General features: G+C 69.9%; 82 protein-coding genes and 2 pseudogenes (2 of these 84 running past the window's edge). 62 read left to right on the top strand and 22 right to left on the bottom strand.

What is annotated here, in order from left to right:
* From OR600_RS07460 to OR600_RS07440, 5 genes are all read right to left on the bottom strand, one after another.
* Positions 1-670, bottom strand: the 5' portion of a protein-coding gene (locus OR600_RS07460) for a nucleoside/nucleotide kinase family protein (protein WP_135978335.1). It extends 35 nt beyond the left edge of the window; the window shows 670 of its 705 coding nt (coding positions 1-670); the start codon lies at positions 668-670; its stop codon lies off the left edge, out of view.
* Positions 649-909, bottom strand: coding sequence for a zinc-ribbon domain-containing protein (locus OR600_RS07455; RefSeq protein WP_135978336.1), 261 nt, complete (start codon positions 907-909; stop codon positions 649-651). Before OR600_RS07455 ends, OR600_RS07460 begins: the two co-directional genes overlap by 22 nt.
* A 132-nt stretch (positions 910-1,041) precedes the next feature.
* Positions 1,042-1,965, bottom strand: a complete 924-nt coding sequence (locus OR600_RS07450) for an alpha/beta fold hydrolase (RefSeq protein WP_135978337.1) — start codon at positions 1,963-1,965, stop codon at positions 1,042-1,044.
* Positions 1,966-2,023: 58 nt separating this feature from the next.
* Positions 2,024-2,965, bottom strand: coding sequence for a DMT family transporter (locus tag OR600_RS07445; protein WP_265590933.1), 942 nt, complete (start codon positions 2,963-2,965; stop codon positions 2,024-2,026).
* Positions 2,962-3,999 (bottom strand): threonine aldolase family protein, encoded by a 1,038-nt coding sequence (locus OR600_RS07440; RefSeq protein WP_265590932.1) that lies wholly within the window; start codon positions 3,997-3,999, stop codon positions 2,962-2,964. The genes OR600_RS07445 and OR600_RS07440 overlap by 4 nt, the downstream gene beginning before the upstream one ends.
* Positions 4,000-4,133: 134 nt before the next feature.
* Here OR600_RS07440 and OR600_RS07435 point away from each other — a divergent pair, with 134 nt between their 5' ends.
* Positions 4,134-5,204, top strand: a complete 1,071-nt coding sequence (locus tag OR600_RS07435) for a branched-chain amino acid aminotransferase (RefSeq protein ID WP_265590931.1) — start codon at positions 4,134-4,136, stop codon at positions 5,202-5,204.
* A 224-nt stretch (positions 5,205-5,428) separates the two neighbouring features.
* On the opposite strand, the gene OR600_RS07430 is transcribed toward OR600_RS07435, so the two are convergent.
* The 3 genes from OR600_RS07430 to OR600_RS07420 all read right to left on the bottom strand — a co-directional run bounded on the left by OR600_RS07430 (position 5,429) and on the right by OR600_RS07420 (position 7,763).
* Positions 5,429-6,199: an amino acid ABC transporter ATP-binding protein gene (locus OR600_RS07430; RefSeq protein WP_265590930.1), complete on the bottom strand. Its 771-nt coding sequence runs from the start codon at positions 6,197-6,199 to the stop codon at positions 5,429-5,431.
* Positions 6,200-6,208: 9 nt separating this feature from the next.
* Positions 6,209-6,862: an amino acid ABC transporter permease gene (locus OR600_RS07425; RefSeq protein ID WP_135978342.1), complete on the bottom strand. Its 654-nt coding sequence runs from the start codon at positions 6,860-6,862 to the stop codon at positions 6,209-6,211.
* 73 nt (positions 6,863-6,935) lie between these two features.
* Positions 6,936-7,763 carry an amino acid ABC transporter substrate-binding protein gene (locus tag OR600_RS07420; protein ID WP_135978343.1) on the bottom strand — a complete coding sequence of 276 codons (828 nt, stop codon included), beginning with the start codon at positions 7,761-7,763 and terminating at the stop codon, positions 6,936-6,938.
* Between the two features lie 239 nt (positions 7,764-8,002).
* Here OR600_RS07420 and hisS point away from each other — a divergent pair, with 239 nt between their 5' ends.
* The 7 genes from hisS to OR600_RS07385 all read left to right on the top strand — a co-directional run bounded on the left by hisS (position 8,003) and on the right by OR600_RS07385 (position 17,361).
* Positions 8,003-9,322 (top strand): histidine--tRNA ligase, encoded by a 1,320-nt coding sequence (hisS, locus tag OR600_RS07415; protein WP_135978344.1) that lies wholly within the window; start codon positions 8,003-8,005, stop codon positions 9,320-9,322.
* Between the two features lie 19 nt (positions 9,323-9,341).
* Positions 9,342-10,193 carry a hypothetical protein gene (locus OR600_RS07410; RefSeq protein WP_251173086.1) on the top strand — a complete coding sequence of 284 codons (852 nt, stop codon included), beginning with the start codon at positions 9,342-9,344 and terminating at the stop codon, positions 10,191-10,193.
* Positions 10,194-10,207: 14 nt separating this feature from the next.
* Positions 10,208-11,122, top strand: a complete 915-nt coding sequence (locus tag OR600_RS07405; protein WP_251173087.1) for an RluA family pseudouridine synthase — start codon at positions 10,208-10,210, stop codon at positions 11,120-11,122.
* Between the two features lie 376 nt (positions 11,123-11,498).
* Positions 11,499-11,948, top strand: a complete 450-nt coding sequence (locus OR600_RS07400; protein ID WP_135978346.1) for a MarR family winged helix-turn-helix transcriptional regulator — start codon at positions 11,499-11,501, stop codon at positions 11,946-11,948.
* 27 nt (positions 11,949-11,975) lie between these two features.
* Positions 11,976-13,712, top strand: a complete 1,737-nt coding sequence (locus tag OR600_RS07395) for an ABC transporter ATP-binding protein (RefSeq protein ID WP_135978347.1) — start codon at positions 11,976-11,978, stop codon at positions 13,710-13,712.
* Complete coding sequence (locus OR600_RS07390; protein WP_135978348.1) at positions 13,709-15,484, top strand: ABC transporter ATP-binding protein; 1,776 nt, start codon at positions 13,709-13,711, stop codon at positions 15,482-15,484. The genes OR600_RS07395 and OR600_RS07390 overlap by 4 nt, the downstream gene beginning before the upstream one ends.
* Positions 15,485-15,708: 224 nt before the next feature.
* Positions 15,709-17,361, top strand: coding sequence for a 4Fe-4S dicluster domain-containing protein (locus tag OR600_RS07385; protein ID WP_135978349.1), 1,653 nt, complete (start codon positions 15,709-15,711; stop codon positions 17,359-17,361).
* Positions 17,362-17,632: 271 nt separating this feature from the next.
* Here the strand turns inward: OR600_RS07385 and aspS are convergent, their stop codons facing one another.
* On the bottom strand, positions 17,633-19,387 hold the full coding sequence (aspS, locus tag OR600_RS07380) for an aspartate--tRNA ligase (RefSeq protein WP_135978372.1): 1,755 nt from the start codon (positions 19,385-19,387) through the stop codon (positions 17,633-17,635).
* Positions 19,388-19,572: 185 nt separating this feature from the next.
* Between aspS and OR600_RS07375 the strand changes: the two genes are divergently transcribed.
* Complete coding sequence (locus OR600_RS07375; protein ID WP_135978350.1) at positions 19,573-20,223, top strand: HAD family hydrolase; 651 nt, start codon at positions 19,573-19,575, stop codon at positions 20,221-20,223.
* Between the two features lie 137 nt (positions 20,224-20,360).
* On the opposite strand, the gene OR600_RS07370 is transcribed toward OR600_RS07375, so the two are convergent.
* Both OR600_RS07370 and OR600_RS07365 read right to left on the bottom strand, forming a co-directional pair.
* Positions 20,361-20,699, bottom strand: a complete 339-nt coding sequence (locus OR600_RS07370) for a CDP-alcohol phosphatidyltransferase (RefSeq protein ID WP_135978351.1) — start codon at positions 20,697-20,699, stop codon at positions 20,361-20,363.
* Positions 20,700-20,875: 176 nt separating this feature from the next.
* Positions 20,876-21,625: a GntR family transcriptional regulator gene (locus tag OR600_RS07365; protein ID WP_168354057.1), complete on the bottom strand. Its 750-nt coding sequence runs from the start codon at positions 21,623-21,625 to the stop codon at positions 20,876-20,878.
* Positions 21,626-21,922: 297 nt separating this feature from the next.
* Between OR600_RS07365 and OR600_RS07360 the strand changes: the two genes are divergently transcribed.
* From OR600_RS07360 to OR600_RS07335, 6 genes are all read left to right on the top strand, one after another.
* A complete protein-coding gene (locus OR600_RS07360; protein WP_204407709.1) occupies positions 21,923-22,201 on the top strand; it encodes a FeoA family protein in 279 nt (92 codons plus the stop codon).
* 50 nt (positions 22,202-22,251) lie between these two features.
* Positions 22,252-22,488: a FeoA family protein gene (locus OR600_RS07355; protein WP_135978354.1), complete on the top strand. Its 237-nt coding sequence runs from the start codon at positions 22,252-22,254 to the stop codon at positions 22,486-22,488.
* Between the two features lie 102 nt (positions 22,489-22,590).
* On the top strand, positions 22,591-25,224 hold the full coding sequence (feoB, locus tag OR600_RS07350; protein WP_265590929.1) for a ferrous iron transporter B: 2,634 nt from the start codon (positions 22,591-22,593) through the stop codon (positions 25,222-25,224).
* Between the two features lie 151 nt (positions 25,225-25,375).
* On the top strand, positions 25,376-25,636 hold the full coding sequence (locus OR600_RS07345) for a hypothetical protein (protein ID WP_135978356.1): 261 nt from the start codon (positions 25,376-25,378) through the stop codon (positions 25,634-25,636).
* 238 nt (positions 25,637-25,874) lie between these two features.
* Positions 25,875-26,615, top strand: coding sequence for a GNAT family N-acetyltransferase (locus tag OR600_RS07340; RefSeq protein ID WP_265590928.1), 741 nt, complete (start codon positions 25,875-25,877; stop codon positions 26,613-26,615).
* 197 nt (positions 26,616-26,812) lie between these two features.
* The gene (locus tag OR600_RS07335; protein WP_135978358.1) at positions 26,813-27,655 is read left to right on the top strand and encodes a GNAT family N-acetyltransferase; all 843 of its coding nucleotides are present in this window, start codon (positions 26,813-26,815) and stop codon (positions 27,653-27,655) included.
* Between the two features lie 121 nt (positions 27,656-27,776).
* Here the strand turns inward: OR600_RS07335 and gpmA are convergent, their stop codons facing one another.
* Positions 27,777-28,538: a 2,3-diphosphoglycerate-dependent phosphoglycerate mutase gene (gene gpmA, locus OR600_RS07330; RefSeq protein ID WP_239654490.1), complete on the bottom strand. Its 762-nt coding sequence runs from the start codon at positions 28,536-28,538 to the stop codon at positions 27,777-27,779.
* 134 nt (positions 28,539-28,672) lie between these two features.
* Between gpmA and OR600_RS07325 the strand changes: the two genes are divergently transcribed.
* The 22 genes from OR600_RS07325 (at position 28,673) to OR600_RS07220 (ending at position 70,531) form a co-directional block, all read left to right on the top strand.
* Positions 28,673-28,912 (top strand): FeoB-associated Cys-rich membrane protein, encoded by a 240-nt coding sequence (locus OR600_RS07325; RefSeq protein ID WP_135978360.1) that lies wholly within the window; start codon positions 28,673-28,675, stop codon positions 28,910-28,912.
* A gap of 135 nt (positions 28,913-29,047) precedes the next feature.
* On the top strand, positions 29,048-30,382 hold the full coding sequence (locus OR600_RS07320) for a glutamine synthetase family protein (RefSeq protein ID WP_135978361.1): 1,335 nt from the start codon (positions 29,048-29,050) through the stop codon (positions 30,380-30,382).
* 296 nt (positions 30,383-30,678) lie between these two features.
* Entirely contained in the window at positions 30,679-31,542 is an 864-nt protein-coding gene (locus tag OR600_RS07315) for a substrate-binding periplasmic protein (RefSeq protein WP_265590927.1), read from the top strand.
* Positions 31,543-31,709: 167 nt separating this feature from the next.
* Positions 31,710-32,516 carry an ABC transporter substrate-binding protein gene (locus OR600_RS07310; protein WP_265590926.1) on the top strand — a complete coding sequence of 269 codons (807 nt, stop codon included), beginning with the start codon at positions 31,710-31,712 and terminating at the stop codon, positions 32,514-32,516.
* A gap of 25 nt (positions 32,517-32,541) precedes the next feature.
* Positions 32,542-34,002 carry an ABC transporter permease subunit gene (locus OR600_RS07305; RefSeq protein WP_265590925.1) on the top strand — a complete coding sequence of 487 codons (1,461 nt, stop codon included), beginning with the start codon at positions 32,542-32,544 and terminating at the stop codon, positions 34,000-34,002.
* Entirely contained in the window at positions 33,995-34,855 is an 861-nt protein-coding gene (locus OR600_RS07300; protein WP_135978365.1) for an amino acid ABC transporter ATP-binding protein, read from the top strand. Before OR600_RS07305 ends, OR600_RS07300 begins: the two co-directional genes overlap by 8 nt.
* A gap of 239 nt (positions 34,856-35,094) precedes the next feature.
* Complete coding sequence (locus tag OR600_RS07295; protein WP_135978373.1) at positions 35,095-35,715, top strand: winged helix-turn-helix domain-containing protein; 621 nt, start codon at positions 35,095-35,097, stop codon at positions 35,713-35,715.
* Between the two features lie 219 nt (positions 35,716-35,934).
* Positions 35,935-37,527, top strand: coding sequence for a S1C family serine protease (locus tag OR600_RS07290; protein WP_265590924.1), 1,593 nt, complete (start codon positions 35,935-35,937; stop codon positions 37,525-37,527).
* A 426-nt stretch (positions 37,528-37,953) separates the two neighbouring features.
* Positions 37,954-40,242, top strand: a complete 2,289-nt coding sequence (locus OR600_RS07285) for a heavy metal translocating P-type ATPase (RefSeq protein ID WP_135978737.1) — start codon at positions 37,954-37,956, stop codon at positions 40,240-40,242.
* A 70-nt stretch (positions 40,243-40,312) separates the two neighbouring features.
* Complete coding sequence (locus OR600_RS07280) at positions 40,313-41,221, top strand: transposase (protein ID WP_309295240.1); 909 nt, start codon at positions 40,313-40,315, stop codon at positions 41,219-41,221.
* A gap of 98 nt (positions 41,222-41,319) precedes the next feature.
* On the top strand, positions 41,320-43,455 hold the full coding sequence (gene ligA / locus OR600_RS07275; RefSeq protein WP_251173094.1) for an NAD-dependent DNA ligase LigA: 2,136 nt from the start codon (positions 41,320-41,322) through the stop codon (positions 43,453-43,455).
* A gap of 135 nt (positions 43,456-43,590) precedes the next feature.
* The gene (locus OR600_RS07270) at positions 43,591-43,896 is read left to right on the top strand and encodes a SemiSWEET family transporter (RefSeq protein WP_265590922.1); all 306 of its coding nucleotides are present in this window, start codon (positions 43,591-43,593) and stop codon (positions 43,894-43,896) included.
* A gap of 104 nt (positions 43,897-44,000) precedes the next feature.
* The gene (gene hypB, locus OR600_RS07265) at positions 44,001-44,729 is read left to right on the top strand and encodes a hydrogenase nickel incorporation protein HypB (RefSeq protein ID WP_135978741.1); all 729 of its coding nucleotides are present in this window, start codon (positions 44,001-44,003) and stop codon (positions 44,727-44,729) included.
* On the top strand, positions 44,722-47,565 hold the full coding sequence (locus OR600_RS07260) for an FAD-dependent oxidoreductase (protein ID WP_265590921.1): 2,844 nt from the start codon (positions 44,722-44,724) through the stop codon (positions 47,563-47,565). Before hypB ends, OR600_RS07260 begins: the two co-directional genes overlap by 8 nt.
* Positions 47,566-47,570: 5 nt before the next feature.
* Positions 47,571-47,915, top strand: a complete 345-nt coding sequence (locus tag OR600_RS07255; protein ID WP_135978742.1) for a hydrogenase maturation nickel metallochaperone HypA/HybF — start codon at positions 47,571-47,573, stop codon at positions 47,913-47,915.
* A gap of 264 nt (positions 47,916-48,179) precedes the next feature.
* Entirely contained in the window at positions 48,180-52,814 is a 4,635-nt protein-coding gene (gene gltB / locus OR600_RS07250) for a glutamate synthase large subunit (protein ID WP_265590920.1), read from the top strand.
* Between the two features lie 3 nt (positions 52,815-52,817).
* Positions 52,818-54,302, top strand: a complete 1,485-nt coding sequence (locus OR600_RS07245) for a glutamate synthase subunit beta (protein ID WP_135978744.1) — start codon at positions 52,818-52,820, stop codon at positions 54,300-54,302.
* A gap of 400 nt (positions 54,303-54,702) precedes the next feature.
* Positions 54,703-60,294, top strand: a complete 5,592-nt coding sequence (locus OR600_RS07240) for an isopeptide-forming domain-containing fimbrial protein (protein WP_265590919.1) — start codon at positions 54,703-54,705, stop codon at positions 60,292-60,294.
* Between the two features lie 557 nt (positions 60,295-60,851).
* Entirely contained in the window at positions 60,852-66,650 is a 5,799-nt protein-coding gene (locus OR600_RS07235; protein ID WP_265590918.1) for a DUF11 domain-containing protein, read from the top strand.
* Positions 66,651-66,742: 92 nt separating this feature from the next.
* Complete coding sequence (locus OR600_RS07230) at positions 66,743-67,975, top strand: hypothetical protein (RefSeq protein WP_135978747.1); 1,233 nt, start codon at positions 66,743-66,745, stop codon at positions 67,973-67,975.
* Between the two features lie 192 nt (positions 67,976-68,167).
* On the top strand, positions 68,168-69,040 hold the full coding sequence (gene fba / locus OR600_RS07225) for a class II fructose-1,6-bisphosphate aldolase (RefSeq protein ID WP_135978748.1): 873 nt from the start codon (positions 68,168-68,170) through the stop codon (positions 69,038-69,040).
* Positions 69,041-69,286: 246 nt separating this feature from the next.
* Entirely contained in the window at positions 69,287-70,531 is a 1,245-nt protein-coding gene (locus tag OR600_RS07220) for a C40 family peptidase (protein WP_135978749.1), read from the top strand.
* A 262-nt stretch (positions 70,532-70,793) separates the two neighbouring features.
* On the opposite strand, the gene OR600_RS07215 is transcribed toward OR600_RS07220, so the two are convergent.
* The 7 genes from OR600_RS07215 to sufC all read right to left on the bottom strand — a co-directional run bounded on the left by OR600_RS07215 (position 70,794) and on the right by sufC (position 77,672).
* Entirely contained in the window at positions 70,794-71,735 is a 942-nt protein-coding gene (locus OR600_RS07215) for an Ig-like domain-containing protein (RefSeq protein ID WP_265590917.1), read from the bottom strand.
* Positions 71,736-72,053: 318 nt separating this feature from the next.
* Positions 72,054-72,509, bottom strand: a complete 456-nt coding sequence (locus OR600_RS07210; RefSeq protein ID WP_135978751.1) for an RrF2 family transcriptional regulator — start codon at positions 72,507-72,509, stop codon at positions 72,054-72,056.
* 1 nt (position 72,510) lies between these two features.
* Complete coding sequence (gene sufU / locus OR600_RS07205) at positions 72,511-72,972, bottom strand: Fe-S cluster assembly sulfur transfer protein SufU (protein WP_135978752.1); 462 nt, start codon at positions 72,970-72,972, stop codon at positions 72,511-72,513.
* Positions 72,959-74,344, bottom strand: coding sequence for an aminotransferase class V-fold PLP-dependent enzyme (locus OR600_RS07200; protein WP_265590916.1), 1,386 nt, complete (start codon positions 74,342-74,344; stop codon positions 72,959-72,961). Before OR600_RS07200 ends, sufU begins: the two co-directional genes overlap by 14 nt.
* Before the next feature lie 2 nt (positions 74,345-74,346).
* On the bottom strand, positions 74,347-75,483 hold the full coding sequence (locus OR600_RS07195) for a SufB/SufD family protein (RefSeq protein WP_135978753.1): 1,137 nt from the start codon (positions 75,481-75,483) through the stop codon (positions 74,347-74,349).
* A complete protein-coding gene (gene sufB / locus OR600_RS07190; protein ID WP_265590915.1) occupies positions 75,483-76,907 on the bottom strand; it encodes a Fe-S cluster assembly protein SufB in 1,425 nt (474 codons plus the stop codon). Before sufB ends, OR600_RS07195 begins: the two co-directional genes overlap by 1 nt.
* A 3-nt stretch (positions 76,908-76,910) precedes the next feature.
* Entirely contained in the window at positions 76,911-77,672 is a 762-nt protein-coding gene (sufC, locus tag OR600_RS07185; RefSeq protein WP_204407031.1) for a Fe-S cluster assembly ATPase SufC, read from the bottom strand.
* A gap of 257 nt (positions 77,673-77,929) precedes the next feature.
* Between sufC and OR600_RS07180 the strand changes: the two genes are divergently transcribed.
* The 5 genes and pseudogenes from OR600_RS07180 to OR600_RS07165 all read left to right on the top strand — a co-directional run bounded on the left by OR600_RS07180 (position 77,930) and on the right by OR600_RS07165 (position 82,721).
* Positions 77,930-79,165, top strand: a complete 1,236-nt coding sequence (locus OR600_RS07180) for an MFS transporter (RefSeq protein WP_265590914.1) — start codon at positions 77,930-77,932, stop codon at positions 79,163-79,165.
* 194 nt (positions 79,166-79,359) lie between these two features.
* Positions 79,360-79,629 (top strand): annotated as a pseudogene (locus OR600_RS09985) (bile acid:sodium symporter family protein); the annotation flags it as partial.
* 40 nt (positions 79,630-79,669) lie between these two features.
* The gene (locus OR600_RS07175; RefSeq protein ID WP_265590913.1) at positions 79,670-80,287 is read left to right on the top strand and encodes a bile acid:sodium symporter family protein; all 618 of its coding nucleotides are present in this window, start codon (positions 79,670-79,672) and stop codon (positions 80,285-80,287) included.
* A 249-nt stretch (positions 80,288-80,536) separates the two neighbouring features.
* Complete coding sequence (locus tag OR600_RS07170; RefSeq protein WP_265590912.1) at positions 80,537-81,781, top strand: MFS transporter; 1,245 nt, start codon at positions 80,537-80,539, stop codon at positions 81,779-81,781.
* Between the two features lie 385 nt (positions 81,782-82,166).
* Positions 82,167-82,721, top strand: a complete 555-nt coding sequence (locus tag OR600_RS07165; protein ID WP_204407027.1) for a MarR family winged helix-turn-helix transcriptional regulator — start codon at positions 82,167-82,169, stop codon at positions 82,719-82,721.
* A 231-nt stretch (positions 82,722-82,952) separates the two neighbouring features.
* Here OR600_RS07165 and eno read toward each other — a convergent pair whose 3' ends face one another.
* Positions 82,953-84,242, bottom strand: a complete 1,290-nt coding sequence (eno, locus tag OR600_RS07160; RefSeq protein WP_135978760.1) for a phosphopyruvate hydratase — start codon at positions 84,240-84,242, stop codon at positions 82,953-82,955.
* A gap of 349 nt (positions 84,243-84,591) precedes the next feature.
* Here eno and OR600_RS07155 point away from each other — a divergent pair, with 349 nt between their 5' ends.
* The 3 genes and pseudogenes from OR600_RS07155 to gatB all read left to right on the top strand — a co-directional run.
* Complete coding sequence (locus tag OR600_RS07155; protein ID WP_135978761.1) at positions 84,592-84,903, top strand: Asp-tRNA(Asn)/Glu-tRNA(Gln) amidotransferase subunit GatC; 312 nt, start codon at positions 84,592-84,594, stop codon at positions 84,901-84,903.
* Positions 84,903-86,396: an Asp-tRNA(Asn)/Glu-tRNA(Gln) amidotransferase subunit GatA gene (gene gatA / locus OR600_RS07150; protein WP_265590911.1), complete on the top strand. Its 1,494-nt coding sequence runs from the start codon at positions 84,903-84,905 to the stop codon at positions 86,394-86,396. Before OR600_RS07155 ends, gatA begins: the two co-directional genes overlap by 1 nt.
* Positions 86,393-87,922: pseudogene (gene gatB, locus OR600_RS07145) on the top strand (Asp-tRNA(Asn)/Glu-tRNA(Gln) amidotransferase subunit GatB); the annotation flags it as partial. The gene gatA and the pseudogene gatB, both read left to right, overlap by 4 nt.
* 917 nt (positions 87,923-88,839) lie before the next feature.
* Here gatB and OR600_RS07140 read toward each other — a convergent pair.
* A complete protein-coding gene (locus OR600_RS07140; protein ID WP_265590910.1) occupies positions 88,840-89,202 on the bottom strand; it encodes a phage holin family protein in 363 nt (120 codons plus the stop codon).
* 86 nt (positions 89,203-89,288) lie between these two features.
* Between OR600_RS07140 and OR600_RS07135 the strand changes: the two genes are divergently transcribed.
* The 3 genes from OR600_RS07135 to OR600_RS07125 all read left to right on the top strand — a co-directional run bounded on the left by OR600_RS07135 (position 89,289) and on the right by OR600_RS07125 (position 92,394).
* Positions 89,289-89,594, top strand: coding sequence for a YerC/YecD family TrpR-related protein (locus tag OR600_RS07135; RefSeq protein ID WP_204407188.1), 306 nt, complete (start codon positions 89,289-89,291; stop codon positions 89,592-89,594).
* A complete protein-coding gene (locus OR600_RS07130) occupies positions 89,591-91,735 on the top strand; it encodes a PD-(D/E)XK nuclease family protein (RefSeq protein ID WP_265590909.1) in 2,145 nt (714 codons plus the stop codon). Before OR600_RS07135 ends, OR600_RS07130 begins: the two co-directional genes overlap by 4 nt.
* 197 nt (positions 91,736-91,932) lie before the next feature.
* Entirely contained in the window at positions 91,933-92,394 is a 462-nt protein-coding gene (locus OR600_RS07125) for a MarR family winged helix-turn-helix transcriptional regulator (protein WP_251173107.1), read from the top strand.
* Here the strand turns inward: OR600_RS07125 and OR600_RS07120 are convergent.
* Positions 92,385-95,204, bottom strand: coding sequence for a hypothetical protein (locus OR600_RS07120; protein ID WP_265590908.1), 2,820 nt, complete (start codon positions 95,202-95,204; stop codon positions 92,385-92,387). The two genes, OR600_RS07125 and OR600_RS07120, sit on opposite strands and share 10 nt — an antisense overlap.
* Positions 95,205-95,373: 169 nt before the next feature.
* Between OR600_RS07120 and dnaE the strand changes: the two genes are divergently transcribed.
* The 14 genes from dnaE to OR600_RS07050 all read left to right on the top strand — a co-directional run.
* Entirely contained in the window at positions 95,374-99,240 is a 3,867-nt protein-coding gene (gene dnaE, locus OR600_RS07115) for a DNA polymerase III subunit alpha (protein WP_251173109.1), read from the top strand.
* Between the two features lie 131 nt (positions 99,241-99,371).
* Positions 99,372-100,823 (top strand): amino acid permease, encoded by a 1,452-nt coding sequence (locus OR600_RS07110; protein WP_251164094.1) that lies wholly within the window; start codon positions 99,372-99,374, stop codon positions 100,821-100,823.
* 281 nt (positions 100,824-101,104) lie between these two features.
* Positions 101,105-102,472, top strand: a complete 1,368-nt coding sequence (locus tag OR600_RS07105; RefSeq protein ID WP_251173111.1) for a C45 family autoproteolytic acyltransferase/hydrolase — start codon at positions 101,105-101,107, stop codon at positions 102,470-102,472.
* Positions 102,473-102,553: 81 nt separating this feature from the next.
* Positions 102,554-103,912: a C1 family peptidase gene (locus OR600_RS07100; protein ID WP_265590907.1), complete on the top strand. Its 1,359-nt coding sequence runs from the start codon at positions 102,554-102,556 to the stop codon at positions 103,910-103,912.
* Positions 103,913-103,972: 60 nt separating this feature from the next.
* Complete coding sequence (locus OR600_RS07095; protein ID WP_251173113.1) at positions 103,973-106,246, top strand: APC family permease; 2,274 nt, start codon at positions 103,973-103,975, stop codon at positions 106,244-106,246.
* A 95-nt stretch (positions 106,247-106,341) separates the two neighbouring features.
* A complete protein-coding gene (locus tag OR600_RS07090) occupies positions 106,342-107,790 on the top strand; it encodes an APC family permease (RefSeq protein ID WP_135978770.1) in 1,449 nt (482 codons plus the stop codon).
* A 3-nt stretch (positions 107,791-107,793) separates the two neighbouring features.
* A complete protein-coding gene (locus tag OR600_RS07085) occupies positions 107,794-109,245 on the top strand; it encodes an amino acid permease (RefSeq protein ID WP_204407781.1) in 1,452 nt (483 codons plus the stop codon).
* Between the two features lie 142 nt (positions 109,246-109,387).
* Positions 109,388-109,771 carry a desulfoferrodoxin family protein gene (locus tag OR600_RS07080; protein ID WP_204407779.1) on the top strand — a complete coding sequence of 128 codons (384 nt, stop codon included), beginning with the start codon at positions 109,388-109,390 and terminating at the stop codon, positions 109,769-109,771.
* A 785-nt stretch (positions 109,772-110,556) separates the two neighbouring features.
* Positions 110,557-112,362 carry an NAD(+) synthetase gene (locus OR600_RS07075; RefSeq protein ID WP_265590906.1) on the top strand — a complete coding sequence of 602 codons (1,806 nt, stop codon included), beginning with the start codon at positions 110,557-110,559 and terminating at the stop codon, positions 112,360-112,362.
* 63 nt (positions 112,363-112,425) lie between these two features.
* Entirely contained in the window at positions 112,426-112,929 is a 504-nt protein-coding gene (gene ruvC / locus OR600_RS07070) for a crossover junction endodeoxyribonuclease RuvC (protein WP_135978773.1), read from the top strand.
* Positions 112,930-112,939: 10 nt separating this feature from the next.
* Positions 112,940-113,575: a Holliday junction branch migration protein RuvA gene (gene ruvA, locus OR600_RS07065; RefSeq protein WP_135978774.1), complete on the top strand. Its 636-nt coding sequence runs from the start codon at positions 112,940-112,942 to the stop codon at positions 113,573-113,575.
* Entirely contained in the window at positions 113,575-114,636 is a 1,062-nt protein-coding gene (gene ruvB / locus OR600_RS07060) for a Holliday junction branch migration DNA helicase RuvB (protein WP_135978813.1), read from the top strand. The genes ruvA and ruvB overlap by 1 nt, the downstream gene beginning before the upstream one ends.
* 28 nt (positions 114,637-114,664) lie before the next feature.
* Entirely contained in the window at positions 114,665-115,084 is a 420-nt protein-coding gene (locus OR600_RS07055; RefSeq protein ID WP_135978775.1) for a hypothetical protein, read from the top strand.
* A 50-nt stretch (positions 115,085-115,134) separates the two neighbouring features.
* A protein-coding gene (locus tag OR600_RS07050; RefSeq protein WP_204407376.1) for a formate--tetrahydrofolate ligase crosses the window boundary here: on the top strand, positions 115,135-115,343 show its 5' portion. 1,459 nt of this gene lie beyond the right edge of the window; 209 of the gene's 1,668 nt are visible here — the first part of the coding sequence; it begins with the start codon at positions 115,135-115,137; the stop codon falls past the right edge of the window.

The following is a 115,343-nucleotide window of genomic DNA, read 5'->3' as shown; positions in this document are numbered from 1 at the left end:
CGTCTGCGGGCAGTCGCCGCTCCAGGCATCGGCGCACGTTGAGGGAGTCTGACGCCTCGAAGAACCGCTCGGCGTCCGGGCGGGCCATGCCCCCTGCCACCTTGCGGCCCACCAGGCGCTCCCTGAGGAGGGCCGGGTCCACCTCAACCCACACGGTGAGGGGGGAGAGGGGCGCCAGGCCACGCCAAGGCTCCTCGTCGAGGAGCAGGTAGTTGCCTTCCACGATGTAGGTGGGGCAGGTCACGGCCACGGTGTCTCCCACCACGTCGTGGGCAACCCGGGAATACACGGGCCAGGGGTCGGGATGGATGAGGGCACGGCGGAGGCCAGGGAAGTCGTAGGTCTCCGGTGCCCCCTTGCGCCTCAGGAGCCCATGGGTCTCAAGCCAGGCGTTGGACCGGTGAAAGCCGTCCATGGACAGGGCGGGGACCCTCTTTCCCTCCGCCTTGCAGAGCTCCTCGAGCACCAGGGCCACCGTCGTCTTGCCCGACCCCGGCGGCCCGGCCACGAGCACGGGGCCGGGGCCGGCCAGGAGGATGCGGTGGGCCAGGGGCCTGAGGGCGCCGTCGATGTCCTCCTTGGCAAAACGGGCCGCCTGGGGCAGCCCGTTGACCGTGAGGTGGAAGGTCTCGGCAGGGACGGTGCGGCTCACAGCAGGATGAGCAGGCATACGGCGGCAAACACCACCAGGGCGGCCCACACCATGTTGGCGATGCGGATGCCGCGCTTCATGAGGGCCCGGTCGGCCGTGCGGTCGAAGGCGCAGGCCTCGCCGCTCGGGGCCGGGGTGTCGAGGTCGGGCTGGATGGGGTGGCGGTGCAGGGAGAAGTCGAAGCGCAGCTCGGACCCGCAGGTGGGACAGAAGCCCGTTTGGTCGGAGACGTCGTGGCCGCAGTTGATGCACTTCATGGGGTGCCTCTTCCCATAGGGTGCGGACAGGTATGTCAGTGGCCCCATTTTACAGTGCGATTTTCATTTGTGAACCCTTTTTGTAAGGCCGATACCACCAAGGGTCCCATTTCAAAAACCTGTGGCGGTCTGCTACACGCCGCAGGCCTCCTCGACGAAGGTCAGGACGTCGTCGAACACCTCCTGGGCCCCCTCCTCGTTGAGGATCTCGTGGCGCATGCCGGGGTAGAGCTTGCCCGACACGTTGCGGTAGCCGCGGTCGCGCAGGAATCCCTGGGCGTCGTTCCAGGCCTTCTCGCCCAAGGTGACGGGGTCGTCGGCGCCGGCGATGAACAGGATGGGCAGGTCCGGGCGGCTGACGGCCCAACCGTGGATGTCGTAGACGTCGCGCACGAGGGAGAGCAGGTTCTTGTAGCCGTTGAGGGTGAACACGAAGCCGCAGAGGTCGTCCTCGTCGTAGGCCCGCACGTTCCGCTCGTTGGCGGAGAGCCAACGCAGGGGGTGCTCGCCGGGGAGCCCCTTGCCGTAGCCCCCGAAGACCAGGCTGTTCACGAGGGGCGACTTGGCCCGGGGCCCCTTGACCATGGAGAGGGCGTTCACCAGCACCATGGCGGCGTCCTTGCCTGGGTTGTCCCCCGGGGCCCCGCACACCACGAGGCCGTCGACGGCGTCGTCGGAGTCCTTGATCAGGCTCCTCACCACGAGCGACCCCATGGAGTGGCCGAACAGCACCAGGGGGAGCCCCGGGTGGGCCGCCTCGAAGTGCTCCTGGACGCAGAGGAGGTCGCCGACGATGGCCCGGCCCGTCTCGTCCCCAAAGAACCCGAGGTCCTCGCTGCTCGCCACGGACGCCCCGTGGCCCCGGTGGTCGTGGATCACGGAGGCGAACCCGTGGTCGGCCAGCCATCCCATGAAGGGGTAGTAGCGCTCCTTGTGCTCCTCCATGCCGTGGGAGATCTGGACGAGGCCTTTTGGGCGTCCCTCGGGCACGGTCTCGGCGCAGGAGAGCCCAAGGCCGTCGAAGGGGGAGGAAAGGGTGAACAGGCGCGGTTCCATGGGACTCCTCGGATGGAAGGGGACGTGCGGTTGCGACCTCCCATCATAGGCCCCGGGGTCAGCGCCGACCCTTGGCGGGGGTCTCCACGAGCCAGATGCCCAGGCACACCACGGCGATCGAGGCCAGGGCCGCCGCACCCAGGGGGTGCCCCTGGTCGCCCAGGGTCAGAAGGGATATGACCACGCCGAAAAGCGGCAGGGTGAAGCTGTAGGCCACCACGGAGCTTACCGGGTGCGATGCCAGAAGGACGCTCCAGACGGTGTAGGCCACGGCCGAGACGGCCACGAGCCATGCCAGGACGGCCCAGGCGCCGGCGCCGGTGGGCGGCAGGCGGCCGCCGAGGGCCCAGCCGAGGGCGGCGAGGGCGGCCCCTCCCATGACGAACTGCCATCCGGCGAGAAGCACCGGGTCGCTCTCGCGGGAGTAGCGGGAGGCCAGGACGCTCGCCACGGCGGCGAACACGGTGGCGAGGGCGAGCAGCCCCTCCCCGCTGAGGGAGAAGCCCATGGCGCCGCCCCAGTTGAAGAGGGCGAGGCCGGCCACGCCGGCGAGGGACCCGGCCACCTTGCGCCCGGTCAGGGCCTCGGTGTGGAACACGCAGGCCCCCACCACCAGCGCCACAAAGACCTCGAGCCCCTGGATGAGCGAGGCCGACACCCCGGTGGCGTGGGCGAGCCCCAGGTAGTAGCAGGTGTACTGCCCCACGGTCCAGGTGAGGCAGAGCTTGGCGGCGCTGTGGGCGCCGGCGCGGTCGAGCAGGGGAGGGACCCCAGCCTGGGCCCAGCGGAAGGCCAGGATGCAGGCGCCCGCCAGGAAGAAGCGCACGCCCGCGAAGAGCATCTGGCCCCCGGCGTCGCCGCTCCCGATGCCAAAGAGGCCGTAGCCCAGGGAGACCCCGGGCACGGCGCTTCCCCAGAGAAGGCAGCAGACGAGGGCCCCGACCGCCAGGCCCGGGCGGGTGCCGAGGAACCCGCCGGCCCCTCTGCCCGAGGCGCTCACCGGGGCATCTCGGAGCAGAAGGCGACGAGCTCCGCCACGTCGGCCGTCTCGGTGGCCCAGGAGCACACGAAGCGCACCACCTGGCGGCCGTCGGGCAGGGTGAGGAAGATCTCGCAGCCGCAGGCGTCCTCGAGGGCACGGGCGAGCCCGGCATCCACGGTGAAGAACTGCTGGTTGGTGTCGCTTCGCAGGTAGGGCTCGTAGCCGGCGGCCATCAGGCCGTCGCGCAGGGCGAGGGCGCACTCGTCGGCGTGTCGGGCCAGGCGCCAGTAGAGGCCGTCCTCGAAGGCGGCTTCGAACTGCACCCCCAGGAGGCGTCCCTTGGCCATGAGGCCGCCGCGCATCTTCTGCAGGTAGGGGAAGTCCCGCCGCAGGTCGGGGTCGCGGATCACCACGGCCTCGCCGAAGAGCATGCCGTTTTTGGTGCCCCCGATGCTGAAGGCGTCGGCCCGGCTGGCCATGTGGCCCAGCGACAGGTCGTTGGCGGGCGACTCCAGGGCAGCCCCCAGACGGGCACCGTCCACATAGACCTTGCAGCCGTGCCCCTCGGCCCAGTCGCAGACCTCGTCGAAGCGCCTGCGGTCCCACACCCCTCCGAACTCGGTGGAGTCGGTGATGTAGACCAGGGTCGGCCGGGTCATGTGGCGCCCGCAGCTGGTCTGGAACCCCCAGACGCGCTCGGCCTCCTCAACCGAGAGGAATCCGTCCCCGTCGTGGGTGGGGAGCACCGTGCGCCCGCAGGCCCCGACGGCCCCGGTCTCGTGGGTGTTGATATGGGCGTCGGGGGTGCAGACGACCCCCTCGAAATCACGGAGCATGCCTGCCACGCAGATGAGGTTGGCGCTGGTGCCGCCGACGCAGAACTCCACCGCGGCGTCGGGCTGGCCGCAGGCCTCGCGGATGAGGGCCCGGGCCCGCTCGGTGTGGGGGTCGCCCTCGGTGTAGCCCACGGTCTGCTCGCCGTTGGTGTCCACGAGGGCCGCCAGGATCTCGGGGGCGGCCCCCTCGGAGTAGTCGTTCTTGAAGCTGCGCATGGTCCTCCCTGCTGCCGGGCGTCTGGTGGCACGGGGCTAGTATAGCGACCGGGGCCATGGTCCCCCCATTGCGGCCGAGGCCATGGTTGCGCCTCTGTGACGGGGCCCGTCGGGGGGCGGCTCGGCGCCGTAGAATGGCCCGAAGCCGGCAAACGAGAGGACCTGCCATGGAGAAGAAGGACATCGACTGGGGCGAGCTCACCTTCAGCTACCAGCCCTGCGACTACAGCTATGTCTGCGACTACGAGAACGGCGCCTGGGGCGAGGGCGGGCTCACCGCCGACCACACCGTCACGCTCTCGGAGTGCGCGGGCATCCTTCACTACTGCCAGGAGTGCTTCGAGGGCCTCAAGGCCTACACCACCGAGGACGGCTCCATCGTGTGCTTCCGCCCCGACCTCAACGCCCGCCGCATGGCCGACTCGGCCGAGCGCCTCGTCATGCCGCCGTTTCCCGAGGACCGCTTCGTGGACGCCGTGAGGCAGGTCGTGGCCGCCAACGCCGCCTGGGTGCCTCCCTTCGGCTCCGGCGCCACGCTCTACGTGCGCCCCGTGATGTTCGCCACCGGCGAGGTCATCGGCGTTCGCCCCGCCGACAGGTACCAGTTCCGCATCCTCGTGACGCCCGTGGGCCCCTACTTCAAGGGCGGTGTGAAGCCCATCACCATCTGCGTGTCCGAGTACGACCGCGCCGCGCCCCACGGCACCGGCAACATCAAGGCCGGCCTCAACTACGCCATGAGCCTCTACCCCTACGAGAAGGCCCACGAGAGGGGCTTCTCGGAGAACCTCTACCTCGACTCCGCCACCCGCACCTACGTGGAGGAGACCGGCGGCGCCAACGTGTTGTTCGTGGACGGGGAGGGTCGCCTCGTGGTGCCCCAGTCCGCCACGGACTCCATCCTGCCCTCCATCACCCGCCGCAGCCTCGTCTCCGTGGCCCGGGACATGCTCGGCATGGAGGTCGTGGAGCGCCCGGTGCGCTTTGACGAGGTGGACGGCTTTGTGGAGTGCGGCCTCTGCGGCACCGCCGCGGTGATCAGCCCCGTGGGCCGCATCGTCGCCGGCGACCACGAGGTGGTGTTCAACGGCGGCGCCGACGAGATGGGCCCCGTCATGACCAGGCTCCGCGACACCCTCACCGGCATCCAGGCCGGCACCGTGGAGGCGCCCGAAGGCTGGATCGTGCGGATCCCGGTGGAGTAGGGGGCGGCAGGGGCCCCGCCGCGCCGCCGGGCGTGACAGCGGTGCCTGGCCCATCTGTCACTTCGCATATTTCTCTGTTGATGTCCGACGGGGACCGGTTTGCCGCCGCGCCCGCTGGCGCTCCGAGAGTCGGGCGCGCCCGCGGGCGCGGCGTCTCTCGGGGGCGCAGGATTGGGACAAAAGTGCCCGACCACTGGGACAAAAGTGTCCGGGTGATGGGACAGTCAGTAGCTGGCCAGGAACTCCCTCGTGCGCTCCTCCGCCGGGTGGTCGATGACCTGCTCGGCCGGGCCCTCCTCGACCACGCGGCCGCCGTCCATGAAGACGACGCGGTCGGCCACGTCGCGGGCGAAGGCCATCTCGTGGGTCACGATCGCCATGGTCATGTGCCGGGCCGCCAGCTCGCGGATGGCGCGGAGCACGCCCTGGGTGAGCTCGGGGTCCAGGGCGCTCGTGGGCTCGTCGAAGTAGAGCACCTGCGGGTCCATGGCCAGGGCGCGGGCGATGGCAACGCGCTGCTGCTGGCCGCCGGAGAGCTCGCAGGGCACGAGGTCCTCCTTGCCGGCCAGGTCCATCTGGGCGAGGAGCTCCCGCGCCCGGGCCTCGGCCTCGCCGCGGGGCGCGCCCTTGACCACCTGCGGGGCGTCGGCCACGTTCTGCAGCACCGTGCGGTGGGGGAACAGGTTGAAGTTCTGGAACACGAGGCCGAACCGCTCCCGCGCGGCCTTGAGCTCCGGCGCCCTGGCGTACACGGCGCGGCCGCCCTCCCCACGGGCCACCTCGAGGTCCCCGTACGCCAGGGACCCGTCGTCCAGGTGCTCCAGCAGGGTGAGGCAGCGCAGCAGCGTGGACTTGCCGCCCCCCGACGGCCCGATCACGGCCAGCACGTCGCCGGAGTTCACCTCGAGGGAGATGTCGCGCAGCACCTCGGTGTCGCCGAAGGCCTTGCGCCCGTGGGAGAGGCGCACCACGGCGCCGTCGCGGTTGTCGGTCATGGCGACCCCCTAGTCGTGGTAGTAGGACAGGCGCCTCTCGATGGAGGAGAGCGCCGCCTCGATCAGCAGGTTGATGCCCCAGTAGACGAGGCCGGCGACGAGGTAGGGGACCATCGACACCTCGCGGGCGGCGAGGGCCTTGGCGGCGTTGAACATCTCCATGATGCCCAGCACGAAGGCCAGCGACGTGTCCTTGACCAGCGTGATCACCTCGTTGCCGATGGCCGGCAGGATGCGCTTGACCACCTGGGGCAGCACGATGCGGCAGAAGGTCTGGGAGCGCGTGTAGCCGAGCACCTCGGCCGCCTCGTACTGGCCGCGCGGGATGGACTGGATGCCGGAGCGGTAGATCTCGGCGAAGTACGCGGCATAGTTGAGGATGAAGCCCACGGCGCAGGCCACGAACTTCCAGTCGGGGCCCATGTTGAGGCCGAAGAGGTAGTACGGGCAGAACATGATGGCCATGAGCTGCAGCATGAGCGGGGTGCCGCGCATGACCGAGATGTAGAGCCGCACCAGGGCGGCCACGGGGCGGCAGCGGCTCATGCGCCCGAGCGCCACCACGATGCCCAGGGGCAGGGCGCCCACGAGGGTCACGACGAAGATCTCGAGGGTGAGGACGAGTCCCTGGAGCAGGACGTCCATCATGACTGCGAACTCCATCCGGTGCCTTCCTGACGGAAACGGGCCCCGGCACGCGCGCCCGGGGCCCCGATGCCATGTCTGTCGTGCGGACCTACCCGAGGGTCCAGTTGCCGTCGTAGTCCACGCCGTACTCGGCGTAGCGCTCGCAGATCTCCTTGGCGGTGCCGTCGGCGGCGAGCTCCTTCAGGGCCTGGGTGACCTTCTCGGCGCGCTCGGTGTCGCCGAGCTTGAAGCCCACGGCGTAGTGCTCGGAGGAGAGGGGCTCGTCGAGCATGACGAAGGCGTCGGGGTTGGCCGAGGTCTGGTAGGCGGCGATGGACAGGTCGCAGGCTACGGCGTCCACCAGGCCGCTTTCGAGCTGGGCGAAGGCGTTGTTGTAGTCCGTGATCTGGTCGAGGGACCCGAAGGTGGCGGCGAGGTCGGCCCGGTCGCTCTGGAGGACCTCGAGGGCGGCGGAGTCCACCTGGGTGGCCACGGTGCGTCCGGCCAGGCCGTCGTAGCCCCCGATGCCGGAGCCCTTCTTCACCACGATCACCTGCTCGTTGAGCATGTAGGGCTCGGAGAAGGTGTACTTGTCCTCACGGCCCTCCATGGTGAAGCCGTTCCAGATGCAGTTGATGGACCCCTGGTTCATGAGGGCGTCCTTGGCGTCCCAGTCGATGGCCTGGCACTCCAGCTCCCAGCCGAGCCTGTCGCAGACGGCCTGGGCCAGGTCGAGGTCGAGGCCGCAGGGCTTGCCGTCGTCGCCGATGAAGCCGTAGGGCGGGTAGGAGTTGTCGTAGCCCACCACGAGCTTCTCGGTGGACGCCTCGGCCTCGGGGGCGCCGTCGGGCGCCCCTTGGGAGCAGGCGGAGAGCCCCATGAGGGCGAGGCATGCGAGGGCGCAGCAGACGAGGGTGGGGAACAGCTTCTTGGCCATGGGTCCTCCTCGGGCGGGGGCGGTCTGTGGCCTGTCACTTTATCACAGTAAAGCGTCTGGGCGGTTCCTGTCACCTCCTGGCAACAATGGCGGGACCGGGCAGCCGCCGCAACCGGGCCGCCGCGACCCGGCCGCGGCGCCCCCGTGACAAACCGGCCCGGTGCCTTGTCTCGTCCCCGCCTGCGGTGGGAAGATGGGGGTCGACCCCATCGATCCACCCAGAGCCGCCGGGAGGCCCCATGCAAGCCAAGAAACCAGAAGGAACCGAGGACCTCTTCGGGGCGCGCATGCGCGCCTGGGAGCGCATGCAGGCCGTCGCCCGCGAGACCTTCTCCCGCTACTGCTTCAGTGCCATCGAGACGCCGGCCATGGAGCAGGTGGACGTCTTCGTCCACGGCATCGGCACCTCCACGGACGTCGTGCGCAAGGAGATGTTCCGCGTCTTCTCGGGCGCCAACTTCGCCAACGTGCTCGAGAAGGGCTCCGAGGCCGGCCTCAAGCCCGGCAAGCGCCTGGCCCTGCGCCCCGAGGGCACGGCGGGCTTCGTGCGCGCGGCCGTGGAGAACACCTTCGTGCCCCAGGGCGGCGCGCCGGTGAAGATGTGGTACGCCGGCCCCATGTTCCGCGGCGAGCGCGTGCAGAAGGGGCGCCTGCGCCAGTTCCACCAGATCGGCGCCGAGGTGCTGGGCGCCTCCGACCCGGCCCTCGACGCTGAGGTCATCGTCATGCTCATGGACTTCTACCGGGCCCTGGGCCTCGACATGTCCCGCGTGCGGCTGCTGGTCAACTCCATGGGCGACCCCGCCTGCCGCCCCGCCTACCGCGGGAAGATCAGGCGGTTCATCCTCGACCACGCCGACGAGATGTGCGACGAGTGCGCCGTTCGCGCCGACACCAACCCGCTGCGCGCCTTCGACTGCAAGAACGACCGCTGCCGCGAGGTCATGGCCGCCGCGCCTAAGATCGCCGACGAGCTCTGCGACGAGTGCGCCGATCACTATGCCCGCGTGAAGGCCTACCTCGACGAGGCCGGCGTGGCCTACGAGGAGGACCCCACCCTCGTGCGCGGCCTCGACTACTACACGCGCACTGTCTTCGAAGTGCAGGTCACGAGCGGCATGGGTTCCCAGAGCGCCATCGGCGGCGGCGGCCGCTACGACGGCCTTATGGAGCTCGAGGGCGGCAAGCCCACCCCGGGTATCGGCTTCGCCGTGGGCTTCGAGCGCATCATGCTCGCCCTGGAGGACCAGGGCGTGGACCTCGCCGGCCCCGAGCCGTCCTGCGTCTACGTGGCCTGCGCCGCCCCCGAGTGCCGCGACGCGGTCTTCTCGGCGTGCCTCGCCCTGCGCCGCGCCGGCGTGCGCGTGGAGGCCGACTACCAGGGCCGCTCCCTCAAGAGCCAGTTCAAGCAGGCAGACAAGCACAACGCGCGTCTGTGCGTGGTCATCGGCCCCGACGAGCTCGCGGCCGGTGCCGTCACCGTGCGCGACATGGCGAGCCACGAGCAGGAGCAGGTGCCCATGGACGGGCTCGTGGAGGCCGTCCGGAACCTCGTCTGAACCCGATAGGGGGCGCGCCGTGATCTTTCATCTCGTGGACCCCGCGACGGGGGAGGAGGCCGAGCCCGACGGCCGGCCCGTGGTGGCGTTCCTTCCCCCGGAGCTCTGCGGCTGGTGGGCCGTGGCGCCCCTGTCGTCCAAGTTGCCCGAGGGCCTCCTCGCCCTGCTTGCGGGCTGGGACGGCTGGGGCGAGGCTGCGGGCGGCGCGTTCCCCGGCATAGCCGCCGAGGCGGGCTCCCTCCTGGACTGGGCCCGCGCCCACGGGCCCCTGGCGGCCACGGTCGGCTGGGGCATGGGCGGCCAGGTGGCTGTGGAGGCGGCCTTCGCCGGCACTGGGGCGACCGGCCCCCTCCTCGTGGGCGACGTGCTATGCCGCGAGGTGCCGGGGTCGCGCCCCTCGGCCTGGCTCACGGGCCTCGCCTGGTGCCTCATGGGCGGCCCGGCCCTGATGCGCCCCGGCGGGGCCGAGGCCCTCGACAGGGCCGTGGGGGCGGCGGACCGCGCCCTCAAGCGCGTGGCCAGGCGGCGCCGCTACGTCGCGAGCCAGATGGACGGGCTGGCCATACCCCGGGCCTACCTGGACCGCTTCGCCGCCGACGTCGCCGTGACGCCGCGCCCTGTCGTGGAGGCCATGACGGCGGCCGTGGAGGGGTGGCGCGTGCCCGTCGGGGCGGCCCCGGGTCTTCGGGTCGTGGTCGCCCTGGGAGGCCTCGACGGCCGTCCCTACCGCGAGAGCGCCGACGACCTCGCCCGCGCCCTCGGCGCCCCCGCCCCCACGGTGGCCCGCGACCTCTCGCGCAACGAGCTCTGCCTGCGCTACCCCGCCAGGGCCATGGAGGTCCTGCGCCCGCTGCTCCCTGTGTCCCGCTGATCCGAGGAGGCCCCGTGGCCCGCCGTCCCTTCCGCGTCCTGTCCGCATCCGACGACGCCGTGCGCCTGGCCGTGCGCGGCGCCTGCACCTGTCGCGAGCTGCTCCTCGCCGCGGGGGTGTCCCGCTCGGCCGCCGCTGCCGCAGAGTCGGCCCACCGGGTGTGCCGCGAGGGCGTGCCGCTCCAGGCGCCGGTGGCCCTGGAGCCCGGCGACGTCGTGGAGCTCCTCTTGGAGCCGGCGGACCCGGAGTTCCCGGACGTCGAGCCCGCCGCCGTGGCCTGGGAGGACCCGGCCGGCCTGCTCCTCGCCGCCGACAAGCCCTGCGGCCTGCTCGTGCACTCCGACGGCACCGGCGCCGAGTGCCTCGTGGACCGCGTGCAGGCGCGCCTGGCCGCCGACGGGCGCGTCAGGGAGGCCCACCCGGTGCAGCGCATCGACGTGGACACCTCGGGCCTCGTGCTCTTCTCGCTGGCGCCGGAGTTCCAGGCCGCCGTGGACGCCCAGGTGGCCGACGGCTCCATGGAGAAGGTTTACCTGACGCTGCTGGCCGGCTCCGTGGACCGCGAGCTCACGGTGGAGCGGCCCGTGGGCCGCGACCGCCACGACGCGCGCCGCATGCACGTGGGGGCCGGCCGCGCGGCCCTGACGCGCATCTCGCCCCTGGCCCCCGTGCGCCTCCCCGGCGGTCACGAGGCCACGCTCTGCACGGCCTCCATCCACACGGGTCGCCGCCACCAGATCAGGGCCCATGCGGCCTGGGCGGGCCATCCCGTGGTGGGCGACCGCCTCTACGGCGGCCCCGCGGCCAGCGGCCTCATGCTCCACGCGTGGCGGGAGGCTTTCACGCACCCGCTCACGGGGCAGCGCATTCGCGTGGAGGCGCCGGTGCCCGACCGCATGGTCCCCTTCGTGCCCGAAGGCGCCCTCTAGGGGAGGGGCGCCGTGCCGGGAAGTGCACCAAGTAGCTACCTGGTGCACGGGGAGGGCCTCTTTCACGCGGAAAAGTGCACCAAGTAGCCACTTGGTGCATATCGGGGCGCCCTTCTCATACCGGGAAGTGCACCAAGTAGCTACCTGGTGCATGCCGCCGGCCCCCGGTGCCGAAAAGCGCGCCAAGTAGCTACCTGGTGCAGTTCGGCAGGTCGGGGCCGCCCGCCGTCCGCCTCCTGTGACGATTTCGTGGACGAGGAACCCGCCCCGCCCGCGGCTCAGAACCATCCGAACTCATACAGTATGATTTCGGACCGTTGGCCCTCGGGCGCCGCGGCGTCCCCCGGCCGCCGCCATCGTCGAGAGGGGGCCACCCATGGCAGAGTCCAACGAAGACGGGTCCGTAGAGACCTTCCGCGACACCTACGCCGCCATCGACCGCGTCTACGACATGTACGCCCGCAGCTGCGGCGTGTCGCCCACGGAGTTCTGGTGCCTGGCCGCCGTGGCCGACAACGGCCTCACGAGCCAGGCGGAGGTGGCCGACCACCTCGGGGCGAGCCGCCAGACCGTGAACTCCGCCTTCAAGCAGCTCTGCTCCCGGGGCCTGGTGGTGCTCGAGCCCGACCCCGACAACGGCCGGGTGAAACGGGCCCGCCTCACCGGGGATGGTGACGCCTTCGTGGAGCGTCACCTCGTGGCCCTCGACGAGGCGGAGAAGGCCGTGTGGGAGGCGCTGCCCGCCGCCGACCGGACCATGCTCAACCGCGTCATGGGCCGCTACCTCGCCGCCCTCGCCCCGTCACTGGCCTCGCTGAACCGCTGAGGCCCCGTTCGCAAGAAAGGAGAACCAGTGCGGCTGATCCTTCACTTCCTGAAGCCCTACCGCCTCAAGTTCCTGCTCATCTGCCTCCTGCTCTCCGTGGACGTGGTGGGCACGCTCGCCATCCCCACCGTCGCCGCGCGGGTCCTCAACCTGGGCACCGCCCACGCGTCGTTCTCGCTGCTCGTCGAGGCCGGCCTGCAGATGTCGCTCGTCGCCCTCGTCACGGGCGTCGCCACCACGGCGGCCGCGGCCCTCTGCGCCGAGCTCTGCACCTCCGTGGGGCGCGACATCCGCTGCGCGCTCTACGCCAAGTCCATGAGGCTCTCCGTCTACGACTTCCGCCACTTCGGCGTGGCCTCCGTCACCACCCGCACCTCCTCCGACGTCACCACGGTGCAGACCCTGCTCACCCAGGCCATCCTCATGGTGGTGCCCGTGCCCCTCATGGCCGTGGCCGCGCTCGTGATGACCTTCTCGGTGGACGTCACGGCCGGCTGGTTCCTCGTGGCGTCCATCGCCGTGCTCATGGTGGTGGTGGGCGCCATCCTGCGCTCGGTGTCTCCGCTGTTCACGCGCCTGCAGAAGCAGCTCGACGCCATGACCCAGGTGCTGCTCGAGAACCTCTCGGGCGTGCGCGTGGTGCGGGCCTTCAACCGCCAGCGCCACGAGAACGGGCGCCTCGACGCCTCGTTCGCCGCCTATGCGGAGACCGCCATCAAGGCCAACAAGCTCTTCACCAACGTGGACGGGTTCCAGTACGTGGTGATGAACGTCTTCGTGATCGCCGTCTACTGGACCAGCGGCGCCCGCATCGCCGTGGGCGAGCTGGGTATCGGCGACATCACGGCGCTCGTGGAGTACGCCATCATGGTGCTCATGTACATCCTGATGGCGCAGTTCGTGTTCATCATGGTGCCCCGCGCCCTCGAGTGCGCCAGCCGCATCCAGGAGGTGCTCGACTACGCGCCGGAGATCGACGACCTCCCGGACGCCGTCGACCGGCCCTCGCCCGAGGAGGGCGTGCCCACCCTGCGGTTCTCGCGCGTGCGCTTTCGCTACCAGGACGCGCAGGAGGACGCCCTCACGGGGATCGACCTCGAGTGCTGGCCCGGCACCACCACCGCCATCATCGGCGGCACGGGCTCGGGCAAGTCCACCATCGCGAGCCTCATCATGCGCTTCAACGAGGTGACCCAGGGCTCCCTCGAGCTGGACAGCGTGGACGTTCGCCACCTGACGCAGCGCGCCCTCAGGGGGCGCATCGGCTATGTGCAGCAGAAGGCGTGGCTTGCCTCGGGCACCATTGCGGAGAACCTCCGCTGGGAGCGTGCCGACGCCACGGACGACGAGCTCTGGCACGCCCTCGAGGTGGCCCAGGCGGCCGACTTCGTGCGCGGCCTGCCCGAGGGCCTCGACGCCCCGGTGGCCCAGGGCGGCTCCAACTTCTCCGGCGGCCAGCGCCAGCGTCTGGCCATCGCCCGCGCCCTCGTGGCCAGGTCGGAGCTCTACGTGTTCGACGACTCCTTCTCTGCCCTGGACTTCAAGACCGACGCCGCCCTGCGCGCCGCCCTTGCGGGGGAGACCGCCGAGGCCGCGGTGCTGATCATCGCCCAGCGCGTGAGCACCATCCGCCACGCCGACCAGATCCTCGTCATCGACGAGGGCCGCCCCGTGGGCCTGGGCACCCACGACGAGCTCATGGCCGCGTGCCCCGTGTACCGGGAGATCGTGGCGTCCCAGACAAAGCAGGGGGTGCTGTCATGATGAACCCCGGATCCCGCCTCGGCATCGCGGCCCGCCTCTTCGGGCAGCTGGGCCCCCAGCGCCCGCGCCTCATGGCTGTCCTCGTCCTCCGCGTGCTCTACCTCGTGGTCTTCATATGGGCGCCCTTCCAGAGCGCCGTGGCCGTCAACGACCTGTGGGCCGCCGTGCAGCCTACCCTGGCGGGGGAGGGGTCCTTCTCCATCGCCTGGGACCCCCTGGGCTCGTCGCTCGCCCTCCTCACGCTGCTCTACGTGCTCCAGGTGGTCTTCTACTGGGCGTCGGTGCAGCTCATGGCATCGGTGGCCGAGACCCTCAACCTGCAGCTCCGCGAGTCCATCGCCGCCAAGCTCAACCGCCTGCCCCTGCGATTCTTCGACGGCCATCAGCCCGGCGAGGTGCTCACCCGCGTGACCGGCGACCTCGACAAGATCAGCGAGACCATGCAGACGGGCCTCCTCCAGCTCATCACCGCCGTGGGAACCATCGCGGGCGTGCTCGGCGTCATGATCTACTACTCGGTGGGCCTCACCCTCGTCTACCTGGCCTTCATGGCGCTCTCGGGCGTCCTCTGCGGCCTCATCTCCAAGCGCACCCTCAGTGCGGCCGACGAGCGGCAGGAGACCCTGGGGGCGCTCACCGGCCTCGTGGAGGAGTACTACACCGGCCGCAACGTCATCCGCGCCTGCAACCAGGAGCAGGCCACCTACGACGAGGTCCGCCGCCTCGCCGACGCCAACCGCGTGGCCACCCGCCGCGCCGACATCGCCATGAGCTCCATGAACCCGGTCATGCGCACCATCCAGCGCGTGGCGCTGGCCGTCATCGCCGTATCGTGCGGCGGCATGATGCTCTCGGGCGCCATGACGGTGGGTGTGGCCCAGGCGTTCTTCCAGTATGTCAACATGGCCGCCGAGCCCTTCGTCCAGGCCGCCTACATGGTCAACTCGCTCCAGAGCGCCCTCGCCTCCGCCCGGCGCACCTTCGAGCTGTTGGACGCCCCCGAGGAGGAGCCCGACTGCGACCACCCCATGGTGGTGGCCGACGCCTCCGGCGCCGTGACCTTCGAGCACGTGCGCTTTGGCTACGACCCCGAGAAGCCCCTGATGCGCGACGTCTCCTTCGGCGTCCTGCCAGGCCAGAAGGTGGCCGTGGTGGGCCCCACGGGCGCCGGCAAGACGACGCTCATCAACCTCCTGATGCGCTTCTACGAGGTCGACGGCGGCCGCATCACGCTCGACGGCGTCCCCACCCGCGAGCTCACCCGCGACGGCCTGCGCGACAACTTCGGCATGGTGCTCCAGGACACCTGGCTCTTCGGCGGCACCATCGCCGACAACATCGCCTACGCCAAGCCCGACGCCACCCGGGAGGAGATCGTGGAGGCCGCCAAGGCCGCCCGCGTGGACCACTTCATCCGCACCATGCCCCAGGGCTACGACACCGTGGTGGACAACGACGGCTCCAACCTGTCCCAGGGCCAGCGTCAGCTCATCACCATCGCCCGCGTGTTCCTGCGCAACCCGCCGGTGATCATCCTCGACGAGGCCACGTCGAGCGTGGACACCCGCACCGAGGTGGAGATCGGCCGCGCCATGGACCGGCTCATGCACGGCCGCACGAGCTTCGTCATCGCGCACCGCCTCTCCACCATCCGCGACGCCGACCTGATCCTCTACATGGACCACGGCACCATCGTCGAGCAGGGCACCCACGACAGCCTCCTGGAGGCCGGCGGGGCGTATGCGACGCTGTACAACTCCCAGTTCGCATAGCCGCCCTGTCCCATCACCCGGACACTTCTGTCCCAATGGTCGGGCACTTCTGTCCCACCGCCGGTGCCGTGCCGCCGTCCGCGTCCCGGCACCGGCGGGCATGTCTTTTCCCGCACGGCAGCGGCGTCCCCGTCCTCACCGCCCTGGGCGTTCGCGGCGCGTATCATGAAACCACTATGCCGAGAGTCCGCGCCGCCCGCCCCGGGCGGGGGAGAGGAGCACCCATGCCCGACACCATGCGAGGGGTCTACACCAACCTGACCAAGATCCGCCGCCAGGTGTTCCGGGAGGTGGCCCGCGCGGCCTACCTCGCCGGAGACGTCAACCCCGACTGGGCGGACCGTCTCCCGTACGAGATCCTCCCCGGCGACAAGGCCACGTACCGCGAGAGCATCTTCATCGAGCGCGCCATCGTGGGCGCCCGCATCCGCCTGGCCATGGGCCTCAACCTCCTGCCGGTTGACGAGCCCAACAAGATCTCCGACGGCCTCAAGGAGGCCGAGCGCCCCGAGGCTTATTACGAGCCGCCCCTCGTCAACATCATCAAGTTCGCGTGCCACGCGTGCCCGGAGAACTCCTACAAGGTCACCGACCAGTGCCAGGGCTGCCTTGCCCACCCCTGCCAGGAGGTGTGCCCCAAGGACGCCATCTCCTTCGTGAACCACCGGGCGCACATCGACCAGGACAAGTGCATCAAGTGCGGCCGGTGCGCCGGCGTGTGCCCCTACAGTGCCATCGTGCACCGCAACCGCCCCTGCGCCGCCGCCTGCGGCATGCACTGCATAGGCTCCGACGAGCAGGGCCGCGCCGACATCGACTACGACCGCTGCGTCTCCTGCGGCCAGTGCCTCATCAACTGCCCCTTCGGCGCCATCGCCGACAAGAGCCAGATCTTCCAGGTCATCAAGGCCATCAAGAGTGGCGCCGAGGTGATCGCGGCCGTGGCCCCGGCCTTCGTGGGCCAGTACGGCGGTCGCGGCGACGTGGGCAAGCTGCGGGAGATGTTCGAGATCCTGGGCTTCTCCGGCGTGGAGGAGGTGGCCATCGGCGCCGACCTCTGCACGGTGCAGGAGGCCGAGGACTTCCTCGAGGAGGTGCCCGACAAGCTTCCGTTCATGGCCACGTCGTGCTGCCCGGCCTGGGCCTCCATGGCCAAGAAGGAGTTCCCCGACAACGCCAACTGCATCTCCATGGCCCTCACCCCCATGACCCTCACGGCCCGGTTCCTGCGCGAGCAGCACCCCGACGCCAAGATCGTGTTCGTGGGGCCCTGCTCGGCCAAGAAGCTCGAGGCCATGCGCACCTCCGTGCGCTCCGAGGTGGACTTCGTCCTCACCTTCGAGGAGGTGGCGGGCATGATGGAGGCCCTGGAGGTCGACTACACCGCCTTGCCCAAGCCCGACGACAACGACTTCGGGGCCGCCAGCGCCGACGGCCGCGGCTTCGCCGTCTCGGGCGGCGTGGCGAACGCCGTGGTCAACGCCGTCAAGCGCATGGAGCCTGACCGCGAGGTCAACGTCTTCGCCGCCGAGGGCCTCGACGAGTGCCGCAAGATGATGCGCGACGCCGTCAAGGGCAAGTATCCCGGCTATCTCATCGAGGGCATGGCCTGCCCCGGCGGCTGCGTGGCCGGTGCCGGCACCCTCCAGGGCATCAAGAAGTCCCAGGCCCAGGTCAAGGCCTACATGAAGCGCTCCCCGCGCAAGAACGCCACCGAGAACGGCTACCGCATGCAGCTTCCCGAGCTTCTGGCCATGGGCCGCGACGAGCCCGACGACGCCCCGGTGCCGCCTCGCAACGAGAGGCGGGTTCCTGCCCCCGAGGAGCTGCGGGAGACGCTGTCGGTGGAGACGGTGGAGGAGCCCGTGGAGCAGTGACGCCGCCTGGGCGTGACGCCGCCTGGCACCGGCGCCGTCTGCCGCAACGCCACCTGAACGCGATTGAGGGCGGCTTCCGACGTGGTTCTGCGTCGGAAGCCGCCCTCATCGGTGTTCAGGGACGGGAAATCCGCCCTCATCCGCATTCAGGTGCGGGAGACGGTGCCCCCAGTCGCGTTCAGGTTTCGACCGGGGGTTGACGCCGCCGGGGGCGCCGCGCCGGGGCCTGACCGGGGACTGCCGCTGCGACGGGGCTGCCGCCGCGGCCTACCTAGTCCACCCGCAGGCTCACGTCCTTGAGCTGTGCCGACGACACCTGGCTCGGGGCGCCCTGCATGAGGTCGGAGCCGCTCGAGGTCTTGGGGAACGCCATGACGTCGCGGATGGAGTCGGCCCCCACGAGCAGCATGCACACGCGGTCGAGGCCCAGGGCGAAGCCGCCCATGGGGGGCGCGCCGAAGGAGAGGGCCTCGAGGAGGAACCCGAACTGCTCCCGGGCCTTCTCCTCGGTGAAGCCCAGGCGCTCGAGCACCTTGAGCTGCAGCTCCTCGTTGTGGATGCGCAGGCCGCCGCCGCCGGCCTCGAACCCGTCCATGACGAAGTCGTAGGTGTAGGAGCCCACGGCCAGCGGATCGGAGTCGATGAGCTGGATGTCCTGCTCCACGGGGAGCGTGAACGGGTGGTGCTCGGCGCTGTAGCGGCCGGTGGCCTTGTCCTGCTCGAACATGGGGAAGTCAACGACCCAGAGGAAGTCGTGGCCCTCGCGCTCGATGCCCAGAGCGTCGGCCATGTGGCAGCGCATGCCGCCGAGGATCTCGTCGGCCTCCTTGCGGGCGCAGGCGGCAAACATCACGAGGTCGCCGGGCTCCACGTCGGCGCGCGCCTTGAGGGCATCCATCTCGTCGTCGGAGAAGAACTTGACGATGGGGGAGTTCACGGATCCGTCCTCGCGGAAGGCGATCCAGGCCAGGCCCTTGGCCCCCAGGGTCTTGGCCACCTTCTCGAGCTTGTCGATCTGGGCGCGGGGCCACGCGCCGGCACCCTTGGCGTTGATGCACTTGACGCGCTCGCCCTCGGTGTTGGCGGCGCCGGCGAACACCTTGAAACGGCTGGCCTTGAAGATGTCGCTGACGTCCATGAGGTGCATGCCGTAGCGGGTGTCTGGCTTGTCGGAGCCGTAGGTGTCCATGGCCTCCCAGTAGGGGATGCGGCGCAGCGGGGTCTCGAAGTCCACGCCCACGGCCGAGAAGGCCTCCTTGAGCACGTGCTCCACCATGGCCATGACCTGGTCTTGGGTGACGAAGCTCATCTCGAGGTCCACTTGGGTGAACTCGGGCTGTCGGTCGGCGCGCAGGTCCTCGTCGCGGAAGCACTTGGCCACCTGGTAGTAGCGCTCGACGCCGCCCACCATGAGGAGCTGCTTGAGCAGCTGCGGGCTCTGGGGCAGGGCGTAGAAGTTGCCGGGCTGGATGCGCGAGGGGACGATGAAGTCGCGGGCGCCCTCGGGGGTCGACTTGGCCAGCGTGGGTGTCTCGACCTCGAGGAAGTCCTCGCCGTGGAGCGCGGAGCGGATGGCGAAGGTGAAGTCGTTGCGCAGCTTCAGGTTCCTCTGCATCTCCGGGCGGCGCAGGTCGAGGTAGCGGTAGCGCAGGCGCGTGTCCTCGGCGGTGTCGATGCCGTCCTCGATCTGGAAGGGCGGGGTCTTGCTGGTGTTGAGCACCACGACCTCGTGGACGAGCACCTCGACCTCGCCGGTGGGCAGGTTGGGGTTGGCGGTGTCCTCGGGGCGGGCGCGCACGGTGCCCGAGACCATGATGGGCCACTCGGGACGGATGGCCTCCGCGGTGTGGAAGGCCTCCCCGCCGGAGTTGTCGGGGTCGAACGTGAGCTGGGTGACCCCGTCGCGGTCGCGCAGGTCGACGAAGATGAGGCCGCCGTGGTCACGGCGGCGCCACACCCACCCGCACAGGACGACGTCCTGACCGATGTCGGACGAGCGGAGCTCGCCTGCGGTGTGGGTGGCCATGCAGAACTCTGACACTGTGGTTCCTTTCGTCTTGCCGCCCCGTGCCGGTGCGGGCGGCTTGCTCCAAGACGGCGCAGGTTGCGTAGACGGCGTAACGTGCGCACGGTCACCTATCATAGCAACGGGTGCGACCGGCGAGGCCACGCCCCCGGTATCCCCAGCACCCCGAAAGGAAGCCGAAACCCATGTACGCCGCAGCCGTGTTCGACCTCGACGGAACCATCCTCGACACCCTGGACGACCTGCAGCTCGCCCTCAACCACACCTTGGACGCCCACGGCTTCCCGCCCTACACACGCGCCGAGGTGCGCGCCATGGTGGGCAACGGCCTCAGGCGTCTCATGGCCGACGCCTGCCCCGAGGGCACGCCCCAGGCCGAGGTGGACGCCGTCTTCGAGGACTTCTGCGCCTACTACGCCGACCACTGCAACGACCACACCCGGCCCTACGCGGGCGTCGTGGCCATGGTGGGCCGCCTCCGCGCCGCCGGCGTGCGCTGCGCCGTGGTGTCCAACAAGGGCGACTTCGCGGTCTGCGAGCTCATGGACCTGCACTTCCCGGGGGTGTTCGACTTCGTCCTCGGCCAGCGCGACGACATCCCCCGCAAGCCCGACCCCGACATGGTCTACGCCGCCATGGCGGCCCTCGAGGCCGACCAGTCGAACTCCGTCTATGTGGGCGACTCCGAGGTCGACGTGGCCACGGCGGCCAATGCCGGCATCCCGTGCCTTTCGGTGACCTGGGGCTTCCGCGACCCGGAGTGGCTCTCCGCCCACGGCGCCACGGAGCTCGTCGACTCCGTGGGGGGGCTGGGCGACGCCATCCTGGCGGGCTGAGCGTGCCTGCGGGGCGGCGCCTGCCGGGGTCCCGATGCGCCATGAGAAAGGCGGCGGGGCCGAGTCTGCCCGCCGCCGTTACCGGACACGATTCTAACCGATTCCCGTGCCCCTCATTCAATCGTTTCGATACGTCCCTATGCCTCCGCCGCCGCGGCCTCCTCGGCCTCGACCTCGGAGCGGGGCTTGGTGCTCGCGTAGAACGTGACCTCGTCCGCGACGTCGGCGACGGTCCTGCCGTCGACCCACGGGAGGCCGAGGAACTCGCCGATGGTGGGGACGAGCTCGCTGCAGTCGGAGTAGTGGCCCTTGTGGTTGAGCTTGGAGGTGTCCTGGGCGCGCCAGTAGTGGGCGTTGACGTCGGTGAGGTAGTACATGGCGTCGCCGAGGGCCATATAGACCGAGTGGTTGTGGCTCAGGTAGTCGGTGAGCCCGTCGTAATTGAGGTCGAGGGCCTCTTCTGCACGAACACCCATGGGCTGTCCTTTCCTCGGGGGGATGCGGACGGCACGACCGTCCGCGCCTGTGGCTGAAACCGTACCTAAAAACAGTCCCTACCGAGCGCTTGGCCGTCGCCCAATCCGCGAACGGCCCCGGACCGCACGGAGACGGTCCGGGGCCGCACGGGGGCGCGGGTCGTGTGCGGCGCGGGCTACGACGAGGTGAGGAAGCAGTCCGGGAAGTCGGTGAGGAGCTGCTCCAGGTAGGTGGTGTAGCTGCTCAGCTGCTCGTGGATGGCCGTCGCTGCCTCCTTGCGGTTCTCGCCGCCCGAGGCGAGGAAGCCCACGACCTGGCGCAGGGTGGACACGGAGGGGACCGTGTAGCCGAACAGCACGCCCATGTTGAGGGTGCGGTCGAACGCCGTGCCCGTCTTCTTGAGCGACTGCCACACGTAGCCCTTGCCGGCGGCGCGGTACAGGGTGTCGTGGAACACCTCGTTCAGGCGGATGAACTCCGCCTCGTTGAAGCGCGACTCGGCCACCTCCTCCATGGCGTCCACCATGGAGGAGAGCTCGGCCACGGTCTCGGGGGAGACGTTGCGGGCGAGCTGCGTCACCACGAGGGGCTCCACGGCCACGCGCATGTAGAACGACTGCCGAAGCTCGCTCACCGAGATGCGGGAGACGTGCGTGGCGCTCTGGGGCGCCACCTCCACGAGCGAGCGGTCGCGCAGCAGCCCCATCGCCTCGTGGACGGGCGTGCGGGAGACCTCGAGGATCTCGGCCACGGACGACTCGCGGATCCAGGCCCCGGGGGGCATGTAGAGCATCATGATGTTGTAGGAGAGGATGCGGTAGGCGTAGGCCGACCCCGACTCCTTCTCCTCGCGGGGGAAGATGCGCATGCAGTCCGCCGCGCTCACTCCGGCGCGGCCCACGAGGCGCGTGCGCGGTTCTGGCATAGATCTCTCCATCCACGGTCGGTGATATACCAACGGCAGAATATCAGTGCCGGCGGACCTTGTCCCGGCCGGTCGCCGTTTCGTCCCCAAACAACACGTTCCCCGTGCGCGCCGACGGGCCCGGTCGGCGGCCGCCCGACCGACGGGGGCTCGGTGGCCCCTCTCGCCCCGTGCCCCCGCCTCGCCGGCCACGGCCTGCCCCACTGTCCCCGAAAAAAAGTAATCCCGGGTTTACTTGTGACGAGTTAGCTGTAAGATACTCTCGAGTTAACGACGCGATACTTTTTTGGAGGCCCCATGGAGGCAGTCAGGGAGAAGAGAGGCGTCCGCCGCGGCGGCCCGTCCGTCCCGGCCATGCCGCTCTCGATGGCCAAGGTCGGCGAGACCGTGACCGTCCAGGCCGTCAAGGGCGGCGAGCGCGTGGTGCGCCACCTGGCCACCCTCGGCTTCGTCGAGGGGGCGGCAGTGCGCGTCGTGGGCCAGGCGGTGTCGGGGACGGTGGCCCAGGTGATGGGCACCCGGCTCGCGCTCGACAAGGCGACGGCGCGCAGGGTCCTCTGCGCCCCCGGCGCCTGAGCCGCGCAACCAGTCGTACAGCTGCCCGACAGGCAGAGAGAGGAGAAGCCATGGCCGAGGTCATGACCCTCGCCGACGTCGCGGTGGGGGAGGCCTGCACCGTGCGCAGGCTCACCGGTTCGGGGCAGGTCCGCCGCCGGATCATGGACATGGGGATCACCAAGGGGACCCACGTGGCGGTGCGCAAGGTCGCGCCCCTGGGCGACCCCGTGGAGCTCACCGTCCGCGGCTACGAGCTGTCCATCCGCAAGGACGAGGCCGCCCGTGTGGAGGTAGTCCCCGCCTAGCCGAGGGGAGGGCCGGGCGGGGTGCCCGACCGCAGGAGAGAGAGGGCCCCGCACGGCGGGGCAGGGGGTCGCCCGCCCCCGGCACTACGAAAGGGAGACCCAGTGGACAAGACCGTGCACATCGCCTTGATAGGCAACCCCAACTGTGGCAAGACGACACTGTTCAACGAGCTTACCGGCTCCAACGGCTACGTGGGCAACTGGCCCGGCGTCACCGTGGAGAAGCTCGAGGCGCCGCTGCGCCGCGACCCGTCGGTGGTGCTCACCGACCTCCCCGGCGTCTACTCGCTCTCGCCCTACTCCCCCGAGGAGGTCGTGAGCCGCGACTACCTGCTCGGCGGCGAGCCCGCGTGCGTGGTCGACGTCGTCGACGCCACCAACCTCGAGCGCAACCTCTACCTCGCCACCCAGGTGCGCGAGTGCGGGGTGCCCTGCGTCGTGGCGCTCAACATGTGCGACCTCGTCGAGAAGCAGGGCGACTCCATCGACGTCGACGCCCTCTCCGAGCGCCTCGGCTGCCCGGTCGTGGGCATCAGCGCCCTGCGCCGCACCAACCTCGACGCCCTCGTCGAGGCCGCCGTCGAGGCCGGCCGCGCGGGCGCCGCCTCCCCTGCGCCCGCGTTCCTCACCGGCGAGGCGGCCGATGCCGTGGACGAGTGCTCCTCCATCGTGGCCCCCCACGTGGCCGACAAGGCGCGCCTGCCCTGGTACGCCGTCAAGGCCTTCGAGGGCGACGGGGCCGCCCTGGAGCCCCTCGGGCTGCCCGCGGCGTCCGTGGCCGCCCTCGACGCCGTGCGCTCCGGCGTCGAGGCAAGGCTGGACGACGACGCCGAGTCGCTCGTCACCTGCGAGCGCTACGACTGGATCGAGGCCACCGTCGCCGACTGCGTGGTCAAGGCGCCCCCGCACCTCACCGCCTCCGAGAGGATCGACCGCGTGGTCACCAACCGCTGGCTGGGCCTGCCCATCTTCGTGGCGGTCATGGTCCTCGTGTACTACCTCGCGGTCTCCACCGTGGGTACCTGGGGTACCGACTGGGCCAACGACGGCGTCTTCGGCGACGGCTGGTTCCTGAGCCCCGCCTCCGCGGCCGCCTACGACGAGGCGTCCGAGGAGTACGCCGACAACGACTACAGCGGCCGGGTGGACGCCTACCTCGCGGCCGCCGAGGAGGCCGGCGTCTCCACCGAGGGCGTGGCCGAAGCCGTCGAGGAGGGCGACACTGCCGTCGTCGAGGACTTCGCCTCCCGTGCCCAGGCCGCGGGTGTCGTGGCCACCGACGTCCCCGTGCACGACGCCGACGGCAACTTCCTCGACAGCGAGGGCAACGTGGTGCTCACCGACGCCTCCGACGAGCCCCGGCTGGCCGCCGGCCAGACCCTCGCCTACCACGACGACGTCGACGCCGCCGCGTTCCTCGCGGCCTCCGAGGCCGCCGAGCCCGTCCCCGGCGAGTACGGCATCTACGTGCCCGGCATCCCCGTGGTCGTCGAGGGCTGGCTCGACCAGGTCGGCGCCTCCGCCGTGGTGAAGTCCCTCGTCCTCGACGGCATCGTGGGCGGCGTGGGCTCCATCCTCGGCTTCGTGCCCCAGATGGTCGTGCTGTTCCTGCTCCTGTGCTTCCTCGAGGACTGCGGCTACATGAGCCGTGTGGCCTTCGTCATGGACCGCGCGTTCCGCCGCTTCGGCCTCTCCGGCAAGAGCTTCATCCCGCTGCTCATCTCCAGCGGCTGCGGCGTGCCCGGCATCATGGCCACCAAGACCATCGAGAACGAGCGCGACCGCCGCATGACCGTCATGCTCACCACCATGATCCCCTGCGGCGCCAAGACCCCGATCATCGCCCTGCTCATGGGCGTGCTCATCGGCGGCACCGAGGGCTGGTGGATCGCCCCGTTCTTCTACTTCCTGGGCCTCGCCGCCGTCATCGTGTCGGCCATCATGCTCAAGAAGACCAAGCCCTTCGCCGGCGAGCCCGCCCCGTTCGTCATGGAGCTGCCCGCCTACCACCTGCCCGCCCTCAAGTCGTACCTGCTGCACATGTGGGAGCGCGTCTCCGCGTTCATCAAGAAGGCCGGCACCATCATCTTCGTGGCCTGCGTGGGCGTGTGGCTCCTCTCCAACTTCGGCCTCGCCGGCTGGGAGGGCGGCGACGGCGCCTTCGGGTTCCTGCCCGCCATGGGGGCCGTGCCCGAGAACTACATGGACTTCTCGCTGCTCGCCGCCGTGGGCGGTGCCATCGCCTGGATCTTCGCGCCCCTGGGGTTCGGCTCATGGCAGGCCGCCGCGTGCTCGCTCTCCGCGCTCATCGCCAAGGAGAACCTCGTCTCCACGTTCGGCGTGCTGTTCGGCCTCGGTGAGGTGGGGGAGGGCTCCACGCTCCTCTGGGCCACGTTTCAGCAGATGTTCACCGTGGCCGGCGCTTTCTCCCTCGGCGCCATGATCGCCTTCGTGGCCTTCAACATGCTCGACGCCCCGTGCTTCGCTGCCATCGGCACCATCCGGCGCCAGATGAACGACACCAGGTGGTTCTGGGCGGCCGTGGGCTACCAGTGCGGCTTCGGCTGGGTCGTGGGCCTCATCATCAACCAGCTGTGGGAGCTCTTCGCCCTGGGGCGCTTCGGGGTCTGGACGGCGGTGGCGTTCGTCGCGCTGGCCGCCATCCTGTTCCAGCTCTTCCGGCCCATGCCCAAGGCGCGCGCGGGCCACGCCGAGGCGGCGAGGAAGGCCGCCTAGCGGCAACCTTCCGGTCGGGCCCAACCGGGCCAGCCTATAGACGCCTACCCCGCTTGGCGCCCCCGGACCTCCTCTCCCCGGGGGCGCCCTCCTGTTCTTTGGGCCCTGCGATGGGGAACAAACCAGCGAACCGTCGAGGAAAGGACAGGCCATGGCAAGCTGGCAGGAGCGTTACGAGGCGTCGAAGTGGATCAACATCGTCTTTTGGGTATGGCTGGTGGCAGAGATCGTACTCACGGTGCTGAGCTACGCCGGCATCGTGCCTTTGGCCGACTATTGGGGCATCTGGTTTGTCGGTAACGCCATCGTGGACACCGTGTTCGTGGTGCTCCTGGCCATGGCCGGTCAGAAGGGCATGGCCGTCGCGTTCGCCGTCGTCTCGGTGCTCATCCTGGCCCCCTGGCCGCTGTAGGGGCTGGAGGTCGGTGACCGGTGCCCGGTCGCGGGCTCCTGGGCGAGGGCCGTTTGGTGGTTTTCCCCGCGCGGAGGTCCAAAAAACCACCAAACAGCGTGCCGTTTGGTGGTTTAGATCAGTTGTCGTATGGAAAACCACCAAACGACCGAGCGGAGCCAGACAGCCGAGAAGTCTGTCCGTCGATGTGGGACAAAAGTGTCCGGGTGATGGGACAGGCAATGGGAAGGGGGAACGGGTGGCAGGTGTGGACCGGGATGTCTCGGTGTGGCTCGCACGGCGCGTCGCCGCCGGCGACGTGGACCTCGTGCCCGTCCAGCAGGTGCTGGCCCGCGGCCTCGGTCGCCCGGTGCACGTGGCGCCAGGTCTGGTCTACGTGGACTCCATCGGGGGCGCCGACGGCTTTCTCTGGGCGGAGGACGCCGCCGAGGCCGCGGCGCTCCTGTCCCGCTGCCCGCGGCCGGCCATGGTGGAGGTCACCGGTCGGGCGGCCGCCGAGGCCGTGGCGCGGGCCTTCCCCGGCAGCTCCGAGCCCCAGGGGCACCTCGTGTGCGCGTACCTTGCCGCCACGCCGCCCCCGGTGGCCGACGCTCTCGAGATACGCCCCCTCGGGCCGGACCACGCCGACCTCGTGATCGCCCGCTACTCCCATCCCGAGTACTTCTCCCGCGAGGAGATCGTGCGCCGCCTGGCGGCCGGCACTATCGACGGCGGATACCTCGACGGCGAGCTCGTCGGGTTCATCGGCATGCACGCCGAGGGCTCCATGGGCATGCTGGAGGTCTTCCCCGGGTGGCGCCGCCGCGGCGTGGCCCTCGCCCTCGAGGCCGCGAAGATCGCCTCCGGGCTCGCGGCCGGGCGCGTCCCCTGGGCCCAGGTCTTCCCCGAGAACCGCGCCTCCATCGCCCTGCAGCACCGCCTGGGCATGGCTTTTGGCAGCGGCTACCAGGCGTTTCTGGACTGCGGCGGCCCGGCCTGACGGCGCCGCCGCACAAGGGAGGGCCGAGCCCCACGCTGGGTGCCCGGCCCTCGACGTCCGCTCCCGTGTCCCGGCAGGCTACTTCTTGGCCTTGCCCTGGTTGGCCACTGCGTCTGGGGAAGGGAGCCCCTAGGGGAGCCTCCCTCCATTTCAGTTAGTATGGCCGTCAATACAGCTAGCCAAGGAGAGGGGATCCCATGCACCGCGTCCTTACCGAGAAAGACCGCGACCTCGTCCTTTCCTACGTTGCCGCAGAGCCCGAGATGAGCCTCTTCATCGCGGGCGACATCGAGACCATGGGGATGGAGGGACAGCTCTGCGTGTGGGGCCTTGCAAAGGCCGCTTCTGCCGACAAGGACTTGGGCGCCGTGATTCTTCGCTATGGCGACAACTTCGTGGTTTACAGCCGAGACGGCGACTTTGACGATGCCGAGGCCGCGGTCCTCATCGACCGCTCCATGGGAGGGGACGCTCCGGGAGATGTCAACGGCAGAGCCGACCTCGTGGCCCGTCTTGCCCCGTTCTTCCCTGCGAATCGCCTCGAGCCCTGCACCATGGCAAGCCTGCGCGAGGTGAATCGCGACGCCGTGGGCCCTGTGCCCCAAGGCGTGGAGCTGGGTCTGCTCAAGGCCGAGGAGGTCGACGCCTGGCTGGGGCTCCAGGGGACGATCGACGAGTTCTCGCTGCATTTGGACGATGCGAGCATCTACGCCGAGCGCCGTGCCCGTAAGCTCGACGAGCTCGGCGCAGGGCTGCCCTGTGTGGTGGCGCGCGACGATCGTGGCCAGATTGTCTCTACGGCGTCCGTGGGCGCGGCCTCGAGCCAGGGCGCCATGGTCATCGCCGTGGCCACCGACAAGGCCTGGCGCGGCCGCGGGTTGGCCACTGCCGTGGTGGCCGAGCTCTGCGACGTCTGCCTCAGAGGCGGCCTCGAGTTCATGTCGCTGTTTTTTGAGAACCCCGCGGCGGCCCGCATCTATCGGCGTCTGGGCTTTTGCGACGTGGGACCCTACGCCATGCTGCGCCCGTCGGCTCGCTGACCGCGACGAACTATGCTTGTTGGCCCGTCGCCGAGCGCGACGAAATGCGCCTGAAGGCGGCTGAAGGCATCCTCAGCCGCTTTCAGGCGCAGGGACCCAGGCGCAGCAAAAAAGCAATCAGCTACCCCTTGGCCTTGCCCTGGTTGGCCACGGCGTCGATCTTGGCGGCGATGACCTCGGGGTCGCCCACGTACTGCTTGTCCACCACGTTGAAGTCCCTGTCGAAGGTGTAGACCAGCGGGATGGCCGTGGGGATGTTCACCTCGAGGATCTCGTCGGGTGTGAGGCCGTCGAACTGCTTCACCAGCGCGCGCAGGGAGTTGCCGTGGGCGGCGATGACGATGCGCTTGCCGGCGCGCATCTGCGGCTCCACGACCTCCTGGAACCACGGCCACACGCGGGCGATGGTGTCCTCCAGGCACTCGGCGTAGGGGATCTGGTCGGCGGGCACGTCGCGGTAGGCGGGCTGGGTGTGGGCGTCGCGCTCGTCGCCGGGCTCCAGCGCGGGCGGCCGCACGTCGAAGGAGCGGCGCCAGACCTTCACCTGATCGTCGCCGTACTTGGCGGCGGTGTCGGCCTTGTTGAGACCCTGGAGGGCACCGTAGTGGCGCTCGTTGAGCTTCCAGGTCTTCTCCACGGGCAGCCAGTCGCGGTCCATGGCGTCGAGCACCAGGTTGAGGGTGTGGATGGCGCGCTTGAGGTAGCTGGTGTAGCAGAGGTCGAAGTCGAACCCGGCGTCCTTGAGGGCCACGCCGCCGTTGTAGGCCTCGTCGCGGCCGAGCTCGGACAGGTCGACGTCGGCCCATCCGGTGAAGAGGTTCTCCTTGTTCCACTCGCTCTCCCCGTGGCGGATGAGGACGAGACGCATCGTGTCTTGAGCCATTGTGTGGGCTCCTTTCCGGTGGTTGCGAACGGTTTGTCGCTGGACTTATAGTAGGGCGCGACATAAGTAAACAAAGGCTAACTTAAAAGGCCCACAAACGGGTCGGCGCCTTTGGAAGCAGGGGGGGATGTCCCATGATCGATGCGATCGTCGTCGCGGCCGTGGTCGTCGCCGTCGTCCTCGTCGTCCGCGCCCGGGTCCGCGCCAACGCCAAGGGAGGGTGCAGCGGCTGCGGATCGGCATCGGTGTGCGCCGGGTCGGGCACCGGCCCGTGCCCCGTGGCGGGCGACGCCGTGGAGTCCATGGAGGAGGCGGCCCGCGCCGCCGTGGCGTCGGTGAAGCCGGCGGGGAGGGGGCGCTCCTGCTGCCATTAGGCGGGGCCGCCGGCGCGCACGGCCGCCTGCGCCGGTCATAGAAACAGAGCTGAAACACCCCTGTGCAACAGTTGTCAGGACTATGCACAAGGGGCCCTTGCGACGGCCTCCACCCCCTTCCATTGCGAGGTAGTGATGAGCAACTCCAGCAAGGACATCGATTACGTGCTTCGCACCGTCGAGGAGCGCGACGTCCGGTTCGTCCGTCTCTGGTTCACGGACGTGCTCGGCAACCTCAAGTCGTTCGCCATCTCGCCCGAGGACCTCGAGGAGGCCTTCGAGGAGGGCATCGGCTTCGACGGGTCGTCGGTAAACGGCTTCTCCTCCGTGGTGGAGTCCGACATGCTGGCCTTCCCCGACGCCTCCACCTTCCAGTTCCTGCCGTGGCGCCCCGCGGCCAACGCCGTGACCCGCATCTTCTGCGACATCTGCACCCCCGACCGCCAGCCCTTCGAGGGCGACCCGCGCCACTGCCTCATGCGCGTCTTCCGCCTGGCGTCCGACCGCGGCTTCGTGCCCAACGTGGGCCCCGAGCTCGAGTACTTCTACTCGGAGAGCTCCAAGAGCCCGGTGCCCCTGGACGACGCCGGCTACTTCGACCTCGCGCCCACCAACTCGTCGCGCAACCTGCGCCGCGACACCGTGCTCTCCCTCGAGCGCCTCTCCATCCCCGTGGAGTACTCCTTCCACGCCATGGGGCCGTCGCAGCAGGGCATCTCGCTCCGCTACGCCGAGGCCGTGAGCGCGGCGGACAACATCATGACCACGCGCTTCGCCGTGAAGCAGATCGCCCAGAACAACGGCTTCTACGCGTCGTTCATGCCCAAGCCCATCCCCGGGCGCCCCGGCTCCGGCATGTTCCTGCAGGAGTCGCTCTTCGACGGCGAGGGGGAGAACGTCTTCTGGGGCGCCGAGGGCGGTCACCACCTCAGCGACGTCGCCTGCCACTACATCGCCGGCCTCGTCCGCTACGCGCCCGAGTACATGCTGCTCACCAACCCCACGGTGAACTCCTACAAGCGCCTCGTCCCCGACGGCGAGGCCCCCACGTTCGCCACCTGGGGCCGCCGCAACCGCAACGCCCTCGTGCGCATTCCCATGCACAAGCCCGGCAAGCACCAGTCCACCCGCGTTGAGCTGCGCGTGCCCGACCCCTCGGCCAACCCCTACCACGCCATCGCCGCCACGGTCATGGCCGGCCTCAAGGGCATCGAGGAGGGCCTGCCCCTGCCCCCGGAGTACACCTCCGACCTCGGCACCTCGGAGCTGGAGCTCGAGAGCGCCGGGTTCGAGCGGCTCCCCCGCGACCTCGGGGAGGCCATCGAGGCCTTCCGCTCCTCGGAGCTCATGCGCGAGGTCCTCGGCGACCACACCTTCGAGTTCCTGGTGGAGGAGAAGAGTCGCGAGTGGCTGTCGTACAACTCCACGGTCACGGACTGGGAGGTCCGCAGCTACTACGGCGGTTATTAGGACCCCGCCCTTCCTGCGACGACCCGTGCGGTGCCTTGGGCCGCCCCTTTTCCGGAGGGGGCGGCTTTTGTGTGCCCCCAGCTATACTGAAAGGAAACGTATGCCGGTTACCTTATACATTACTGAATAAACTCATTGAGAAGATATTATCTTAACGAAACCTTAAAAATCGTTCTACCAGCGGTTGTCCCCCGGGTGTCGCTACCCGTAACGAGGGGCCGTCGTGGGCCCCGTTGTGTTACTTTGTTTCAAAGAGCTTTGAGAGAACCGGCTTGTTCGGGGAGGCGGTCTTTCCATTGGGTGAACCCGTCAGACACGGCCACAGGCGTCCGACGCCGCGCACGGCCCTGTGCGTGCTCGTCATCCTCGCTGGCACCCTCCTGTGCGGGTGCGCGGCGCTCCAGGGTCCCTTCGCCAAGCGGAACATCGAGCGGGACCTGTCCACCGTGGAGCCGGGCACGCTGACGGTGGCCTGCGACTTCGCGTCGCCGCCCATGGACTTCGTGGACTCCGACGGCCAGCGCCGCGGGTTCGAGTACGAGCTCGTCGCCGAGGTGGCCGACCGCTTGGGTCTGGACCTCGAGTTCCGCCGGTGCGAGGACCTCCCCGCGGTCGAGTCCGCCGTGGCCGACAGGGCGGCGGACATGGCCGCCTCCGCCCTCTCCCTCGACGATTTCGGGGGCAGCGTCTCCTCCCTCGAGGCGGGGTCGCCCTATATGTCGGTGGGTCGCGACGTCGTGGTGCCCCGCGACGTCGTGGTGCCCCGCGAGCGCCCGTTCAAGGGGGTCGAGCAGCTCAACGACCCCGCGTGCACCGTCGTGGTGCAGGGCGGGTCGCCCAACGAGGCCTGGGTGCGCGAGACCCTCCCCAAGGCCGCGGTGGTCCCGGTGGACAACGCCGTCCAGGGCCTCACGGGCGTGGCCAACGGCACCTACAGCGCCGCCGTCTACGACGACGTGAGCGCCACCTACCTCCTCAACTCCATGTTCGGCACCCTCATGGTGGGCCACCACCAGGACGACGTGAGCCGCTACTGCTTCGCCTTCTCGTCCGAGGACCCCGCCGTGCGCGAGGCCGTGGACGATGCCCTTGCGGCCCTCGAGGAGGACGGTTTCGTGGCGTCGCTCGAGGCCAAGTGGTTCGGGTCGCCGCTGGCCTAGGGGTCTCCGGGCTCCTGCCCTGAAAATATTCGGAGTATCGAATAACAATCTCGTTTCTTTTATCGGCACGTATGATGAGGCGTCGAATAAACGTCCCGGGGATGGTAGTATCGTCCCCACGTTCGAGTCCCCCTGAAAGGACGCTTATGAAACGAGCACGGACGCTTATGAAACGAGCACCGAAGCTGGCCGCCCTGGCCGTCTGCGTCGCCACCGTCCTCGCCCTCGCCGCCTGCGGCTCGTCGTCCGCCGGGGGAGCGGGGGGCGTCTCCACGGTCAAGGAGGGCACCCTCACGGTCCTCTCGGACCTCGCCTACCCGCCCCTCGAGTCCGTGCCCGAGGGCAAGACGGCGGCCGACTGCGAGGGCTACGAGGTCGACGTCGTGGACGCCGTCGCCGGGAAGCTGGGCCTCGAGGCCGAGTGGTCCCAGGTGAAGTTCGACACCATCATCCCCCAGATCAAGCAGGGCGGCAGGGCCGACATCGGCGCCTCCGCCTTCACCGTCAACGACGAGCGCGCCGAGGAGATCGACTTCACGGACCCCTACCTGGACTCCAACCAGGGGCTCGTCATGGCGGCCTCCTCCAAGGTCCTGGACCCCGACACCGAGCTCAACAACGCCTACGCCAAGGTGGCCGTTCAGTCGGGCACCACGGGCGAGGCCTGGGTCGAGGAGAACCTCACCAACGCGCAGGTGGTGCCCTTGGACGACGTCGTCCAGTGCCTCATGGGTGTCCAGACCGGCTCCTACGACGCCTGCGTGGCCGACCTGCCCGTGCTGTCGCACCTCTGCAACACCAGCTACAAGGACCTCGCGGTGAAGCAGGAGATCGCCACGGGCGAGCAGTACGGCTTCGTGGTCTCCAAGGACAATCCCGGCCTGACCGAGGCGATCGACAAGGCGTACAAGGAGCTCGTGGACGACGGCACCATAGCGAGGCTCCAGGAGAAGTGGTTCGGCGAGCAGCTGTAGCCGGCCCGAAGGAGGATTGGTTCCCATGAAGCACACGGCAGATCGGCAGGGGCGCCACGTCGCGCGCGCCTTCTGTGCCGCCCTCGCCGCGGCCCTCTGCCTCACGGCCGTGGCGCCCGCCACGGCCGAGGCCGTCACCGTCAACAAGGCGACGGCCAAGCCCAACGAGGACGGCGGCTCCGGCGTCATCGGCGGCATCGACACGCGACTCACCTGGGAGGCCACCGTCGACGAGGGCGAGAGCGTGGATGCCGTGACGCTGACACTGCCCCAGGACGGTTCCTTCGACGGCTCCACCTCCCGCGTCACCGTGCTCGAGGGCCTCAAGCGCAAGGACGTGCAGGCCGACGCCAAGGTCGACGGCACGAGTCTCACCCTCGACTTCTCCGAGCCCGTGGGCGCCGGCGACCTCCTCCGCGTGGAGGTCACCAACATGCGGTTCCCGCCCGAGGGTGGCGACGTGCAGGTGACCGGCACCGCCACCGTCGACGGCCAGGAGACCGACCTCGCGCCGTCGCCGGTCATCGCGGTCATCGCCAACACGCCGCTGCAGGCGCTCGTCAACTGGCTCGACGAGCAGCCTTGGGTGGCGGCGTGGAACTCCAACCAGTTCCTCGGCATGTTCTTCAAGCCGCAGCTGCTCGTGACGTCGTTCGCCTCGCTGTTTCCCGGCTGGCTCGTCTGTCTGGCCATCGTCGTGGTGGCCTACCCGTTCGCCATCCTGCTCGGCCTGCTCTTCGCGTTCATGAAGATGGCCAAGCACCGCGTCGTGCGCGCCGTGGCCGTCACCTATATCAACATCCTGCGCGGCACGCCGCTCTTCCTGCAGATCTATATCATGTTCTTCGGCCTGCCCATGATCGGCGTCAACATCGACAACAACGTGCTGGGCGTCATCGTCATGGCCGTGAACTCGAGCGCCTACCTGGCCGAGATCTTCCGCGCCGGCATCGAGTCCATCCCCAAGGGGCAGTACGAGGCCGCCGAGTCCCTCGGCATGAACGCCCGGCAGACCATGGTCTCGGTCATCCTGCCCCAGACCGTGCGCCGCGTGCTCCCCACGGTCACGAGCGACTTCATCACGGGCTACAAGGACACCTCGCTGCTGTCCTCGGTGGGCGTCATGGAGCTCATGATGTTCTCCAAGAACCTCACCACGGTCACCGGCAACATCACGCCCTACATCGCCGCGGCCATCTACTACCTCATCGTCACCCTGCCGCTCATCCGCATCGTCTCCAAGGTCGAGCAGCACCTCGCCCGCAGCGAGTCCGGCCAGGGGCCGCGCCCCAAGGGCCCGGCCAAGGCCGAGGGCATCGAGGGACGCGACGCCGAGACCGTCGACCCCGACCCGGCGGCCGAGGCGGTCGCCGAGGAGAGCCGCAAGGCCTTCGGCGCTGCACGACTCAAGCCGCGCCCGGCCGTGCCCGCCACCGCCCGTGCCCGCATGGGCGCCGCGCCCCGAGAGGAGGCCCAGGATGCCTAAGTCCCACAGGAAGGCCGTCGGGGAGCACCCCGTCCTCGACGCCGACACCGCGGCGAGGCTCGCCTACGAGCACGACCGCACCCTGTCCACCCACGCCTTTGCCGAGGGCGAGCACCCGGCGGTGCGCATCGAGCACCTCAACAAGGCGTTCGACGACAATGTGGTGCTCCGCGACGTCAACCTCACGGTGTGGCCCGGCGAGGTCGTCGTGGTGCTGGGTCCGTCGGGTTCGGGCAAGTCCACCATGCTGCGCTGCATCAACCGGCTCGAGACCCCCACGGCGGGTCACATCCTCTTCAACGACGAGGAGATCACGGGCAGCTCCAAGGTGCGCCTGTGCGAGATGCGCAAGCACCTGGGCATGGTGTTCCAGAACTTCAACCTCTTCCCGCACCTCTCCGCCAAGGAGAACGTCATGATCGGCCAGGTGAAGGCCCTCGGGCGCACCAAGGAGGAGGCCGAGGCCGAGGCGGTGCGGCAGCTTGGGGCCGTCGGCTTGGCCGACCGCGTGGACTTCATGCCCGCCCAGCTCTCCGGCGGTCAGCAGCAGCGCGTGGCCATCGCTCGCGCCGTGGCCATGCACCCCGACGTCCTGCTCTTCGACGAGCCCACGAGCGCCCTCGACCCCGAGCTCGTGCGCGGCGTCCTCGACGTCATGCGTGACCTTGCCGAGAACTCCGGTATGACCATGATCGTGGTCACCCACGAGATGGGCTTCGCCCGCGACGTGGCCGACCGCGTGGTCTTCATGGAGGACGGCCTCGTGGTGGAGGAGGGCCTGCCCGGCGACGTGTTCGACCATCCCAAAAGCGAGCGCACGGCGGCGTTCCTCGGAAACATCGAGGGGGCCTGAGGCCCGTCGTCGCAGCCGGCCGATCGTCCTTTGTTTTATGACGGGAGGGACCTCTGGGGCCCTCCCGTCCCTTTGGAATTGTTACAAGTTGCTGACGGGACGCTGTGGTAAACTTCAATATACTTGTGTGCAACTGTTTGCCCATGCGGCGATGACGCCCCGCCTTGTGAAGGAGGCCTGGCTTGCAGCACCATAAGAACGTCCTCCTCGTCTCGAAGACGAGCCGCCTGCACGAGCGGATGCGGGAGCTCTCCCATTCCCTCGACATCTCGGTGCTCCTGTCGACGCCCGACACCTTCGACCAGGCAATCTCGTCAGGACACGACTTCGACCTCGTCCTGCTCGACCTCGCGGGCCTCTCGTCCGAGACCATCAACAAGGTAGACGCCTATGTGGCGGGCAACTCCGGCATCCCCCGGCTCTTCTCCGTGGACGAAGAGCAACTCCCCTCCCTCCGGATGCCGGTGCAGGGCCGCTCCGACCTCATCCTGGCCACCGCGTCGGAGGCAGAGTTCGAGGTCCGTCTGGCCCTCCTGCTCTGGCCCGGCGAGGAGACCGTGCCGTCTGACTTCGTCACCATCGACAACATGACCATCAACCTGGCCACCTATCAGGTCACCATCGACGGCGAGCCCGTGGACCTCACCCTCATGGAGTACTCGCTGCTCTCGTTCCTGGCCACCCACCCGTCCCGCGCCTACTCGCGCGAGGCCCTGCTCCACCGCGTCTGGGGCTTCGAGTACTGTGGCGGCACCCGCACGGTGGACGTGCACATCCGCCGCGTACGCTCCAAGGTGGGTCCCCAGGTGGCCTCGCACATCGTCACGGTGCGCGGTGTGGGCTACCTCTTCAAGCTCTGACGCGCATGGGGTCCTGCCCCGGGGCGGCGGCCCCACCGCCCGGCGCGCGGCGGTGGGGCCGCCGCTGTTTTCGCGAGGGGGCCGACGGCCTTAGGCAGGCTTTAGGTGGGGCAGATAGGCTGTTTTCGTCCCCCCATTTGAAACGTTATCGGGTGGCGGGGTACCACACCCCTAGAAGAGCGACCTCGCCACCGCGCCTGTTGAGAGGAAGGCACACCAGTGAGCACAGACGACACCCGCATCCCTGAGCCCGACGACGCCCGTCGCCCGCACCACGCGTCCCCGGGCCCCGAGACCGACCCGTCCCTGGAGCCCGAGCCCCTCCACCGCCGCCCCGCAGGCGCCCCCGAGAACCCCTTCGAGGCCGTCCCCGCGCGGGTCGAGGGCCCCGACGAGCGCCGCTCCGCCGTCGCCGGCCTCCCCGAGGTGGACACCCCCGACGTCACCGCCGTGCACCCCACGCGCGTGATGGCATCCCCGGCCGCGCCCGCCCCCGGGACCGCGGACGATGCCGCCGGCGGCCCCGTGCCCCCCGTCCCGCCCGCGGGTGCCGACGCCCCGGCCCCCGGCGACGCCCCGGCGCCCCGCCGCCAGGGCCACCCGTTCCTGGCCGGCCTTCTCGGCGGCATCCTGGCCTGCACCGTCGCCTTCCTCGTGTTCCTCGCCGCGACGGGCCGCATCGGCGGCACGGTCGCCTCCACCGGCACCAGCGACTCCGCGGCCGGCCCCACCGTCAACGTCACCGCCGCCCCCCAGGACGCCACTACCGCCGAGGTCGTGGCCGCCAAGTGCCTCCCCTCCGTGGCCTCCATCAACGTGAGCTCCAGCGAGGGCGAGGGCGTGGGCTCCGGCGTGGTCTACGACACCGACGGCAACATCCTCACCAACTTCCACGTGGTCGACGGCGCCCAGTCCATCACCGTCAACCTCGGCGGCAAGAGCTACGAGGGCACCGTGGTGGGCTCCGACGAGTCCAGCGACCTCGCCGTGGTGCACGTGGACCTCGGCGGCGACGCCGTCACGCCCATGGAGCGCGGAGACTCCTCCAAGCTCGTGGTGGGCGAGTGGGTCATGGCGATCGGCAGCCCCTTCGGGCTCGACCAGTCGGTCTCCTCGGGCATCGTGAGCTCGCTCTACCGCTCCACCATCCTCGAGGGCTCCTCTGGCAACACCATCTACACCAACCTCATCCAGACCGACACCGCCATCAACCCCGGCAACTCCGGCGGTGCCCTCGTGGACTCCGAGGGCAGGCTCGTGGGCATCAACTCCATCATCGAGAGCGCCTCTGGCTCCAGCTCCGGCGTGGGCTTCGCCATCCCGGTCAACTACGCGGTGGACGTCGCCGACGCCATCATCGCCGGGCGGCAGGTGGAGCACGCCTACCTTGGCGCCAACGTGCGGACCGTCACGCCCCAGGCCGCCGTCCGCAACCGCCTCGCCGTCAACCAGGGCGCCTACGTGGCGTCCGTGACCGAGGGCGGCCCTGCGGCTCAGGCCGGACTGCAGGAGGGCGACATCATCACCAAGCTCGGCGACGAGGACATCACCTCCGCCGACGGACTCATCCTCGCCGTGCGCAGCCATGCCGTGGGCGACAAGGTCGCCGTCACCTACTACCGCGGCTCCGAGGAGTCCACGGTCGACATCCAGCTTGGCAGCGACGCCCAGAGCCAGTCCGCCGCCCAGGACCAGCGCCGGCAGTCGGCCTGGGACGAGGGCGACCCCTCCCAGGGCGGCTCCTCCCGGGACGGCGACGCCCGGGGCTCCGGCCCGCTCGGCGACCTGTTCGGCGGCCTCGGCATCGGCTGAGCCGGCACGGACGGACGGAGGCAACCAAGGCCCTGCGGACCCACCGGCCCGCGGGGCCTTTTGCTGTCCGGCCGCCACGGCCGTCTTCCCAGAAGCGGTTTTGGGAAGGCGGTTGCCCATGGGGTTTGGAACCAACCCTTCCCAGGACCCCTTCTGGGAAGGGTTTCCTTCCCAGAAGACGTTGCGGGAAGCGTTTGCCTCATGAAATATAAAATCTCACCTTCCCAAAAGCGGTTCTGGGAAGGGGGCACGGCGGCCCGGGGCCTCGGCTTGCCCGTCGCCTGAATACGATCGGGCGCGTTTGGATGAGAGGGCGGGAGGGGCGGGTGCAGGCGTGACGCCGTCGCGGTCTTGGTTGCATGAGCATATGCTCATGTGTTTATACTACTGTGAAAAGGTGGGAAATGCGTCAAGGAGGAGGCCGACGTGAGCACCGCCACCGAGCGCACCGCCCGTCTCGCCATCGACGGGATGACGTGCGCAAGCTGCTCCTCGATCATCGAGAGGACGTTGGGCCGCATGGACGGGGTCGAGTCCATGGCGGTCAACCTCGCCGCCAACAGCGGCACCGTCACCTACGACCCCGGCGCCGTCTCCCTCGACGCCGTGCTCGAGACCATCGACGGCCTGGGCTTCTCGGCCGAGGTGGTCCCCGATGAGAGCCGCGCCGCCTTCGACGAGGGGCGCCGGGCCAAGGAGGCCGCCACGGAGCGCCGCGACCTCGCCATGTTCGTGGTCTCGCTCGTGCTCACCGTCGTCATCCTGGTCATCTCCATGACGCCGCTGGGCATGTCCGCGGCCATGGCGGCGTCGGGGGCCCTCTGGGGCGAGGCGAGCCACGGCCGGGCCATGGAGCTCATGAACGTGGCGTGCTTCGTGCTGTGCATCCCAGTGCAGTTCGTGTGCGGCGCCCGCTACTACAAGGGGGCCTGGGGCGCCCTCAAGGCCCGGGCCGGCAACATGGACACCCTCGTGGCCGTGGGCACCACCGTGGCCTTCGCCTACGCCACGTATCTCACGTTCGGCCCCCGGGCCACGTCGGGCGTCATGGCCCCGTTCGAGACGAGCGCCATGCTCATCACGTTCGTCATGCTCGGCAAGATGCTCGAGCACCGGGCCAAGGGCCGCGCCGGCGCTGCTGTGGAGGAGCTCATGAGCCTCACGCCGGCCGTGGCGTGGGTGCGCCGCGGCGACTCCCTCGTGGAGGTGCCCCAGGGCGAGCTCGCGGTGGGCGACGTCTGCGCCGTGCGCCCCGGCGAGCGCGTGCCGGCCGACGGCCGCGTGGTCTCGGGCCACTCCTCGGTGGACGAGTCCATGCTCACCGGCGAGCCCCTCTCCCAGGAGAAGTCCGCCGGCGACGAGGTCACCGGCGGTACCGTCAACGGCACCGGCGTCTTCGAGTTCGAGGTCACGGCCGCCGGGTCCGACACCGTGCTGGCCCACATCGTGGGGCTCGTGGAGGCCGCCCAGGGCTCCAAGCCGCCCATCCAGCGCCTGGCCGACCGCATCAGCGCCGTCTTCGTGCCCGCCGTGCTGTCCGTGGCCCTGGCGACCTTCGTCGTGTGGCTCGTCGTGGCGGCCGTGGGAGGCACGCTCGACGCCGCCGGGTTCGAGCGCGCCCTCATGGTCGGCGTGTCCGTGGTCGTCGTGGCGTGCCCCTGCGCCCTGGGCCTCGCCACCCCCACCGCCATCATGGTGGGCACGGGCCGGGGCGCCGAGGAGGGCATCCTCATCAAGGACGGCCAGGCCCTGGAGGGGGCCGGGTCGCTCACGTGCGTGGTCTTCGACAAGACGGGCACCCTCACCGAGGGCTCGCCGCAGGTGACCGAGGTGCTCTGCGCCGACGGCACCGGCCGCGGCGACGCCCTCGCCCTGGCGGCCGGCCTCGAGCGGGGGAGCGAGCACCCGCTGGCCCGCGCCGTGCTCGCGGCCGCCGAGGAGGAGGGGGCGGCCCCCGTGGCGGTGGACGGCTTCGAGGCCGTCCCGGGCCACGGCGTCGTGGGCGCCGTGGCGGGCCCGGACGGCTCGCCGGTCGAGGTGGGCTTCGGCAACGGGCGCCTCGTGGCGCGTCTCACCGGCTCCGGCGTCCCCGCGTGGGCCGAGGGCTCGGCGCCGGGCGCCACCGACATGTACCTCGTGCGCGGCGGCACTGTGGTCGCCCGCGTGCGCGCCGCCGACGAGCCCAAGCCCACGGCCGCCGAGGGTGTGGCCGCCCTGGAGGCCCTGGGCCTCCGGGTCATGCTCCTTTCGGGCGACGGCCGCGCCGCCGCCGAGGGCGTGGCCTCCCTCGTGGGCATCGGGCCGGACAACGTGGTCGCCGAGGTGCTTCCCGGCGACAAGGCCGAGGTCGTCGAGGGGCTCCGGGCCTCCGGCGAGAAGGTCTGCATGGTGGGCGACGGCATCAACGACACGCCGGCCCTCGCCACGGCCGACATCGGCATCGCCATGGGCGCCGGCTCCGACGCTGCCCTCGAGGTGGGCCAGGTGGTCCTCATGCACGACGACGTGCGCGACGTCGCCCGGGCCGTCTCGCTCTCCCGCGCCACGATGCGCAAGATCCGCCAGAACTTCGCGTGGGCCCTGGGCTACAACTGCCTGCTCATCCCGCTGGCGTGCCTGGGCATCATCGCCCCGGAGGTCTCCGGCGCGGCCATGGCGCTCTCGAGCGTGTCGGTGGTGTCCAACTCGCTGCTGCTGAAGCGCTGGCGCGGCTGACGGGCCCGCGGGGCGGCGGCGCGTGACAGTGGTGCCTGGTCCATCTGTCACTTGCTCTATTGATAGATTTATGGGATATCCGTCCATGGGGGCATCCATCTTTATGGATGTCCCCTTCTTTTTCGCCCCTTTATGCCATATCGGGGCCGTTCGATCTCGCAGGGGTTACCGTGTCCCCACGGCGGGCCGTGCCGCGCGGCCTGCAGGGGGACCGGGGGGTGGGCCGATGCCGAGAGGGCCGAGAAGGCCGTCCGCTTCCGACCTGTATCACGTGGTGGCCCGCGGGAACGGTCGGCAGATTGTCTTCGAGGACGACGGGGACCGCACGCTCTTTATGGCGCTTCTGCGACGGGAGCTGACCAGGCAGGGAGGCGAGCTCCTCGCCTGGTGCCTCATGGACAACCACGTGCACCTCCTGCTGTCCGTTCCTTTCGACTGCCTGAGCGATACGGTCCGCGAGGTGTGCGGTGCGTATGCCGAGTCTTTCAACAGGCGCCACGGGAGGGTGGGGAGCCTGTTCCAGGGCAGGTTCGGCAGCGAACCGGTCGAGAGCGAGACGCACCTCCTCGATGTCGTTCGCTACATCCACCGCAACCCGGTCAAGGCCGGTATGACCGAGGGCTGCTCCTACCCTTGGAGCAGCTACGACGCCATCCTTGACAGTTTCTATGGCGGCGAGCCCGGGCCCGTGGCGCATCTGTTCGACAGCGACGAGGAGTACGTGCGGTTCCACCGGTACGTGGACGTCTCGCCGCACATGGGTCTCGAGTGCCGGGGCGGCCGTTTCTCGGAGGAGGATGCCCGAGAGGTCGCCGAGGGGGTACTCGACGTCGCGCCGCACGAGGTCGGGGCGTTGCCGCGGGCCAAGCGCGACGACCGTATCGCCCGCATGCGTGCGGTGGGGCTCTCCGTACGTCAGATAGAGCGGCTCACGGGCGTGGGCCGTGGAATAATATCAAGAGTAAAATATGCGAAGTGACAGATGGGCCAGGCACCGCTGTCACGCGCTGTCGGGCGGCGCGGGGCGGCGGCCTGGGGTAGACTCCGAGCGGTGACACCTACCCTTCCGGAGGCCCCATGGACAAGCCCTCTCTCGACGAGGCGCGCGACCGCGCCCAGGCGCTGCGCGCCAAGCTCGACTACCATGCCTACCGCTACTACGCCCTCGACGACCCCGAGATCTCCGACGCCGAGTTCGACCGCCTGCTCGGTGAGCTCCAGGACATCGAGGCGCGCCACCCCGAGCTCGTGGTGCCCGAGAGCTACACCCAGCGGGTGGGCGGCTACGTGAGCCCGCAGTTCGCGTCGGTCGCCCACGCCCAGCGCATGTACTCCATCGACGACGCCATGACCATCGAGGAGCTCGACCGCTGGCTCGCCCGCACCGACGAGGCCCTGGGCGCCACGCCGGAGAGACCCGTGGCCTACACCTGCGAGCTCAAGATCGACGGCCTCGGCGTGGCCGCCACCTACCGCGACGGCCGGTTCGTGCGCGCCGCCACCCGCGGCGACGGCTCGGTGGGCGAGGACGTCACCCTCAACGTGCGCACCATCGGCGACGTCCCCGCCCGCTTGGCCGACGCCGGCCTCGCCGGGCTGCCCCACGGCGGCGCCGGGGAGGCCGTGGAGGTGCGCGGCGAGGTCTACATGGCCAAGAGCGCCTTCGCCCGCCTCAACGAGGAGCGCGACCTCGCCGGCAAGCCCGTCTTCGCCAACCCGCGCAACGCCGCCGCCGGGTCGCTGCGCCAGAAGGACCCCCGCGTCACGGCGTCGCGCGACCTCGCCACGTTCATCTACGCCGTGGCCGACCCCGCCATGGTGCAGGTGAGCACCCAGGCCCAGTTCCTCGACTGGCTCCGCTCCTGCGGCTTCTCCGTCAACCCCCACGCCGAGCGCTGCGAGAGCGCGGCGGCCGTGCACGAGTACTGCGCCCAGGCCCTGGCCAACCGCAACGGCCTCGACTACGACATCGACGGCGTGGTGGTGAAGGTGGACTCCTTCGCCCAGCAGCAGGCCCTCGGCTTCACCTCCCGTGCCCCGCGCTGGGCCATCGCGTTCAAGTTCCCGCCAGAGGAGAAGGAGACGGTCCTCCGCGAGATCCGCGTGCAGGTGGGCCGCACGGGCTTCCTCACCCCCGTGGCAGAGTTCGACCCGGTGACCGTGGCCGGCTCCACCATCGCCCGGGCCACGCTCCACAACATGGACGAGGTGCGCCGCCGCAACGTGCGCGTGGGTGACACCATCGTGGTCCACAAGGCCGGCGACGTCATCCCCGCCGTCGTGGGGCCGGTCCTCTCCAAGCGCCCGGCCGACTCCGTGCCCTTCGAGATGCCCGCCACCTGCCCCTCCTGCGGCAGCCCCGTGGTGCACGAGGAGGGCGAGGTGGCCTACCGCTGCATCTCCATCGACTGCCCCGCGCAGTCCCTGGAGCGCCTCGAGCACTGGCAGTCGCGCAAGGCCATGGACATCGACGGCATGGGCCCCGAGATGATCGGCCGCCTCGTGGACGCCGGCCTCCTGCGCGACGTCGCGGACATCTACTCCCTCACGGTGGGGCAGGTGGCCGCCCTGCCCACGGGCCGCACCTACAGGACGCGCGCCAAGGGCCACGACGTGGGCGACCCCATCCCCACGGGCCGGCGCACCGCCGAGAAGCTCGTGGCCCAGATCGAGGCCTCCAAGTCCCGCCCGCTCTCCCGGGTGCTGTTCGGCCTGGGCATCGTGCACGTGGGCTCCTCGGTGGCCGACGCGCTCGCGACCGCCTTCCCCTCCGTCGAGCTGCTGCGCGCCGCCACCGAGGAGGAGCTCGCCCAGGTGGACGGCGTGGGCCCGGTCGTCGCCTCCAGCGTGGCCGAGTTCTTCTCCATCCCCGAGAACCTCGAGGTGCTCGCCCGCCTCGGTGCGGCAGGCGTCACCATGGCCGACGAACCCCCCACGGCCCCGGAGCGCCCCCAGACCCTGGCAGGCCTCACCTTCGTGCTCACGGGCAGCCTGCAGGGCATGACGCGCGACGAGGCCGGCGCCGCCCTCAAGGCCCTCGGCGCCAAGGTGTCGGGCAGCGTCTCCAAGCGCACGAGCTACGTTGTGGCCGGTGAGGCCGCTGGCTCCAAACTCGCCAAGGCCGAGTCGCTCGGCGTGCCGGTGCTCGACCAGGCCGCCTTGGAGCGCGTCCTCGAGACGGGTGAGCCCCCGGCGCCCGCCGACCCCGCGTGACCGCCGCTCCCCGTGCGTGTCGGCCGGGGCGGACGGTGAAAACCCTGTAGAGTCCCCCGAATGTCGTCGGGGGTTCCTCGGGTTCGCGGGTACCCGGGTCTTCGGTACCCACCCGCGATCCCAAGGAGGAAGCCCATGGCAGACAACGACACCCGCACCGCAGCCCCCGTCGACGACGCGCACCGCGTCCGCATCGTCAAGGTCCTCGGCCGCATAGCCTCGGTCCTCTCGGTGCTCATGTACGTCTCGTACATCCCGCAGATCGCCAACAACCTGGCCGGCAACTACGGCTCGCCGCTGCAGCCCCTCGTGGCCATGGTCAACTGCGTGTTCTGGACCGCCTACGGCCTGCTCGAGAAGCCCCGCGACATGCCCATCGTGGTGGCCAACGTCCCCGGCATCGTGCTCGGCTGCATCACCTTCCTTACCGCGCTCCACTAGGCGGCTGCCTCTTCAGGGTCTTTTGTCTTGTTGACGGTCTGATAGGGGCCGTCAACGGCCGAGTTGCTAGACTTGGCAAAAACCCTATGGAGAGGAGAGATGCCATGGCCCAAGAGCCCAAGGCGTCCGACGGGCGCGCGGTGCGCGTCATCGAGGTGAAGGAATCGGTCTTCGCGGCCAACGAGCAGAGGGCCGACAGGCTGCGCGACGACCTCAGGGAGCGGGGGACGTTCCTGCTCAACGTCATGAGCAGCCCCGGCTCGGGGAAGACCACCCTCCTCACCCGCACGGCCGAGCGCCTGCGCGACCGCCTGTCCATGGGCGTCATGGAGGCCGACATCGACTCCGACGTCGACGCCGTGACCATGGCCGACGCCGGCGTGGTGGCCGTGCAGCTCCACACCGGCGGCATGTGCCACCTCGACGCCGCCATGACCTCCCAGGGCCTCACGGAGCTCGATGCCGCCGCCGCCGAGCAGGGGGCCGCCCCCATCGACCTCGCCGTCCTCGAGAACGTGGGCAACCTCGTGTGCCCCGCCGAGTTCGACACCGGTGCCTCGGCCTCGGTGGCCCTGGTCTCGGTGCCCGAGGGCGACGACAAGCCCCTCAAGTACCCCCTGATGTTCGAGGTGGTCGACGTCGTGGTGGTCAACAAGGTCGACACCTGCGAGCTCTTCGACTTCGACATCGAGCGGTTCCGCGAGAACGTGCGCCTGCGCAACCCCGAGGCCCCCGTCATCTGCCTGTCGGCCAAGACCGGCGAGGGCGTCGACGCCTGGACGGCGTGGCTCGAGGGTGCCGTGGCCGCCTGGAAGGGAGGCTCCCATGCCTAACGAGCGTCGTATGGCCGCCGACGAACGCATCGAGCGGCTCCGGGAGGCCGGCCTCACCGTGGAGGGCGACTACGTGCCCCCCGAGGCGTCCGACCCCTCTGTGGCCGTGCGCAAGCCGGTCCTCGAGCTGGCCCAGATGGTCTCCGACCGCATCGGCCACAAGGTCACCCCGGCGGACCCCGAGTACTACGGCCTGGCCGCCTGCATCACCGACCCCATGGCCAAGGTGGCCCTCAAGATGGGGGTGCGCAAGCCCAAGACCCTCGCCCAGCTGGCCGAACTCTGCTCCATGGACCCCGCGGAGCTCGAGCCGCTCCTGTTCGACATGGGCTACGTGGGCCTCATCGAGTGGAACCGCGAGAACGAGGACGGCCGCAATCCCGAGGGCGAGCTGCGCTACGTGCTGCCGCCCTTCGTGCCGGGCTCGGCGGAGTTCTTCAACATGCGCCAGTCCCAGATCGACGAGCACCCCCAGGTGGCCAAGATGTTCGAGCGCATGACCCAGCTCCCCCTGGAGCGCGTCACCGCCATGGTGCCCCCGGGCGGTGCCGGCATCGGCATGCACGTGATCCCCGTGGAGCGGGCCATCCCCATGGAGAACGAGTCGGCCTCGGTGGAGCACATCACCCACTGGCTCGACAAGTACGACGGCAAGTACGCCGCCAGCCCCTGCAGCTGCCGCATGAGCCGTGAGAAGCTGGGGGAGGGCTCGGCCGACGACCCCGAGGACTGGTGCATCGGCGTGGGCGACATGGCCGACTACCTCGTGGACACCCAGCGCGGCCACTACATCGACCGCGACGAGGTGCTCGCCATCCTGGCCCACGCCGAGGAGAACGGCTTCGTGCACCAGGTCACCAACATCGACGGCGAGCACAAGATCTTCGCCATCTGCAACTGCAACGTGAACATCTGCAACGCCCTGCGCACGAGCCAGCTGTTCAACACGCCCAACATGAGCCGCTCGGCCTACACCGCCGAGGTCGACCGCGAGGCCTGCGTGGCTTGTGGCCGCTGCGTCGAGGTGTGCCCCGCCGGTGCGGTGTCCCTCGGCCAGAAGCTCTGCTCCGCCAAGGCCGGCGGCAAGGTGCCCGAGTACCCCGTGCGCGAGCTGCCCGACGCCACGCCCTGGGGCCCCGAGCGCTGGAGCCCCAACTACCGCGACGACAACCGTCGCGAGACCTACGACTCCGGCACGGCCCCCTGCAAGACCGCCTGCCCGGCCCACGTGGCCGTCCAGGGCTACCTCAAGCTGGCCGCCCAGGGCCGCTACCGCGACGCCCTCGCCCTCATCAAGCGCGAGAACCCGCTGCCCGCCGTGTGCGGCCGCATCTGCAACCGCCGCTGCGAGGACGCCTGCACCCGCGGGCGCGTGGACGCCGCCGTGGCCATCGACGAGGTCAAGAAGTTCGTGGCCGCCGCCGACCTCGACCCGGCCACCCGCTACGTGCCGCCGGCGGTGACCCCGTCCAACCGCGGGGGCTTCCCCCAGAAGGTCGCCATCGTGGGCGCCGGGCCGGCCGGCCTCTCGTGCGCCTACTACCTGGCCGAGAAGGGCTACGCCCCCACGGTCTTCGACCGCAACCCGCGGCCCGGCGGCATGCTCTCCTACGGCATCCCGTCTTTCAAGCTCGAGCAGGACGTCATCGACGCCGAGATCGACGTCATGGCGCAGATGGGTGTGGAGTTCAGGCTCGGCGTCGACGTGGGCTCCGACGTGACCCTCGACGAGCTCCGCGAGCAGGGCTACGACGCCTTCTACCTCGCCATCGGCTGCCAGGGCTCCCGCTCCGCCGGCATCCCCGGCGAGGATGCCGGGCGCGTCTCCTCCGCCGTGGACTTCCTGCACCGGGCCGCCGAGGGCGCCCTCGACGGCGCCTCCCTCGGCCGCACGGTCGTCGTGGGCGGCGGCAACGTGGCCGTGGACGTGGCCCGCACGGCCGCCCGGGCCGGCGCCTCCTCCGTGGAGATGCGCAGCCTGGAGCAGCGGGGCGAGATGCCCGCCAGCGACGAGGAGCTCGAGGAGGCCGCCGAGGACGGTGTCACCGTCACGTGTGGCTGGGGCCCGGCCGAGGTGCGCGTGGGCGACGACGGCTCCGTCTCATCCGTGGTGTTCAAGCGCTGCGTGAGGGTATTCGACGACGAGGGGCGCTTCTCGCCGGTCTACGACGAGGCCGACACCGAGGAGGTCCCCTGCGACACCCTCGTCTTCTCCATCGGCCAGGCCGTGGAGTGGGGTGCGCTCCTCGAGGGCAGTGCCGTGGAGCTCGGCCGCGGCGGCTCGCCGGTGGTGGACCCCGTGACCTACCAGACGGCCGAGCCCGACGTCTTCTGCGGCGGCGACGTGGTCACCGGCCCGCGCTTCGCCATCGACGCCATCGCCCAGGGCCACGAGGCGGCCGTCTCCATCCACCGCTACGTGCACCCCGGCTCCAGCCTCACCGTGGGCCGCAACCCCCGGTTCTATGTGGAGCTGGACAAGGACGACGCCGTGCTGCCCAGCTACGACACCTCCTCGCGCCAGCGCCCCGCGACCGACAGGGCCAAGGAGAAGGCCGAGCCCTTCCGCGAGTACGCGGGGACGCTCACCGAGGAGCAGGTGCGCACCGAGACCGCGCGCTGCCTGTCCTGCGGCGCGAGCTGGGTGGACCCCAACCAGTGCATCGGCTGCGGCCTCTGCACCACCCGCTGCGAGTTCGACGCCATCCACCTGGTGCGCGACCACCCCGAGGCCAGCACCATGGTGCGCTCCGAGGACAAGCTCAAGGCCATCGGCCCCTACGCCCTCAAGCGCGCGGCGAAGATCGCCGTCCGCAAGATCAGGCGGGAGGTGTAGGCGCGGTGCACGAGCTGGGCATCGTGTTCTACATCGCCGACGAGGTGAGGGACGTCGCCCTGGCCAACGGGGCGACGTCCGTGGCCTCGGTCACCGTGGAGCTCGGGGAGGTCTCTGGGGTGGTGCCGCGGCTCCTCCAGGACGCCTGGCGCTGGTGCGCCGACCGCGAGGACCTGCTCCGCGACTGCGAGCTCGTCATGGAGGAGGAGTCCGCCGTGACGCTCTGCGAGGACTGCGGCACCCGCTACGGCACGGTGGCCCACGGCCGCACGTGCCCCGCCTGCGGCAGCCCGCACACCCACCTGGAGCAGGGATCGGGCGTGGTGATCCGCGAGATAGCCGTCGTCTAGGCCCTGCCCCGCGACGCGGCGGATGTGACAGGGGCGCCTGGCCCATCTGTCACTTCTTATATTTCATCGTTGAAATGACGGGCCGCCGTCCGGGCCCCTTCCGACGGAGAACCGCGCCGGAAGGGGCCCCGGCGCCTGACCGCCGCCGCTCTGTTACGCCCCCTTTTCCATCTCGTAAGCCCTGGGGGCACGAAACAGGGGCCACACACTGCCGCCGTAGGGTACGAGAGACCCGGACAAGTCCCCGGCCCCTAGGGAGTGAGCATGACCCAACCGCAACCCGGCCCCACCCTCTGGCGCCCCGAGTTCGAGCACGACGCCTGCGGCATCGGCGCCCTCGCCCACATCAAGGGCAGGCGCAGCCACCAGATGGTCGACGACGCCCTGTCGGTCCTCGTCAACCTCGAGCACCGCGGCGGCGTGGGCCTCGAGCGCACCACCGGCGACGGCGCCGGCATCCTTTTGCAGGTGCCCCACCGGTTCTTCCGCAAGGAGGCCCAGAAGGAGGGGTGCCTGCTCCCCGACGAGGGCGACTACGGCGTGGCCATGCTCTTCCTGCCCCAGGACGAGTTCGGCGTGACCGCCGCCCGCCGCACCTTCGAGGACGGCTGCGCCGCCGCCGGCCTGCCGCTGCTGTTCTGGCGCGAGGTCCCCGTGGACCCCCACGACCTTGGCGAGGCCGCCCGCGACACCATGCCCTCCATCTGGCAGGCCTTCATCGGCCGCCCGGACGCCGTGGCCGCCGGCGACGACTTCGAGCGCGCCCTCTACGTGTGCCGCCGCACCGTCGAGAAGGCGGCCGAGGCCTCGAGCGCCCTCGACGGCCGCATCTTCTACGTGTGCTCCATGAGCGCGCGCACGGTGGTCTACAAGGGCATGCTGCTCGCCACCCAGATGCGCCGCTTCTTCCTCGACCTCAACGACGCCGCCGTGGAGAGCGCCCTCTGCCTCGTGCACTCCCGCTACTCCACCAACACCACGCCCAGCTGGGAGCGCGCGCACCCCAACCGCTACATCATCCACAACGGCGAGATCAACACCCTCAAGGGCAACGTCTGCGCCCTGCGCGCCCGCGAGCCCGGGCTCTACTCGCCGGTGATGGGCCCCGACCTCGAGAAGGTCCTGCCGGTCATCGACCGCGAGGGCTCCGACTCCGCCATCCTCGACAACGTGCTCGAGTTCCTCGTCATGAACGGCCGCTCCATGAGTCGCGCGGCCTCCCTGCTCATGCCCGATCCCTGGGACCGCAACGACCACCTCGACCGCGAGCGCCGTGCCTTCGACCGCTACCAGTCCATGCTCATGGAGCCCTGGGACGGCCCGGCCGCCGTCGCCTACACCGACGGCCGCACCCTCGGCGCGTCCCTCGACCGCAACGGCCTGCGCCCGGCCCGCTACTACGTGACCCACGACGACCGCCTGCTGCTCTCCAGCGAGGTGGGCACCCTGGACGTGGACCCGGCCGACATCCTCGTGGCCGGCTCCCTCGGCCCCGGCGAGATGCTCGAGGTGGACCCGGCCGAGGGCCGCATCGTCTGGAACGACGAGCTCCGTCGCGACCTCGCCAGCGCCAAGCCCTTCGCCGACTGGATCGCCGAGGAGACCCTCGCCGTGGGGGACCTCGACGACCCGGGCGACCCGGGCCGCGAGCCCTTCGGCGGGCGCCCCTTCGCCTGGTCCATGGCGGCCCTCGGCCACTCGTGGGACGACGTCGCCGAGGTGCTGCGCCCCATGGCCGAGAAGGGCGCCGTGCCCCTGGCCTCCATGGGCTTCGACACGCCGCTCGCCTGCCTCTCGGCGAGGCCCCGGCCGTTCTTCGACTACTTCTACCAGCTGTTCGCCCAGGTGACCAACCCGCCCATCGACGCCCTGCGCGAGTCCATGGTCACGAGCAGCGTGCTCTACCTCGGCAACCACGGTAACATCCTCGAGGACGCCCGCGACAACTGCCGCCTCGTGGCCCTCGACGGCCCCATCCTGTCCGACGACGCCTTCCGCCGCGTCGCCGCCCTCGACCGCACCGGCTTCCACGCCCGCACCTTCGTGGGCGCCTTCGACCCCGCCGCGGGCCCTGACGCCCTCGAGGCCTCCCTGGACGCCCTCTGCGACGAGGTGGAGCGGGCCGTGGCGGCCGGCACCAACGTCGTGGTGCTCACCGACGACTGCGACCCCGCGCTGGTCCCCGTGCCGTCGCTGCTTTCCCTCGGCGCCGTCCACGACCGCCTCATGGCCCGCGGCCTGCGCATGGAGGCCGACATCGTCGTGGACACCGGCGACGCCGTCTGCGCCCACGACTTCGCCGCCCTCGTGGGCTTCTCGGCGTCCGGCGTGCACCCCCGCGGCGCCCACGACGCCTTGGCCTGCGCCGTCGCCACCGGCGCCGTCACCGTGGGCCTCGCCGAGGCCCTGGCCAACTACGACCGCGCCGTCACCTCGGGCATCGTCTCCATCATGTCCAAGATGGGCATCTCCACCATGCAGGGCTACCACGCCGCCCGGATCTTCGAGGCCGTGGGCCTCGCCGGCGAGGTCGTGGACCGCTGCTTCTCCGGCGTGCCGTCGCGCGTGGGCGGCCTGGGCTTCGCGGACATCCAGCGCGAGCTCGTGGAGCGCCGCGCCGAGGCCGACGCCCTGGCCCTCTCGCCGGCCCCCGACCAGCTGCCCAGCTCCGGCGCCACCAAGTGGCGCCCCGACAACGGCGTGTGGGAGGGCGAGGAGCACCTCATCGACCCCGAGGCCATCTACCTCCTGCAGCGCGCCTGCCGCGAGAACGACGCCGACCTCTGGGACGCCTACGTGGCCCATGTGCACCGCCCCGGCCGCCCCATGATGCTGCGCGACCTCCTCGAGTGCGTGCCGCTGCCCTCCGGCCCCGTGCCCCTCGACGAGGTGGAGCCCGCCTCCTCCATCGTCCGCCGCTTCAACACCGGCGCCATGAGCTACGGCTCCATCTCCAAGGAGGCCCACGAGTGCCTGGCCGTGGCCATGAACCGGCTGGGCGGCCGCTCCAACACCGGCGAGGGCGGCGAGGACCCGGCCCGCGAGGCGCCGCTGGCCCCCGGCTCCACCGCCGGATGGCGGCCCGGCGACTCCGCCAGGAGCGCCATCAAGCAGGTGGCCTCGGGGCGCTTCGGCGTCACGAGCCGCTACCTCGGCAGCGCCACCGAGATCCAGATCAAGATGGCCCAGGGCGCCAAGCCCGGCGAGGGCGGCCACCTGCCCGGGGCCAAGGTCTACCCCTGGATCGCCGAGGTGCGCCGCTCCACCCCGGGCGTGGGCCTCATCAGCCCGCCGCCGCACCACGACATCTACTCCATCGAGGACCTCGCCGAGCTCATCTTCGACCTCAAGAACGCCAGCCCCGGCGCCCGCGTGTCGGTGAAGCTCGTGGCCGAGGCCGGCGTGGGTACCATCGCCACCGGCGTGGCCAAGGGCGGCGCCGACAAGATCCTCATCTCCGGCTCCAACGGCGGCACCGGCGCCGCCCCGCGGGACTCCATCTACCACGCGGGCCTGCCCCTGGAGCTGGGCCTCGCCGAGGCCCAGCAGACGCTGCTCCGGAACGGCCTGCGCTCCCGCGTGGTCATGGAGGCCGACGGCAAGCTCATGAGCGGCCGCGACGTGGCCGTGGCGGCCCTCCTCGGCGCCGAGGAGTTCGGCTTCGCCACCATGCCCCTCGTGGCCATGGGCTGCCTCATGCAGCGCGACTGCCAGCAGGACACCTGCCCGGCCGGCATCGCCACCCAGAACGCCTGCCTGCGCAGGCAGTTCAAGGCCACCCCCGACGACGTGGTCAACTTCATGACCTTCATGGCCGAGGACCTCCGCCGCGAGATGGCGGCCCTGGGTTTCCGCACGGTGGACGAGATGGTGGGGCACCCGGAGCGCCTGCGCCAGAAGGCGGGGGAGGGCCCGTGGAAGGCCCGCACCCTGGACCTCTCGGCCGTCCTCGCCGTGGGCACCAACCTCTACGGCACCTCGGTCCCCGGCGCCTCGGGCACGCGGTTCCTCGAGGAGATGCGCTTCGACATGGCCCTCGAGCGGACCCTCGACGCCACGCTCTTCATCCCGTACACGGCCGACGCCCGCGAGCACCTGACGCCCATCGAGTTCACGGCCGACCTCGCCAACGTCAACCGCTGCGTGGGCACCATGCTCGGCGCCGCGGTGACGGCGCGGCACCCCGAGGGGCTGCCCGACGACACCGTCCGCATCCGGTGCCAGGGCTCCGGCGGCCAGTCGTTCGGCGCGTTCCTGCCGGCGGGCATCTCCCTCGACATCTCGGGCGACGCCAACGACTACGTGGGCAAGGGCCTCTCCGGCGGCATCGTCTCGGTGCACCCGGGCGAGGGGGCCGCGTACAAGTTCAACGAGAACACCGCTATCGGCAACGTGGCCTTCTACGGCGCCACGGGCGGTCGCGGCTTTGTGAACGGCCTTGCCGGCCAGCGCTTCGCCGTGCGCAACTCCGGCGCCACGGTGGTGGCCGAGGGGGTGGGCACCTGCGGCTGCGAGTACATGACCGGCGGCGTGGCCCTCATCCTGGGCGAGGTGGGCCCCAACTTCGCCGCCGGCATGAGCGGCGGCGTGGCCTACGTCTACGACGAGCTGGGCACTCTGGAGTCGCGGGTGAACAAGGGCCTCGTGGACGTGCTGCCCTGCGACGGGGACGACCTCGAGCGGGTGCGCGCCCTCATCGAGGAGCACGTGGAGCGCACCGGCAGCCCCTTGGGCATCAAGCTGCTCTACCGCTTCGGCCCGGTGTCCGGGAGGTTCAGGAAGGTGCTGCCGCGCGAGTACGCGCGGGTGACCGCCCTGGTGGACTCCGCGATTGCGGCGGGCGCCACCAGGGCCGAGGCCGAGCAGCAGGCGTTCGACGCCATGAGGATGGGGAGGTAGGCCATGGGCAAGGTCGGTGGCTTTCTCGAGATAGACCGTTGCACCCACGGCGAGCGCCCCGTCGAGGAGCGCCTGGGCGACTACCGCCCCATCGCCGTGCCACTGCCGGACGAGCGCCAGCGCCTCCAGGCGAGCCGCTGCATGGACTGCGGCGTGGCGTTCTGCCAGACCGGGCGCCCCTTCGGACGCGCCCGCGTGAGCGGCTGCCCGCTCCACAACCTCATCCCCGAGTGGAACGACCTCGTATGGCGCGGGCTCTGGGGCGAGGCGGCGGCCCGCATGCGCGTCACCAACCCGATGCCCGAGTTCACGGGCCGCGTGTGCCCGGCCCTCTGCGAGGCGGCCTGCAACCTGGGCCGCGACCGCGGGGCCACCGCCATCAAGGACGACGAGCTCGCCATCTCCGACCACGAGTGGGCCGACGGCGGCCCGACCGCGTTCGACCCCGGGCGCCCCCGGCCCCTCGCCGGGCGCTCGGTGGCCGTGGTGGGCTCCGGCCCCGCCGGCCTCGCCGCCGCCTGGGAGCTCCGCCGCCTGGGCGCCGACGTCACCGTGCACGAGCGCTCGGACGCCCCCGGCGGCCTCCTCATGTACGGCATCCCGACCATGAAGCTGGACAAGGCCGTGGTGCGCCGCCGCGTGGAGTGGCTCGCGGGCCAGGGCGTGGCGTTTGAGACGGGCTCCGACGCCTCCGACCCGGCCGTGGCCGACGGGATCGTCTCGTCCTGCGACGCCGTGGTGCTGGCCTGCGGCGCCGGGGCCGCCCGCCGCCTCGCGGTGCCGGGGTCGGACCTCGACGGCGTGGTCATGGCGGTGGACTACCTCACGGCAAGCACCGGGGCCGTCGAGGCGGCCGACGGCGACCCCGCGGCCGTCGCTCCGGAGATCTCGGCCGCGGGGCTCGACGTCGTGGTCGTCGGCGGCGGCGACACCGGCACCGACTGCGTGGCCACGGCCCTGCGCCAAGGCGCCCGCTCGGTCCGGCAGCTGGAGTTCATGGCGCGCCCGCCCGAGACGCGCCCGGCCTCCAACCCGTGGCCCGAGTGGCCCCAGGAGCTCAAGGTGGACTACGGCCAGGTGGAGGCCGAGGCCGTGGAGGGCGTCGACCCCCGCACCTGGGGGGCCGACGCCCAGGCCCTCGTGGACGGCGGCGACGGCTCGGTGTCCGCGCTGCGCTTCCGGCACCTGGACTGGTCGGGCGGGACCCCCGTGCCCGTCGAGGGCTCCGAGGAGGAGGTCCCGGCCCAGCTCGTGCTCATCGCCATGGGCTTCACCGGCCCGGTGCCGGCGGTCCTCGAGGCCTTCTCCGTGGAGACGTGCGACGACCGCCCGCTGCCGCTGGTGGGGGAGGGAGGCCACGGGGCCGTGTCCGGTTGCGCCGTGCCGGTCTTCGTGGCGGGCGACTGCCGCTCCGGCGCCTCCCTCGTGGTGAGCGCCATGGCCGACGGCCTGGCCTGCGCACGGGAGGTGGCGTCCCGCCTCTCCTGACCCTGTCGGCAAGGGCCCCCTCACGATCGGTTCGTGAGGGGGCCCTTTTTTGTTCCTCCCGTGTCCATAGATATCTCTAAATTCATAAATAGACATAGGTGAAATCGGTAAAAAGCACCAGGTTGCCTAGGTGTTCGCCTCCGCTTGCCGACTGAAAACTGAGTGTCCCTTGAAAGTATCTATTTTTCAGAGTAGAGTCAGGAATGCTCTGTAGAGGTCGTCGCCTGCGGCACGGGACGTGCCGCGGCCAACGGAGGTTCCGAGATGAATGCATCCACCCCAAGAAAACGCACATTTGCATTCGTGCTCTCGCTCCTGCTCGTCTTGCAGATGCTGGTTCCCAGCGCAAGCCTGCAGGCAATCGCCGAGGAGATGACGGGAGGGGGGTGACTCTGCGGCAGTGGTGGAGCCCGTCGGCGACGACGAGCCCCAGGACGCCGCTCCCGACGCCGCCCCCGAGGAGGCTGTCCCGGACGACGAGGCCGTCGACGGCGACGGCGAGGGCGACGATGCCGCCGCCCCGAAGGCCCCCACCCCCTCCGAGGTGGCCGTGCCCGCCGCGGCAGACCTGCTCGCCGCCCTTCCCACCCCCGTGACCGAGGGTGACGACGCCCCCGCGGCCCAGGCGGCCGACACCACCGTGGGCTCGCTCACCATCTCCGGCGGCACCGCGGGCGTGGACTATACGGTCTCCGGCACCACCGTGGTGGTGCAGACCGGCACGCCCCTCACCTTCAAGGGCACCCTCACCAACGGCACCGTCCAGATCAAGCAGGGCACCTCTGCCAACATCGCCCTGAACGGCGCCACCATCACGTCCAACACCAACAGCTCGCCCATCAACCTCATGGGCACGGGCACCACCCTCAGGCTCTTCCTGGCCGACGGTACCACCAACACCATCACGGTGAGCAGTCCCAGCTCGGTCTTCTGCGCCGGTATCCACTGCGGCGCCGGCTCCACCCTCTACATCGACGACTCGGTGGCCAACTGGAGCGGCTCCACCCACGTCGAGGTGCTCAACGGCGTGGTGGACACCACGGCCACCCTGGACAACGGCACGGCCGTCGCCCAGGGCGACCCGGTCACCCGTCTGGCGAGCCCCGACCCCGGCAAGCTCGTCGTGCGGGGCGGCGGCGGGTCGGCCGCCATCGGCTCCGGCTCCCAGGAGAACGCCGGTAACATGATCTTCGACGGCGGCGTCATCACCGCCTACGGCGCCGGCGGCCACGCCAACAACGGCGGCACCAACGCCAACCAGAACTGGAGCTCCGGCACCGGCATCGGCGCCGGCGCCGCCGGCGGGGCCACCAACATGTGGTTCAACGGCGCCCGGATCGCCGCCTACGGCTCCTACCACGGTGCCGGCATCGGCGCCGGGTGGTCCAGCGGCGCGGTGGCCACCCAGGCCGGCGCGGTGGCCGGCGGGGGGAACAAGACCTGTGGCAACATCTACATCAACGCCGGTTACCTCACCTCCCAGGGCTACGAGCACGGCAACGCCTTCGGCGGCGCCTGCGGCACCACCGCCACCAACTGCATCATCCGCATCACCGGCGGCACCCTTCACCCCTCCTCCTACTCCGGCAAGTTCGACATCGGCGGCACCGGCGGCTACACCATCGTCACCGGCGGCTCGGTCTACGTCTCCAACAAGAACAAGTTCACCGGCGTGGGCAACACCGCCTACAACACCCAGGGCGTCACCACGTGGAGCGACGTGACCGCCCTCGGCGGCTCCCTGCCCGCCGAGGACAAGGTCTTCATGCTCACCGTGGATCTCTCCACCTCCGCCGAGCACCTCACCAATGAGAAGCTCGAGGACTTCAAGCTCTTCATCGGCGGAGAGGACGCCAGCTACGGCGCCCCCACCGAGTTCGAGGGCGGCAAGCTCTACCTGTGGCTGCCCGAGTGGGTGGCCGCCCCCAACGCCGAGAAGGAGGTGCGCATCGAGATGTCGGTGCGCAAGGACGACGGCACCGTGGCCAAGATCGACCCCCTCTACATCGCCAAGCCCTCCACCTCCGACACCACCCAGACCGTCAAGCGCTACATCGAGTTCCCCTTCCCGAACGAGTACCAGAAGACCCTCGAGAAGGACTACGACGGCCTGCCCTTCCCGGCCCTGGTGGTCGACGCCGCCCACCCCATCAAGGTGGTGCGCCAGGTGGGCGACCAGACCCTGACCGAGCTGCTCGACAAGGGTGACGACGTCAAGTTCAAGTACCAGATGCTCAAGGAGAACGAGGACGGGGAGTGGGTGCCCGACGGGGCCGAGTCCGAGGAAGGCGCCGCCACCCTGCCTACCGACACCGGTCGCTTCCAGGTGACCATGACCTCCTACCAGTACGCCAAGGACCCGGCCTACGCCTCGAGCTACTGGGGTCACCAGGCCAAGGGCGTGGCCACCATCAACCCGGTGCCCGCCGTGCTCACCATGGAGGGCGTCGAGTGGGGCCACCTGGCCGACGACGGCACCTGGACCCAGATCACCCAGGACAGCGCCGCGGGCCAGGCCGGCAACCGCCTCAAGCTCACCTTCAACATACGCAGCGCCAACACCACGGCGCTAACCTGTGCCGCCCCCACCGGCTCGTTCCAGGTGCGCATCGACGGCAAGAAGGTGGGCGACCCCATCGTCCTCACCGCCGAGGGTGTGGGAGCCTCGGCCTTCTCCACCATCGAGTGGCCCGACATCGCTGTGGGCTCCCAGACCGGCGGCACCGAGACCCGCCACGCCACCAAGGTCACCTACTACCTCGACCCCGCCAACCGCGACGGCCTCCTCGACATCCTCGAGTCGGCCGCGGGCGGCGGCGAGCACACGGTGAACATCGAGTACATCGCCGACAAGAACTACATCCAGGGCGTGGACAAGAACCCCGACAACGCCAAGGAGGACGACACCTTCATCGTGCCGGTGCCGCCCACCGGCGACGTGGTCCCCGGCCCCGACGACCCCATCAAGGTTGAGCCCACCCCCGACCCCGGCCCCGACGACCCCGACGGCCCCGTGGACCCCGACGACAAGACCCTGGTGGTCCGCAAGACCATCACCGCGTCCTACAGCTCCTTCCACAGCAACGACGCCGAGATCGCCGACTTCTTCAACCTCAAGTTCCAGTCGAGCTCCTCGGCCAAGGTCATATGCACCACGTCCAACGCCGCCGTGGCCGACATCGTCCGCGCCGAGGACGGCTCCATCGACCTCGAGAACATCAAGGTCCAGGTGAACAGCTGCGGCACCGCCACCATCGTGATGGAGCAGGGGGCGAACGCCCTCTACACGGGCACCCGCTACATCCTCACCGTCAACATCATCCCGGACCCCTCCATCAAGCCCAAGGTCCAGATCCGCATGGTCACGCGCAACCTCGACCACCCCGGCCAGCCGGCGCGCCCCGGTGACCGCATCGAGTACCTGGTCACCGGCCTGAACCTCACCGAGGGGTCCGCATGGCAGGCCGCCACCCTCTGGACCACCCTCGACAGCCGCCTCACCCTCGACGAGGACTCCGTGCGCATGGCGGCCAACTACGCCACGCCCGACGTGTCCACCACCCTGGGCACCTCCGCCTTCTATGCGGCCGCGGCCGAGCAGGGCTTTGTCTGGGAGGACCTCGACTGGAGCGACCTGGCCGACGACGCCTGGAACCTGAGCGGCGCCACGGTCTCGGCCGGCGCCGGCACGGTGTACGGCGGCCAGTCTACCACCCTGCGTTTCGTCGCCACCCTCAACAGCGGCACCACCGGCCGTCCCACCGACCCCGATGACCCCAAGCCCGTCGACCCGACCCCTGGCGGCGGCGGCTCCTGGGGCGTCAACCCCGACCCGCTCCCCGGTGAGGACCCCGGGACGCCCAAGCCCCTTGACCCGGACAACCCCGACGACATCGTGGTCGTGGGCGACGACCCCACCCCCGACCCCGACGACCCCGACAACCCCAACCCCGTCGACCCGGGCACCATCCCGCCGCTGCCCGTGATCCCCAAGGACCCCGTGGTCGTGCCCGACCCCGACGACCCCGACGGTGAGGCCGACATCTCCGTGACAAAGAAGGCCGCCAACCTCACCCATCCCGACGCCAAGCGGGCCCTCGTGGGCGACGAGATCTCCTACACCATCACCCTCGCCAACAAGGGGGCCGACACCGCCTGGTACTCGCCGGTGATCCGCGACACCCTGCCCCAGGGCCTCGAGTTCGTGCCCGGCACCCTGGTGCTCACCCGTGTCGACGGGACGGAGCAGCCCGTGGACGACGCGGTATACGTGGAGTCCACCCGCACCATCGCCGTCTATGTGGACGACCTTTACGGCGGCGAGTCGACCAAGCTCACCTTCACCTGCCGGGTGACCCCCGACGCCCAGGGCACCGAGGGCGCCAACGTGGCCTTCGCCTTTGGCACCACCCCCACCGAGAAGTGGGAGGAGGAGCACCCCACCCCTGACCCTGACGACCCCGATAACCCGGACAACCCTGACAATCCGGACAACCCGGACAACCCGGACGATCCGTCGCCTGCCCCCAAACCCAAGCCAGAGCCCGGCGATCCCTTCGTGCCCGACCCGCCGGCCGGCGTGGACCCGGACGACCCCACCTACAACCCGTGGGAGGACTTTGACTGGGACACCTATCCGGAGAACAAGCCCACGCCCGAGCCCAGCGACCCGGTGACGCCCGGTCAGTCCGGCGGCGTCATGCCGGCCGATCCCGACGAGGACGGTCTTGCCATGGCCCTCACCGGCGAGAACCTCACCCGCGACATCTCCCGCACCATGGTGGGCGACACCATCCGCTATACCGCCACCTTCACCAATACCCAGGACCACACGGCCCTCTACGAAACCGTCCTGCGCAACATCGTCCCCGACGGCCTCACGGTGGTCCCCGGCTCCATCTACGTCGAGGTGCCCGACACCGCGGCGCCCGTGAGCCTGCTCGCCCTCACCGACGGCGTCGCCCCGGCCGCCGCGCCCGAGGTCACCGAGGACGGCCACCTGCGCTATGCCGTGGCCGACGGCGCCTATGTGGACGCCACCCGCACCATCGGCGTGCGCTCGGGCCACATGCCTGCGGGTACCTCGGTGCGCCTCGTCTACGACGCCGTGGTGGGCCCCGGGGCCGCGGGCCGCACCATCCTCGACCGCGCTTGGGGCCATGGCATGAAGCCGAGCTATTACGACCTCGACTCCGCCGACCCCCAGGTCTCCGAGGCCTTCGTCCCCTCCGGCACCCTCGCCGCGTTCCTCGCCACCGAGGGGCTCGCCACGCTGCCCGCCACCCATGAGATCCCCGTGAGCGACGTGACCGATCCCGCCGACGGTGCCGTGACCCTGACCAAGACGGCCAAGAACCTCACCAGCTCCGACGGCAACACCTATGTGGGCGACCGGGTGCGCTACACCCTGACCCTGGCCAACGACACCCCCGGCTCCGCTGTCTACGACGCGGTCATCGAGGACACCGTGCCCGCCGGTCTGGCCGTCGACGAGTCCACCGTCCGCCTGGTCACGGCCGACGGCCGCTCCGTGGCCTGCCGCGGCGTCTACGACGCGTCGACCCGCCGCCTGTCGGCGGTGGCGGGTGACGTCTTCGGCAGGGGGCAGGCGGTGCTCACCTTCGAGGTGGAGGTCACCTCCGAGGCCGTGGGCGCCGATGTGGGCAACATCGCCCGTGCCTTCGCCACGCTCCCCTCCGACATGGGCGACGGCGAGAGGGTCCCGCTCGTGCCGGGTACGCGCTTTGACCCGCCTGCCGGCTGGGACGCCTTCCTCACCGACTCCGGCAGCCTCTCGGTGGACAGCGGCGACGCCGTCTACCCCTCCGAGCGCGTGAGTGCCCGCGAGGGCGTCAAGGCCCGCGTGCTACCCGTCACCGGCGGCAGGGGACTGGTCCCCGTGACCGGCGACGTCGCATCCCTGGTCCCGGCCCTCGGTCTCATGGCCGCGGTCTCGGCGGCCGCGACCGTCTGGGTGCGCCGGCGCCGCTGACGCACCGACACCGCCCGACCGGGGAGGGCCGGCACCCGCACCTGGGGCGCCGGCCCTCCCCCTGCCTGTCCCAACACCCGGACACTTTTGTCCCAGCGGCCCTGCTAGGAGGCCCTTCTCGGTCGTTTGGTGCTTTTCGGTATGAACCCTGATCTAAACCACCAAACATCGCGTTGTTTGGTGGTCTTGGCCCCTCCGTGCAGGAGAAAAACCACCAAACCATTGGTGTGACTGGCGCGACAGGGGCGTCTGGCCCATCTGTCGCTTCTTATATTCATCAATTTATGGTTCTGACGGCCCATGTCCGAGCATGGCCTCGTGCCCTCCGACATCCCGGCCGGGAGCCGGCTTGCCGGGCATAGGGACGCCTCCCATTCCCCGTATTCAGGCAGCGGGGGGGGCGATTCAGAGGTGCGGGCCCCTTCGGGCGCCTACTTTCTTACGGAATTTAAAAGCACCTTGAATACAAGGGACTAGAGAGAGTATATTCAGAAAACGTTTAGGAAAAATGACACTCTCGCCGTCCCCACGACGGTGCGCGACCCGGAGGTGACCCCATGAATGCGCGAACACCCAAAAACCGTCCCTTTGCGTTCCTGCTCTCCATGTTCTTGGCCTTTGAGCTCTGCCTGCCCGGAGCCTGCCTACCGGCACTGGCGGAGGCCATGGAGGTGGCGCCGGAGGTGCCCATGGACACCCGGACCGTCGATGAGGTCGACGGCACCGTCGATGGCCCGGCCGATGACGGCGCCACGGACGGGCCGGCCGACGGGACCGACGGGCCCGCGCCCGTCGACGACCAGGTCGATCAGGCCGACCCGGACCCCCAGGGCCTTCCCGATGACCCCGTGCCCGTCGACGAGCCGGTGGCCGCGGCCTCCGAGGGCCTTCCCGAGCCCCGCGACATCGGTGACGGCTTCACCGACTACGGCGGCCTCTCCATCGCCGGCGGCACCCCGGGGACGAGCTACGCCCTGGAAAACGTCACCTACTCCCGCATCGGCCGCGGGTCCAACGAGACCCCGCCGCAGCACCAGGACGGCCGCCAGTTCCCCGTGACCACCACCGACACCCGCGCCATCGCGATGCTGGTGATCAAGGCCGACGGTGCCTACACCGTCCGCAACACCGCGGGGTCCGGCACCGCCGTGGCCACGGGCATCCGCGTCGCCCCCGGGGTCGACGCCACCATCACCTTTGCCGGCGTGAACATCCAGGGCCAGTTCCCCATGGACATCGCCACCAACTCCACCGCCTCCGGAAACGGCACCGTCGAGGTGTCGGGCGACGACGTGGCCGACAAGACCACGGTCCACCTCATCCTCGCCGACGGCACCACCAACACCCTGCACAACTCCTACTACTCCACGTTGGACACCGGGTCCAACACCCCGGCCGCCTATATGTTCCCGGGCCTGCGCTGCGGCGAGGGCTCCGTGCTCGTGGTCGACGACGAGGTGCTCAACCAGGACGTGTCGGGAGAGCCCGTCGTACCCGCCCAGGGCATGATTCCGGCCGGCACCACCTATGTGGACCGCGACGGCAAGACCCAGACCTCCACGGGCGTGGGCAAGGACCTCGTGTCGAGCCTCTCCAACCTCGAGAGCCGCGACCCCGGCCAGCTGTGGGTCTACAGCGGCATCCGGTCGGCGGCCATCGGCGGCGGCCCCATCGAGAACAGCGGCGACATGACCTTCAACGGCGGCGACCTCCACGTCTACTCCAACGACAAGGCCGCCAACGGCTCGGGCGCGGCCATCGGCGGCGGTCACGCCGGCGGCGGCACCACCATCACCTTCAACGGCGGCACCGTCGACTCCTATGCCTCCTTCCACGGCGCCGCCATCGGCGGCGGGTGCACCTACACCGGCGGGATGTCCGGAAGCACCAGCACCTGGCCCCTGCGCGACGCCATCATCTCCCGCACCGCCAACCACACCATCGCCGGCGACATCACCGTCAACGGCGGCTTCGTGGAGGCATGGGGCGCCGAGCACAGCAACGCCTTCGGCCAGGGCTGCGGCGGCACCAACACCGGCAGGACCATCCTCATCACCGGCGGCACCCTGCTGCCCCACTGGGGAGGCAACGGCGGCTTCCTCGAGATCGGCGGCAGCCAGGGTTACGTGGTCATCACCGGCGGGTCGGTCAACTGCACCCGCTTCCAGGGCAACGACAACGACGGCCTGGCCTACGGCGACCTCGAGCGCACCAAGAAGGTGGCCATGCTCACCATCGACGTGAAGTCCAAGATCCAGGCCATGGCCGACGCCGCCGGCGTCACCCCCGACTTCAACGCCAAGCTCGAGAGCTGGGAGCTCCTGCTCGACAAGATGCTCACCGACCCGCCCTACGGCGCCCCGGCCAACCTCAACGACGGCAAGCTCTACCTGTGGCTCCCCAAGGGCACCAACACCTCCCACCAGATCGACGCCAACTTCTCCTACTACGTGGGTGAGAAGCTCCTCACCTCCAACACGACCCTTCCCCAGGGCTCGGCCGGCTCGGGCGACACCACCGCCAAGGAGTGGGAGAGCTTCAAGCTGGACGAGGACTTCGTCACCAAGAACTGGAGCAAGTACTACGACGGCGAGCCCTTGGAGAAGGTGGACGTCTCCAAGACGCCGATCAAGGTGGACAACCCTGCCGGCGGCCAGCTCGACAACAACGACAAGATCAAATACAACTACCAGCAGATGGACGAGGACGGCAACCCCATCAGCGCCGCCACCACCGGCACCAGGACCCCGGCGGACGCCGGCTTCTACGACATCGAGGTCCGCTCCGAGCAGTACAAGGAGAACGCCCCGTTCTCCCAGACCTACTGGGGCCACTCCGCCACAGGCCGCGCGGTCATCTCGCCGGTGTGCTCCACCACCTCCTGGGAGCTCAGCGAACCGGTGGTCCTCTCCACCACCGACGCCGACGGCAACGAGGTGAGGAAGGAGTACACCGCCCCCACCTGGGCCCAGGACGACAACGCCGGCAACTACAACACCGCCACCAACAACCACCTGGTGGTGCCCGTGGACGTCACCAGCGGCTCCCTGCCCTTCGGCGACTCCTACCCCGACGGCTCCACCATGAGCCGCACCAGCTGCAAGGCCCCCACCGGCCGCCTCCAGCTCTACATCGACGACCGCGCGGTGCCCGAGGGCCTGGGCGGCGTGATCGAGGTCGACCGCGACCGGCTCGAGGACGCGTCCTTCACCCACGCCTGGATCGCGGCCGACGACAGCGGCCGCGAGCACACCATGGCCTACTTCGACCTCACCCGCTCCCAGCTCGAGGCCTTTGGCCTGGAGGACAAGAGCTCCGAGGGCAACGAGCACCACGTGCGGGTCGAGTACACCAGCGCCTCCGCCGACGCCGGTCCCCGCGACGAGGCCGCGGCGGCCTCCGAGGACGACAGCGAGCCCTGGGTGCCCGCCCACAACGACTCCGCCTACGTCAACTACTACGAGTCGGCCAACGACGACAACGCCGTGGAGATCGAGCTGGCCACCCCCGACCTGCGCCTGTTCAACGAGAGCGGCACCGGCTACATCCCCAACGGGGAGGGCCTGGCCGAGGGCGACCTGGCCGCCAACGACGCCAAGCTCAAGCTCGACGAGGACCACGAGCGCGACTGGACGGCCCCCGACGGCACGAGGATGGGCACCGAGGACCACACCGACGTCTCCGCTTTCCGCGACAAGCTCGACGACGCCGGCAACGTGGTCAAGGAGAACCCCGACTGGTTCCCCCTCTACCTCCAGACCAACTCCATCGGCGACGTGGAGTTCACCAGCTCCAACCCGGCGGTGATCTCGGTGGTGCCCAACGACGCCATGACCGACCGCACCTACGTGGAGAACAAGACCGACTACGGCGTGGGGGCCCGGGCCCGGGTGCTCTCGGCGGGGAAGACCACCATCACCGCCACCGTCAAGGGCACCGGCGCCTACAGTGGCGCCTCCAGGAGCTTCGACGTCTACGTCTTCCCCGACCTGGCCAAGAAGCCTGAGCTCACCCTCACCGCCACCGCCTACGACACCACCCGCGACGACGGCACCGTGAGGCCCGGCGACGTGATGCGCTACACCGTCACCGCCACCAACACCGCCGCCGACTCGGCCTGCATCAACCCCGTCTACGAGCTCGGCATTCCCGGCGACACCACCCTCAAGTCCCTCGTGGCCGTGGCCCCCGACGGCACCGAGACCGTCATCGAGAACCCCCGCGTCGTCGACGGCAAGGTGGTCGTCGACAGCCTCCCGACCCTCTTCGGCGGGCAGTCCTGGCGGTTCGTGCTCGATGTGACCGTCGACTCCGACCTGTTCGACCCCGGCCACGGCGCCCTGGAGCTTGCGAGCACCTCCAAGGCCTCGGGCATCTACGGCGTCAACCCCGACCAGTTCGAGTGGGACACCCGCTTCCCGGCCGAGGGCATGCCCGTGGACGATGCCCTGGTGACGGTAGACCCCTCCAAGCCCGCCCCCGACGAGCCCGGCGAACCCGAGCCCGACCCCGACAAGGCCGTCGACATCCTGGGCGGCGACCTCATCGACGAGACGCCGGACCCCGACGACCCCGACGACGAGCCGGACGCCCCCGGGGTGCCCGTGGGCCCGGTGGTCCCCGGCAGCCCCTTCGACGAGGCCGAGCTCCCCGACGATCCCGACGACCCGGATGCTCCGCCCGTGAGGGAGCCCATCCAACCCGGTGACCGCGTCGTGATCTTCGGCGACGACCCCGACCCGGTGACCCCCGAGGACATCGCCAAGGAGCTCGAGGAGCAGATCCGCAAGAAGCTCGAGGAGGACCCCGAGGCCACCGAGGTCAAGATCCCGGTGACCGTGGAGCGCCCCGGCCCCGACGGCACCCCGGAGCGCGTCGAGGTGGTGGTGACCGTGCCCATCACCCCCGACATGCGTCCCGAGCCCGAGGACCGCGACGACCACGATCTGGTCCCGGTGCCCTCCGACGTCGACCCCCGTCCCGACGGCGACATCGTCAGCACCAAGAAGGCCGTCAACGTGACGCCGGGCCACGACCGGCGCCCCAACAAGTCCGTGGCCCTGGTGGGCGACACCATCCGCTACACCGTGACCGTCTCCAACACCCTTCCCGGCGGCGCCTGGTACAACGTCGTCGTGCGCGACGCGCTGCCGGTGGGCCTCGCCTACGTGCCGGGGTCGGCGCGGGTCACCCTGGCCGACGGCACCGAGCTCACGGAGTTCTCCAGCGACTTCGACCCCGCCACCAGGGTGCTGGGCTTCTGCCTCGGCGACCTCGTGAGCGTCTCGTCCGCGTCGGTGACCTTCGACTGCACCGTCACCCCCGACGCCCTCACCGTGGACGTGGAGGGCAACGTGGCCACCCCCTTCGGAACCGAGCCCTCCGCCACCGTCACCCCCGACCCCGAGAACCCCGACGGCCCGCCCTCCGTGGGGCCCGAGCCCGAGACCCCGGGTCCGTGGAACCCCGAGGACCACGACAAGACCTGGGAGGACGTGGAGAAGGAGACCGAGGAGCAGGTCCGCGACGGGCTGCCCGTGCCCGACGACGAGGAGGTGAAGGTTGCCCCCACGGACCCCTCGTTCATCGACGACGTGGTCCACGAGGTGGTCCCCGGCGACCCCGACCACAGCCGCTTCTCCTGCACCAAGACCGCTGAGAACCTCTCCGGTCGCGAGGCCGGCACCGTCCTGGTGGGCGACACCATCCGCTACACCGTGGCCTTCACCAACGGCGACGAGCCCTGGACCCGCTGGTACGACGTGACCCTCTACGACAAGATGCCCGCCGGCGTCACCCCGGTGTCCGGCAGCTTCAGGCTGGTGCTCCCCGACGGCGTCGAGATGTCCTGCCCCGACTCCGTCTACAACCCCGTCTCCGGGGATGTGTCGGTGGCCGTGGGCGCCATCGACGGCGGCCAGACCGTCACCCTCGTCTTCGACGCCCTCGTGGAGGAGGCGGCCGTGGGCACCGACATCGCCAACACCGCCTCGGCCCTGGGCACCGACCCGTCCGGTGCCACCGAGGGCGTGATTCGCGACGGCGGGTCGGCCCCCATCGGCGACCGGCGCGAGGTCGGCGGCCTCCTCGGCATCTACGGCAGCCTCGACGCCTCCACGGCGGCCTCCTCCGAGGTGGCCTACCCGGACGGCGTGCGCCCCGAGGTGTCTCGGCCGGCCCCCGGCGCCACGCTGCCCCAGACCGGGAGCCCCATCAGGGCCACCCTTTCCCAGCGCCTGAGGGCGATCGTTCCGGTGACCGGCGACCAGGCGGCCACCTACGGCTGGGCGCTCCTGGCGGCCCTCGCCTGCGCCGGGGCCGTGACGGTGGTGGAGGGGCGGCGCCGCGGGCGCTGAGACCCCCGTTTCCCCGCGCGTTCCCTGACGGCCCCCGGCGCCCTTCGGCACCGGGGGCCGTCCCCGTTCGCGGCCGTGGTAGAATCAATCACATGGAAACAGATAAGTTTTTGGAGACAATCCGGGAGTCCCTCGCGGCCTCCCGTCCCGGCGGCGCCCCGGCCGGTGCGGGCCCCGACCTTCCGGGCCCCTGCGAGGCCGGCCTTTTCCGGGCGCCCGGCAGGCCGCCCCTCGAGGTGCCCTGGCCCGAGGACCTCGTGGCCCAGGAGACCGGCCCCCGGGAGTCGGAGGCGGCCGCCGCGGCCCGGGCAGACCTCGAACGCCTCCGCGAGGGGTTCTCCCGCCGGGCGGGGCAGGGGGACACGGCCCGCATCGCCCTGCTCGAGGCCCGCTGCCACGAGCTCGAGGCCAAGGTGGCGTCGCTGTCCGAGGCCCTCGCCCGCACCACGGCGGCCGCCACGTCCCAGGCTCGGGAGGCCGTGGCCCGGGCCCTCGACCGGGAACGCCGCGAGGGGGCCCGAAGGGAGCGGGAGGCCCTGGAGAGGGGCCGCGGCCAGGGGCGCTCCCTGGCGTCCGAGCGTCTCGGCGCCGCCGAGGCCGACGCCCGGTCGGCCCGCAGGGAGGCCCGGGCGGCCACGGCCCGCATAGACGACCTCGTCGCCGAGCTCGCCGCCGTGCGCGACGCGGGCCGCCAGCTGGAGCAGGAGCGCGCCTCCCGCGCCCGGGCCGAGCGGGACCACGCCCGGGAGGTCTCCCGCCTCGAGAACGAGGTGCGGCGCCTGGGGGCGGAGCTCGCCCAGCTCCGGGGCCGGGAGCCCGAGATCGACCTCGGGCCCGTCAGCGGCCCCCTCGACGCCATCCGCACCATCCCGCACTCCCTCGTGGAGGAGGTGAGGCTCTTCTCGGGCCTCCAGGACCGGGTGGAGTTCCTGCCGTCGGCCCTCGAGGCCGCCGCCAACTACCACGGGGGCGACCTCGACCGTTACTGGGAGGCCCTCATCGCCATGCACGACGTCATGTGGTCCCTCAAGTTCCAGGAGGCCGACGTCCAGATCAGCCGCGACTTCCGCGACCGCACGGGCTTCCAGTACGCGGCCAACGAGAGCCGCGAGACCCTGGAGATCGAGAGCTGCCGCCGGGCGCGCACCTTCCGCTACCAGGGGCGCGACCGCCTTATGACCAACCACGTCAAGGTGGGCAACTCCGGCAACTACGCCGACGGGGCCCTGCGCATCTACTTCCTGTTCGACGAGGAGCGCCGCAAGCTCGTGGTGGGCCACGTGGGCAGGCACCTGCCCACCAAGAGCTTCATGCGCAGCACGTAGGCACCGTCCGCCAAGGAAGTCGAGGTTGTACCCTCGGGACGGTACAACTTCGTCAAAATCGGCTGATAAACCGTGTGGCCGCGGTGAATGGCCCGATGCCGGCTTGGTCCGGCGCCGTTCAGGACCATAATCAAGGCATATGGGCAGGCGTCACCGGCGCCTGGAAGGGTCACGACCAACGGAGGTTCGACCATGCTCGTCAATTCCAAGCAGATGCTCGACAACGCCGTCGCCGGCCACTACGCCGTCGGCGCCTTCAACACCAACGACCTCGAGTGGTGCCACGCCATCATGCTGGCGGCCGAGGAGACCCAGTCGCCCCTCATCATCCAGTGCTCCATGGGCGCCGGCAAGTACCAGACCGGCTACAAGACCGTCTCCGCCCTCGTGCACGCCATGTACGACGCCCTGAACCTCACCGTGCCCGTCTCCCTGCACCTCGACCACGGCTCCTACGACGCCTGCCTCGAGTGCATCGACGCCGGCTTCACCTCCGTCATGTACGACGGCTCCCACGAGGAGAACTTCGACGTCAACATGAAGAACACCGCGGAGCTCGTGCGCATCTGCCACTCCAAGGGCATCTCCATCGAGGCCGAGGTTGGCTCCATCGGCGGCACCGAGGACGGCATCACCGGCACCGGCGAGTGCGCCGACCCGGCCGAGTGCAAGGCCATCGCCGACCTCGGCGTCGACATGCTGGCCGCCGGCATCGGAAACATCCACGGCCTCTACCCCGAGAACTGGACCGGCCTGCAGTTCGACGTCCTGAAGGCCATCAAGGCCGAGGTGGGCGACCTGCCCCTCGTCCTCCACGGTGGCACCGGCATCCCCGCCGACCAGATCGCCAAGGCCATCGACCTCGGCGTGGCCAAGATCAACGTCAACACCGAGCTCCAGGTCGTCTGGGCCGACGCCGTGGCCAAATACGTCCGCGACGGCGGCGTGGAGAAGGAGAAGGGCTTCGACCCCCGCAAGATGCTCAAGCCCGGCACCGCCGCCATCCAGGCCAAGACCGAGGAGAAGATCCGCGAGTTCGGCTCTGCCGGCAAGGGCTGGAACTAGCGCCCCCCTCGGCACCCTGCCGTCTTGTCGGGCCGACCCTCGGGTCGGCCCTTTTTTTGTGGGCTTCCATCAAGGTGAAAAGAGGGGACCTCTGCGTTGCCCGCGGTTTCTGCAAAGCCACTTTTCAATTATGAAGCGTGCCGTCCCCCTGGAGCCCCGTCGCGGCCGGTTGATACAATGGCTCGAACGGGCAACGGCGCGTGCCGCCGTCTCCCGGCAGCCATGCACCCTTCCTAGAGAGGCGTTATGAATCTCAAGACCAAGGTTTGCGGTCTCGTGGGCGCGGCCCTCGTGGCCGGCACCGTGGGTTTCTTCGTGTCGTCCCCGGCCCTGGCCGACACCGCCGGCGACCTCCAGGCCAAGCTCGAGGCCGCCCAGTCCCGTCTCGACTCCCTCTACGACCAGGCAGGCCAGATCTCCGAGCAGCTCAACGGCACCAAGGTGAACCTCGCCAACACCGAGGCCCAGATCGAGGAGTCAAACCAGAAGATTGCCAGCACCGAGGCCGACATCAAGGCCAAGGAGGCCGAGCTCGTGGAGCGCCGTGCCAGGCTCGGCGACTCCGTGGCCCAGGACTACAAGACCGGTGGCGTCAACTTCCTGTCGATCGTCCTCAACTCCGGCAGCTTCGACGACTTCGTCTCGCGCGTGTACTACGCCGACAAGATCAGCTCGCAGCAGGCCGGCGACATCCAGGCCACCAAGGACCTCCAGGCCTCCCTCGAGAACCAGAAGGTGAGCCTCGAGGCCACCAAGACCCAGCTGGAGCAGCAGAAACAGGACCAGACCGACCTCCTCGGCCAGCAGCAGGCCCAGCAGGACCAGCTCTCCGCCTCCGTCTCCGAGGCCGAGAGCTACGTCAACGGCCTCGACGCCGACGTGAAGGCCAAGCTCGCCGAGGAGGAGCAGGCCCGCGCCGCCGAGCAGTCCCAGGCCGCCAGCGAGGGCCAGGCCCAGGTGGCGGCCACCGTCAACGACGCCCTCGACAACGCCGGCACCTCCAACGGCGGCGGCACCTCCAATGGGGGAGGCACCTCCAACAACGGGGGCAACAACGGCGGCTCCAACGGGGGAGGCACCTCCAAGCCCTCCACCCCCTCCAAGCCCTCGGGCGGCAGCACCTCCAAGCCCTCGGGCAGCTCCTCGGCCCGCCAGGCCGTACTCGACGCCGCCTACTCCATGATCGGCAGCCGCTACGTCTACGGTGCCTGCGACCCCGCGGGCCGCGCCTTCGACTGCTCCGGTTTCACGATGTACTGCTTCTCCAAGGCGGGCATCAGCCTCGACCACTACTCCGAGAGCCAGGCGGCCCGTACGGCCAAGAAGCCCGTGAGCCAGCTGCTTCCCGGCGACCTCGTGTGGCATCCCGGCCACGTGGGCATCTATGCCGGCAACGGCATGATCATCGATGCCGGCAACGAGCGCGTGGGAGTCTCCCTGCGCCCGCTCTACGGCGGCACGGGCCAGTGGAGGGGTGGCTGGCCCGCGTAAGGGCGTAAGGGGCTTGCAAGTCCCGCAGGAACGACCCATCGGCACCCCGCAGGCCCCGGCCTGCGGGGTGCCTTCCTGTGCGGGGAGGATGACCGACGGGCGATAGGCGGGCCGACCGGGCGACCGGGCGTCTCGGTCCCGCACGGTGCCTTGCGCCCGCCCGGGCCGGGGCCGCCTCGCCTCGTCGCGTGGACCCTGCCACCAAGGAAAGGGGCGCCGCAGCCGCTGCGGCGCCCCTTTCCACACAGGCGGGATCCCTTACTCACGCCCTCGGCCGGTCACCGCCTCTTTCTCCAGAGCATGACCGTCGCCGATGCCCCGCTGCCGCCGCCAGTGCGACGAGCGAGGCTGCCGGGTCGCCGAGGTCGAGGGAGAAGGACCGGCCGTCCGGGGCCGTGGAGAGGCGCCCGGCGAGGTCCACGGTGCGCACCACGCGGGTGACGCGCCCCTTGGCGTCCATCTCCACCTGACGGAGCACGAAGCTGCCCGGCACGTAGGTGTCGCCGCCGGACCCCTCGCTCAGGGAGTCGTCAACCCGCGCCCCCGTGAGGTCGGCGCCCCGGCGGTTGATGCGCATGGTCCAGCTGGCGGTAGGGGAGCCGGTGTCGGGGGATCCCCACTTGGCCAGCACCTCGTCATGGATGTCGCGGTCACCGAACACCTCGACCTCCATGGACGTCACCTTGTCGCCCACCGTAGCCTGGACGGTGTTGCGGCCGTCCATGTTCAGCCGGCTCCGGACGAACGAGGCCGCCAGGTAGATGGACCCTCTGACGTTTCTTCTGCCCTCCACCCAGTCGGTGAGCGTCATCCGCACGGTCCCGCCGCCCTCCGGGTCCGGGTCCACGTGGGCCCGCGCCACCACGGTCGCGCCGTCCTCGCCGTAGAGGTCGAAGTCCCTCGCGGCGCTGTCCTCGGGAAACCGCATCTGGTCGGGGAGGGTCACGTCAAAGTGGTCGGCGGCCCGGAGCCCCTGGCCGGCCGCCGAGGCGTCCCAGGTCATGGCGAGGTAGAAACGGGAGGCGTAGTAGACTCGGTCCACGTCGCGGTGGCTCAGGTCCTGTATGGAGAAGCGCTCCACGGCCACGTCGACCGGCTGCGTGGCCGATGCCTCGCGCGCCGCCGCCACAGTCCCGGCACCGAGGAGGACGATGGCTGCCGCCAGCGCCCCAAAGACCACGTATGCGATCATCGTTCTTCTCATATTGCATATCCTCCATTCCATCCTGTGCTGAATGAGCACAGGTAATCAACCCTGTGCTACAATGGCAAATGAGAACAGACGCAACCATTTTCTCATTTTTATGTTAAAGATATGCAAATATTAACGTGAGGACCGCAGATTCCGCAAGGGTTCCTCGCGGTAAAATCTCAATGTATTTAAACTCATCCAAGCACGGTGGAGAACCGGTGTGTCCCTGCCCACGCCGGCCCATGGGAAAGGGGGCGCCGCATCCCGTGCGACGCCCCCTTCGGGGTCAGGTGCCTGTCGCGGGGCGGCCGGTGCCGCCCCCGGGGCCGCTCAGCGGCCCTCGCAGCCGCCCTCCAACGCCTCCAGGACGGAGTCGCGGTCGTCGCCGAGGAGGTCGGCGAGGGTCTTGGAGTCCAGGAACGCGGACATCACCTGCCCGAGCTCCTGCCAAAGCGGCAGGGTGGGGCAGAAGCTCGCGCGCTCGCATAGCATGCCGTGGCTGCAGTCAAGGCATGCCACGGGCGCCAGCGGTCCGTTCTCGGCCACACGGAGCACGGAGCCCACGGTGTACCCGGACGGGTCGCGGGAGAGGCGGTAGCCGCCGCCCTTGCCGCGCTGGCTGTCCACGAAGCCCGCCTTGGTCAGCAGCGCCATGACCTGCTCGAGGTACTTTCGGGAGATCTGCTGGCGCTCGGCGATGTCGCCCAGCGACACCCAGCCGTCGTGGCACCCGAGGTCGACCATGACCCGCAGGGCGTAGCGCCCCTTGGTGGAGATGACGGCCATGTCAGGCTTCCTCGGTGGTCGTGGGGCCCTCGGCGGACCCGGACAGCATCTCGTCGAGGGTGCGCCAGGCCAGCTCGGCACACTTCACGCGCGCGGGCATGTGGGAGATGGACTCGAGGCAGGTGGCCTCGTCGAGCTCGTCGAGCTCGTCGGCGGAGAGCTCCTCGCCGCGCACCATGCGGCCGAACAGCGAGCACAGGCGCCGGGCCTCCTCGGGGGTGCTGCCCTGGACCAGGTCGCTCATCATGTCGGCCGAGCCCTGGCTCACGGCGCAGCCGGTGCCGGTCCAGCTGGCCTCGGAGATGGTGCCGTCGTCCCCCACCTTGACGTGGAGCATGAGGTCGTCGCCGCAACTGGGGTTGATGCCCTCGTGGGTGCAGGTGGCGTCCTCGATGGCGTAGTTGTAGTCGGGGTGCGAGACGTGCTCCAGCAGCGCCGGCGTGTACAGGTCAGCGGCTCCCATTGAAGACCCCCCATACGAACTCGAGCCCGTCGATGAGGGCGTCGATGTCTGACTTGTCGTTGTAAAAGGCCAGAGAGGCCCGGTTGGTGTTCTCCACCCCCAGGCGCAGCAGCAGCGGCTGGGCGCAGTGGTGGCCGGCGCGGATGCACACGTCCTTGCTGTCGAGCAGGCTCGAGACGTCGTGGGGGTGGATCCCCTCCACGTTGAACGCCACGACCCCGTGGCGCTCGTGCGGGTCCTCGGGGCCGTAGACGGTCACGTAGTCGAGCTCCGCCAGCCGGGCGGTGAGGTAGCCCACGAGGGCCTCCTCGCGGGCCTGGATGGCCGGGTAACCAACGGCCTCCACGTAGTCCGTGGCGGTGCCGAGGGCCCCGATACCGGCGGCGTCCTGGGTGCCGGCCTCGAACTTCTCGGGGACCGGCGCCCAGACGGCCTCGGTCTCGGTGACGGAGTCGATCATCTCGCCGCCCGTGAGGAACGGCGGCATGGCCTCGAGGAGTCCCATCCTGCCCCACAGCACCCCGATGCCCATGGGCCCGAATACCTTGTGGGCCGAGAAGGCGAGCATGTCGCAGCCCAGCTCCTCGACGTCCACCTTCATGTGGGGCACCGACTGGGCGGCGTCCACCACGACCTTCGCCCCCATGGCGTGGGCGCGGTCGCAGATCTTGCGGACGGGGAGCTCCACGCCCAGAACGTTGGACACGTGGGCCACGGAGACGATGCGGGCCCTGGGCCCGACCTTGGCCTCGATCTCCCCGTCGGAGAGGTGCCCCTCGGCGTCGGGGTAGAGGTAGACGAGCTCGGCGCCGGTCTCGGCGCACACCTGCTGCCAGGGGATGAGGTTGGAGTGGTGCTCCATGACGGAGATGACCACCTGGTCGCCGGGGCGGAGCAGCAGCCTGCCCAGGCAGCTGGCCGCGATGTTGAGCGACTCGCTCGCGTTGCGGGTGAACACCACCTCGCGGGGGTCGGGGGCCCCGATGAGCCGGGCCACCTTGACGCGGGCCTCGTCGATGAGCTGGGTGGCCTGCACCGAGAGCTCGTAGAGGCCGCGGAGCGGGCTGGCGTTCATCTGCCGGTAGAAGTCCGCCTGGGCGTCGATGACGGCGGCGGGGCGCTGGGCCGTGGCCGCGGAGTCGAGGAAGTACAGGCCGGGGTGGCAGGAGAACAGCGGGAAGTCCGCCTTGTAGGGGTTCTTGGAGATGTCGGCGGCCACGGCGGGGTCGAGGGAGGGGGCCCCGGTGAGGGGCGCGCCGGCCTCGATGTCGGCCGCGGGGGCGCCGGCGGCGTCGCAGGCCGAGGGGAAGGCCTCCCCGGCGGTCGCAGGGGTGCCGGCGACGACGGTGGTCGCGGTGTCTTGCTTGGCCATGGTCACTCCTCCTCACCGGCGGCGAGGTCGGCCGCCGTACGCGCGTTCTCGGCCGCCTCGGGCCCCAGGTTCCACGACGCCCAGGCGCACACGGCCTCGGCAGCCTCCCCGCCGAGGGTGGCGGCGGCGTCGTCCACGAGGGCCGAGACCATGAGGTCGGCGGCGTCGGTCTCGGTGATGCCGCGGCATCCCAGGTAGAAGAGCTGCTCGGGGGAGAGCGAGCCGATGGTGGCGCCGTGGTTTCCCACCACGTCGTCCTCGGAGCACAGGATCACCGGCAGGGTCTTGTTGACCACGGAGTCGCCGGCGAGCACGACGGTCTCGCTCTCGGAGCCCTCGGCGCCCTTGCAGCCGCGCACGAGGTCGATGGTGGCCCGGAGTGCCTTCCGGGCGTCGCCCGTGAGCACGCCGGTGCAGGCGATGTCGGCGCGGGTCCTGCGGCCGCGGCAGCTCACCTCGTAGGAGGCGTCCACCACCTGGCCGGCGCGGCCGATGTAGTGGAGCGCCGCCTCCACGGAGGCACCGTCGCCCGCGAGGTCCACGGCCACGCCGGTGGCCGAGCTCTCGCTGCCCAGGACGTACTGGTCGATCGCGAGCCCGGCGCCGTCGCCGAGGACGGCGCCCAGGCTGTCGATGTGGCGCTGGCCGGCCCCCTGGGCCACGAGCAGGGCCACGGAGCAGCGGGCGCCCGGCTCGAGCACGAGGCGCAGGGCGCTGCCGGTGGTGGCGGCGCCGGTCTCGTCGCCCAGGGCGAGCACGCGCACCTCGGCGGAGGCGTCGGCCCCCACGACCACCGTGGTCTGGGCCAGGGTGCCGTCGGGGGAGAGGCACGGCACGGTCACGGTGCCGCCGTCGGTGCCGTCCGGCACACGCACGACGGTGCGCCCGGTGGCGCCGGCGTCCACCCACGCGGTGGCCTGGGTGCCGGCGCCCATGACGATGCCGCGGGCGTCGTCGGGCACCTCGGTGTCCATGAGGTCCCCCAGGGCCGTCCCGTCGGCGAGGCGGGCGGCCACGGCGTCTGCCACGGGCACCTCGAGGGAGGTCTCGTTGACGGCGAGCCAGTTCCAGGTCTGGGCCGGTGCGGGGTCCACGTGGGACAGGGTGACGGTGCCCTGCACGGTCTTCTCGTCCGCCATCAGCCGATCGCCCCTTCCATCTCGAGTTTGATGAGGTTGTTCATCTCGACGGCGTACTCCAGCGGGAGCTCCTTCGAGACGGGCTCGGCAAAGCCGTTGACCACCATGCCGCGCGCCTCCTCCTCGCCGATGCCGCGGCTCATGAGGTAGAGCACCGTGTCGTCGGAGATGCGGCCGATGGTGGCCTCGTGGCCCACCTGGGCCGTGGCGCAGCGCACGTCCATGGCCGGGACGGTGTCGGAGACCGACCGGTCGTCGAGCATGAGCGACTGGCACGACACCGTGCAGCGGGCGTTCTCGGCCTTGGGGGTGACCACCACGGAGCTGCGGAACGTGGAGACGCCGCCGCCCTTGGAGATGGACTTGGTGGACACCGTGGCGCGGCAGTCGGGCGCGGCCATGTGCACCTTGCAGCCTGTGTCGAGGTCCTGGCCGGCGCCGGCGAAGGTGATGCCGGTGAAGTCGCAGGTGGCGCCCTTGCCCATGAGGAGGCTCGACGGGTAGAGGTAGCTCACGTGGCTGCCGAAGGAGCCGGAGACCCACTCGATGGACCCGCCCTCCTCCACGCGGCAGCGCTTGGTGTTGAGGTTGTACATGTTCTTGGACCAGTTCTCGATCGTGGAGTAGCGCAGGTGCGCGTCCTTGCCCACGAAGAGCTCCACGCAGCCGGCGTGGAGGTTGGCCACGTTGTACTTGGGGGCCGAGCAGCCCTCGATGAAGTGCAGGTCGGCGCCGGGCTCCACGATGATGAGCGTGTGCTCGAACTGCCCGGCCCCTGCGGCGTTGAGGCGGAAGTAGCTCTGGAGCGGGAAGTCCAGCGACACGCCTGCGGGCACGTAGACGAACGATCCGCCGCTCCAGACGGCGCCGTGGAGCGCGGCGAACTTGTGGTCCGTCGGCGGGACGAGCCTCATGAAGTGCTCGCGGATCATCTCCTCGTAGGGGCCGTGGAGCGCCTCCTCGATGCCGGAGTAGACCACGCCCTGCTCGGCGACCTCCTCGCGCATGTTGTGGTAGACGAGCTCGGAGTCGTACTGGGCGCCCACGCCGGCCAGGCTCGTGCGCTCCGCCTCCGGGATGCCCAGGCGCTCGAAGGTGTCTTTGATGTCCTCGGGGACCTCGTCCCAGGAGTCGGCCTGCTTGGAGCCGGCGGTGACGTAGGTGGAGATGTTGGCCATGTCGAGGCCCTCGATGGAGGGGCCCCAGTTGGCGGGCATGGGGGTGCGCTCGTAGATCTGGAGGGAGCGCAGGCGCAGGTCGAGCATCCACCGGGGCTCGTCCTTGCGGCGGCTGATGTCCTCCACGATCTCGGGCGACAGGCCGTCGGCGAAGCGCTCGTAGCCCTCCTCGCTCTTCACGAAGTCGTAGAGGCTGCGGTCGACGTCGGCCACCTCGGTGCGGGCGCGCTCTTGGGTCTCGGCCATGGGCTAGGCCTCCTTTGCCGCGGCGACCTCGTACTCCTCGAAGCCGTTGGCGTCGATATGCGCGATGAGGGCGGCGTCGCCGGTGGCGACGATGGAGCCGTCCACCATGACGTGGGTCTCGTCGACGTCGAGGCGCTCGAGGATGCGGGTGTTGTGGGTGATGACGATGAGAGAGCCGCCGCACTGCTCGCGGTAGGCCTGGATGCCGCGGGAGACCACGCCGAGGGCGTCGACGTCGAGGCCGGAGTCGGTCTCGTCGAGGATGGCCAGCCTGGGCTGCAGCAGCAGGAGCTGGAGCATCTCGACCTTCTTCTTCTCGCCGCCGGAGAAGCCCACGCCCAGCTCGCGGGTGAGGTAGGCGGTGTCCATGTCGAGCTGCTCGGCGAGCTCGGTGACGCGGCGGCGGAACTGGCGGGCGGTCATCTTGAGCTCGGGGCGCTTCTGGCAGATGGTGCGCAGGAAGCTGTACAGCGGCACGCCGGGGATCTCCACGGGCGCCTGGAACGAGAGGAAGATGCCGGCGAGGGAGCGCTTGTCCACCGGGAGGCCGGTGACATCCTCGCCGTCGAAGCCGATGGAGCCGCCGGTCACGGTGTAGGCGGGGTCGCCCATGATCACGTGGCCGAGGGTGGACTTTCCGGCGCCGTTGGGGCCCATGAGCACGTGGCACGTGCCGGGGTCCACGTCGAGGTCAACGCCGTGGAGGATGGGCTTGTCGTCGGCGGAGGCCGAGAGGTCCCTGACGCTCAGAAGGGGGGTAGGCATGCTTGGTCCTTGCCTCGGGGTGTGCGGTACCCGAACAAAATACCCCTTTGAGAGTGGGAATATAAGCCCCGTCTTCCGTACGCGTGCCCCACACATCCGCTCACCCATGGTAGGATGGCGGGACCGTATCCCTTGTTTTCCGAGGAGTTGAGGCGAAGTGGCTGCCAGGAGGCTTATCGAGCATTAGGTGACCCGGACCCGTCCGCGGTGCCTGATGCGCTCCCGGCCCTGCAGCCCCCTTCCTCCTTGGAGTCCCCATGGCCTACAGCCCGTTCCCTGCCGCCCCGTCCGCCGAGGCGAGGCTCTTCGTCTCCCGCCTCCTTGCCCGCATGGGGGTGGAGGTCAGCTACTTCATCGGTGTCTTCGGCACCGCCACCTACGCCATGGGGGCCGACGCCTTCGCCATCTCGGGCATGATGCTCGTGGGCAACCTCTTCATCGTCGTGGGCACCGCCTTGGCCGGCCCCGTGGTGGACCGCGTGGGACCGCGCCGCTGCCTCATGGGATCCCTCGGGCTCACGGCCTGCATCTTCGCGGCCTACGCGCTCGTTGACGACTCCATGGGCCTGCTCGTGGCGTTCCTCGCGTGCTGGTCGCTGTTCATCGGCTTCACCAATACGGGGTTCGCCACCTACCCGCCGTACCTGGTGGGGGAGGAGGGCCTCAAGCGCTGCAACGGCCTGATGTCCGTGGCCACCTACGGCGCCATCGTGGCGGGTCCCGTGCTGGGCGCCGCCGTGTGCTCGGTGTGGTCCGTCAAGGCGGTCTTCCCGCTGGCCGCGCTCTTCTTCGCTGCCGCCGTGGCGGTCACGGGGGCCAACCCTGAGCGCCGTCGGCCGGACGCCGCCCCTGCCGGGGAGGGGCCCGCCGAGGGCGGCCGCGGGCGCTATCTGCTGGAGGGGTTCCGCGCCACGTTCACGAGCCGCACCCTGGCGCTGCTGTTCCTGCTGGGGTTCTTCGGCTACTTCTCGTTTGGCGCGTTCGACTCGCTGGAGTCCATCTTCTACCGCGACGTCCTGGCGGTCCCGGTGGAGTTCCTGGGCTGGCTCACGGCTGCTGTGGGGTTGGGCTGCGTGTGCGGCTCGGTGGCCATGATGCGGCTGTCCCGCGAGCGGCTCACCGTGCGCGCGTGCGCCCTCATGCTCTGCCTCGTGGGTGTGGGCAGCGTGGTCTACGTGGGCACCGGGCTCTGGCAGGTGGCGGCCGTGGGTCAGTTCCTGTGCGGCCTGGGCTTCGGCATGCTCGGCCCCACGCGCGACATGCTTGTGCAGGAGATGAGCCCGCTCGACGTGTGCGGCCGCGTGGTCTCGGTCATGCAGCTGGGCCTGCAGCTGGCCGGCGTGGTGCCGCTCTTCTTCGCACCTTTTCTGGCCGAGGCCTTCGGCGTGCAGCCGGTGCTCGTCTGCGCCGCCGTCGTGGCCGGGTCCGTGGGCGCCGGTTTCTACCTGGCGGTTCCTCGCGTGCTGGGCCGCGGCGCCCGGCCGGGGAAATAAAACAATAAAAAACGGATGCCGTCTCTTTGGGGCGATGCCGGTGTTTCCTCAGTGGCCGATAATCCCGGTTGTTGCCGGCTCCCCTAAAGAGGTATAAGGGCCGGTGACAAAAGGGACGTCGGCGACAGGGGAGTCCGGTGGGGCAGGCGCGCGCAGGCTGGTACGCGGCAACGGGTAGGTTCATCGGCGGCCATATGGCCCTTATTGCCCCTATCTGCGTGGTTGTGGGCGTGACCTTTGCGCGCTGGGTCTCTCCCGTCGAGGCGGTGGTGCCAGCGCTTTTTGCCGTCATGACGTTCCAAGGCGCCCTCAACAACCGGTTTCGCGAGGTGGCCGAAGTATTCAGGCGCCCGCTGCTGCTCCTGCTGGTGCCGGCGGTCTCCCTCGTGCTCATGCCCTCGGTGGCCTGCCTGCTTGCCCGGCTGCTCTTTGCCGACGACCCTCAGGTGGTCTGCGGCATCGTGCTGGAGTACTGCGTGCCCGTGGGCGTGGTGAGCTACATGTGTGGTGAGCTACATGTGGGTGGGCATGTACGGCGGCAACCGCAGCCTGGCCCTCGCGCTCATCCTGCTCACCACCGTGGCGGCGCCCTTCACCATCCCGCTCTCCCTCGAGGCCCTGCTCGGCGCCACGGTGGAGCTGGACGTGGCGGCCATGATGGGCCGCATGCTCACGATGATCGCCGTCCCTGCCGTGCTGGGTATGGTGGTGAACGACGCCACCCGCGGCTGGGGCGAGCGGGTGCTCTCGCCGGCGCTGGGACCTGCCGCGCGGGCGCTCCTCGTGGTCATCATCACCGCTAACAGCACCGGCATGGCGCCGTACCTCGCCACGGTCACCGTCGAGACGTTCTGCGTGGCCGGGTTCGTCCTGGCCTTTGCCACCGGCGGCTTTGCCCTGGGCTGCCTTCTGGCCCGGGCCCTGGGCCGTGACGCCGCCGACACCGTCACGGCCTGCTTCTGCTGCGGCATCAGAAACATCAGCGCCGGCGCCGTGATCGCCGCGCAGTTCTTCCCGGGCCCGGCGGTCTTCGCCGTCATGATGGGCACGCTGTTCCAGCAGGTGCTGGCCGGCCTCATGGGCAAGGCGCTGGGGAGGCTGGTGGACGCGTCCGAGGGGTGAGCGGTGCCAGGGTGCCCTTGAGTGAGTGACCTCCTTCGGTGGGTGCGGGCAGGCCCTTGAGTGAGCGAAAACCCGCTCACGGAGCCTTCGTGCGCGCCCTATCCGCTCACTGAGAGGTACAGCGGCACTCACCGAGGGCCGCCTGGTCCTGCGGCCGCGCACCGGGAGACCGGTTGCGCCCGTGCTGCGGCTGGCTATCATGGGGACTCTTGCAGCAGTCCCCCCCCGGGGGGGCAGAGCGGAGGCCCCATGGGTCGTGACACAACCTCGCCCAGGCGCGCCGACGATCGCGCCATCTCCCTGCTCGTCGCCTGCCGGCTTGTGGCCACGCTCGCCAATACCAGCTGCTTCACCGTGGGTGTGCTCGGCACGGCCGTCTACGACCTCGGCGCCACGGTGTTCGAGGTCTCCCTCCTCATGCTTGTGGTGAACCTCGCTATCGTGGCGGGCAACGCCGTGGGTGGCCTGGCGGTGGATGCCCTGGGCCCGCGACGGGTGCTGGTGGCGGGGCTCGTCGGCTACACGCTCACCGCCGTCGTGTTCTTTGTCGTGCCGCTCTCCCTGACGGCCCTCACCGCCGTCTGCGGCCTTTACTCCGCGGTCTTCGGCGCCATCGTCACGGTGTTCACGTCGCTGCCTCCCTTCGTGGTGTCCGACGCCTCCCTGGCCCGGGCCAACTCCCTCATGGCCACGGCCGAGAACGCCGCTTACATAGTGGGCCCCGCGCTCGGGGGCATGGTGGCCCTGGCGTGGTCGGCGCCCGGCTGCTTTGCCGTGCTCGGCATCGGCGGCCTTTTGGGTGTGCCCTTCGCCCTTGCCCTGCCGGCGGGGGCCGACGGCGCAGGGCGCCACGGCGTGTGCGACGGCGCGTCCGACGAGGCCTCCCGCGACCGCGGTGTCTCCTACGTCTTCCAGGGCTTCCGTCTGGCCTTCTCCACTCCGGCCCTGGCGTGCCTCGTGCCCATGGCGTTCCTGGCCTTCTTTGCCTTCGGGGCCTTCGACTCCTTGGAGACCGTCTACTACCGGGACGTCCTCCAGGTGGGCGTCGAGTGGACCGGCTGGCTCAACGCCGTCATGGGATTGGGTGCCACGGCCGGCTCCCTGGCACTGCTGCGGGTGCCCGAGCAGCGCCAGACCGTGGGCCTCGCTGCGGGGCTGGTCGCCGTGGTAGGTGCGGGCACAGTGCTCTACGTGGCCACGACGAGCCCCCTGGTGGCCGCCTGCGGCATGGCGGTCCTGGGTTTCGGCTGGGGGCTTTTCGAGCCCCTGCTCAACCTCGTGGTGCAGCGCGACGCCCCCGAAGGCGCCGTGGGCCGCGTCATGGGGGTGCTCCAGATGGGCCAGCGCAGCTCCGGCGTGCTGCCCCTGCTCGCGGCGCCGTTTCTGGCCCAGGCCTTCGGCGTGCAGCCGGTGCTCGTGACAGCCGGGGTCGTGGCGCTGGTGGCGGGCCTGGCCTTCGTGGCGGTGGCGAGGCGCGTGGCGCCGGGCCGGTGATGCCGCGATCGAGCCCGAAAGCGGGAGCCGACCCCTCCCTCACCACCTGAACGCGTCCGAGGGCGGCTCCCGCGGCACCTGAACGCAGTTGAGGGCGGATTGTCCCTCCCTGAACGCGGTTGAGGGCGGGTTCGCCGGATATTTCGCCACGGGGGTCGCCCCTAACCGCGTTCAGGTGCCGGGAGCGGTCCCGCCGTGCCCGCGCCCGTGCCGCGGCCCCACGTCCCATGTGCGGGCCGCACGCCCCATGTGGTGGGACCGTGAAGAATGACAGGTACCGTTTGAATCCTCTCGACGGGTTTGACCGGTACCTGTTAGATTTGTCGCCATGAATAACAGGTGCCTGTTGTAAATGCGGGCACCCCCACCGCAACCAGGAGGTTCCATGTACGACAACAAAGAGCTCATGCACCGCTTTGCCAAGGTGGGCCGCATGGCCATGGGTGGCCGCGGCCGCCACGGCCACCACGGTCCCGAGGGTCCCCGCCACTGCTGCCACAGGGGGCCGGAGGGTCCCGCTCCCGAGGGCGGCCATCACGGCCCCCATGGCCGCTGCCACGGCCGTGGGCCGTCCGGCCCCATGAGCCCCATGCGGGGTCAGGGCCGCATCCTCGCCGCCCTGGCCGACCGGGACGGTCTCACCACCCGCGACCTCGTCGAGCTGCTCGACGTCCGACCCTCCTCGCTCAACGAGTCCCTCGGGCGCCTCGAGGCCCGCGGGCTCGTGGGGCGCAGCCAGTCGCAGGCCGACGGCCGCCAGGTGGAGGTGCGCATCACCGACGCCGGCCGCGAGCTCGCCCAGGCCATGGCCGAGCGCGACCCCTCCTCCATGTTCGACTGCCTCACCGATGAGGAGCGCGAGCAGCTGGGCGCCCTTCTCGACAAGGTGATCGCCTCGGTCAAGGAGGCGCGCACCGACCCCGAGCGAGGGACCGCGTAAGCCCCCATAAAGCCGTTTGGTACTTTTTGGTGCCAAACATGATGAAAACCACCAAACGGGTCGCCGTTTGGTGGTTTTTCGGTCTTCGGACGAGGGAAAACCACCAAACGACCGGTGGCCGGCCCCCGCCCCCCCGCCCCGGCCCCCAACCGCCCTAGGAAAAAGGGCCCCACATCCGGAGATGCGGGGCCCTTCGCGTCCATGGGGTCGGCCATGCGGCCCCGGAGCGGGTTAGCGCAGGACGTTGAAGCCGTTGCGGCCGGCGTACTGGGCGGAGTCGCCGAGCTCGTCCTCGATGCGGAGGAGCTGGTTGTACTTGGCCACGCGGTCGGTGCGGGCGGGGGCGCCGGTCTTGATCTGGCCGGCGTTGGTGGCCACCACGAGGTCGGCGATGGTGGTGTCCTCGGTCTCGCCGGAGCGGTGGGAGACGATGCAGGCGTACTTGTTGCGCTGGGCGAGCTCGATGGCGTCCATGGCCTCGGTGAGGGAGCCGATCTGGTTCACCTTCACGAGCAGGGCGTTGGCGGCGCCGTTGTCGATGCCCTTCTGGAGGCGCTTGACGTTGGTCACGAACAGGTCGTCACCCACGAGCTGCACCTTGTCGCCGATGCGGTCGGTGAGCTTCTTCCAGCCGTCCCAGTCCTCCTCGTCGAGGCCGTCCTCGATGGAGACGATCGGGAACTCCTCCACGAGCTCGGCCCAGTAGTCGACCATCTCGTCGGAGGTGAGGGTGCGGCCCTCGCCCTTGAGGTTGTAGGTCTTGGTCTCGGGGTCGTAGAGCTCGGAGGTGGCGGGGTCCATGGCGATCATGAAGTCCTCGCCGGGGGTGAAGCCGGCCTTGGTGATGGCCTCGACGATGAACTGCAGCGGCTCCTTGTTGTTCTTGAGGTCGGGGGCGAAGCCGCCCTCGTCGCCCACGCCGGTGCTGTGGCCGGAGTCCTTGAGGACGTTCTTCAGGGTGTGGTAGACCTGCGTGGACCAACGGAGGCACTCGGAGAAGGTGGGGGCGCCCACGGGCACGATCATGAACTCCTGGAAGTCCACGTTGTTGTCCGCGTGCACGCCGCCGTTGAGGATGTTCATCATCGGGGTGGGGAGCACGTGGGCGTTCACGCCGCCCAGGTAGTTGTAGAGCGGGAGGCCCACAGACTCGGCGGCGGCGCGGGCCACGGCCAGGGAGCAGCCGAGGATGGCGTTGGCGCCCAGCTTGCCCTTGTTGTCGGTGCCGTCGGCGGCCAGGAGGGCGGCGTCCACGGCGCGCTGGTCGCAGGCGTCCATGCCCACGAGCACGTCGGCGCACTCGTCGTTGACGTGGTTCACGGCCTCGAGGACGCCCTTGCCCATGTAGCGGTCCTTGTCGCCGTCACGCAGCTCGACGGCCTCGAACTGGCCGGTAGAGGCGCCGGAGGGAACGATGGCGCGACCCTGGGAGCCGTCCTCGAGGGTCACCTCGACCTCGACGGTGGGGTTGCCGCGCGAATCGAGAACCTCACGGCCGTAGACATCGATAATCTCTGCCATTGTTTGGAGCTCCTTTCGTGAGCGCCCGACCCGGAACTGCCCGGGTGCGGTTTTCTTTCACTGACTTTAGGCTTGCGCGGGCCGCCCTCGCGCCCGGCGTCCCCGCACTTTGGCAAACCCCGTCAGAAGTTCATAAGAAAAATGAGGGGACAGAGGCGAAAAACGCAGCTAGTTGGGGGATGTCCAGCTGACAAGGGACAACTTCTCCGCACGGGGCCGGGCCAACGTGGACGCCGTGTAACGGCGGGGCCGGACCGTGGGGCGCGGCGCCGGGCCTGCACTAGAATGCGAGGGGCAGAGGGGCCGCGCGGCGGCCCGCAGCTTTTTTCGACGAAGAGGGGACGCAGCCATGGCATTGAGCCAAGAGGACGTCCGCGGCATCGCCGACTATGCCCGCATCGCCTTGGAGGGCGACGAGCTTGAGGCCATGACCGCCTACATGAACGACGCGGTGGCAATGCTCGCGCCGGTCGTCGGGTTCGCCCAGGAGGCGGACCCCACCTACCACCCCATCGGCGACCTGGCCAACGTCATGCGCCCCGACGAGGTCAAGGCCGGCCTGGAGCTGGAGGACGCGCTCTACAACGCCGTCGCCGTCAAGGGCCGCTGCTTCCGCGTGCCCTCGATCATGCCCGGCGAGGCGGAGGGGGGCGACCAGTGATGGCCAACATCGACCAGCTCACAAGCTCCCAGATCGCCGCCGGCGTGGCGGCGGGCGACTTCTCTGCCACCGAGGTCTGCCACGCGGCCCTCGACGCCGTGACCCAGCGCGACCGCGACGTGGACGCGTTCCTCGAGATCACCTACGACATGGCTCTCGACCGCGCCCACGACCTCGACCGCGCCCGCGCGGCCGGCGAGGTGCTCGGCCCCCTGGCCGGCGTGCCCGTGGCCTTCAAGGACAACATGAACCTCGAGGGCTCCCACACCACGTGCGCGAGCCGCATGCTCGAGGGGTTCGACTCGCCCTACACCGCCACCTGCGTGCGCCGCATGGTCGACGCCGGCGCTCTGCCCATCGGCAAGACCAACATGGACGAGTTCGCCTTCGGCTCCTCCACCGAGACGAGCCACTTCCAGAAGACCCGCAACCCCTGGGACACCCGCCGCGTGCCCGGCGGCTCCTCGGGCGGCTCGGCCGCCGCGGTGGCCGCCGGCGAGGTCACGCTGGCCCTGGGCTCCGACACGGGCGGATCCATCCGCCAGCCGGCGTCGTTCTGCGGCGTCGTGGGAATGAAGCCCACCTACGGGGCGGTCAGCCGCTACGGCGTCGTGGCGTTCGGCTCGTCCCTCGACCAGGTGGGCCCGTTCGGCCGCTGCGTCGAGGACGTCGCCCGCGCCATGAACGCGCTCGTGGGCCCCGGCAGGGACCCGCTCGACTCCACGAGCCAGGACGTTCCCGTGGACTTCCTGGAACACCTCGACGACCCCGTCGAGGGCCGCACGGTGGGCGTCGTGGGCTCGCTCCTCGAGGCCGAGGGCCTCTCGCACGAGGTCAAGGAGGCCTGCGGGGCCGCCTGCCGCGCCCTCGAGGACGCCGGCGCCACCATCGTGGACGTCGAGCTGCCCCACATCGACGCCGCCATCAACGCCTACTACGTCATCGGCCCCTGCGAGGCCTTCTCCAACCTGGCCCGCTTCGACGGCGTGCGCTACGGCTACATGGAGCAGGGCTGCGGCACGCTGGCCCGCCAGACGTCGCTGTCGCGCGCCCACGGGTTCGGCACCGAGGCCAAGCGCCGCCAGCTCCTGGGCGCCTACCTGCTCTCCTCGGGCGTGTACGACCGCTACTACATGGGCGCCCTCTCGGCGCGCACCCTCATCGGCCGCGACTACGCCGACGCCTTCTCCAGGGTTGACTGCCTGCTCATGCCGGTGGCCCCGCGCACGGCGTGGTTCTCCGGCGAGATGGGCGACGCCACGCAGATGTACCTGTCCGACACGTTCACCATCTCGAGCAACATCGCCGGCAACGGCTCGGTCTCGGTGCCCATGGGCCTCGGCCACGACTCGGGGATGCCCGTGTCGGTGCAGCTGCAGACCCCGGCGTTCCGCGACCGCACGCTGCTCACGTTCGCCCGTGCCCTCGAGAGGGCCGTGGGTGCCGGCGCCGTGGCACCCGGCTTCGCTGGAAGGGGAGGCTCCCTGGCATGAAGACGCTGAACGAGGTGCTCAAGGACTGGGAGGCCGTCATCGGCCTCGAGGTCCATACCGAGCTCACCACCCTCGAGACCAAGATGTTCTGCGGCTGCAGGCTCAGCCATGACGACGAGCCCAACACCAACGTGTGCCCGGTGTGCCTGGGCATGCCCGGCGCGCTGCCGGTGCCCAACGAGGAGGCCATCCGCTCCATCGTCAAGGCGGGCCTCGCCACCAACTGCACCATCGAGAAGCACTCGATGTTCTACCGCAAGCACTACTTCTATCCCGACATGGCCAAGAACTTCCAGACCACCCAGGGGCCCGTGGCGTTCTGCATGCACGGCCACCTCGACCTCGAGGTACAGGGCCCCGGCGCCAAGGAGCGCGAGGACCGCGCCGGCCTGGAGGCGCTGGACGACGGCTACGTCGCGCCGGTGCGTATCCTGCGCATCCACATGGAGGAGGACGCGGCCAAGATGGTGCACGTGGGCGGCGAGGAGGGCCGCATCGCCAGCGCCACGGAGTCGCTCGTCGACTACAACCGCTGCGGCACCCCGCTCATCGAGCTCGTGACCGAGCCCGACCTCCGCACCCCCGAGGAGGCCCGCCTCTTCATGGAGAAGCTCCGCCGCACGTTCCTCGCGCTGGGCATCTCCGACTGCTCCATGGAGAGCGGCTCCATGCGCTGCGACGGCAACGTGAGCCTCCGGCGCCGCGGCTCCAAGGGGCTGGGCACCAAGACCGAGCTCAAGAACATCAACTCCTTCAAGAGTCTGCACGACGGGCTCGAGTACGAGATCCGGCGCCAGGCCGAGGTGCTCGAGGGCGGCGGAGAGGTCTTCCAGGAGACCCGCCACTGGGAGCCCTCCAAGAAGCGCACCGTGGTCATGCGCGTGAAGGAGACGGCCGACGACTACCGGCTGTTCCCTGACCCCGACCTCGCGCCTTTCGACCTGTCCGACGAGTTCGTCGAGGGGTGCCGCCGCGAGCTCCCCGAGCTGCCCGACGCCCGCCGCGACCGCTATGTGGCCGACCTCGGCCTGAAGCGCGCCGACGCCGCCCAGCTGGCGGCCGACCCCGATGCCGCCGCGTTCTTCGACGCCGCCGTGGAGGGCGCGCCCAAGCTGGCCCAGGGCATCGCGAACCTGTTGGTGAACGACGTTGCCGGCCACCTCAACGCCGCCGGTCTGGGCTTCTCGGCATCCGACGTCTCTCCGGCCCAGGTGGCCGGCCTCGCCGCGCTGCTCGCCGAGGACGCCATCACCGCCAGGCAGGGCCGCGAGGTCGTGGAGCTCATGGCCGGCACCGACCGGACGCCCGACGCCGTCGTGGACGCCAAGGGCATGCGCCAGGTCACCGACGACGGTGCGCTGCTGCCTGTCGTGGAGGCCGTGGTAGCCGACTGCCCCGACCAGGTGGCGCAGTTCAGGGACGGCAACCAGCGCGTGGTGGGCTTTCTCGTGGGCCAGTGCATGAAGCGCGCCAAGGGCTCCGGCAACCCCAAGCGCTTCAACGAGCTGCTGGTGGAGGCCATGTCCAAAGTACCCGCGGCGGAGGCCGAGCCGGCCGCTGCGGATAAGGGGGCGGCGGAGAAGGCTGCTACGAAGCCGGCCAAGCCCGCGGCGAAGCAGGCCGAGCCTGCGGCGAGGAAGGCGGCAAAGGCGGCGTCCAAGAAGACCGCGGCCAAGAAGGCCGAGCCGGCTACTGAGAAGGCGTCTCCCGCCAAGGCAGCCGCCAGGGTCAAGACGACCGGGGCTGCAGCCAAGCCGACTGCCAAGACGACCGGGGCTAAGAAGACCGCCGCCAAGAAGACGACGGCTGCGACCAAGGCGGCCGCGGCGCCTGAGCCGTCCTCGTCCGCCGAGGCCGCCCCGTCCAAGACCAAGCCTGCCGCGGCCAAGGTCGAGAAGGTCGCGGCCGCCTCCAAGCCGAAGGCCGCCGCCAAGGCCCCGGCGGCCCCCAAGACCAAGGCCGCGACGGCTCCGGCCAAGAAGGCGGTCGCGCCTAAGGCCGCCAAGGCCCCGGCGCCCGCCGCCGACAAGGCCCCTGCGGCCACGGCGGAGGCCAAGCCCGCCGATCCCGAGGCCAAGCCCGCGAAGTCCCCGGCCGGCCGCAGGTCCGCGGCCAAGCCGTCGGCCCGAAAGCGCCGCAAGTAACGGCGCAGGACAATCGGGCCGTCGGGCGCCCCGACCCCTCGGGAGGGTCGGGGCGCCTTCTCTTTCTCACATCGGGACCGGCCATGCCGAAGGCCCCTGTGGCATGGGTCTCTCGGCTCGATGTGCGTCAAGACCCATGCCAAAGCCCGCTCCGGCATGCCCGGAATATATAAATTGAGAAATATCATAAGTGACAGATGGGCCGGGCACCGCTGTCAAGTGATAGCGGTGCCCGGCCGTTGGGACAAAAGTGCCCGACTGATGGGACAAAAGTGTCCGGGTGATGGGACGGGGGCCGGCTAGTCGGTTCCTATCACCGACGACAGGATCATCGAGACGAGCGAGATCACGATGGCGCCGATCAGGGCCGAGCCGAAGCTGTCGATGTAGATGCCCACCCCGAGCACCGCGCGGGCGAGCCAGCTGGAGAACTCGAGCAGCACCGCGTTGATCACGATGTAGAAGATGCCCAGCGTGAGCACGGTGATGGGCAACCCGATGACCTGCAGCACCGGTTTGATGGAGACGTTCACCAGCGACAGCACCAGGGCGCAGGCGAGCGGGCCCACCCACTGGCCGCCTACGGCGAAGATGCCTGGGACGATGTTCACGGTGACGATGGTGGCGATGAAGGTGACGAGCCAACGGCCGATAAAACCCATGAGTTGCTCCTGTCCTGCGCTCCCCGGCGTACCGTACCATGGGAGGGTGACGTGTCAGATATGAAGGTATGTTCCCAGGAGACCCCATGGACCGACGGCGCGAGGAGCAGATGAGCAGACCCGATGTGGACGCCCTGGCGGCCGCCCTCGTGTCCGTTTCTACCGTTGATGAGGCCAAGGCCCTCATGGTGGACCTCTGCACCGTCCGCGAGATCGACGACCTCGCCCAGCGCCTCGAGGTGGCGCGCATGCTCGACGCGGGAGACCCCTACGCCAGCGTGCAGAAGGCCACCGGCGCCTCCTCGACCACCGTGAGCCGGGTCTCCAAGTTCCTCAACGGCGGCTTCGGCGGCTACCGCCTCGTGCTCGACCGCATGGACGGCGCCCGTTGAGCACGGCCCCGCACGACGGTGCCGTGACGCCTCGGGCCGCCGAGCTCGTGTGGCTCGTCGCCGGCTTCGTCGTCACGGCCCTCGACCTCTCCCGCCGCGCCCGCGAGTGGCCCCTGCACCGCGAGTCCCTCGCCGGGATGCCCGTCGACGAGGCCCTGCGCCTCTCGGCCGCGGCGGACCGGTCCTGGACGCGCCTCGGCGCCGTGACCTCGTTCTGGATGAGGGAGCCCCTCGGCCCCGGCCCCGCGGAGGCCTGGCGCCTCGACCGCTCCTGGAGGGGCGACCGCACCCTCGGCCCCGGCGACGTCCTCCGGTCGCTCGCGTCCTCCGCCCGCTCCTCCCGGCGCCCCGACCTCTGCCGCGCCCTCGCGGCCCTCGAGCAGGGGCGCCCCGCCCGTGCGGTCCGCATGATGGGGGAGGGGCCCGCTGCCGACGACCCCGCCTGCGCCCAGGCGCTCCGTCGCGTGCGGGACGCCCTGCTCGATGTCGCCGCCGAGAGGGGCACCCGCTCCCTGCCGGCCACCGGGGAGCTCCGCCGCGCCCTCGCCGTGCTGCTCCCGCCCCTCGTCCCGCCTGCGCCACCTGTCCCTGCCGGCCGTCCCGCGGCGGGGCCGGCCCCCGACGCCGCCGTCCCCGTGCCGCCCGCTTACGCCCCCGGGCCCGTGGACGAGGCGGCGCGGCCCCTCGTCGTCTGCCGCACCGACGAGCGTGTCGGCGGCCTGCCGCGCCTCTCAGCGTCCCAGCTGGAGTCCTATGGGGAGTGCCCCGGCAAGTGGCTGGCCCTCAGGCGCCTGTCCCTGGGTCGGGTGGACGCGACGTTCGACGGCGCGGCGGTGGGCAGTCTCGTCCACCGCGTCCTCGAGCGGGTGCACCGCCGCCTCTACGAGGAGGCCTGCGCGGCGGCCGGCGTCGACCCGGACGAGAGGCCCCTGACCCCCGTCCGGGGCAGCGCCGTCGCGCCCGACACCCTGGGCCGTGCGCTCGAGCTCCTCGACGAGGAGCTCGCGGGGGACCTGGGCGACCAAGTGCGCACCTACCGTCGGGCGGCGCAGCAGTCCGTGGTGCCTCACTCGGCCGAGGAGCTGGCGCGCCTCTCCGCCGTGGCCGACGAGCTCGCCGGGTTCCTCTCGTGGGAGGCCGCCCACGGCGACGGGCTGCAGCCCCGGTGGTTCGAGGCCGCCTTCGGGCGGGAGTGCCCGCAGGTCCTGGGTGGCGCGTCGTTCGTGGGCACGGTGGACCGCATCGACGTCGCCCCGGACGGCCTGGCCCGCATCGTGGACTACAAGCACCGCTCCGCGGCCGAGGAGTACTGCACCGCGTCCGGCCCCGTCGCCGCCCCGGCCCCCCGTCACGCCCAGGCCTACCTCTACGCCCTCATGGTCGACGGCGTGGACCCCCGGCTGCGCCCCGGATCGGCCCTCTACGAGGGGACCGTGGCGCCGTGGGAGCCGGCCGGTGCGGGGACGGCCGAGGGCCTCGGATCCACGGTCATGCTACCTTTTGTGAACGATATGCAACCGGATGCATTTTCAGCCGTGCTTCACACCGTGGCCGACGACGTGGCCGCGTCCGTGGGGTCCATCCTCGCCGGTCGGCTCGCCCCCGCCCCCGTGGACGCCCGCGCCTGCGCCTTCTGTCCCGCGCCGGGCTGTCCCAGGCGCCGCTCCCCGGAGGGCGCGCCCGTGGACGACGCTGCCCTCTCCCCGGAGTTTCAGGTCTCTGCAGCCGCAACGTTCCTCTCGCAGCCCGGCGACACGGCCCGGGGGCTCGCCCCGCTCCTCGTGGGCCCCCTCTTCTCCCTCTCCGCCGGCGATCTCCTGCTCTTGGCCACGGGCTGCGACCCGCAGACCGGGCGCCTCTCGCACCGGCGCCTCGACCGCGGCGTGCTGGCTGGCGAGGCCGGTCTCGCGGCGCCCCCGTCGTCCCGGCTCGCCCACGCCCTCGCCGTGCTGGGGGGCGCCGTCTCGGCTGCGGCGACGATGCCCCTCGATGCGGCGGTCCGTACCCTCGTCGAGGGGAGCGGATGGCCGGGGCGCCTGGCCGCGTCTCACGCCCCTGGGGACGCTGCCACCCTCGCCCGCCTGACGGCCGCGCTCTCCCGCCTCTCGTGCTCCGAGGTGCGCGCCCGGCGGGCCCTCTGAGGTCTTTCGGCCGGTGGGCGCCGACAAGTTGCCGTTCACCTATATTCACCCATATTTTGGATTGCATTCAGAAATGACTTGCAGCGGGAAGGTCCCACCCGCTAACATATCGACTAAGCACGTTGTATAAGCCGGTGTGAAATGCCCGCCGTGGCTGCGGGGCAGGACGTGTCGGTCGGGGAGGACAGGGGGTACCCATGGAGAGGGAGAGCGTCGAGCTGCAGGAGGAGCAGGAGCATGCCGCCCGCCTGATCATCGAGGGCACACGGCTTCTCACCACGAGAATACCCGCCCTTTTCGAGACGGAGGCCTCCGACATCACGTTCCGTCAGTGGGAGGCCCTCAAGGTCGTCCTCGCCGCGCGGTCGCCCGAGATATCGCTCTCGGACATCACCTCGTACATGGGGTACTCGCGCCAGAACGTGAAGAAGCTCGTGTCGGGCCTCGAGCGTGCGGGCTACGTGACCCTCCAGCCGTCCCACATCGACAACCGGGCCCTCCGCGTGGAGGCCACCCGCAAGGCCCGTTGCGAGGCGCCCCGCTACGCCGAGGCCGAGAGCCGCATGATCTGCTCGCTGCTCGACGGCGTGCAGGAGAGCGACCTCTCGGTGAGCGCCCGCACCATGGCCGCGATGATCCGCAACGTGGCCTACGACTGAGCGCCCGTCGCGTTCCCACCGCCGGAACCGGCCTTCCCGGGCCCGCCGTCCTCCCTTCCCCCGGGGGCGGCGGGCCTTTCCCGTTCCGCCCCACCGTCGGCCGGGGCGCCGCCCCTGGGGAGCCCCACCTTGGGGGCCACGTAGCCGTGGCTGAGGATCCGCAGGCACTCGGCCACCACCATGCGGTCGCAGGCAGCCGGGTCGTCTGCGCAGTCGGCACCGTGGTCACGGTAGGTGGCGGGGTCGTCCACGAGGTAGTAGTGGCGCATGAGGCGCATGGACTCGTGGGGGTGGGGCTTGCCGGGTCGGGGTGAGCGGCCCACGAACGCCATGGTGCGCTCCAGACCGTCGAACCCGCCCTCCAGGGCGCGCCAGCCGTTGGCCCTGAGGAAGGCGCACCACCGCGCGTGCTCCAGGTCGCCCATGGCGCAGAGGAGCGGGTGCTCGGAGCGCAGGCGCGCGTCGCCGGCGGCCAGGGCCCTGCGGCGGGCCGCCCGTTCCTCGGCACCGGTGCCGGCGGGCCCCGGGCGCACGCCGGCCAGCGCGGCCACGGCGCAGGCGTCGCCGGCGGCCAGGCGCTCCAGCACAGGGGCCACACCCAGCTTGGCGAGCCAGCGGCCCTGGAGCTCGCCCGACACGTCGCGCTGCGCCCCGTCGCCCAGTCCCAGGCACCACAGGCGGTAGAACGTGAACCGCGTGGCCGCGCGGTTGGAGAGCTTCCTCACCTCGTAGGCGTTGTAGTCCTCCATGGCCCGGCCGCGGCCCACCTCGGTGGGCCTCCCCGCCGCGGCCGCCTGGGCGCCGTCGTAGGCGGCCTGCAGGTTGACCGAGGCGTCCTCCCAGGGGGCGGCCAGGATGGAGTCGTAGGAGAAGACGTCCTCGGTGGAGCCGAACGGCACCAGGCCGAACCGCTCCTCGCCGCCGGAGATGTTGCGCACGGACTCCAGGACCTCCTCGCTGCGCACGAGCACTGAGACCAGAGGGTTGCACTGGGGTGGCGTAGCCTCGTCGAGCGTGCCGGCGAGCACGCGCTCGGAGAGGGTGCGGTGCAGCCTCAGGGACACGTCGAGGTCGACCTCGTCGTCTCCGAGGCACGTCACGGTGTAGACGCGGCTCTCCCTGCCGATGGAGACGGTGCAGGTGCCGGCCCCGTCGGGCCCCCAGCAGAGAGCCTCCACCTCCTTGCCGGCGAGCAGCGGAGAGAGGTCCTCGGTGCGGGCGTCCGCCTGCACGAGGCACACGGTGGGCAGCGCCTTCCCCTCCGCCCCGTCCTCGGCCAGCGGCTCGGCGAGGTCGGCCAGGCACGACGGCTCGCCCTCGGGCACGCGTTCGGCCATGAGGCCGGGCCACATGGCGGCGAGCTCGCCCAGGCGCTTCCCCGCCTCCAGGTCCACGCCCACGATGCGGAGCTCCACTCCGGGCAGGCGGCCGAACCAGAAGGCGGCGCGCACCGCCTCGGCGCCGAACGACCCCACGCCGAGCACCAGTACGACGAGGCGCTGCCGGGGCACGAGCCCCGCCGAGACGTCCACGGGGTCGAGGACCTCCGTGAGCGGGTGGCTCACGAGGGAGTCCCACACCACCTGGCGCTCCTCGGAGAGCAGGCGCACCTCCACGAGGTCGCGCACCCGCACCATGAGCGGGGAGAGGCCCTCCACGATGCGACGGCGCCGCTCCTCCTTGGAGCCGTGGCCGCGGTTGCGCCTGAAGAGGCGCGCCAGGACCTCCTCGTCGGGGCGGCGGTGGGGGAGGGAGTCGAAGATGAGGTCGTCGTCGGGGTTGCCGTGGACGCACCACACGTGGATGTTGCCGGCGTAGCGGCGCGTGCGGTCGGTGAGGGAGGGCCGCGCGCCCACGCGGTCGACGTCCCAGGCCCGCGCGCCCATCTCCCACGAGACCATCTGGCTCGTGAGGGTGTCGCACAGGGCGATGGTGGCGCGCACGTTGTCGTCGGTGTCGTCGGATACCACGAGGTAGTAGACGTTGCAGCGGGTCTGGGTCCAGCGCGCCAGGTGGCCGGGCACGCTCTCGAGCCCCAGGGGCGTGAACACCACCGTGGCGCAGCCGTAGGCCTCCTCACGCACCTGTTGGGCCATGCCGTTGCCGTCGGCGACGGCGGCGCTCGACAGGTCGCAGAACACCAGGAGCGGCATGGAGCGGCTTCGCCTGCCGCCCTTCTGCACGTGGTCGAGCAGGTCCTTGGCCAGGGTGACGGTGTTGTCGTTGAGGTCGTAGAACACGTAGATGTCGCGCCCCAGGACCGACTTCTTGGCGCTCTCCACATAGAGGAGCAGGCCCGTGAAGCCGTTGGCGAAGAAGTCCACGGCCGTGAGGGCCAGCATGACCGGCGCCGCCACGGTGTAGAAGCAGAGCACCTGGTAGTAGAGCAGGGAGAGCAACCCGTCGCCCATCACCTGGTGGATGACCGGCGTCCACTCCTCCAGCTCGCCCGCCACGCCGGTGATGTTGACGGTGAAGTAGAACGTGGCCGGCACCGCCTGGGCGAGCCCGGGCCAGAGGTCGCCGTGGGACCCGGGCAGGTGGATGGCGATGGGCAGCAGGAGGAAGAACGCCCCCACGAGGATGAGGGCGAACTTGCCGCCCATGGTCCCCAGCCACTTGAAGCGGCTCTTGAGCCTGGCGGAGCCGATGGATGCGGCGATGAGGACGATGGAGAGCACGCCCACGGCGAAGCAGAAGGCGGCCAGGGGGTCGGTGTGGGAGAGGTTGACGAAGCGCTCCTCGGCCACGGTGGACGAGTGGATGACCGACCCCGCCCCGGTCTTGTCGATGAGATGGGTCGTGTCCATGGCGGTTTCCTCCTCGTCTCCTGCCAGGAAGGGGAATATGCCCCGAGTCGGTCCCCGTTTTCTTGGCGTGGGGCGTTTCCAGAACCTTCTCCGCCAGCCCCCGTGTCGGGTAGTATCAAGGACCCGCCAACGCGGCACGACCGTCCCTACGACCCTACGGAGTCATGCCATGGCATTCGTGCACCTGCACAACCACACCGACTTCTCCATGCTCGACGGCGCCACGCGCGTCGAGGACATGGTCGCCCGGGCCGTCGAGCTCGGCATGCCCGCCGTGGCCATCACCGACCACGGCAACATGTGCGGCGTCCCGGCCCTCGCCCGGGCCACCGACGCCGTCAACCACGCGGAGCCCGACTACGACCAGTGGTTCCACGACAAGGACAACCTCGAGAAGGGCCGCCCCGTGGAGGAGCCCGACGCGTCCGACGAGCGCCGCCACGCCCAGTGGGAGGCCGACATGGCCTGCCACGAGGCCGGTCGCCCCCTGGACGAGGTCAAGCCCAAGCCCCGCGTGAAGCCCATCTTCGGCTGCGAGGTCTACTTCACGCCGGACTCCGAGCTCCGGCGCGACCGCAAGCCCGAGTACTACCACATGATCCTCCTGGCCAAGAACGAGACCGGCTACGTCAACCTCATGAAGATCGTGTCGGACGCCGCCACCCGGGGCTTCTACTACAAGCCCCGCGTCACGCTCGAGATGCTCCAGGAGCACTCCGAGGGCGTCATCTGCACCTCCGCCTGCGTGGCCGGCATCATCCCGCGCAACATCATGACCGGCAACCCCGGCGAGGCCCTGCGCTGGGCCAAGACCTTCAAGGAGACCTTCGCCCCCGGCGACTTCTACCTCGAGGTCCAGGAGCACGGGCTCGACTTCGAGGACCGCTTCCCCGGCTGGACCGACCGCCGCCTCACCGAGACGCTCCTGGAGATGGCCGCGGCCATCGGCGTCAAGGTGGTGGCCACCAACGACTTCCACTACCTCACCCGTACCGACGCCGCCATGCAGGACGTGGTGAGCTGCATCGGCATGGGCAAGACCCTCGACGACACCAACCGCATGCAGATGACGCAGAACCCGCCGGGGTCGGGTCAGGGCGAGTTTTACATGAAGAGCGAGGAGGAGATGCGCGCGCTCTTCGACTGGTGCCCCGAGGTCTGCGACAACACCCTCGAGATCGCCGACAAGTGCGACTTCGAGCTCGACTGGACCCACATGTACCTGCCCAAGTTCCCCGGCCTCGCCGAGGGGGAGACCTCCGAGGAGCGGTTCCGCAAGGAGTGCGAGGAGGGCCTTGCCAAGCGCTACGGCGACGACTGGCGCGAGCGCGAGATCGGCGGCGAGTCCATCCTCGAGCGCTTCGAGTACGAGTACAAGGTCATCTGCGAGAAGGGCTTCGCCGACTACTTCCTCATCGTGCAGGAGTACGTGCAGTGGGCCAAGGACCACGGCATCGGCGTGGGGCCGGGCCGCGGCAGCGCCGCCGGCGCCATCGTGGCCTACGCCATGAACATCACCACGTTCGACCCCCTGGAGAACGGCCTCATGTTCGAGCGCTTCCTCTCGCCGGAGCGCTCCGAGATGCCCGATATCGACATGGACTTCGACGACGAGCGGCGTCTGGAGGTCGTGCAGCACGTGCGCGAGCTCTACGGCCCCGAGCGCGTGTGCCACGTCATCACCTTCTCCACCATCAAGGCCAAGCAGGCCATCAACGACGCCAACCGCGTGCTGGGCAAGCCCGTCTACATGGGGCAGAAGCTCTCCAAGATGGTGTCGGGCGACCCCAAGGCCAAGCTCAAGATGGTGCTCGACAAGACCCCGGGCAAGGAGGACCTCTACAGCCCGGACTTCGCCGACGCCTACGGCCACGACCCGGAGTCCAAGGACATCATCGACACGGCCCTCTCCATCGAGGGCCTCACCCGAGGCGAGGGCGTCCACGCCTGCGCCGTGCTCATCGCCCCCACGCCGGTGAACGACCACGTGCCCACCAAGCTCGACACCAAGGGCGGGTTCGAGATCACCCAGTACGAGGGCCACGACGTGGCCGACATGGGCCTGCTCAAGATGGACTTCCTGGGCCTGCGCACCCTCACGGTCATCTCCAAGGCCCTCGCCAACATCCGCGCCAACCACGGTACCGCCGCCGACGCCGAGGCCGCCCCCGAGGCCGTGCGCGCCACCCTCAAGGAGGGGTCCACCGGCGTGGACATCGACGTCGACAAGATTCCCTTCGACGACCCGGCCATCTTCGACCTCATGGGCCGCGGCCACACCGCGGGCGTCTTCCAGGTGGAGTCCGGCGGCATGACCGCCACCATCAAGTCCATGCAGCCCAAGGAGTACCGCCAGGTGGTGGCCCTCATCGCCCTCTACCGCCCGGGCCCCCTGGGCGCCGGCATGGTGGACTCCTACATCAACCGCATGAACGGCCGCGAGCCCGTGGCCTTCTACGACGAGCGCCTGTCCGACATCCTGGACGAGACCTACGGCACCATGGTCTACCAGGAGCAGGTCATGAAGATCTCGGTCAAGATGAGCGGCTTCTCGGCCGGCGAGTCCGACAGCCGCATCCGCAAGCCCGTGGCCAAGAAGAAGATCAAGCTGCTTACGAGCACCGTCTTCCACTGGGACGACGGCGCCGATGAGACCACCTACGACCACTGGGTCAACGGCGCGGTCAAGAACGGCTACAAGCGCGAGGTGGCCCAGAAGATCTGGGACGACGTCCTCGAGTTCGCCTCCTACGCCTTCAACAAGAGCCACTCGGCCGGCTACGCCATCCTCGTCATGCAGACCGCCTGGCTCAAGGCCTACTACCCCCGCGAGTATATGGCGGCCGTGCTCACCAGCTACACCGGCAAGACCGAGAAGATCGTGCACTACATCGGCGCCTGCCGCCAGGAGGGCATCGACGTGCTGCCCCCCGATGTCAACGAGAGCGGCATCGAGTTCACCGCCGTGCCCGAGGGCATCCGCATCGGCCTCGCCGGCATCCGCGGCGTGGGCGAGGGGGCGGCCGAGCTCATCCTCAAGGAGCGCGCCGCGGGCGGCCCCTTCGCCACCATCCACGAGTTCTGCGATCGCGTGGACACCACGCAGGTGAACCGCCGCGTCATCGAGGCCCTCATCAAGGCCGGGGCCTTCGACTCCACGGGCTACACCCGCAAGCAGCTGGCCCACTTCGTCGACAAGGCCAACCCCGAGAACATCCTCGACGCCGCCGTGAAGCGCCAGAAGGACCGCGCCGCCGGTCAGGTCTCGTTCTTCGACATGTTCGCCGACGTCGCCGACTCCGGCTTCGCCTCCGACGTCCCCGAACCCGACGGTGAGGAGTGGGACCGCACGCTCAAGCTCTCCCAGGAGAAGGAGGTGCTGGGCATCTACGTGTCCGACCACCCCCTGCGTCCCTATGAGTACGCCCTCACCAAGGCCCGGAGCTACTCCATCGGCGAGGTGCTCAACGGCTACGAGCACACGGCCGACGACGGCGTCACCGAGATGCGCGCCGTTGACGACGAGCGCACCATCTGGCTCGCCGGCATGGCCTCGACGGTGCAGAAGCGCACCACCAAGAAGGGCGACCCCATGGCCATCGTCACCCTGGAGGACATGGAGAACAAGATCGACGTCGTGGTCTTTCCCAAGACCTACTCCAAGTGCGCGTCGCTCCTGTTCCCCGACGAGGACGGCGACATCTTCCTGCGCATCGAGGGCCGCGTGGACCGCTCCGACCGCGGCGACCAGTTCATGGCCCAGTCGGTGGAGCCGCTGCTGCTCGACGACGAGGCCAACCGCCCCAAGACCCTCGAGGTGCTCATGCCCGCGGAAGGGGTCACCAAGGAGTTCCTCTCGGCGCTCTCCCGCTCGGCGTCACGCCACGGCGGCCTCGACTCCCTGGAGCTCTACGTGGACGGTGGCGCGGGGCTCATGCGCCTCTCCATGCCCGTGACCGTGGACGCCCAGTCCGTGGTGCTCTACGCCGAGGTGGCGGCCCTCGTGGACGCCCAGGGCAAGGTGCAGGTGGCCTAGGCGCCGGCCCGCCGCGCCGCGGCTGAATCAGGGACCCCCATATGGGGAACCCACAAGAAGGAGTGCCGGCGGCCCCGCGCTGAGTGGGGCCGTCTTTTTTCACTGCTGCGACGGGAGCGGGGGACAGCGACATGGCCAAGGGCGGGATCGTTCCGGAGCGCGTGGGGATCGTGGGGCTCGTGGGGATCTCGGTCTCGGCCATGGTGGGGGGCGGGATCTACTCCCTGCCCGGCGCCGTGGCCGCCCATGCCTCGGCCGGGGCCACCCTCGTGGCGTGGCTGCTCACCGGTCTGGGCATGTGGTTCGTGGTGGGGACCTTCCGCATCCTCGCCCAGGTGCGTCCCGAGCTCACCAACGGCGTGTACGCCTACGCAGAACGGGGTTTCGGCAGGCTTGTCGGCTTTTTGGTGATGCTGGGCTACTGGTGCACGTCCTGCTGCGCCATGGCCACCTACGGGGTGCTGCTCATGGCAACCCTCTCGCCGTTGGTGCCCGCCTTCGGGGCCGGCAACACCGTGCCCGCCCTCCTGGGCGCCTCAGTGGTGGTGTGGTCGGTCTTCGCCCTCGCACGGCGCGGCGTGGAGCAGGCGTCGGTGCTCAACATCGTGGGCACCGTGGCCAAGTTCGTGCCCGTGGCGGTCTTCGTGGCGGTGTGCGCCGCCCATTTCGACCCCGCTGTCTTCTCCGGAGGCTTCTTCGGCTCGGCCCCGGCCGCCCCCGGTGGCACGGCCGACGGCCTCGCGGGCCAGGTGGCCGACGTGATGATGGTTACCCTGTGGGTGTTCATCGGCATCGAGGGGGCCGTGGTGGTCTCCGGCGACGCCACGAGCCAGAAGGCGGTGGGCAGGGCGGTCACCCTAGCCCTGGCCGTGGCCCTGGTCTTCTACGTCCTCGTGTCCACGGTGCCCTTCGGCGTCTTCTCCCAGGACGACATCGCCGCCATGGCCTCGCCCTCCACGGCCCAGATTCTCCTGGCGTTGGCGGGCGACTGGGGGAGGGTCCTCGTCTCGGTGGGCATCGTGGTGTCGATCCTGTCGTCGTGGCTCGTGTGGATGTGCATGCAGGGCCAGATGCCCACGTCGGCGGCGGCCGACGGCATCTTTCCGGCCCGCTTCACCTCCCGCAACCGCTTCGGCGCCCCGGGGCGCTCCCTTCTGGCCTGCGCCGCCCTCACCCAGCTCTTCCTGGTCCTCGCCTGCCTGCTGGGCTCTGAGGCGTGGGACACCATGGTCTCCATCACCTCGGTGATGACGGTGCCGGCCTACTTCTGCTGCTGCCTGTTCCTGGTCAAGGAGGCCGTGGTGGGGAGCGACTGGCAGGCCCCGGGGGTGCCGAGGCCCCGGGCCTTCCTCGTCGGCGCCGCCGGCTGCCTGTTCGGCGTGGTGCTGCTCGTCGCCGCGGGGGTGGAGAACCTCATGCTCGCAAGCATCGTCTTCGCCCTGGGCCTCCCGCTCTTCCTCGTGGGGCTGCGCCAGTCGGGGCGGGGCGTCCCGCTCAAGGCGTGGGAACGGGCGGCCATGGTGGCCATCGTGGCCGTGGCCGCGGCGTCGGTTCTGGGTTTCGCGTTGCAGGTCCTTGCTTGAGTCTTTGGGGGCACGGACAGAAAAGAAGGGCCTACCTCATTTTTTAGCTACGGGCACGCTTTCTCCACAACCGCTGTCCCTACAATGTATTTAATTTGACCGTCCGCAACTTTCAGGCCCGTGGCATACCGGGCCGAGGGGTTCGATTAAAAATAAGTATCTAAAATATATTAAATATAAGGTATGCATATATCGATGTTACGAGGGCATACCCGTGGTTTTTGAAAACAAAAAGGGGTACTACCCCCCTCTGAAAAGGTTCCGGCAACCAAGGGGGTCCCATGGGCGGTCTCACGGACAGGCAGCAGGCCATGATCGACGGGGCGTCGAGGGTCGACGTGGCGGGATGGCACCACGTGAAGGTGGCGGGTACGCCCTACGAGTGCGGGTTCCAGGAGGGCTACCTCCTGGCCGACGAGTACGCCGACGCCCTCCGTGTGTACGACTACATGACGCTGCAGACCTACGGCATGAGCTACCAGTGGTTCTGCGAGCAGGCCGTGCGCCTGCACAAGGATAAGATCCCCGAGCGCCTCATGGACGAGCTCCGCGGCATGGCCGACGGCCTCACGGCGGCCGGCGTCCCCTCCACGGTGGACGACCTCATTGGTTGGAACGCCTACTACGAGGTCACCGGGTACTGGTGGCCCCTCAACGCCGCCAAGGTGGTGGGGGCCATGCCCGAGAACATCATGACCCACAAAGCCTCTCACTGCTCGGCCATCGTGGCCACGGGCGGCGCCACCGCCGACGGTCGCCCCGTCATCGCCCACGAGTCGTTCGACGAGTTCTGGGCGGGCCAGTACTTCAACGTCTGCCTCGACGTCACGCCCGACGAGGGGCGCCGCTTCGTCATGCAGACCGTGCCGTGCTATGTGGACTCCATGACCGACTACTACGTCAACGATGCCGGCCTGGCCGTCACCGAGACCACCCTGGCCGGCTTCTCCGGCTACGACGAGGGCGGCATGCCCGAGTACGTGCGCGCCCGCAACGCCGTGCAGTTCGCCGACTCCATCGACGACTTCGTGCGCCTGATCGACGAGGGCAACAACGGCGGCTACGCCAACGCGTGGCTTGTCGCCGACACCAAGACCGGCGAGGTGGCCCGCTACGAGCAGGGCCTCAAGTTCCAGTCCCTCGACCGCACCCACGACGGCTGCTTCTTCGGCTGCAACGCGGTGTTCGACCCGCGCATCCGCAACCTCGAGTGCAAGGACAACGGCTTCAACGACCCGCGCCAGCAGACTGGCGCCCGGCGCCAACGCTGGATGGAGCTCATCGAGCGCCACTCCGGCTCCATCGACGTCGAGCTCGCCAAGAGGATGCTCGCCGACACCTACGACGTCTACACCGGCTACGACAACCCGTCGAGCCGCACCATCTGCAGCCACTACGACGTCGACCCGCAGTACTGGGCCGATGACCCGGCGGCCGTGTGGAACGTGCCTTTCTACCCGGCGGGATCGTGCGACGGCAAGGCGGCGGGCGCCGACGACATCGAGGCCATGCGCTTCTGGGGCCGCTACGGCCGCGCCGACGGCGTGGAGTTCGACGCCGACGAGTTCTTCGAGCATCACCCGCTCTGGCGCTGGCAGGAGGGCTACACCAAGAGCCGCCCCTCCCAGCCCTGGACCCTCTTCGAGTAGGGCCGGCACGGCGGTGCCCATAGAGACGTAAGGAAGACAGCGGCCGCCGGGGCGGCCACGACAGGAGACGAGGTAGACACCATGAAACTGAGCAAGGAATCCATCGCGAGGATGGCCGAGGCCTACAAGGGCGCCACGACCCAGCACGTCGCCGAGCGCGCGGTGACCAAGAACGGCATCCTCGCCGCGTCCGAGGACATCCAGGTGGCCAAGGGGCTCTCCAACCCGGCCTTCGCGTTCTCCATCGATGTGGACGACGAGGCTGTGGCCAACCAGAAACAGTCCGGCCGCTGCTGGATGTTCGCGTGCCTCAACTTCTGCCGCTTCCACGTGGAGAAGGAGCTTGACCTGCCCCGCGGCACCTTCGAGCTCTCCCAGGCCTACCTCGCCTTCTACAACAAGCTCGAGCGCTCCAACTGGTTCCTCGACCACATCGTGGCCACGGCCGACAAGGGTCTCGACGACCGCGAGGTCACGTGGCTCGTCAACGCCCCCATGCAGGACGGCGGCGACTGGGACATGGTCTGCGGCCTCATCGAGAAGTACGGCGTCGTGCCCCATGCCGCCATGGTCGAGACGGCCTGCACCAACGACACCGCCCAGATCAACACGGTCCTCTCGCACCTTTTGCGCCAGGACGCCCTCAAGCTCCGCTCCATGGTGAGGGAGGGCGCTGCAGACGCCGACGTCGAGGCCGCCGAGGAGGCCATGCTCACCGAGGTCTACCGCGTGCTGTGCGTGGCCTTCGGAGAGCCGCCCCAGAAGGTGGACTTCGAGTACACCGACTCCAAGAAGGAGTTCCACGGTGTCTACGGCCTCACGCCCCTCGAGTTCTACAGGCGCTACGTGGGCATCGACCTCGACGACTACGTGGGCGTCATCAACGTCCCCGGCGAGGGCAACCCCTACGGCCGCACCTACGCCATCGAGGACTCCGACCAGGTCCCCGAGCGCGAGAACCTCTACCTCAACGTCGACATGCCCACCCTCAAGGCCGCGGTCATCGACCAGCTCAAGGCCGGCGAGCCCGTGTGGTTCGGTTGCGACGTGCTTCAGCACTGCGACGAGCAGCTCGGCGTCATGAGCCCCGACCTCTACGACTTCGACGACCTCTTCGGCGTCGAGTTCTCCATGGACAAGGCCGAGCGCTTCGCCATGCACCAGAGCCTGCCCACCCACGCCATGATGATTGCCGGCGTGAACATCGTGGACGGCAAGCCCGACAAATGGAAGATCGAGAACTCCTGGGGCACCGAGGCCCACGGCAAGAAGGTGGGCCACAACGGCTACTACGTCTGCAGCGACGAGTGGTTCGACGAGTTCGTCTACGAGGTGGCCGTGAGGAGGTCGTTCCTCTCGCCCGAGCTGCAGAAGGCCCTCGAGGGCGAGCCGGTCGTGTGGCCCTTCTGGAACACCTTCAACCCGGTCACCAGCCTCTAGTTTTTGTCCTTAGGGGAGGGGCCGGGCCCCTCCCCCTTTCGATTTTTGAAAGGTCCTCCCATGTTTGGACATCACCACCTTGACAAGGTGAAGGGGCATGCCGACGCGGTGACCGCGGCCCCCAGGCCCGACAAGTCGGGCCAGTACATCTCGCTCATGGCCCTGGTCATGATGAATGTGACCATCATCGGCTCCGTGGCCAACGACGTGCAGCAGGCCTACTACGGCCTCTCCTCCATCACGCTCTTCGTCATCGGCGCCATCGTCTTCTTCCTGCCCACCGGCCTCGTGGCGGCCGAGCTTGCCAGCGGCTGGTCCCAGCGCGGCGGCATCTTCCGGTGGGTCGGCGAGGCCATGGGCCCCGGCCTGGCCTTCACGTGCCTTTTGGTCCTCTGGTTCCAGACCTCCATCAACTTCGGTTCCGGTGTCGCCACCGCCTCCACCACAATCGGCTTCTTCACGCCCGACTGGGACTGGGCCGTCGACTTCATGAACCACCCCCAGAACCAGCTCCTCATCATGGTGGCCTGGCTTGCCTACTACTGGATTCTTACGTGGGTCTCCACCAAGGGCGTCAAGGCCTTTGCGCGCATCACCAAGTACGGCGTCCTCATCGGCACGTTCATCCCGCTGGCCTTCATGATCGTCATGTGCGTGGTCTGGCTTGCCCAGGGCAACAAGCCCAATGTGACCGTGACCCCCGAGGCGTTCAACCCGTTCTCCGGAGGCTTCAAGCTGGCCACGCTCTCCCTGGCCGCCGGCGTGTTCTTCTCCTTTGCGGGCATCGACATGAACGCCGCCCACATCAAGCAGCTCAAGAGCCCCCAGAAGGAGTTCCCCGCCTCGATCTTCATCTGCATGATCTTGACGCTCGTCATCTTCATCGCCGGCACGTTGGTCATCGCCATCGTGACGCCTGAGAGCCAGATGAACCTCGTCTACGGCCTCAATCAGACCTATAAGATCTTAGGAGAGTGCTTCGGCGCCCCGTGGATCTACGTGGTGTTCGTGTGGGCGGGCCTCGGCGCCGGCATGGCGTCGCTCGTCACCAACATGGCCGGCCCCTCCTACATGCTCGGCCAGGCCGGCCGCTCCGGCTTTTTGCCCCGCCAGCTCCAGAGCAACAACAAGCACGGCATGCCGAGCCGCCTCATGTACCTGCAGATGGCCTTCATGACCGTCGTGGCCTTCCTGTGCTTCCTCATCCCCAACATCGAGGGCTTCGTGATCTTGATCACCCAGGCCATCACCATCCTCTACATGCTCTACTACGTGCTCATGTTCGTGTCGTTCCTCAAGCTCCGCCACGACCAGCCCAACCGTCCCCGCAGCTTCAAGGTGCCCGGCGGCAAGGTGGGCGCCTGGGTGGTGGCTTGCCTCGGCCTGGCCTCCTGCCTCTTCGGCATCGTGCTCGCCATCATCCCTCCCGCCCAGGTGGCCCAGGAGGTGGGCAGCCCCGTCACCTATGTGGTGGTGATCGCCGTGATCATCGCCGTGGTCCTCGGCATCTCCTTCCTGCTCTACCAGGTCTCCCGCAAGCACGACTGGGCCGACCCCGCCAACCAGTTCGCCCCGTTCACCTGGCAGGTCGAGGGCCTGAAGAAACCGGCCCCGGTTGCCTCCAACGTCCCCACCTCGCTGCTCTCCGAAGGCCAGAACCCCATGGGCCTGCCTATCAAGCGCCTGTGGGACCCCAACGAGAAGCTGCCTGAGGACGCCATCAAGCAGGCCGAGGCCACCGGCACGCTTCCGGCCGACGACCCCGCCGCCATCAACCACCCCGTGAAGCCCGCCATCGACGCGGCCGGCGGCGTGAGCCCCGCCATCCCCTTGAGCCAGCCGCCCCAGATCTCCCGCGCGGCCAAGATCGGCACGTCTGCCGATGCGGGCCTCAAGCACCCCTCGACCCCCTCGGCCGACGTGGCAGTGAGGCAGGCCCCCGACGTCCCCGCCGCGCCCGCGGCGATGGTGGCCGCCGAGAAGGTCCCGGCCGACCCCGCTGCCGACGCCCGGGCCGCCACCGCTGCGGAGCAGGCCGACGAGCGGGCCCTCGCCGACGCGGAGGCCGCCGTGGCCCGCGAGCAGGTGCGCATCCAGGCCGAGGAGAACCGCATCGCGGCCGACTCCGCCCTCGCCGGCGCCCAGCGCGCCGCCCGGGAGGCCTTGGCCGCGGAGCAGGAGGCCGCCAAGGACGCCGCTGTCGGGGACGCCGGTGCCGCCAAGCCCGTGCCCAAACACGCCGCCGCTGCAGGCGGGGGCGACGCACCTGCCCACGACGCTCCCGCGGCCAAGCACGCCGTCGCGGCAGACGAGGGCGACGCCCCCAAGGCGTAGCCCAACGCCCCCGTGGGTAGATAGGAAACACCTCGGCGCCGGTCGGACCAGTCCCGGCCGGCGCCTTTCCGGACCAGACAAGAAAGCAGGCTGAAATGGCCCAGAGCACCCAGGAGGAGAGAGCGTCCGCCACGACCGTCGCGGTCCCGGGCGAGCGTGGTCTCAGGTACCACTACGACCCCGAGACCCAGGGCGGCATGGCCCCTGTGACGCCGGAGAAGAAGATACCGGCGCCCAAGAAGCTGGGCATCAAGGACATGGTGTCCTACGGCATGATCATGATGGTGCCCATCGCGCCCTTCGCCCTCTACGCCTCCATCTTCCAGACTTCCAACGGCATGCCCGCCCTGTCCTACCTCATCGGCGCCGTGGGCATGCTCTTCACGGTCTTCTCCTTCGGCGTGATGATCCCGCTGTTCCCGTCGTCGGGCTCCATCTACACCTATGCCAGCCAGACCATCTCGCCCGCCGTGGGCTTCGTCGCGGGCTGGCTCATGCTCCTGCAGTACCTCATCACGCCCGACCTCATGTTCATCCAGGCCGGCCAGGCGCTGAACCAGTACCTCCCCCAGGTGCCGGTGTGGGCCTGGTGCCTCATCTTCCTCACGTTCGTTACGTGCCTGTCCATCCGAAGCCTCGGCAACGCCATCAAGGTCGAGAAGGTCGCCCTGGTCTGCGAGATCGTGGTCTTCGCCATGTTCATCGTCTTCGGCGTCGCCTACATCCTCGGGCACCCCTCCACGAGCGGCTTCACCCTCACGGCGTTCGTCGACCCGTCCAAGATCGAGCCCAAGAGCCTCATGGGCTCCGTCTCCCTCGGCGCCATGTCGTTCGTGGGCTTCGGCTGCGTGGCGACCCTCACCGAGGAGGCCAAGGACCCCAAGAAGGGGCCGGCCAAGTCCATGCTCGTCATCGTGGTCATCCTCGCCTGCATGTTCGTGGGCATGTGCTACGTGGCCACCTGCGTCGACCCCACCGGCTCCATCATGGCCGGCCACGCCGACACCGGCTTCTACCTGCTCGCGGGTACCGTTGGCGGCCCCTGGTTCGGCGTGGTCTGCGCCGTCGCCAACGCCATCGCCCTCGGCGCCTTCACCGGCCTCACCGCCACCACCTCCATCTCGCGCGTGCTGTACGTCATGAGCCGCTCGGGCGCCCTGCCCAAGGAACTCGGCATCATGGACAAGAAGACCGGCGTGCCCCAGGTGGCCACGCTCTTCGTGTGCGCCCTGTCCCTTGTCATGCTGCTGTTCCTCATCCCGCTCGGCATGACCCAGGTGGCCAAGCTCAGCAACTTCGGCGCCCTGTCCACCTATTGCCTGCTCAACATCTGCGTCATCTGGTACGCCCTCGGCCGCAAGAAGGTCAAGCTGCCCTTCTTGCGGTCCGCCGTGCTGCCTGTCCTCGGCGCCTTGGTCACCGGTGCCATCCTGTTCTCCATCGACCCCCAGATTCTCTTCATGGGTTGGGGCTGGGTGCTCCTCGGCGTCATCTACTACCTGGTCCAGACTCGTGTGTTCAAGCACGAGATCGACTTCGGCTGATCCGTGGGTGGGAGAGGCGCTGCCGCAGGCGCGGCTCCGGCGGGCGGCACGCCCACCCGCCGCATAGGCTTCTTCGGCTTGGTGTGCCTGGTGGTCTCGGCCATGCTCGGGGGAGGGGTCTACAACCTCCCCAAGTCCGTGGCCGAGACCTCCGGCCCTGCCGCCGTCGCCCTCGCCTGGGTCGTCACCGGCGTGGGAATGGTCTTCGTCGTCAACACGTTCCGCGTGCTGTCGCTCCAGCAGCCCGAGCTCAAGAACGGCATCTACACCTACGCCGAGCGGGGCTTCGGCCCGCTGGCGGGCTACCTCGTGGCCTACGGCTACTGGGTCTGCAATATCTTCGCCATGGTGGCCTACGGCGTGCTGCTGCCGGCCACCCTCGACGCCGTCTTCCTGGGCGTGTTCGGCGACGGCAGCAACTGGGCGTCCGTGGCCCTCTCCTCGTGCGTCACGTGGGCGATGTTCCTCCTCGCGCGTCGCGGCGCCGAGAGCTCGGCCGCCATCAACGTCGTGGGCACCGTCTGCAAGGTGGTGCCCATCGTGCTGTTCGCCTGCCTGTTGGCGTCGCGGTTCTCCCTCGCCTTCGTGGGGGAGCACCTGGCCGGTTCGGCCGGCCTCGCGGGCCTGGAGCCAGCGGCCTTCTTAGGCCAGGTCGGCGACACCATGACGGTGACGCTGTTCCTCTTCATCGGCGTCGAGGGCGCGGTCGTCGTGTCGGGGGAGGCCAAGAGCGCCAAGGCCGTCTCCGCGGCCACGGTGGCCGGCTACGTCGTGGTGCTCGTGCTCTACGTGCTTGTGTCGCTCCTGCCCTTCGGCTGCCTCACGCAGGACCAGGTCGCCGCCGCCGCGAGCCCCTCCATGGCCTCCATCCTCGACGCCCTCGGGATGGGGTGGGCCTCCGCCGTGGTGAAGGCGGGCGTCGTGGTGTCGCTCCTCTCGGCGTGGCTCGTGTGGACTGTGATGCTCGGGCAGATGCCGCTGTTCGCCGCCCGCGACCACGTGTTCCCCGCCGCCTTCGCACGGGAGAACCGGTTCGGCGCCCCCACCTTCTCGCTCTTTGTGACCTGCGTCCTGATCCAGTGCATGCTCGTGGCCGCCCACTTCCTCTCGGGGGCCGCGTGGTCGGCCATGGTCAACATCACGGCAGTCATGGCCATGCCCTGTTACCTCGTGTGCTGCCTGTTCCTCCTCAAGCTGGCGCTCCGGGGCCCCTGGGGAGGCGTCACCGGGCGCCGCTCGGGACTCGTCACGGGCGCCCTCGGATCGCTTTTCTCCGCATACCTCGTGCTAGAGGCCGGTGTGCAGCTCCTTGCCGTGGCCTGTATCCTCTATGCGGCGGGGCTCCCGGTGTATCTCTGGGCGCGCCGGGGCGAGCGGCTGCCGCGCGGCGAGCAGGTGCTCGCGCTCTGCGTGCTCGCGGCTGCCGTGGCGGGCGTCGTGCTCATCGTCCCGTGACGCCGGCGCCGCCCGGTTCGCCGGGGGAGGGTTTGGATTTCTTCTGGGCGTTCCCGCGCGGCGCATGGGCGGTGCGCCCGGTGGTAGACAGTCAAGGATCGTGGGGGCCGGACCGGCTCCCGACAGACGAAAGGACCCAACCATGGCAGACATCAAGTTCTGGCGCTGCAACCACTGCGGCAACATCTTCTACACCGTGCAGGACGGCGGCGTGACGCCGGTGTGCTGCGGGGAGCCCATGGAGCTCCTCGTCGCCGACTCCACCGACGCCGCCACCGAGAAGCACGTCCCCGTCGTCACCCGCGACGGCGACGACATCGTGGTGCACATCGGCTCCGCCGACCACCCCATGCTCGACGCCCACTACATCCAGTGGGCCGCCGTCGTGGATCCCGAGGGCAACGTCATGATCAAGTACCTCAAGCCCGGCGAGGCCCCCGAGCTCACCTTCAACGGCAAGGGCATCGAGCACGGCACCGCCTACGAGTACTGCAACCTCCACGGCCTGTGGAAGCGGGAGTTCTAGGCCGCGCCCCTTTCCGGAGCGCATGACGTGACAGAGGTGCCTGGCCCATCTGTCACTTCCTCTATTGCGATTGTGATGGGAGGCCCCGGCGAGTGCGTCGCCGGGGCCTCCCTGCCTGACGGGGGCCTGTGACGGGGTCGTGGCCTGCGGCGGGGTTGTCTCCGGGGCCGCGTGGCAGAGGCGCGTGACAGAGGCGCGTGACAGAGGTGCCTGGCCCATCTGTCACGTGACAGAGGTGCCTGGCCCATCTGTCACTTATCCTATTGCGATTGTGATGTTTGGTCGCGGCGGCGACCGTGACCCGAGGCGGGGCGTCTCCGCAACGGCACCCTGCCCGTCGGGGGCGGTCGCGGCGGTGCCGTGCAGGGCCGCCCCGCAACGCCCCTCTGGCGCGGGCCCGCGTTGCCGTGCGCCCTCCGGCGCCTCTCTGCCGCAAAGGGGCCTTGGAGGGCGGGTTACGGCACGCAAAGGCGCCCCGGTGCGCGACCCGCCGCCCCGTTGCAGGGCGCCCCTACAGGGCGTCCCCGCCGCACGCAACCCCTACAGGGCGGCCCCGCCGCACGCCGCCGCGGCCTCGGACCGGGGCGGCCCCGCACCGCCGGCGAGGTGGGACAGAAGTGTCCGACCATTGGGACAAAAGTGTCCGGGTGGTGGGACAGTGGCGGGTGCTGCCCGCAGCGGTGGATACGTCTATGTATGGCGGGACCTCCTCAATTCCATTGGGCGCTATCACGCGGTTTGTGCCCGTGGGGTATGCTTGGGGCCAAGGGAGAGGGAGGCTTTCCATGAAGATTGCCATTGCCCAGATGAACGCGACCATGGGCGCCTTCGAGGACACGGTCGAGAGGATTCTCGCCCACGACCGCGCCTTCGTGCGCCAGGGGGCCGACCTCGCCGTGTACCCGGCCTGCGTGCTCACCGGTTACGACCCCCAGACCCTGCTCAACGCCGAGGGCTTCCAGGCGGACGTCGCCGCGGCCCTCGACAGCCTCGCCGACGGCTGCTCCGTGCCGTCGCTCGTGCCCTTCGTCTTCGAGTTCGCCGGCGCCCCGGTGCCCGAGGTCGCCTACATCCACGAGGGTCGCATCGTGCCCCTGCGCATGGCCTCCTACCTGGCCAACGTCAACGCCCGCGGCTCCATGCCCGTGGAGGAGCCCGCCGTGCAGTTCCAGCTTGGCGACACGGACTTCGGCGTGGCCTTCGACTTCGCGGGACTGGACGTCTACTCCCAGGGGGTCGAGAACGCCGATGTCATCGTCTACCTGCCCTTCGAGGGTTACAACACGGACGACGAGGCCACGTCCATGGCCAGCTCGGTGGGCGACGGCTTCTACCTTCAGGACGCCACGCGCGCCAACAGCTGGCTCGTGGCCGTGAACTCCGTGGGCGCCCAGGACGAGATGGCCTACGCCGGCGGCTCGTTCATCCTCGCGCCGTGGGGCGAGCTCGCCTGCGTGCTGCCCGCCTTCGAGGAGGCCGCTGCCGTCACCGAGGTCGAGCCCCTCGCCGAGGGCCCGCTCGAGGACCCGGTGGCGCCGCCCTCGTACCACCGCATGCGCTCACTCTGGAGCGCCCTCACGGTGACCCTCCGCGACTTCGTGGACAAGCAGGGGTGGGACGGCGTGTGGCTGCCCATGACGGGCGACCTCCTCTCCTGCGCCCTCGCTGCGCTCTCCGTGGACGCCCTCGGCCCCACCCGGGTGCACGGGCTCATCGTACCGGCCATGGGCGGGGACGCTGTGGCCGATGCCCGCCGGCTGGCCTCCAACCTGCGCATCGGCTGCGAGGAGGTGCCCGCGGAGACCCTCTCGGCCGTGGGGGAGCTCCTCGGCGACGCCTCGCCGTCGCTCTGGTGCCGGTTCGCCCGCGCCGTCGCCCCGCGCATCTTTCCCGACGAGCGCCTCCTGCCGCTCACCTCAGTGGACAAGACCGCCCTCGCCCTGGGTCAGGACCCCGACGACTACCACGGAGCCCTGTTCGCGCCCTTCTCGGACGTCTACCGCACCGACCTCACCGCTCTCGTGTCCGACCGTAACCTCAAGAGCCCGGTGGTGCCCCGCACCGTTCAGGCGCGCCTCGAGGTGCCCGTCGGCATCGTGGCCCTGCCGCGCCTGCGCTCCAAGGCCCGCTCGCTGTCGGACATAGACTCCCTGCTGCTCAGGGTCATCGAGCGCGGCGAGTCGCTCACGGACCTCGTGCGCGCGGGGACGCCCCCCGACGAGGCCCGCGCCGTCCTCTCGCGCGTCATCGCCTCGGAGCTTGGGCGCCGTACCTGCCCCGTGGGCCCCGTGCTGTCGGACCGCTCCCTCGTGGAGCACCGGATGCCGCTCTCGTGCCACTGGGACGACCGCGTGCGCACCGACGAGGAGCTCGACGGCGTCTTCTCCGACGACGGCGAGCCGACGGACGACGTGGCGGAGCTCATCGGGCGGTTCCAGGCCATCGCCGGTGTGGAGGCCTCGGTGCCCGACCCGGCGGAGGCCGCCATGCCCACCGACATCCGCGGCTACCTGCGCGACTTCGCCCTCGGCGGGGGCCTCTCCACCGACGGCGACGACATCTGGGGATCGGGCCTCTTCTCCAAGAACTGAGCGCCGCCGCGCTCCCCGTGCTACACTGGTGGCTCTGTAGAACGTCTGTTCGCGGGAGGCGCGGTGGTCATTCTGGGCATAGATCCGGGCCTGGCCCACACGGGCTGGGGCGTCGTGGAGACCCGCGGCACCCTCTGCCGCGCCCGCGCCTACGGCTGCGTCGCCACCAAGGCCCACGACCCGCTGCCCGAGCGCCTTGGCGCCATCCACAGAGAGCTCGCCCAGGTGATAGAGCGGTTCCATCCCACGGACGTCGCCATCGAGCAGATCTTCTTCGGCCAGAACACCAAGAGCGCTATCGCCACGGCCCATGCCCGAGGGGCCGCCCTCGTGGCCTGCGCCACCGCCGGCTGCGCCATCGGCGAGTACACCCCCATGCAGATCAAGCAGGCCGTGGCCGGCACGGGCGCGGCCGACAAGCACCAGGTGACCTACATGGTGCGCACGGTGCTCGCCCTGGACCACGACCCCAAACCGGACCACTGCGCCGACGCCCTCGCCGCCGCCGTGTGCCACGCCCACCTGGAGCGCACGCTCGCCAAGGCCCGCGTGGCCGTCCCCCGATAGGAGGCCCCATTTGATCGCACAGCTCACCGGCACCGTCGTCGATGCCTCGCAGCCGGGCGCCGTCGTGCTCGACGTGCGCGGCGTGGGCTACGAGCTCGGCGTCTCCCGCACCACGGCGGCCGACCTCCCGGCCCCGGGCACGCCGGGCGTCACACTCCTCACCCGGCTCAGGGTGAGCGAGAACGCCGTGGCGCTGTTCGGCTTCTCCACCCGCGAGGAGCGGGCCGTGTTCGACCGCCTGGTGCAGATCCCCAAGGTGGGCCCGGCCCTGGCGCTCAAGATCCTCTCGTCGTTCACGCCCCGGCAGCTCGCCGAGGTGGTGGCGTGCCAGGACGTGGGCCGTATGACGGCGGTGCCGGGCGTGGGCAAGAAGTCCGCGCCCCGGCTCTTGCTCGACCTCGCCCAGGCCTTCTCCAAGGACCCCGAGCTCAAGGCCATCGCCTCCGCCGCCGCGCCCCTCGACCTCGTGGGCGCGGGTCCGGCGCCCACGGGCGGCCCCTCCGTGGTCGAGGAGGCTACGGCAGCGCTCCTCGCCATGGGCCTCACGCCCCAAGAGGCGGAGGTCGTCTTCGAGGGCCTGCCCGACGACGCCACCGTCGAGCAGGCGGTGCGCTACGCCCTCAAGCGCATCGGGGGCCGCCCGTGATGTGGGAGGCCGAGGCCGGCAGGGACCTCTTCGCGGACGGCGCCGGCAACCACGTGACGGGCCAGCGGCGTCCGGTGTCGGCGGACCTCGCGGTCGAGGACCTCGACATCGAGCGCGGCCTCAGGCCCCAGACGCTTGAGGACTACTGCGGCCAGAGCCGCGTGAAGGAGAACCTCCGGGTGCTCATCGACGCCGCGTCCTCGCGCAACGAGCCTTTGGACCACGTGCTCTTCTCGGGCCCGCCGGGCCTGGGCAAGACCACGCTGGCGGCCGTCGTGGCCAACGAGATGGGCGGCACGCTGCACACCACGTCGGGTCCGGCTATCACGCGCCCCGTGGAGCTCTCGGCCACCCTCACCAACCTCGGCGAGGGCGACGTCCTCTTCATCGACGAGATCCACCGCCTCAGCCGCAACGTGGAGGAGATCCTCTACTCGGCCATGGAGGACTTCTTCCTGGACATCATCATGGGCGACGGCCCCGGCGCCCGCTCCATGCGGTTCGAGATCCCGCCGTTCACGCTCGTGGGCGCCACCACGCGCACGGGCCTGCTCACGGGTCCGCTGCGGGACCGCTTCGGCATCTCGTACCGGCTCGACTACTACACGGTGGAGGAGCTCACCCAGATCGTGCTGCGATCCGCGGGTATCCTGGGCGTGGACATCGACCTCCCGGGCGCCCAGGAGGTGGCCAGCCGGAGCCGCGGCACGCCGCGCCTGGCCAACCGCCTCCTCAAGCGCGTGCGCGACTACGCCCAGGTGCGCGCCCAGGGCACGGTCACGTGGCAGGTGGCCGCCGAGGCCCTGGCGTTCTTCGAGATAGACGAGCTGGGGCTCGACTGGATGGACACCAAGATCCTGCGTGCCCTGGCCGAGACGTTCCGCGGCCGCGCCGTGGGGCTGTCCACCCTGGCGAGCGCGGTGGGGGAGGACCCCTCCACCATCGAGGAGGTCTACGAGCCGTTCCTGCTCCAGCAGGGGCTCATGGTCCGCACGCCCCAGGGGCGCCAGGCGACCCTGGCCGCCTTCGAGCACCTGTCGGTCGCACCGCCGGTTTCCTGAAATGGAACCGGTGTAGGATAGGAGAACCATGCTGCAGAGAGACTACCTGGCCAAGGTCATAGAGTCGTTCACCAAGCGCACGTCGGAGACGCTGCGCGACGCCGTCGTGCTGCGCTCCGCCGAAGGGGTGTCGGAGACCGAGGACGCCCTCGGCGAGCTCATGGAGCTCGACCCGGCGATGTTCCTCTCCCTCGCACCTGACTCCATGGTCACCATGATGCGGCTCGGGGGCAACGGCGAGGCCGTGGGCGACTTCGTGGCCTACGTCCTCAACGCGCTGGCCGACGCCTCGCTCATCTCGGGCGACCGCGACACCGCGCGCCTCCGCCGCGACCAGGCCCGCGCCGTGGCCCTGGCCTTCGGCGTGAGCCGCGACGTCGTGCCCGAGCAGTACGTCGAGGTCGACCGCGACATCCAACGGGCGCGCAGCGAGGCCGGCATCGGCTAGGTCGCACGGAGCATGGGGGCTCACCGTTCGCACGACGAGATGGGAGAGACATGCCTTCTGACATCGAGATCGCCCAGGCGGCCAACCCCGAACCCATAGCCGGTGTTGCCGCACGGCTCGGGATCCCCGAAGAGGACCTCGTCCCCTACGGCCGCGACAAGGCCAAGGTGGATATCGGGGTCCTGCGCGAGGGGGGCGGCCACCGGGCCAAGCTCGTCCTCGTGACCGCCATCAACCCCACGCCGGCCGGCGAGGGCAA

Source organism: Granulimonas faecalis (assembly GCF_022834715.1).
Classification (GTDB): domain Bacteria; phylum Actinomycetota; class Coriobacteriia; order Coriobacteriales; family Atopobiaceae; genus Granulimonas; species Granulimonas faecalis.
This window is presented reverse-complemented; position numbering and strand designations above follow the sequence as displayed.

Coding starts and splice junctions, on each gene's coding strand:
- OR600_RS07455 (WP_135978336.1), bottom strand. CDS start 909: ATGAAGTGCATCAACTGCGGCCACGACGTCTCCGACCAAACGGGCTTC.
- OR600_RS07450 (WP_135978337.1), bottom strand. CDS start 1,965: ATGGAACCGCGCCTGTTCACCCTTTCCTCCCCCTTCGACGGCCTTGGG.
- OR600_RS07440 (WP_265590932.1), bottom strand. CDS start 3,999: ATGCGCAGCTTCAAGAACGACTACTCCGAGGGGGCCGCCCCCGAGATC.
- OR600_RS07435 (WP_265590931.1), top strand. CDS start 4,134: ATGGCCCGAAGCCGGCAAACGAGAGGACCTGCCATGGAGAAGAAGGAC.
- OR600_RS07430 (WP_265590930.1), bottom strand. CDS start 6,199: ATGACCGACAACCGCGACGGCGCCGTGGTGCGCCTCTCCCACGGGCGC.
- OR600_RS07425 (WP_135978342.1), bottom strand. CDS start 6,862: ATGGAGTTCGCAGTCATGATGGACGTCCTGCTCCAGGGACTCGTCCTC.
- OR600_RS07420 (WP_135978343.1), bottom strand. CDS start 7,763: ATGGCCAAGAAGCTGTTCCCCACCCTCGTCTGCTGCGCCCTCGCATGC.
- hisS (WP_135978344.1), top strand. CDS start 8,003: ATGCAAGCCAAGAAACCAGAAGGAACCGAGGACCTCTTCGGGGCGCGC.
- OR600_RS07400 (WP_135978346.1), top strand. CDS start 11,499: ATGGCAGAGTCCAACGAAGACGGGTCCGTAGAGACCTTCCGCGACACC.
- OR600_RS07390 (WP_135978348.1), top strand. CDS start 13,709: ATGATGAACCCCGGATCCCGCCTCGGCATCGCGGCCCGCCTCTTCGGG.
- OR600_RS07385 (WP_135978349.1), top strand. CDS start 15,709: ATGCCCGACACCATGCGAGGGGTCTACACCAACCTGACCAAGATCCGC.
- aspS (WP_135978372.1), bottom strand. CDS start 19,387: ATGGCCACCCACACCGCAGGCGAGCTCCGCTCGTCCGACATCGGTCAG.
- OR600_RS07375 (WP_135978350.1), top strand. CDS start 19,573: ATGTACGCCGCAGCCGTGTTCGACCTCGACGGAACCATCCTCGACACC.
- OR600_RS07370 (WP_135978351.1), bottom strand. CDS start 20,699: ATGGGTGTTCGTGCAGAAGAGGCCCTCGACCTCAATTACGACGGGCTC.
- OR600_RS07365 (WP_168354057.1), bottom strand. CDS start 21,625: ATGCCAGAACCGCGCACGCGCCTCGTGGGCCGCGCCGGAGTGAGCGCG.
- OR600_RS07360 (WP_204407709.1), top strand. CDS start 21,923: ATGGAGGCAGTCAGGGAGAAGAGAGGCGTCCGCCGCGGCGGCCCGTCC.
- OR600_RS07355 (WP_135978354.1), top strand. CDS start 22,252: ATGGCCGAGGTCATGACCCTCGCCGACGTCGCGGTGGGGGAGGCCTGC.
- OR600_RS07345 (WP_135978356.1), top strand. CDS start 25,376: ATGGCAAGCTGGCAGGAGCGTTACGAGGCGTCGAAGTGGATCAACATC.
- OR600_RS07335 (WP_135978358.1), top strand. CDS start 26,813: ATGCACCGCGTCCTTACCGAGAAAGACCGCGACCTCGTCCTTTCCTAC.
- gpmA (WP_239654490.1), bottom strand. CDS start 28,538: ATGGCTCAAGACACGATGCGTCTCGTCCTCATCCGCCACGGGGAGAGC.
- OR600_RS07325 (WP_135978360.1), top strand. CDS start 28,673: ATGATCGATGCGATCGTCGTCGCGGCCGTGGTCGTCGCCGTCGTCCTC.
- OR600_RS07320 (WP_135978361.1), top strand. CDS start 29,048: ATGAGCAACTCCAGCAAGGACATCGATTACGTGCTTCGCACCGTCGAG.
- OR600_RS07310 (WP_265590926.1), top strand. CDS start 31,710: ATGAAACGAGCACCGAAGCTGGCCGCCCTGGCCGTCTGCGTCGCCACC.
- OR600_RS07305 (WP_265590925.1), top strand. CDS start 32,542: ATGAAGCACACGGCAGATCGGCAGGGGCGCCACGTCGCGCGCGCCTTC.
- OR600_RS07300 (WP_135978365.1), top strand. CDS start 33,995: ATGCCTAAGTCCCACAGGAAGGCCGTCGGGGAGCACCCCGTCCTCGAC.
- OR600_RS07295 (WP_135978373.1), top strand. CDS start 35,095: ATGCGGGAGCTCTCCCATTCCCTCGACATCTCGGTGCTCCTGTCGACG.
- OR600_RS07280 (WP_309295240.1), top strand. CDS start 40,313: ATGGGATATCCGTCCATGGGGGCATCCATCTTTATGGATGTCCCCTTC.
- ligA (WP_251173094.1), top strand. CDS start 41,320: ATGGACAAGCCCTCTCTCGACGAGGCGCGCGACCGCGCCCAGGCGCTG.
- OR600_RS07270 (WP_265590922.1), top strand. CDS start 43,591: ATGGCAGACAACGACACCCGCACCGCAGCCCCCGTCGACGACGCGCAC.
- hypB (WP_135978741.1), top strand. CDS start 44,001: ATGGCCCAAGAGCCCAAGGCGTCCGACGGGCGCGCGGTGCGCGTCATC.
- OR600_RS07260 (WP_265590921.1), top strand. CDS start 44,722: ATGCCTAACGAGCGTCGTATGGCCGCCGACGAACGCATCGAGCGGCTC.
- gltB (WP_265590920.1), top strand. CDS start 48,180: ATGACCCAACCGCAACCCGGCCCCACCCTCTGGCGCCCCGAGTTCGAG.
- OR600_RS07245 (WP_135978744.1), top strand. CDS start 52,818: ATGGGCAAGGTCGGTGGCTTTCTCGAGATAGACCGTTGCACCCACGGC.
- OR600_RS07235 (WP_265590918.1), top strand. CDS start 60,852: ATGAATGCGCGAACACCCAAAAACCGTCCCTTTGCGTTCCTGCTCTCC.
- OR600_RS07230 (WP_135978747.1), top strand. CDS start 66,743: ATGGAAACAGATAAGTTTTTGGAGACAATCCGGGAGTCCCTCGCGGCC.
- fba (WP_135978748.1), top strand. CDS start 68,168: ATGCTCGTCAATTCCAAGCAGATGCTCGACAACGCCGTCGCCGGCCAC.
- OR600_RS07220 (WP_135978749.1), top strand. CDS start 69,287: ATGAATCTCAAGACCAAGGTTTGCGGTCTCGTGGGCGCGGCCCTCGTG.
- OR600_RS07215 (WP_265590917.1), bottom strand. CDS start 71,735: ATGAGAAGAACGATGATCGCATACGTGGTCTTTGGGGCGCTGGCGGCA.
- OR600_RS07210 (WP_135978751.1), bottom strand. CDS start 72,509: ATGGCCGTCATCTCCACCAAGGGGCGCTACGCCCTGCGGGTCATGGTC.
- sufU (WP_135978752.1), bottom strand. CDS start 72,972: ATGGGAGCCGCTGACCTGTACACGCCGGCGCTGCTGGAGCACGTCTCG.
- OR600_RS07200 (WP_265590916.1), bottom strand. CDS start 74,344: ATGGCCAAGCAAGACACCGCGACCACCGTCGTCGCCGGCACCCCTGCG.
- OR600_RS07195 (WP_135978753.1), bottom strand. CDS start 75,483: ATGGCGGACGAGAAGACCGTGCAGGGCACCGTCACCCTGTCCCACGTG.
- sufB (WP_265590915.1), bottom strand. CDS start 76,907: ATGGCCGAGACCCAAGAGCGCGCCCGCACCGAGGTGGCCGACGTCGAC.
- sufC (WP_204407031.1), bottom strand. CDS start 77,672: ATGCCTACCCCCCTTCTGAGCGTCAGGGACCTCTCGGCCTCCGCCGAC.
- OR600_RS07180 (WP_265590914.1), top strand. CDS start 77,930: ATGGCCTACAGCCCGTTCCCTGCCGCCCCGTCCGCCGAGGCGAGGCTC.
- OR600_RS07170 (WP_265590912.1), top strand. CDS start 80,537: ATGGGTCGTGACACAACCTCGCCCAGGCGCGCCGACGATCGCGCCATC.
- OR600_RS07165 (WP_204407027.1), top strand. CDS start 82,167: ATGTACGACAACAAAGAGCTCATGCACCGCTTTGCCAAGGTGGGCCGC.
- eno (WP_135978760.1), bottom strand. CDS start 84,242: ATGGCAGAGATTATCGATGTCTACGGCCGTGAGGTTCTCGATTCGCGC.
- OR600_RS07155 (WP_135978761.1), top strand. CDS start 84,592: ATGGCATTGAGCCAAGAGGACGTCCGCGGCATCGCCGACTATGCCCGC.
- gatA (WP_265590911.1), top strand. CDS start 84,903: ATGGCCAACATCGACCAGCTCACAAGCTCCCAGATCGCCGCCGGCGTG.
- OR600_RS07140 (WP_265590910.1), bottom strand. CDS start 89,202: ATGGGTTTTATCGGCCGTTGGCTCGTCACCTTCATCGCCACCATCGTC.
- OR600_RS07135 (WP_204407188.1), top strand. CDS start 89,289: ATGGACCGACGGCGCGAGGAGCAGATGAGCAGACCCGATGTGGACGCC.
- OR600_RS07125 (WP_251173107.1), top strand. CDS start 91,933: ATGGAGAGGGAGAGCGTCGAGCTGCAGGAGGAGCAGGAGCATGCCGCC.
- OR600_RS07120 (WP_265590908.1), bottom strand. CDS start 95,204: ATGGACACGACCCATCTCATCGACAAGACCGGGGCGGGGTCGGTCATC.
- dnaE (WP_251173109.1), top strand. CDS start 95,374: ATGGCATTCGTGCACCTGCACAACCACACCGACTTCTCCATGCTCGAC.
- OR600_RS07110 (WP_251164094.1), top strand. CDS start 99,372: ATGGCCAAGGGCGGGATCGTTCCGGAGCGCGTGGGGATCGTGGGGCTC.
- OR600_RS07105 (WP_251173111.1), top strand. CDS start 101,105: ATGGGCGGTCTCACGGACAGGCAGCAGGCCATGATCGACGGGGCGTCG.
- OR600_RS07100 (WP_265590907.1), top strand. CDS start 102,554: ATGAAACTGAGCAAGGAATCCATCGCGAGGATGGCCGAGGCCTACAAG.
- OR600_RS07095 (WP_251173113.1), top strand. CDS start 103,973: ATGTTTGGACATCACCACCTTGACAAGGTGAAGGGGCATGCCGACGCG.
- OR600_RS07090 (WP_135978770.1), top strand. CDS start 106,342: ATGGCCCAGAGCACCCAGGAGGAGAGAGCGTCCGCCACGACCGTCGCG.
- OR600_RS07080 (WP_204407779.1), top strand. CDS start 109,388: ATGGCAGACATCAAGTTCTGGCGCTGCAACCACTGCGGCAACATCTTC.
- OR600_RS07075 (WP_265590906.1), top strand. CDS start 110,557: ATGAAGATTGCCATTGCCCAGATGAACGCGACCATGGGCGCCTTCGAG.
- ruvB (WP_135978813.1), top strand. CDS start 113,575: ATGTGGGAGGCCGAGGCCGGCAGGGACCTCTTCGCGGACGGCGCCGGC.
- OR600_RS07055 (WP_135978775.1), top strand. CDS start 114,665: ATGCTGCAGAGAGACTACCTGGCCAAGGTCATAGAGTCGTTCACCAAG.